The sequence below is a fragment of the Novosphingobium sp. genome (assembly GCF_037133355.1).
Lineage (GTDB): Bacteria > Pseudomonadota > Alphaproteobacteria > Sphingomonadales > Sphingomonadaceae > Novosphingobium.
The window spans coordinates 57,672-140,916 of sequence record NZ_JBAXOI010000013.1 but is presented as its reverse complement, the minus strand read 5'-3'; the positions used below and the strand labels follow the sequence as shown (position 1 = coordinate 140,916).

Here is an 83,245-nt window from a genome sequence, read left to right as displayed (position 1 = left end):
AACGCCGTCGGTGAGCTGATGCCTTGGACCGCCGTGGCCTGAGCACACCGCTTACAACTCATCCACTCTCTGCGTCATTGCGAGCGCAGCGAAGCAATCCAGAGCGATTGTGCGCGGCGCTCTGGATTGCTTCGCTGCGCTCGCAATGACGAGGTTTTTGTGATGATCAGTGCAGCTTCAGCCGCGGCCGCACGATCTGGTTCACATGTCCGATCACGATCAGCATGATCCCCCGCCACCAGCCGTGAATGGCAATAAGATGCATGCGGTAGAGCGACATGTAGACCATCCGCGCGATCCGCCCCTCGACGAACATGCGCCCGCCGACGAGGTTGCCCATCAGGCTGCCCACGGTCGAGAACCGGCTCAGCGAGACGAGCGAGCCGTGATCGGCATAGGCAAAGTCCTTGAGCGGTTGCCCGGCCTGCGCGCGGACAAGATTGGTGAACACGAGGCTCGCCATCTGGTGCGCGGATTGCGCACGCGGCGGCACCGGGCGCTCCTTGCCGGGGAGCAGGCACGAGGCGCAATCGCCCAACGCGAAGATGCGGTCATCGGTCTCGCTCTGCAACGTCGGGCGAACCACGATCTGGTTGCCGCGCGTGAGCGCCAGATCGCTCATCGTCTTGATTTCCTCGGCACCCTTCACGCCGGCTGCCCAGACAATGAGGTCAGCGGGGATCACATTGCCGTCACCGGTATGCACCGCGCGGTCTTCCAGCCGCACCACCTGCGTGCGCTCCAGCACCCGCACGCCCAGCTTCTCCAGCTCCTCGCGCGCGGTCTTGGCCAGCGCCTCGTCGAGCGCGGGCAGAATGCGCGGTCCCGCCTCGATCAGCGAGACTTCGAGCTTGGTCTCGTCGAACACCTCGAGGCCGTAATGCCTGAGCGAGCCCGCCGCATTGTAAAGCTCGGCCGCGAGCTCCACGCCGGTCGCGCCGCCGCCGACAATGCTCACCCGCACCCGCGCATCGGGATTGCCGGTGTGGTGCGCATGGTTGGTGCGCAGGCAGGCATTCAGGAGCTTCTGGCGGAACTTGTCCGCCTGCGGCCGGTCCTCGAGGAACATGGCGTGCTCGCGCACCCCCGGCACGCCGAAATCATTGGAAATCCCGCCGACCGCCATGACCAGATAGTCATAGCGCACGGTGTGCCGCCCGATCACTTCCTCGCCGCGTTCATCGAGCAGCGGCGAGGTGGTGATGGTGCGATGTTCGCGGTCAATGCTCTCGATGCTGCCCTGGAAGAAGCGGTAACCCCAGCGCACCGCGTGGCCGCCATAGCCCACCTCGTCGAGATTGGCGTCGAGCGAGCCCGCCGCCACTTCATGCAGCAGGGGCTTCCAGATATGCGTCAGGTTGCGGTCAATCAGGATGATGTCGTGCTTTTTGCGCCCATACTTCGAGCCCAGCTTGCGCACGAGTTCCAGCCCGCCGGCGCCGCCGCCCACGACAACGATCTGGGTCTTCTGATCCGGCACGCGCATTTCCCCCGCGCACGATCCTTGGCGCAAGTGTGCTTTGCCAGAAACAAACTGCCAAGATCAAGGCAAAGCGCCCTGCCTCTTGGTGAACGCGCGCGTTACGCCTTGGTATGTCCGCCCAGCGTGTCGGCAAACCAGTCGGCAATATAGTCGTTGCCGAAGCTCATGTTATCGGCGCCGACATGCTCCACCCCGCCCTCGCGTGCGGTGAAGATCTTGAGCTCGCGCCGAGGCGAATTGACCAGTTGGGCGTAACTCTGGTGCGCATAATCGACGCTGATTTGCCGGTCGGTCGCCCCGTGGGTCACCAGAAACGGCACCTTGATCCGGTCCAGATGGCCATTGAGGTTCATGTCGTTGCTCTTGGCGAGGAAGTCCTCGTGGTCCTTCGCGCCGAACACCCAATAGACATGGCCCCAGTAGTGCGGAACCGGATTCTCGCCCTCGCGCGCCATGCGCTTGTCCTGCACCTCGCGCCAGTTGTGGTTCGCGCCCCAGGCCGCGCCGCTGGCAAAGCGCGGCTCATAGGCCACCGCACGCGGGGCGAAGTGGCCGCCCAGGGAGATGCCCGTCATGCCGATGCGCTTGGGGTCAACCTCAGGCCGGGTTTCCAGCCAGTCGACCCACTTCGACGCCCACCGTTCGGAATAAGGCGTCGCGTTCAAGCCCTGCAACCGCAGCGCCTCGCCCGTGCCCGGCTGATCGACGCAGAGCGTGTGAATGCCGCGCTTGGCGAGCGCTTCGGGAAAGCCGCCCAGCCACAGCATTTCCTTCATGCTGTCGAGCCCGTTGCAATAGACCACACAGGGTGCGGGCCCTTCGACCGGCGCGCGGTGGAAATAGGCGGCGATCGTCTTGCCCTCGTAGGGGATTTCCACCCGCTCCAGCGGATCGGCGGAAAACTTCGTGCCGCGCTGGAAGCTGTCGAGCGCCTTGGCATAAGTCTGTTCGCGCCCAGCCGATCCATGCGCCTGCATGCGTTCGCCCGTCAGGTAGTAGATCGTCGCGCGCTTGAGCTTGGTTCCGGCGGAAAACTCGCGGCCGAGCGCGAGGTCTTCCTCGGCAAGGCCCACCAGCTTGTCGCCCATCTTGACCCATTCGGCCATGAAATCGGCGGTGCCGGCATCCGCGCCGCTTTGCGCCTTGGCGCGTAGCGGCTCGATCATGTCGACGATTTCGCCGATCCGCCCGCCGTTCTCCATCGCGATGGCGACCGAGAGGTTCCAGATGTAGTTGGGAAAAGGCTCGAACAACGCCATGGATCAGACCCCTGCCGGCTGGAACAGCGCCGCATCGGGCGCAGGGTGCGGCATGGTCTGCGGACCGCCGACGCCGATACCCCACTGGTCCATGATTTCGGGCGCGGGCGCAATCACCTGGGCCACGTGGTTCTCGAAATCGACCTTCTCGAGCTCGGCGGTATATTCCACCGCAAAGCCGCCCGGCGTGGTGAAGTAGCTGAACGTGTTGTTGCCCGCTGTGTGACGACCGGGGCCCCAGCGGATGTCGATCTTCTGCCGCTTCAGCCGCGCAACGCCGCGCATCATCTCGTCGACGTTGGCCATGTCGTAGGCCACGTGGTTGAGGCAAGCCGGCCCGGGGAGGAAGGCGATACGGTGGTGCGCCTCGTTGCAGCGCAGGAAGCACATGAAGTCGCCCAGCCAGTCGCTCAGCTTGAAGCCCAGCACGTCGATGAAGAACGCGAGTTCCTCGTGGTGGCGCGGCGAATGCATCACGATATGGCTGATCCGCTCGGGGATCGCCTCGCGCGGGGCGAGCGTGCGCGCCGTGCCGCGCGCGACACCGGCGGAGATTTCGTAGGGCAGCCCGTCCTTCGAGAAGAAGCGGAAGCCGTAGCCGCCGCCGAACTGGTCCAGTTCCTTCGGCTCCCACACGATCTGGCAGCCATAGTCGCGGACCTTGGCGAAGAGCGCATCGACATCGGCTGGCGTATCCGCCGCCAGCGCGATCACGTCGATCCGTTGCACCGCATCGGGCCGCAGCCGCACGACATAAAGTTCGTCATGCCCTTCGGCGGCGAAATAGACCATGCCATCGGCCTCATGGACCTCCTTCAGGCGCCAGTTTTCGGCATAGAAGGCGCGCTCGGCGGCAAGATCGGTGACGGCATAGCCAACATAGCGGATTTCAGTGACGCGGCTCATGGGGAGGCTCTCTCTAGTGGCGCTTGTGGAAGGTGCCGCCCTTCATGATGGCGGCGAGATTGTTCTTGTCCTGCAGGATACGGATATCGGCGGTGGGATCACCCTCGACCAGTAGCAGATCGGCGAGATAACCCGACTTCACCTCGCCGACTTCCCAGTCGACCAGCTCACCCCCGTGCTTCGTCGCGGCGACCAGCGCCTCGACGGGTGAGAATCCGAACAGATTGACGAAGTGCTCCAAGTCGCGCGCATTGCGGCCGTGCGGATTATAAGGAAAGCCATAATCACCGCCGGGCAGCACGCGGATGCCGCGCTTGCGCATCGCGGGAATGACCTTCTGGCCAAGCTCGATCCCGCGCAAGGCGCCGAGTTCCGCCGCCTCGGCAGGCCCGATCCCGAAGTCCTGCGCCTCATAGGCCCGTGCCCAGAGCAGGCCGACTGCTGGCGCGGTGAAAGTGGTGTCCTTGCGCGCCTCGAACATGTCGAGCGCCTCCTCATCTGCATAAGTGCAGTGATAGATCGCCCGGAAACCTGCCCGCAGCGCGCGCTTCACCGCATCGGCCCCTTGCGCATGGCACGCCAGCCAGATCCCCGCCTCGCGCGCTGCCTCGCCGATCGCCTGCGCTTCCTCTTCGGAATACATCAGGGTCTGCGAACCGCCGGGCTGGAAGGCATCGTCGCTCGACATCAGGAACTTGATCGTGTCGCAGCCGTCCGCCTTCTTCTGTGCGATGTATTCGCGAAGGTGCGGGATATCGCGCTGGTGCGTGGGATCATGCCCCGCCGGCACGCCGAGCACGCCTTCCGCGCCTTTCTCCAGCGCCGAGGCACGCAGGCGCGGGCCCGGAATGAACCCGGCGTCGATCATGTCGCGCAGCGCCGGCTCGATCCGCTCGCCGAGCGAGCCAGCCGAATAGACGCTGGTGAACCCGTGATCGAGCGTGATCCGCGCGTTCTGCGCGGTTACGAGCACATGCTGCTCGATCGGCAGCGGCTTCATCGTGTTGATCACGCGCTCGACAGAGGTCGGCCAGGTTAGGTGGCCATGCGCCTCGACCATCCCGGGCATCAGCGTGCGGCCCCGCCCCTCGACCACGGCCACGCCCTCTCGCGGCAGCCGTTCATCACCGTGCGCAACGGCTGCGATATGCTCACCGCGAACCAGAACCTCGCCCGGGAACAGCGGTGCGCCGCTCCCGTCGAAAATCATCACATCGGCAAACAGCGTGCCTGTCATGCGCCCGTATCCGCGACAAGCCCCGCTGCGGCTATTCCCGCCAGCGCGCACAGCTCGTCGTTGTCAGAAGTATCGCCCGTCACGCCCACCGCGCCAAGCAGGTCGCCTTCGCCGTCGCGGATCAGCACCCCGCCCGGCACCGGCAGCATCCCGCTCGGAAAAGCCGCCTGCAAGCCATTGAAAAACATCGGCATCGCCGCCGCGCGCTTGGCCAGTTCCCGCCCGCCAAAGCCCATGCCCAGGCAACCCGCTGCTTTGCCCATGGCAATCTCGGGCCGGTAGATCGAGGCCTGCTCGTCGCGCAGCAGCGCCAGCATGTGCCCGCCGCGATCCAGCACCACGCAGCAAAGCGGCGCCAGCGACAGACGCCGCCCTTCGGCCAGCGTCTCCGCCGCAATGATCTGTGCTTTCTCGAGCGTCAGCATGTCCCGGCCTCTCTCCCGACGCTCTTCTGCGGATGCCCGATCAATCTGTAAAAATGCTTGTTTGGATCAATGGGCATAAATCTTTTCTATGATCCCGCCAGTGCGATCGCCTCGATGCGGGTCCTGAGCCAGGTCAGCCCGGCATCGTCCTTGCGCCCGGGATGATAGCTCAGCATCTGCTTCATCGCAGGAATCTCGAACGGCACCGGCGCGCTGGCGATGGCGAACCGCCCCTTGAGCTGCGCGGCGAGGCGCGAATGCATCACCGAGAGGCGGTTCGTGCCCTCGATCAGCCAGGGCACCGCCGTAAAGATCGCCACCGTCGCTTCGATATTGCGGCTGCGCCCCATGAGATCGAGCTGCCGGTCAGCGTAGGAAAGCGTCTGCCCGCCGCCAAGCACCACCGCGATATGGCCCGCCGCGAAGAACGCTTCCTCGGTAATCGTGCCGCCTGCGATGGCGGGATTGCCGCTCCAGCCCGCCACCACCTGCGGCTCGTGATAGAGCACATAGGAGAGGTGATTGCCGCCGATCACATATTCGGGGGTGATGGTGATATCGATCTTGCCTTCCTCCAGCTCCTGCACCGTGCCCGGCTGCGGCAGCCCGCAATCGATCCGGATGCCGGGCGCTTCCTCGGCCAATTGCGCCACCAGCGGCACGATCAGCGAGGCGAAGACATAGTCCGATGTCACCACCTTGAAGCTGCGCTGCGAAGTCACCGGATCGAAATGGGGCGAGCGCGAAAGCATGACCTCGAGCCCGAGCAGGCTCTCGCGCACTTGCGGCATCAGTTCGTCGGCAAACGGCGTCGGATGCATGCGCTTGCCTTGCAGCTGGAGCAGCTCGTCGCCGAAATACTCGCGCAGCCGCGAAAGCGCAGCGCTCATGGCCGGTTGGCTGAGGTTGAGCCGCTCCGCCGAACGGCTCACGCTGCGGGTCGCCATCAGCGCATCGAACGCGACGAGAAGGTTGAGATCGAGACCCTTGAAGCGCATCCTGACAATGCTCCTGCGGGGCCCTTGCTGCCCCATGTATCCACACGGGTTATATGATTTTATGCATCATGACAATTTTACTTGATTGATGATTTCGCCCAGACCAGCATCAAACAGATGGGAGAAGGTGAAATGGCAATCGACCGGCGCACATTCGTGGCCGCCACAGCGGCGGGCCTTGCGTTGGGCGCGGCCCCGCTCGCAGCAGCCAAGGCGGTGAAAGCCGCAGCGGCGCCCGGCCCCTTCCCGGCAGATTTCATCTGGGGCGCCGCAACGGCAGGGCACCAGGTTGAGGGCAACAACGTCAACGCCGATTGCTGGCTGCTCGAAAACATCAAGCCCACCGCATTCACGGAACCCTCGGGCGATGCGGCCAACAGCTTCGAACTGTGGCGCACCGATCTCGGGCTCGCGAAGAACCTTGGCCTCAATGCCTATCGCTTCAGCCTCGAATGGGCGCGGATCGAGCCCGAGCCGGGGCAGTTCTCGATCGCCATACTCGATCACTACAAGGCGATGATCGAGGGCGCACGCGCCATCGGCCTCAAACCGATTGTCACCTTCAACCACTTCACCACGCCGATCTGGTTCGCCGCGCGCGGGGGGTGGATGAACGACGAGGCGCCGCAGCTGTTCGCGCGCTTCTGCGATCGCGCGGCGCGCCATCTCGCCGGTGGAATCGATCACGCGACAACGCTCAACGAGCCCAATCTGGCCGGTGTGCTCCAATATCTGCTGCCGCCGGGCCTGCTCGATCAGGACAAGGCCATGGTCGAGGCCGCCGCGAAGAAACTCGGCGTGCCGCTGTTCCTCGCCGGCAACGCGCTTTACCAGCCTGATCCCGCCAAGGTTCAGGCGCACTTGCAGGCCGCCCACACCCAGGGCAAGGCCGCGATCAAGGCGGTGCGCGGCGATCTCCCCGTCGGCGTCAGCCTCGCGATGATCGATGATCAGGAAGCGGAGAAGGGCTCGGTGCGCGATGCCATGCGCGAGAAGTTCTACAACTCGTGGCTGCGCCTCGCCCGGGCCGATGATTTCCTCGGCGTGCAGAACTACGAGCGCGCGCTCTGGGGCAAGACGGGCAAGCTCCCCGGCCCTGCCGATACCCGCCGCAACTATATCGGCGCGGAAGTCTATCCCGCCTCGCTCGCGGGCGCGGTGCGGTATGCCCACGAAGTCGCGCAGGTGCCGATCATGGTCACCGAACACGGCGTGGGCACCAGCGACGATACCGTGCGCGCCTGGATGATCCCCGAGGCGCTCGACCACCTCAAGGCCGCGATGGCCGATGGAGTGCCGGTCAAGGGCTATTGCCACTGGTCGCTGATCGACAACTTCGAATGGGTTTTCGGCTATCGGCCCCAGTTCGGCCTCCACAGCTTCGACCGCCAGACGTTCGTGCGCACCCCAAAGCCCAGCGCCTTGGTCTTCCGCGACTATATCAAGAGCCACACGGCAGGAGCCTGATCCCATGCGCAAGACTTTCGCCCTGCTTCTCGCCTGCCTGACGGCCCTCGCAGCCGCTCCGGCGCTGGCACAGATGCCTGCGCTACCGCCCGCCGACACGGTCCCGCCCATCCCCGGCGAGCAGATCGTGCTCAATGATGTGCCCTCAGGCGGTGAGACCTGGACCCGCGTGTTCGGGCAGGTCTGGGCGCGCAATGTCCAGCGCTCGACGCTCTATGTCGTGCGCCCCATGAACGGGCGCGGCAATGGCAAGTCGGTGATCGTGATTCCGGGCGGCGGCTACATGTTCGTCTCGATCGACAGCGAGGGCTTCCGCGTCGCCGACCGGCTCGCCGCGCAAGGCTACACCGCCTTCGTGCTCAAGTACCGGGTCAACCCCACCCCGCCGACAGCCGAAGGCTTCATGGCCGAGATGGCGTCGAAGTTCGGCTCGCTCGGCAAGGGGGAATTGCCGGACTTGCCACCCGCAGTCGACGATCTCGCCGCCTCCATCGCGGTGGTCTCGGCGCGTGCGGCGGAATGGAAGCTCGATCCGAAACAGATCGGCGCGATCGGCTTTTCGGCCGGCTCGCGCACCCTGATCCGCCTTCTCGAACAGAAGAAGGAAGCCGCGCTGCTGCACCACGTCGGCCTCATCTACCCGCCGATGACCCAGACCGTCACCGGTGGCCCCCGCCCGCCGCTGTTCCTCGCCATCGCCGCGCACGATCCACTGTTCAAGCAGGGGGGGCTGAAGCTCGTCGATAGCTGGCTCAAGGAAAGCGACGCGCTCGAATTCCACCTGTACTACGCAGGCGAGCACGGTTTCGGCATGATGCCCAAGGGCACGACAAGCGACCGCTGGATCGACCAGTACATCGACTGGCTGGCGGTCCAGTGACGGCCTTGCGGCGCCTTCTCGCCTGCGTTCTCCTCGCGGCGGCCAGCCCGGCGCTTGCCGGGGAGCCGGTGCGCGATTGCCCGCTTGCGACGGCGTCGCTCGGCATCGAGTCGCCGCTTTCGGATGTGCTGATGCACCCCCAAGGCCGCACCGCGCTGGAGGCCGTCGCATCCGATCTGGTCAGCGGCTTCACCCGCAATTTCGGCGGCGGTGATCTTCCGCCCGGCTTTGCCAATATCCTGAGCGTGGGCTCGCTGCTCGAAGTGCGCGCCGATGGCGAGGCGCTGAAAGGCCCATTGGCCGCAAGGCTCGCCGCGCTGCCCGTCGATGATGCCTTCACCCTCGCCCGCTGCGCCCGCTATGACAACGACCGCCCCGCCCTGCCCCCGGCGGACGGGCGCCCACAGCTCCTCGTCTTCGAGAAGATAAACGGCTTCCGGGACAATCCTTCCGTCGATGCCGCTCGTACCCGTCTAACCGCCATCGCCAAGGCGCGCGGCTGGCAGATCGTGTTCACCGACCGCGGCGGCGTAATGAACGAGACAGACCTTGCGCGCTTCGCTGTCGTCGTGTGGAACAATGTCAGCGGCGATGCGCTCACAGTGCCACAACGCGCCGCCTTCCGCGCCTATATCGAGCAGGGCGGCGGCTTTGTCGGCATTCACGGTTCGGGCGGCGACCCCAAGTGGTTCTGGGACTGGTACGCCGACACGCTGATCGGCGCGCGCTTCATCGGGCACCCCGGTCGGCCGCAATTCCAGACCGCCACTGTCCACATGGTCGATGCCCGCAGCGGCATCGGCAAGGGGGTGGCCGAGGCATGGCCGCTGCTTGAGGAATGGTACTCCTTCGATCGCAACCCCGTAGACGGCGGCGCGGTCGCCGTCGCGACGATCGACGAAAAGGACTATCAGCAAATCGGCTATCGCGGCGAGAGCCTCTCGATGGGCTACCACCCCATTGCCTGGCGCAAGGCCGTCGGGACGGGCCGCGCATTCTACACCGCCATCGGGCACCGCCCGGAAAACTACGATGCGCCGCAAGCTGCGGCGCTGCTGGCCAATGGCATTGTCTGGGCAATGGAAGCAAAGGGAACCAAACCGCATGACTGAGACAGCGCCCATCACCGCCATCGGCAACGCCCTTATCGTCGGCGGCGGCATCGGCGGCATGGCCGCCGCGCTGGCGCTCGCCGCGCGCGGGGTAACGGCCGAACTGATCGATATCGATCCGGACTGGCGCGTCTATGGCGCGGGCATCACCATCACCGGCCCCACGCTGCGCGCCTACCAGCGGCTCGGCATGGTCGAGGATATCGCGCGCGAGGGTGCCATCGTCTCGGGCTCACGCATGTTCCTGTTCAACGGCATGCATATGCGCGATCTTGACGAGCCCCCGATCGAGGAAGGCCTCCCCGCAACCGGCGGGATCATGCGCCCCGTGCTCCACCACCTGATGCAGCAGCGGATCGAGGCCGCCAGCATCCCCGTCCGCCTTGGCGTGACCGTCGAGACCCTCGCCAACCGCGACGGCGGCGTCGACGTGACCTTCTCTGATGGCACCGCCGGGCGCTATGACCTCGTCATCGGCGCCGACAGCGTACGCTCACGCGTTCGCGAACTGGCCTTTCCGCACATGGGCGATGCCGTGCGCACCGGACAGGGCTGCTGGCGCGTCGCCATGGCCAAGCCCCCCAGCCTCGAACGCGGCGAGATGTTCTTCGGCCACCGCTACATGGTCGGCATCACCCGCTGCGGCGTGGACCGCATCTACATGTGGCTGCTAACCCCGCACGAGGACCGCGAGGAGCGCCTCGAAGGCGAGGCGCTGGTTGACCAGATGAAAACCCACCTCGCCGATTTCGCAGGAAATGCCGGCTGGGTGCGCGATACCATGTCCGCGCAGGACTGGGTCAACTACCGCCCGCTCGAGGCAAAGATCCAGCCGCGCCCATGGTCCGACGGGCGGATCGTGCTGCTCGGCGATGCGGTCCACGCGACCACCCCGCACCTCGCCTCTGGTGCTGGCATGGCGGTCGAAAGCGCGCTTGTGCTGGCCGAGGAACTCGCACGCGCTGGGACCGCCGAGGACGCACTCATGGCCTATGAGGAACGCCGCTACGAACGCTGCCGCGATGTGGTCGAGACCAGCGTGGCAATCGGCGCGGCGCAGCTGGCCGGACGGCCGGGTGAAGAAATCGGCGGCATCATGGGCGCGGCCCTGCACCGACTGGCGGGGCCGTTCTGACGGGAAAGCATAATCACCAACCATTCGTCATTGCGAGCGCAGCGAAGCAATCCAGAGCATCCAGGCACAACCGCTCTGGATTGCTGCGTCGCTGCGCTCCTCGCAATGACGAGGGTGAATGACAGCCAAAGCGAACGCCCCCGCCCTCAATCCGCGTGGCGCAAGTAAGCCAGCGCCATTTTGGCGAGTTCGTCCTTGATCACGCCCCACAAGTGCGGGTCGCTTGATTCCGGGGTCGAGCCAAGGCCGAACTGGCGCGCGATGGTGGCGAACACGATCTGGAACACCGTCAGCGCCTTGGCCTCGGCGTCGGCGGCCTTGATCTCGTCGCGGTAGGACAGGATCGCTGCGACCGATTGCTCGGACGAGCGCCGCGCGGTTTCCTTGCCCGGTTCGGACACGGCCGGGTCGACCGCCGCGCGGTTCATGATCGTGCCGAGCAAGGGCGCATGCTCCTGCAGGAATGCGCTATAGCGCGTGATGTAGCGTGGCAGGAAATCGGCAAGCGTCGGCGATTCAGCGCGGGTCGCCTCGATCATCGCGCTTTCCTTGGTGATGATCGCCTGCAGTTCCTCGGCGATCACGGCGTGGAGCAGCCGGTCCTTGCTTTCGAAGCGCAAGTAGATCGAACCGATCGAAACCTGCCCGCGCTCGCTTACGTCCTGCAGGGTGAAGCTGTCGCCACCCGTCTCGATCATCAGCGCCTTGGTCGCCTCGATCATGCGTTCGAACGAGGCGAGACTGCGCCCCTGGCGCGGCTTGCGGCTAAGCGCGTGGAGCGCAAGCGCTTCGGTGTGTCGGGTCGCTGTTGACATTGCCTTGCTAGACCCTACTAAAACAGGAACGTCAATTCTAATTTGATTCGCCTGATCCATATCAGAATGCTCCGTACCATTTGACCGGTGCGGCACGGACAGGCGCACGGGAGATGGTCTGCACATGCGCTTCTCGGTGTTCCTCAACGCGCGCACGATGCGCCCGGAAGATGACCGGCAGCTGATGAAGGATCTGGAAGCGCACGCCTTGCGCGCCGGCAATCTGGGCTTTTCGGCGATCTTCATGCCAGATCACCATTTCAACGGCTACATGCCGGTGGCGAGCGACAGCTTCATCTTCGCCGCATACCTCGCCGCGAAAATGCCGCAGATGCATTTCGGCTTTTCGGTGGTTTCAGTGCCGCTCCACCACCCGGTGCGCTTTGCCGAGCGGATCAACATTCTCGACCAGCTTACGGACGGCAAGCTGCTTGTCGGCATCGGCAGCGGCACGACCCCAGAGGAAATGATCGGTTTCGGCGTCAACTACAAGGACGCGGGCGCCATCTCCGACCGCAACCTCGAACTCGCCGAAGCGCTCTGGGCCAAGGCCATGGAAGACCCGGCGGTCGAGATCGACAACGGGCCGCATCAGGGCCGCGTGCTGCAACGGATCGCGCCTGCCGCCTATTCGCCCCGCCACGCCCGCCTCATGCCGGTCGCGATGAAGGAAACCAGCGCGCGGCGGGCGGCGGTCAACGGCTGGCCCGCCTTTATCCCCGCCTTCACGCCTCCGAAGATCGGCGGCACCGAGCCTTTCGTCCACGTGAAGAAGTATTTCGATGCCTATCACGCGATGCTGACCGAGGCCGGTCATCCGGGCGACACCGTCGCTGCCGCGCTCGACTGGACCACCCACACCTACCAATGCGTCCACGTGGCTGAAAGCGACGACCAGGCGCGCGAAGAACTCGAAGTCATTCTGCGCGGCTATCAGGCCGCCTTGGAGCGCGAGGCCGAATTCAATGCGCGCGCCGAGAGCAATTCCGAGAACAAGAAGACCGACCGCACTCCAAATGCGCTCACCGAGGACTGGATTGGTACCTGGTGCCTCTATGGATCGCCCGAAACCGTGATCGGGCACCTGCAGCCCTACAAGGACCTCGGCATCGGCAACGTGTTGTGCGGTACGACGACCGGCCCGCTCACCGAAGAGCGGCTGCGGCTCGGCAACCAGACGCTCGATCTGCTCGCACGCCATGTCATGCCGGCGCTGGGTTGATCGAGCGCATGGATGAACAATCAATCCATTCCATGGATGATAAACGATGAAAACATACTATTTCACTTAATAGACAGGATCGGGCAGGAGACAGGAAATTCCGCCATTCCGGATGGGTTCTGCCACTGCGGCAGACCCGTCACGATCGGTCGAAGCGTTCACTTACAACACATTTGGATTTGTTTTCCGGCTTTAACCAGATGCCCCAAGCTCAAGCGGGGTGCACATTGGGAGGGATCATGCGCAACTTCATCCACGGAACCAGCCTGCTTGCCGGCTGCGCCATCATCGCCGTCGCCGCGCCTGCACACGCCCAGCAGGCCGCGCCGGCCGAAGCAGAGGCTTCGGCCCCTGAAATCGTCGTCACTGCGCAGAACCGCTCGCAGAACGTCAATGACGTGCCGATCGCGATCAACGTGATCAGCGGCGACCAGCTCAAAAAGGTCGGCTTTTCCGATCTCAACGACATCGACAAGATCGCACCTGTCGTCCAGCTCAATCAGGATCAGGGCACGGTCAAGATCACAGTGCGCGGTGTCGGCACAACCTCGAATGACGAAGCGCAGGACACTTCGGTCGTCATCAACATCGACGGCGAGTACCTCAATCGCCCCAACGTGATGGGCATGTCGCTGTTCGACATGGACCGCGTCGAAGTGCTGCGCGGGCCGCAGGGCACGCTCTATGGCCGCAACTCGACCGGAGGCGCGATCAACTTCATCACGCGCAAGCCGGGCAAGGAGTTCGGTGTGGACGCGACCGTAAGCTACGGAAATTACAACGCTGTGCGCGCTGACGGCGGTATCGACCTGCCGCTCGGCAGCATCGCAGCGGTGCGCATTTCGGGCTTTTATGAGGACCGCGACGGTTACAACAAGCACCCCGCAGGCGGTGGCTTCTTTGTGTTCCCGGCCTATGCCGCAGGCCGCTCGGACGACAACAACGCCTACGGCATCCGCGGTTCGCTGCGGCTTGACCCGACGTCGTCGCTCTCGATCAATCTCGCCGGTGAATATGCCAAGCGCAGCTTCAGCCCGGGCATATTTGCCGCAGGCGATCTCAATGCGCCCGGTAATGGCCCCAGCGGCGGCGTGTGCAACAACGGCTTCACCCGCGTCGCTCCGGCCTATGCGCAGGTCCTTTGCGCACCAACCAACACCACCCTGCTTTCGAAGATCGACCGCAACAACTACGCCGCGCCGCTTTTCGGCATTGGCCATGTCAGCCAGGACACCTGGGCCATTCGCGGGCGGGTAGCCTACGAGATCAGCGATGCTGCGACGCTGACCTACGTCGGCGGCTATCGCAAATACACCGGTGATCCGAATGGCCGCCTGACCCTTCCGATCATCTACCAGTCATACACCTATGCGGACGAGGCCGACACGCAGAGCCATGAACTGCGCGTCAACGGCAAGATCGGCGGAATCATTTATCAGGTCGGTGGTTTCTACTTCAAGGAGAAGCTGAACCGCGAGAACGGCTTCCTGCTGCCCAGTTTCATCTTCGGCCTACCGCCGTTCGGCCCCAACGGCCCCACCCCGGGCACCTTCCTCAGCTACTTCGTGCGCAAGGTGAACAGCGACAGCAAGTCTGTGTTCGGCCAGGTCGAAGTGCCGCTGGGCGAGACGCTGACAGCCGTTGGCGGTCTGCGCTACACCGACAACAAGCGCAGCGCGACTTACGTCAATGCCAGCCCCTTCGGCCCAGGCATTCCCGACTTTGCCGGCCTGATCGGCCAAGGTCCGGGACGCAAGGACCTGACCAAGCTGAAGTTCGTCTCGACCCTGCCGCTCGGCAGCAAGGACAGCAAGGTGACCTGGCTCGCCGGGCTCAACTTCAAGCCCAATTCGAACACCCTAGTCTATCTGAAGGCCTCAACCGGCTTCAAGGGCGGCGGCTTCGACTCGGTGGGCACCTACAAGCCCGAAACGAACACCGCCTTCGAAGGCGGCTGGAAGCAGACCTTCGGCGATCACCGCCAACACCAGTTCAACCTTGGCGCGTTCTACTACGACTACAAGGATCTGCAGGTGTCGGTGCTCCTCGACACCACCGTCGGCGGCCAGACCTTCAACGCGGGCAAGGCAAAGATCTGGGGTATCGAAGCGTCGGGCAGCATCCAGCTCGATGACAACACTAACTTCCACACTTCGATCAATTACCTCAACGCCCAGTACAAGGAGCTGCTCGCGCAGTTCAACGTGTTCGACACCACAGGCGCGCTCAACGGTATCGGCGATCTCGATCCGACCACCCCTGGCATCCAGCAACCCAACTTCGCGGGCAACCGCCCGGCGTTCTCGCCCAAGTTCATCATCACCGCCGGGATCGACCACACCTTCGAGTTGGGCGGCATGGGCAGCCTGACCGCGCGGGCGGACACCACGTTCAAGTCGTCGTACTTCACCGACTTCTACAACTACCGCGACGGCACGCAGGGCGCGTTCACCCAGAGTGACCTCAGCCTCGAGTACCAGTCGGCCAACAAGATGTACTCCATCATCGGCTTCGTGAAGAACCTCGAAAACAACCGCCCGCTGACCTATGGCAGCTTCGTCTCGGCCGGTCCGGACGATATCTTCAACTGGCAGTTCGGCGCCCCGCGCACGTACGGCGTGCGGCTCGGCGTGAAGTTCTAAGACAAGACCCATGAGGGGGCGGTTGGCGACCGCCCCCGACAACCGGCAGCCAGCCGATCGAAAAAGGAGACCGGACATGCAATTGTCCGCCTGCATCGAATGGCAGTTCGCCGAAGGTAACGATACACTGGCAGACCGGGTCCGCGCCGCGAAAGCGGCCGGGCTTGAACACGCCGAATTCCACCTCTGGCGCGACAAGGACATGGCAGGCCTTGCCACCGCACTTGCCGAAACCGGCGTCTCGCTCACCGGCTTCTGCGTCGATCCGCGCCGTTCGATCGTCGATCCTGCGCAGCATGAGGAAATGCTGCAGGCGGTTGCAGATACCCTGGCAGCGGCAAAAATCGTCGGTTCACCTCCGCTGATCGTCGCTTCCGGGTTCACCCGCGAAGGCGTCTCGCCGGAAGAGCACAAGGTCGAGGCGATCTCGGTGCTGCGCCGCGCCGCGACCCTTGCCGAAGCCGCCGAGGTTACGCTCGTGCTCGAGCCGCTCAACGACCGCGTCGAGCATCCCGGCATGTACCTCGTCGATACCGCCCTCGCGCTCGACATCATCGAAGCGGTCGGCAGCCCGCGCCTCAAGCTGCTCTACGATGTTTACCACAGCCACGTGATGGGTGAGGACATGCGCGCCGTGCTCTCGGGCCGGATGCACCTCGTGGAGCATGTGCAGGTAGCGGACAGTCCCGGCCGAAATGAGCCTGGCACCGGCACGATCGACTGGCCGGCCGCCATCGCCATCTTGCGTGAGCTTGGCTACACCGGCGCGCTCGGTCTGGAATACCGGCCGACGCTGGATGCCGCCGCCTCGCTTGCCGCCAGCCGCCAAGCGCTCGGTGTCTAGCCCCCGGCTCTCGCTGGCCGAGCGGGCGAGCTACGGCTTCGGCGATTTCGGCTACAGCCTTGCCTACAACATGGCAGGCGCGTTCCTGCTCTACTACTACACCAACGTGGTCGGCCTGCCGGCCGCGGCGGTTGGCACGATCTTCCTCGTCGCGCGCCTGCTCGATGCGGTGATCGATCCGCTGGTGGGCATAGCGGTTGACAAGACCCGCACCCGCTGGGGCCGGACCCGACCTTATTTCCTATTCACTGCAATGCCTTACGTCGCAGTATTCATCGCGACTTTCAGCGTGCCGCACTGGAGCCAGAGCGCGCAGCTGGTTTATGCCTTCCTCACCTTCAAGGCGCTGGGGATCATCATGAGCCTCGGCTCGATCCCCTACACCGCGCTGATGCCGATGATGACCGCCAATCCGGCCGACCGGCTGCGGCTCGGCGGCTGGCGTTCGATCGGCACATCGGTCGGGGTCATCATCGGCACGGCGGCGACGATGCCGCTGGTCGGCGCGCTGGGCGGCGGGAACGAGGCGCGCGGCTTCTTCGCCACCACGCTGGTGTTCGGCGCGCTCTCGCTCTTCGCGTTGACCATGCTGTTCCGCAATTGCCGCGAACGGATCGAGGACGACGCCGCACCCTCGGCCTTCCGCGTTCTGCCCGCAGTGGGTCAGATGCTGCGCAACCGGGCGTGGGCGGTGTGCTTCGCTTTCTGCCTGCTCTACTTCATCCGCTTCGGTGCGATGCTGGGCCTGACGATCTTCTACGCCAAGGACGTGCTGCAAAAGCCGTGGCTGATCCCGATCATGCTGCCGATGGTCTCTGGCGGTCTCCTCATCGCCGCCTTCATCGCCCCGCCGATCCTCAGCCGCACCGGCATCCGCAAGGGATGCATCGGCGCCATCGTGCTCGCGCTCGCGCTGTTCGGCGCGATGGCAGCGCTCGATCATGGGCCGGACTGGCGCATCGGCGGGCTCAGCGTGCCGCCGTTGCTGCTACCCTACTTCGCCTTCTCGATCGTCACCTCGGTCACGATCACCGGCATCTTCTCGATGGCCGCCGCCTCGGTAGACTATCACCAATGGCTCCACGGCGTGCGTTACGAGGGCCTGCTGTCCTCGGGCATCAGCACCTCGACCAAAGTCGGCATGGCGGTGGGCAGCGCACTGGGTGCCTTTGTGCTCTCATGGGCCGGCTACGTGCCCGACGCGGTAACCGACGCTGCCCGTTCCGATATCCGCAGCGCCTATTTCCTGGTCGCGGGCGGCCTGCTCGCGCTGCAGGCGGTGGCGGTCTGGTTCTGGCCGATGGATGACGATTGGCGTGGGAGCACAATCCGCACTTGACGCGGCCCCCACAATTATAGAATGAGCATTCTAATTAAAGAACAAGGAATCGCAGGCAGCCATGCGGTTCCGATTCAACGGCAAAGCGGCGCTTTGGCAGCCGCCCATGGGGAGATAACCACATGCCGATCAAGCGCGGCGTAAGCCTCTACAGTTTCCAGAACGAGACCTTCCAGGGCAAGATGACCCTTGAAGACTGCATCCGCACCTGCGCCGAAATGGGCGCAAACGGCATCGAGGTGATCGGCGAGCAGACCTTCTGGGGCTGGCCCGAGCAGGAGGTCGATCCGGCCGAGATCGACACCTGGCACCAGCTTATCGCCAAGTACGATTGCGTCCCCGTCAGCCACGACTTCATGCTCGACTACAAGCGCTACAAGGGCCGCGAGATGCCCTTCGACGAGCAGGTCGCGAGCGTGCGCAAGGACATCGATTTCGGCGCCCGTCTCGGCATGAAGTACATCCGCGCGCTCGTCTCGATCGCGCCGGAAGTGCTCGTCGCCGCCGCACCTTATGCCGAGGAAAAGGGCATCAAGATCCTCATCGAAGTCCACGCGCCCCTGCACTTCGATCACCCGTGGATCATCCGCCATGCCGAGTGCTTCGAAAAGTCGGGCTCCGATGCGCTCGGCTTTCTCCCGGATATGGGCATGTTCCTCCATGCCTTCCCGCCAGTGTGGAAGGAGAAGTTCCTGCGCATCGGCGTGCCGCAGAACATCGCCGACTACATCGAGAAGGCCTATGCCGACCGCGTCCTCTCCGAATACGTCATCCTCAACGTCCAGCAGATGGGCGGCGTCGGCCCCGCACTCGGCATGGCCGAAACGCTGCGCCACAACGCCGCGTTCGAGCCCAAGCGCATGCTCGACTACATGCCGCGTATCCACAACATCCATGGCAAGTTCTATGAAATGACGGCCGACTACGTGGAGCCGTCGATCCCCTACGATGAAATCGTCGCGGTGCTGCAGCAGGGTGGCTACGACGGCTACATCTGCTCCGAATACGAAGGCAACCGCTGGATCGAGGACGCGATGGAGCCCGACAGCGTCGAACAGGTCCGCCGTCAGCAAGTCATGCTCGCCACTTTGCTCGGCGAACCCGCCCCCCAGCTTCGCGCCGCGGCCTGAAAGGATCACATGCCATGATGGACAACAAGATGATCGTCGAGGGCAGCCTCGAGACAAGCGACCTCGGCTTCGCCTTCTACGGCCGCCTCCCCTACTACCGCGGCCTCGGCCTCTCGATGATCGAGGACATCCAGATCACCGTGGACGGCGACCTTATCCCGCGTGCCGACGTGCGCTTCCACGTACGCGGCAAGACCTACACGCTCGACCAGATGGAAACGGTCTACGACGACCGCTGGAACTTCGGCGAAAAGGCCAAGATCATCGCGATGAAGCCCGGCGGCCTTCCCGCAGGCGATCACAAGGTAGAGTTCGCCGTGCGCATGCGCGTGTCCTACCTGCCCTTCGTGCCCACCACGAAGGACACCAAGGTCCTCGCCCTCGCCGCCTGACATGACTGCGCTTTCCCTCGATCAGGCCGCCTCGCTCACGGCGGGCGCAGCGATGTGGTCTTCGGTCGCGATCCCCGAAGCGGGCATCCCCGCCTTCACCATGAGCGACGGTCCGATGGGCATCGCCAGCGGCAAGGTCGATGAACGCGACGTCGCGCGGCTCTCCCCTTGCGCAACAGCGCTCGGGGCGAGCTGGGACGTCGATCTAGCAAGGCGCATTGGCACACTGGTCGGGCAGGAGGCGGTGGGGCGCGGCATCGATATGGTGCTGGCCCCCAATATCAACCTTGCCCGCAGCCCGCTGGCTGGCCGTGCTTTCGAGTATTTCTCCGAAGATCCATTGCTGGCCGGAATCCTGGGCGCGGCCTGGATTAGCGGCCTGCAATCCACCGGCACCGGCTCCTGCGCCAAGCACCTCGTGTGCAACGACAGCGAAACCGCGCGCGACAGCGTCAATGCCGTGGTTGACGAACGCACCTTGCGCGAGGTCTACCTGATCCCCTTCGAATTCGCCGCGACTGCGGGCTGCGCGGGAATGCTGGCGGCCTACAACCGCGTCAACGGCGACTACTGCGCCGAGCAGCACCATGTCCTCACCGAAGTGGTGAAGGGGGAGTGGGGCTATCAAGGCGTGATCATGTCCGACTGGTTCGGCACCCATAGCACCGCGCCCACGCTGGCGGCCGGGCTTGATCTCGAAATGCCCGGCCCCGCCCGCTTTCTTGGCGCCAAGGCTGCCGCTGCGGTTGCCGATAGCGCGCTCGTCGAAGCTCGCGTGCAGGATGCAGCAGCCCGCGTCGCCGCCACTGCCCGCCGAGTAACTGGTTCCAAGTCACTGCCGCTGGCCCAAACAGAAGCAACCGCGTTGCTAGAGGAAGCCGCCGCCGCCGGCATGGTCCTCCTCAAGAACGAAGGCGCGCTCCTCCCACTCGATCCCACCATGATCGGCACGCTCGCGGTTGTCGGCCCGAATGCCGCTGCCCCCTGCTTCCAGGGGGGCACTTTCGCCAAGATCTCGGTGCGCCCGGACCTCGCCTCGCCCATCGAGGCGATCCGCGCCCGCTTTGCGCCGCATTGCAAGGTGCTCTTCGAACCCGGGGTCGATCCCGCCCCGCGCCTGCCGCTCATGCCGGTCAAACCGGCGCACGAAATTGGCGATGGCTGCACGCGCGGCATGACGCTCGAATACTTCGCCAACACCGATTGCAGCGGCGAGCCCCTCACTCGCGAAACGCGCGATACCAATTCGCTCGTCTGGTTCGCGGGCATGCATGATCAGGCCCCGTTTGCCAAAGGCGGCTCGATCCGCGCTTCGGGCCGCTTCACCGCCGCAAAGGCCGGCACCCACCGCTTCCACCTCGGCGCCACCGGCGTCTCGCAGATGCTGGTGGATGGCCGCGAGATCCTGACCACTACCGAATGCCCTCCGGGCGATACCATGGGCGTGCTCAAGGCCGGTGACAGCGAAAGCGCGCCCGTGGAGCTCGCCGCAGGCCAGACGGTAGACGTCACTGCCGAATTCACCTTCACCGGCGCCCGCGTCCACGGCCTGTGGTATGGCATCCGCGCGCCCGGCAGCGGCGAGGAGCTGCTCGCCGCCGCCGAAGCCGCGGCCCGAAGCGCCGATGCCGTGCTGCTGATCGTCGGCGAAACGTCCGACAGCTCCGTCGAAAGCAAGGACCGGCCCGATACGCGCCTCGCTCCCGGCCAGCTCGAACTTATTGCCCGCGTCACCGCCGTGAGCCCGCGCGTTGCGATCATCACCAATGTCGGCCACGCCTACGATGCCACGTGGGAAGACCAGGCCGCCGCCCATCTCGCCACATGGTACCCCGGCGAAGGCTTCGCCGCCGCGCTCGCTGCCGTTCTGGCGGGAGACCGCGAACCGGGCGGCCGCATGCCCGTCACCATCGCGCGCCATGAAGCCGACTATCCCGGCTATGCGCTCCAGCCCGCACCGGACGGCTCGCTTCCCTACAGCGAAGGCACTCGCATCGGCTATCGCGGCATAATCGCCGCAGAGAAGACCGCGCGGCACACCCTCGGCGCGGGCCAAGGCTACGCTCGCTTTAGCTGGACCGATGCCGACGCTGTGCCCGGCGGCATCGCCGTGACTGTGTCGAACCTGTCAGACCGCCCCGGTGCAGATGTCGTGCAGGTCTATCGTGACGAACCCGAACCCACGCTGATCGGCTTCGCAAAGGTCCACCTCGCCCCCAGTGAGAGCCGGCGCGTGGAGATAACCCTCCCATGCCGCCGCTTCATGATCTGGGGCGAAACCGGCTGGCAGCTCCTGCCCGCACCGCACCACGTGCGCGTGGCGCGCCATGCCGAGGATGCGGGCCTGGCGCTCGTCATCGACCCGGCCTCCCTTGGCCAGACCGGTCCCTAAAGCGCCCTGTAGCGGAAATCGCGGAACACGGCCTGCCCCTTGCCCGCTGCAAACAGCGCCGGGCGCAGGCTCGCCAGATCGTCGGCGGTATTGGCGTTGTAGCCCGAGACTTCGGAGCGCACCGCGTGCCGGGTCCAGTTCGCGCCGTCGGTGCTATAGAAGAAGGTCACGATCTGGTCTTGGTTGACGATCCGCAGGTGCATCTGCCGGGCTGGCGGCGCCGGCTCGCGCCAGTACATCGGCTGTCCGCCGCGGTAGCTCTTCATCCCAGCGCCATCGATGCCCATGCCCAGAAACAGCCGCCGGTTGTAGAATAGCAGCAGCCCCGCCTCGGCCGCGCCTTCCACTCCCACCGAGACGGTGATTTCATAGGCCCGGTCACCCACTTGCTGGGTCAGCACCGCGCCATCCGCCGGCCCGCCGCCCTTGCCCGGCAACACCAGTCGGCCGCCGCCCATGGCAATGGAAGCAGCCTCATCGGGGCTTACGCCATAGGCCGTCCAGCGCGTGCCCAGCGAGGATGATGCAAAGGCATCGGAGCGCGCCATGCCATGCGGCCCGCCGGATTTGCCACCCGGCATCGGCAGTGCCCACGAAAGGTCCCCGCCCAGCGCGCGCGGCCAGCCATCCGCTGTCCACACGAAGGGCTCGAGCAAGGTCTGCCGCCCCAGCGTGCGGTAGCCATTCTCGTAGCCGTGGTAGACGAAGTACCACTGCCCGCCCGGCCCCTCGACCGCCGTCGCATGCCCGCGCGACCACCAGGCCTCGCCCGGGTCCTGTGTTCGGATGATCGGATTGTGCGGGCAATTTTCCCAAGGCCCGTTCACTGAACGCGAACGCGCGGCTGTCACCATATGCCCTGTCGGCGGCCCGCTCGTGCCGCCCACCGCCGTGATGATGTAGAACCACTCGCCCCGCCGCAACAGCTTGGGGCCTTCCAGCGCATAGGCCTCGGTGATCCAGTCGTCGGGATACTTCCACCCGTCATAGGCATGCGTGACTGGCCCCGTCACCGATAGGCCATCATCCGCAAGCTGCACCCGTTCGATCCCGGAAAGGAACAAGTAGCGCTTGCCATCCTCGCCCACGACATGCCCCGGATCAATGAAGCCCCGGATGCCGAGATCGACCGGCTCGCTCCACGGCCCGGCAATGTTGTCGGCATGGATCGCCCAGATTTGCGGCGCGTCCTTCACCTTGGTCGACCACGTCGCCGGGATGAAGGGGATGTAGATGAAGTAGCGCCCGCCATGCTTCACCAGATCGACCGCAAAGCCGATCGCTGCCGGATGCGCTAGCGCTGGTCCCACCGGCACCCAGTTCACCAGATCGCGCGAGTGCCAGATCAGAAGGCCTGGCGCCGCATCGAAGCTTGAATGCGTGAGGTAATAGTCGTCCCCGTCCTTGAGGACCGAGGGATCGGGATAGTCCCCGGCGAGCACAGGATTGCGGAACGTACCATTGCCAAGATCGGCCTTGCGCTGGCCCTCGATGCCCTTGCCCCACAGGGGCGCTGGGGCGGATACTGCTGCCCGCACCGTTCCTGGCAGCGCCGCGCCCGAAAGCGCAGCCCCGCCGAGCGTAAAAAGCGACCGGCGGTCGAGATCAAAGTCAGCCACGGCAAGTCCTTTCAGGGCTCAGGCCCGGTTGACCAGGTTCTCGCACCATTCCTGACGGCCCGATTTGCGCACTGGCTGAAGGCCACGAGCCACCGCGTGGTCGGCAATCCCGCCCAGGGTCGTGCCCTCGGCATGGATCATCTGCCCGAGCGGCCCCTGCCATCCAGCGTAGCGTTCGGCGCGGAAGTGCTCCAGCGCGCCATCCTCGATCAGCGCTGCGGCGCGCAGGAGGGCGCGGGCGATCGTGTCGATCCCGCCGATGTGACCGTGGAACAAGTCTGCCGCGTCCACCGACTGGCGCCGCACCTTGGCATCGAAATTGAACCCCCCGGTGGAGAATCCGCCAGCGCGCAGCCATTCAAGCATGGCCAACGTCCATTCCTCGACTGAAGCCGGGAACTGGTCGGTATCCCAGCCGTTCTGCGGATCGCCGCGATTGGCATCGATCGAGCCCAGAATGCCCAGCGCCCGCGCCATGGCGATCTCGTGCTCGAAGCTGTGCCCGGCCAGCGTCGCGTGGTTGGCCTCGATATTGACCTTGACCTCGCCCTCCAGCCCATAGCGCTTGAGGAAGCCGTAAACCGTCTGCACATCGAAATCGTACTGGTGCTTGGTGGGCTCGTGCGGCTTGGGCTCGATCAGGATCGTGCCCGTGAAGCCGATGCGGTGCTTATGCTCGACGACAAGGCTGAGGAACCGCCCGAAGTTGTCGAGCTCCACGCCGATCTCGGTGTTGAGCGGCGTGTCATAGCCCTCGCGCCCACCCCACAGCACATAGTTTGCCCCGCCCAGCCGGTGCGTCGCCTCGAGGCAATCGCGCACTTGCACTGCCGCCCAGGCAAAGACCTCGGGATCGGGATTGGTCGCCGCACCCGCCATGTAGCGCGGATGACCAAACAGGTTCGCCGTGCCCCACAGAAGCTTGCGCCCATGCGCCGCCTGCAACGCCTCGAGATGATCGACCGCCTCGGCCAGACTGCTGCGATAGGCCGCGATGGTTTCGGCCTCCGCCATCACGTCGACATCGTGGAAGCAGTAGTAGGGCACATCGAGCTTCTCGATGAAGGCCAGAGCCGCCGCACGCTTGGCCCGCGCCGCCGCCGCATCGTTTGCCCCGCCCAGCCACGGACGGCTGAACGTGCCCGCACCGAACACGTCGCTGCCCGGCCAGCAGAACGTGTGCCAAAAGCACACCGCAAAGCGCAGGTGGTCTTCCATGCGCTTGCCCATCACGATCCGGTCCTTGTCGTACCAGCGATAGGCAAGATCATTCGTGCTTTCAGGGCCTTCGTAGCGGACCTTGTCGAACGGCGCGAAGTAGTCGGCAGACATCGGGGTTCCTTTCAGAGCGTTCTGAGCGCGGGATAGGCAGCGCGGAAGCGCGCCAGCTTCGGCGCCAGCCGGGCGGCCAGCGCGGGATCGGGCAGCAGCGTCTCGCGCACCGGCGGCCGCATGCAGACCGCGGCCGCGTCCTCGCCCGTCACCGCCATGCGCGCGAGCCGGGCCGCACCGAGCGCCGGGCCGACTTCTCCGCCCGCGAGATAATCGAGCGGCAAACCCAGCGCGGCGGCAATGATTTCGCCCCACAGGCGAGAGCGCGCACCGCCGCCGATCACGGCGAGGCGCTTGGGCCCGGCGCCCGCGCCTTCCAGCGCGGCAAGCCCGTCCGCAAAGGCAAAGGCCACGCCCTCCAGCACTGCCCGCGCCAGCCGCGCCGGCGTGGTCAGGTGGCCAAGCCCGAGCCAGGCGGCGCGGATTGCGGGATCGTTGTGCGGCGTGCGCTCACCGCCAAGGTAGGGAAGGAACAGTTCCTCGCCGGCCTCGGCGCCAGCGCTCGCGGCCAGCTCGAACAGCGTGCCCGGCCCGTCCAGACCGAGCTGGCCCGCCGCCCAATCCGCGCATGAAGCTGCCGAAAGGTGCACCGCCATCTGGTGCCACAGGCCCGGCAGGCAATGGCAGAAGGCATGGACCGCGCCCGCCGGATTGGGCCGGAAACTGTCGGTGGCGACGAAAAGCACGCCCGAGGTGCCGAGCGAAAGCAGCGCGTCTCCCTCCCCGATAACGCCCACCCCGATCGCCCCGGCGGCATTGTCCCCCGCCCCTGCCGCGACGGGAACCCGCGCCATGCCCCAGCGCTGGGCCACATCGGCGCGCAGAACTCCGGTCGCCTCCGAGCCTTCGAAAAGCGCTGGCATGTGCGCCTCACTCAGTCCCGTTGCCGCTAGCATGGCCTCGGACCAGTGCCGCCCGCCCGTATCAAGCCACAAAGTGCCCGCCGCGTCCGACATGTCGGTGGCCTTGTCGCCGGTGAGGCACAGGCGCAGGTAATCCTTGGGCAGCAGCACCGTTGCTGTGCGTGCAAAAACATCGGGCTCGTGCCCGGCGACCCAGAGCAGCTTGGGCGCGGTGAAGCCGGGCATGGCCAGGTTGCCGGTGATGGCGCGGGCACGCGGCTCGCGCCGTTCGAGTTCAGCGCATTCGGCTTCGCTGCGGCCATCGTTCCACAGGATCGCAGGGCGCAAGGGGCGATCCGCCGCATCGAGCAGCACAGCTCCGTGCATCTGCCCGGCAAGGCCGACCCCGCGCACCCGTGCACGGATATCAGCCGGGATGGCTCCCACGGCAAGGTCAGCCCCGCGCAACCAATCCGCCGGGTCTTGCTCCGACCAGCCGGGCCGCGGCCTCGACACCGCGAGCGGCGCAGCGCCCTGCGCCGCAACCGTACCGTCCGGCGCAATCACCACCGCTTTCACGCCCGAGGTGCCAAGATCGATCCCGAGGAACACCGCTTCGATTCTCCCGCGCGGCACGTCAACGCGTGCTTGAAACCGGCGATCTAACAAATTAGAACCTAAATTACAAATAGACGGGGAGATGCTGTTTTGAGTCGGCTGCGGATGGCCATGATCGGTGGTGGGCCGGGCGCTTTCATTGGCCCCGTGCACCGCATTGCGGCAGAACTAGACCGGGAAATCGAACTGGTGGCGGGCGTATTCTCGTCCGATCCGGCGCGCAGCCGGGCGGCGGGCGAAACCTACGGCATCGATCCCGCACGCGCCTATGGCGATCTTGCCGCGCTGCTCTCGAGCGAGCGCGAACGAGACGACGGCGCGGATTTCGTCGTGATTGTCACGCCGAACCACGATCACCTGCCCTCCGCAAAAGCGGCGCTCGCTGCGGGCTTTCCCGTGATCAGCGACAAGCCGATGACCGCGACGCTCGAAGAAGCCCGGGCACTCGCCGATGCGGTCTCCGCCTCCGGCCTCCCCTACGCCCTCACCTACACCTATTCCGGCTACCCGCTGGTACGCGAGGCCCGCGCGCGGATCGCCGCCGGGGCGCTTGGCGCTGTGCGAAAAGTTGTTGTCGAATATCCGCAAGGTTGGCTCGCGGGGCCAGCGGAAGGCAAACAGGCCGAATGGCGCGTCGATCCGGCCCGCGCCGGGGCGGGCGGCTGCATCGGCGATATCGGCGTCCACGCCTTCCACCTCGCCGAATTCGTCACGGGCCTGAAGGTTAGCGAACTGCTTGCCGATCTCGGCGCGGTGGTTCCGGGCCGCCTGCTCGACGATGATTGCAGCGTCCTGCTCCGCTTCGAAAACGGGGCGCGCGGCGTATTGCTGGCCAGCCAGATCGAAGTTGGCGAACTCAATGGCCTGCGCATCCGCATCTATGGCGAGAACGGCGGCCTCGTGTGGAAGCAGGAGGAACCCAACACGCTCACACTCCACGGCCTCGACGGCCGCAGCGAAGTGATCCGCGCTGGCACCGGCCTCCTCGGCCCCGATGCCGCGCGCCGCACCCGCACCCCCGGCGGCCATCCCGAAGGCTATCTCGAAGCCTTCGCCAACCTCTACCGCGATTTCGCGGAAGTGCTGCGCGGCGGTGAAGCCCCGCTGCTTCCCGGCGCCGGCGATGGCCTGCGCTCCATGGCATTCATCGACACCGCCGTCCGCGCCAGCGCCGCCCGCGCCGGCTGGACGCCCCTGACGCTCTGACCAGACGAGAAGCCCCATGAAGACACTCAAAGGTCCCGGCATTTTCCTCGCGCAGTTTGCGGGCGATACCGCCCCGTTCAACAGCCTCGAAAGCATCGCCGCATGGGCCTCCGGGCTCGGCTACAAGGGCATCCAGATCCCCTCGTGGGATGCGCGCCTGTTCGATCTGACCAAGGCGGCGGAAAGCCAGAACTACTGTGACGAGGTCAAGGGCATGCTGGCCGAAAAAGGGCTGGAGATCACCGAGCTTTCGACCCACCTTCAGGGCCAGCTCGTCGCCGTGCATCCGGCCTTCGATGCGCAGTTCGACGGGTTTGCTCCGCCCGAACTCCATGGCAAACCGGCCGCGCGGCAGGAATGGGCGGTCTGCCAAGTCAAGAACGCCGCCATCGCCAGCCGCCGCCTTGGCCTTGCCGCCCACGCGACCTTCTCCGGCGCGCTCGCCTGGCCCTATTTCTACCCTTGGCCGGCGCGTCCGGCAGGGCTTGTCGAGGATGCCTTCGCCGAACTCGCCCGGCGCTGGAAACCGATCCTGGACGTGTTCGAGGACAACGGCGTCGATGCCGCCTACGAAATCCACCCCGGCGAGGACCTGCATGACGGCGTCACCTTCGAGCGCTTCCTCGAGGCCGTCGGCAATCATCCCCGTGCCAACATTCTCTATGATCCCAGCCACTTCGTGCTGCAACAGCTCGATTATCTCGCATTCATCGATATCTACCACGAGCGCATCAAGTGCTTCCACGTCAAGGATGCCGAGTTCCGACCCAATGGCCGCAGCGGCGTTTATGGCGGCTACCAGTCGTGGGTAGATCGCCCTGGCCGCTTCCGCTCGCTGGGCGATGGGCAAGTCGATTTCGGCGGCATCTTCAGCAAGATGGCGGCCAATGATTTCGCCGGTTGGGCCGTGCTCGAATGGGAATGCGCGCTGAAGCACCCCGAAGTCGGCGCGGCCGAGGGCGCGCCCTTTATCGCGAAGCACATCATCAAGATTACCGAACACGCATTTGACGATTTTGCCGCCGGCGGTGCAGACCGCGCGCTCAACCGCCGGATCATGGGCATCGCCGAATGAGCGGCTGGAGCAGACGCAGCTTCCTGGGCGCTGCCGCGCTGGTGGCGGTTCAGGCTGCAGTGCCCGGCGGCGCGGCCGTCCTCGCCAAGCTGGACCCCAAGGACGCCCCCTCCCCCCGCCGCCGCAAGCTGATGCGCACGGTGGCCGATCACGTAATCCCGGCGACCGATACCCCCGGCGCGGGCGCAGTCGGCGCGGGCGATTTCGTGCTCGTCGCGCTCGCCCATGGCCTCGAAGGCACGCGCCGCCCGCCCGCCGCCGATCCCTCCTTCGCGCCCTACCTGCGCGCCGATGGCAGTCTCGATCATGCCGCATGGCTCGAGGCCAGGCTCGGCCCCAAGTGGCTCACCCTGCCTTCCGCGCGCCGCCATGAAGCGCTGGCCGCGCTCGATGCCACCGCCTTCAAGAACGATCCCGCCGCAGCCCCGTGGCGCGCAATCAAGGGCCTGATCCTCACCGGCTACTACACCAGCGAGATCGGCGGATCGAAGGAACTGAACTACGAACTGGTCCCCGGCCGGTTCGATCCCAAGGTGCCGGTCACGCCAGAAACCCGCGCCTATTCCAGCGACTGGACAGCGGTGGACTTCGGCTGATGGACGAGACCATGAACTTCGATGCCATCGTCGTCGGCTCGGGCATTACCGGCGGCTGGGCGGCCAAGGAATTGACCGAGGCCGGCCTCAAGGTTCTCCTCCTCGAACGCGGCCGCAAGATCGAGCATCAGGTCGATTACGACACCGAAGTGAAGGCCCCTTGGGACATGCCCTTCCGGGGCGACGGCGATGCCGAGATCTATGCCCGCGAATATGCGGTGCAGAGCCTCAATCGCCACTTCACCGAGTTCACGCAGGGCCACTTCGTGAACGACGCCGAGAACCCCTACCAGACCGGCGCGGATACCGCTTTCACATGGTTCCGCAGCTACCAGCTCGGCGGCCGCTCGCTCACCTGGGGCCGGCAATGCTACCGCTGGTCCGACTATGATTTCGGCGCCAACAAGCGTGATGGGCACGGCACTGACTGGCCCATCCGCTACGCCGATCTCGCGCCGTGGTACGACAAGGTCGAGGACTTCATCGGCGTGGCCGGGGCGGCGGAAGGCCTGCCCCAGCTGCCCGACGGCAGGTTCCTGCCCCCCTTCGCGCTCAATGTGGTCGAGCAGGCCGCGCGCGAGCGGATCATGGCGAACTGGCCCGAACGCCGCCTCACCATCGGCCGCACTGCCAACCTGACGGCGGAAAAGGACGGTCGGGGCCTGTGCCAAAGCCGCTCGATCTGCGCGCGTGGTTGCTCCTACGGCGCCTATTTCTCCACCCAATCGAGCACGCTTCCGGCGGCGCAAGCCACCGGCAACCTCACCTTGATCACCGACGCTGCGGTCGAACACGTCGACTACGATCCCAAGACCCGCCGCGTCACCGGCGTGCGCTGGATCGACAGCAAGACCAAGGTCCGCTCATCGGCGACCGCGCGCATGGTCTTCCTCAATGCGGGTGCATTCAATTCGGTCCACCTCCTGCTGAACTCCGCAAGCGAGGCCATGCCCGGCGGCCTTGCCAACAGCAGCGGCGTCCTCGGCACGCACATCATGGACCACGCCAACACGCTTTCCGCCGCCGCGATCATGCCCGGCTTCGAGCAGTGGACCAGCTTCGGCAACCGCCCGACCGGCGTCGTCATCCCGCGCTACCGCAACATGGAAACGATGGACGGCACCGGCCACGCCCGCGGCTTCTCGTTCCAGGGCGGCGCGCTGCAATCGACCTGGACTGCCGGCAAGCGCGAGGCCGGCATCGGCGCGGATTACAAGGCGAAGCTGCGCAGGCCCGGACCATGGCGCATGGTCCTTGTCGCCTTCGCCGATTGCGTGCCACGCGCCAGCAACCGCCTCACGCTCGACCGTACCAAGGTCGATGCCAACGGGATCCCGCAGCTCCACATCGATTTCGCCTTCGGCGCGGAGGAAAACGCCGCGCTCGCGCAGGCCAAGGCCGATGCGACCGAAATGCTGACCAAAGCGGGCGGCCACGTGATGTTCGGCTTCGATCACCCTGGCCCCGGCGGAACCGCGATCCACGAAATGGGCGGCGCGCGCATGGGGCTCGATCCCGCTACCTCCGTGCTCAACAAGTGGAGCCAGGCCCACGACGTCGCCAATCTCTTCGTGACCGACGGCGCGCAAATGGCCTCGTCCGCCTGCCAGAACCCCTCGCTCACCTACATGGCGCTGACCGCGCGGGCCGCGAACCATGCGGCGGCGCTGCTCAAATCGGGGGCGATCTGATGCTGCGAGGGTGACACAGGGTTACACCGTGTCACCCTCAAATTCGCGCCTTTTTTGCCCTGATTTCAAAAGTCTAACGGATCGGCGGTGACAGTGACACCGCTTCCGCCAATCACCTGCAAACGGACAATGTCAATGAGCGGCGCAGCCAGCATGACAAATTCCGGCCGTGTAGGAAAGCGCGCCGCAGCAGCGGCGAAACCTCGGAAGGAGCGCGACACAATGACCGCCTATGTCCGCAATCTCTGGTACATGGCTGCCTGGGTCGATGAGATCGCAGGCGAGGCGCTGTTCTCGCGCACCCTTCTCGGCAAGCCGTGGCTGATCTGGCGCAAGGCCGATGGCAGCTATGCGATGATCGCCGACCGCTGCCCGCACCGCTTCGTACCGCTTTCGATGGGCAAGCGCGTGGGCGACACCGTCCAGTGCCGCTACCACGGGCTCGGCTTCGATGGCACGGGCGCCTGTGTCCACTCGCCCTTCCCCAGCGATCCCCCGGCGCACGTGGCCGCCGCCTCCATGCCGATCGTGGCGAAGCATCGCGGCCTGTGGTTCTGGCCGGGCGATCCGGCGCTCGCCGATCCCGCGAAGATCCCCGATTTCAGCTTCCTCGATGAAGATCGCGGCATGCACCGCGGTGTCTTGCGGATCGCGGGCAATTACGAGCTCATCACCGACAACCTGATGGACCTCACCCACGCCGAGTTCCTCCATGTCGAAACTTTCGGCGTCAACGGTTCGATCTTCCACGGAGCGCAGACCGTGCGCCAGGACGGTGATGGCGCCATCTGGAACAACTGGGACATGACGGATGCCGAGCCGCCGGAATGGTCCAAGCCGATGCTCCAGCCCGGCGCGAAGATCGACCAGTGGCTCCACATGCGCTGGCATGCCCCCGCCGCGATGGCACTCACCGTCGGCCTCGCCAAGGCCGGCACGCAGCGCGCCGCGCTGATCGTCCCGCCGATGGTGAACCCGCACATCATCACGCCCGAGACCGGGACTTCGTCGCACTACTTCTACGATCACGAAGACAACCCGCAGGCCGCCGAAATGGCCCGGAAGGTCTTCGTCGAAGAAGATGAACCGATGATCGAGGCCGCCCAGCGCGCGCTTGGCGATCAGGACTTCTGGGACGCCCGCCCCGCGATCCTCAAAACCGACGCCGGCGCCATCCGCGCGCGCCGGGCGTTGATGCTATTGCGCAAGGCGGAGGAGGCGCCTTTAGCCTAGACCGCCGCTTTCCGTGCAGAACCTGACAGCACCACGAGCAGCAGCATAGCCCCGATCGCACTGACGATCCCCGCCACCAGAAACGCACCCTGCATCGTCCCCAGCGCGCCGCGCAGCAGCCCCACGAGCAGCGGCGAGGAGAACTGGCCGAAGAAGAACGTCGCGGTCCAGATGCCCATGCCGCGCCCCCGGTGCTGGAAGGGCAGTTGGCTCTGCGCCCATGCGATCAGCGTGGGGATCGCCATGCCAGCGCCCGTCTGCTGCAGCGCCATGCCGAGGATCATGCCCTGCCAGCCGCGCGTCAGCCCCATCACGGCAAGGCCCGCGCCCAGAAATCCGAGGAAGATCGCGATCAGTACCGGCGAGGCGACGCCCCGGCTGCCGAGCAACCAGAACAGGCTTGCGCCCGCCAGAATGAACAGCGTCGGCAGCGCGGTGATCTGGCCGATGCTCTGCGGATCGGAGATGCCCAGCTCCTGCCAGACGGTCGCCCCATTGACGATGAACACATAGTAGATCGCCGAGGAAAACAGCGTGAGCCCCGCGATCCCCAGCATTGCGCTCCACGGGAAGTTGCCATCATCCTTTTCGTCGATCCCCAGCATGGCCCGCGCCGTGGCATCGCTTGCCGGCTCGAACATCCAGCGCAGCATGGCGAGCCAGATCGGCAAGGCGAGCAGATAAAGCAGGAAGATCCCGTTCCAGCGCCACGCGGTCATCGTGCCGGCAAAGAAGATCATCAGCGACGAGAGGGCGGGGCCCACCAGACCCTGCAGCGCCAGCCACTTGCGGCGGCCTTCCTCGGGCCAATAGTCGGCAATGAGCGTGTTGACCGTGGTCAGGATCACCGCCTCGCACAGGCCGAGCAGCAGGCGCGAGGCATAGATGGCGTCGAGATTGTCGAGAAAGAATGGCGCGGTGCCGACAATTCCGTAGAAGAAGGTGGAAATCAGCAGCAGCGAGCGCCGCCCGAAACGGTCAACCATCAGGCCGGCAAACATCGCGACGAGCGCAATCGTCAGCCCAGGCGCGGTGACCATCGAGGGGACCTTCAAGCCCGCCGCCGGATCGCTCGGTGCAAAGTGGCCGATGATCGCCGGGATTGCCGGAAACATCGAGACAATCGCCAGAATCGGCAGGAATCCGGCGATGATCACCGTCAGCCCCTGGGCGAGGCCGGCCTTGCGGTCAGCCATCGATATGCTTGCCAAGATTTTCTCCCCAAACGGTTTTTTCGTCGCGGCCACGCGGCTTCGGCCTTGCATGCCGACGCCCGGTGCTTGACCATAGGAGACATCCGGTCATAATAGAAGCATGATTTTAGTTTGATCAGGCACTTGTGGGCTTCACCTCCGGGCCGCCAAGATGGATAGACGGGGAGATCGGGGGCAACGTGACGGCGGGATTGGCACCGGGCAGCAGGCTGCCGCACGAACTCGATGACCGGCAGCGCGCGCTCGCCTTCTTCACCGTGCTTACCGCCGTGGTGCTCGAGGTTGCGGATTCGACCATCGTCAACACCGCTCTCCCCGCGATCCGCACCGGGCTCGATGCCTCGCCCGCCGCCATGCAATGGATCGTCGCGGGCTATCTGCTCACTTTGGGTTCGCTGCTGCTGCTGGGCGGGCGGCTGGGCGATGCCTTCGGCCATCGCCGCATGTTCCTTGGCGGCGTTGCCGGCTTCGTGCTCGCCTCGATGCTCTGCGGCCTTGCGCCGACGCCGCTGGTCCTCGTCGTCGCCCGCGTGCTGCAAGGTGCGGCCGGAGCAATGATGGGTCCGCAGACCATGGCCATCGTCCAACTGCTCTACACCCCGCTCGAACGCGTGAAGCGCCTGGCTTTCTTCGGCATGATCATCGGACTTGCCGCGATTGTCGGCCCGATCATCGGCGGCATGCTCATCGCGCTCGATCTATTTGGGCTGGGTTGGCGGCTGATCTTCCTGATCAACCTGCCGGTCGGCCTCTTCGCCCTTGCCATGGGCCGCATTACCCTCCCCAGAACGGGCGAGGAGCACCGCGGCCTTGCGATCGACCTTGGCGGCGCTGCGCTGTTTGCCGCCGGCTTCGGCTTGATCCTCCTTGCGCTGATTCAGGCACACGACGATCTTGACCCCACAACCGCCGCCGCGATCCTTGTCGGCGGGATCGGCGCCGTGAGCCTCGGCTGGCGGCGCTCGGTCGCCCGGCGCGCGGACGGGCTGCCGGCGATGATCGAGCCCTCGCTCTTCGCGCTGCCGACGTTCCGCTGGGGCGTCATTGCCGCGATGGCCTTCAACAGCGGTTCGGTGGGCTTCCTGATGATCTTTGCCGTCGCGCTCCAGCAGGGCCTTGCGCTTACTCCCCTGAAGACGGCGCTGATCCACATTCCCTTCGGCCTCGGTGTCATGATCGCGGTGGGTCTCATCGTCCCGCGCCTGCTCCCCCGGCTCGGGCGCTTGCTGCCGATGGCGGGCGGCGTGCTGATGGGCACGGGCATCGTCAGCACCCTTTCGCTTATACATGCTGCGGTCGATGGCGGTCCGGCGCTGGTCGTTACGCTGGCGCTTGCGGGGATCGGCTTCGGCACGCTGTCCGGACCGCTTGGACCCATCGTTGTCTCCGAAGTCCCGCGCACCCATGCCGGAACCGCCAGCGCCACGATGCGTACCGCGCAGCAACTTGGTGGCGCGCTTGGCATCGCGCTGGTGGGTTCGGCCTATTTTTCGGTGCCTGGCCACGACGCTGCTGCGCGCCTCGCCGGTCTTCTGCCCGGAGCGATCATGGTGGCCGTGCTGCTCACCGTGGCCGTGCTCGCCGTATCGCGCCTTCCGGCAACGCTGTTTGCCGCAGAGCGAGGCCCAAGGACGGATTGACGTTCCAGGTGATCATCGGCATTGTTAATTGCAATCAGATTAAATCTATCTGTAAAACAGATAGATAACTATCGCGGGAGATTATATGGACTTCAAACCAGTGCGCCGCGTGGTCACGGGCCACGATGCTGCAGGGCGCGCCATCATTCAGGATGACAGCGCCACGCCCCGCGTCCAGCGCGTCGGCGGCGAGATCGGGCCGCTGTTCCATGAAGTCTGGAACACGCAGGCCACCCCCGTGCCCATCGACGCCGCTTCGGGCGAACCCCATGAGGCAGGCGTAGTCCTCGCCCCGCCGAAGAACGGCACCCGCATCCGCGTGCTCGATATTCCGCCAGAGGGCGATGGCATCCGCACCATGACGCCCGAAGAAGCCGCCGCGCACTTCGCCGAAATCGGCGCGGGCCACGCCTCCAACGCCGCCAAGGAAGGTGCGCGCCACGCGCTGATGCACCGCACCGAAACGATCGACTACGGCATCGTCATCGAAGGCGAACTCGTGCTGATCATGGATGAGGGCGAAACCACCGTTTATCCCGGCGATATCGTGATCCAGCGCGGCACCAACCACGGCTGGGCCAACCGTTCGGACAAGAACTGCCGGATCGTCTTCGTTCTGATCGACGGTGAATTCGCGCCCGAGTTGAAGGCATGAGACTCGCCACCCTGCGCGATGGCTCGCCCGACGGCGCGCTGGCGCTTGTCTCGGCGGACGGCACCCGCGTGCTGCGTGTCGGCGGCAATCTTCTCTCCGCCATGGAGGACTGGCCGGCCACTGAGGCTCAGCTCAAAGCCGCCGAAGCCCGCCTCGCCGCCGGTGAAGGCGAACCGGTGGATCCTGGCACCTTCGCCGCCCCGCTCCCGCGCACGTGGCAGTGGCTTGATGGCTCGGCCTTCACCACCCATGGCGATCTCATGGCGATCGCCTTCAAGCACGATCCCCACGAAGGGGACCGCCCGCTGATGTACCAGGGCCTGTCCGACCGTTTCTACGGGCCCACCGATCCCGTCCCCTTCCCCGCGATGGAGAACGGCATCGATTTCGAGGGCGAATTCGGCGTGATCGTCGATGCCGTTCCCATGGGCACCAGCGCGGCCGATGCACTCAACCACATCCGCCTCATCGTGCAGATCAACGACTGGTCGCTGCGCGCTATCGCACCGATCGAGATGAAGACCGGTTTCGGCTGGGTACAGGCCAAGCCCGCCTGTTCCATGGCCCCCTTCGCCGTTACGCCCGACGAGCTCGGCGAGGCGTGGCGGGACGGCCGTGTGTGCCTCGATCTCCACATCGACTGGAACGGCAAGCACGTCGGCCATGCGAACGGCGCGGCGATGGCGTTCGGCTTCCACGAACTCGTCGCCCACGCCGCGCTGACCCGCGATCTGGTCGCGGGCACGGTGATCGGCTCGGGCACCGTCTCCAATGCCAACTACGCCGAAGTGGGCTCAAGCTGCATCTCGGAGATCCGCGCCATCGAGATCATTGCGCACGGCAGCGCCCAGACTGCCTTCATGGCCTTTGGCGACACCATCCGCATGACGGGCCGCGATGCGGCGGGCGGTGCGCCCTTCGGTACGATCGCGCAGCAGGTTGTGCGCGCGGGCTGAGCAGCTACGCTTTGCAATTGGCGGCAGCCTCGGTGTAGGACCGGAAGGAACGTTCCCACCAAGCGGCGAGGCTGCCTGATACCCATGCGCAAGGCGAAGCGGTCCACGATTGTCGATGTCGCGCGGCTGGCGCAAGTCTCGGCCAAGACCGTGAGCCGCGTCGTCAACAACGAGCCGCATGTGACCGACGCGGTCAAGACCCGCGTGCACGAGGCGATGCGCGAACTGCGCTATCATCCCAATGTCGCGGCGCAGGGCCTCGTGCGTAGCCGCTCCTACCTCATCGGCCTCGTCTACGAAAAGCCGAGCCCGAGCTACGTCGTCGAACTCCAGAAAGGCGCGCTGGAGCGGCTTCACGGCGAACGCTTCCGCCTCGTTGTGCTCCCGGTCGAATCCGTCACCGAGCGCGAGGAGGAGATCATCGCCCTGCTCCGTTCGGCTGCGCTCGATGCCGTGCTGCTCGCCCCGCCCGCATCGGACAACGCGGCCCTGATGCGCGAGCTGCGCGAAGGCGGCATGCCGTTCGCGCGAATCTCGCCCACGCGTCTGCTCGGCCAGGGCCCGTCGGTCGCAATGGACGATGTCGCCGCCGCGCAGGAAGCCGCCGAACATCTCATCGCGCTTGGCCACAAGCGTATCGGCGTGATCAAGGGCGATCCCAGCCATGCCGCCTCCGACGCGCGGCTCGTGGGCTATATGCAGGCGCTCGCCAAGGCGAACATTCCCCTGCGCACCGAGATGATCGAATCCGGGCTGTTCACCTTCGACTCCGGCCTTGCCGCCGCGCGGCGCCTCCTTGCGCTCGATCCGCCGCCCACCGCGATCCTCGCGCAGAACGACGACATGGCCGCAGCAACAGTGGCCGCAGCACGCGAATGCGGATTGCACGTGCCCGAGGACCTCTCGGTCGTCGGCTTCGACGATTCCGACATTTCCCGCGTCGTCTGGCCCCCGCTCACCACGATCCGCCAGCCGGTCGAGGACATGGCCTACCGCGCGATGGACATGCTGCTCCAAGTCCTCAAAGGCGAACCTGCGGGCGGCGACATCCACCTCGCCCACGAACTCCTCATCCGCCGCAGCACCGCGCCGCCAAAGGCAGGCTAGAGCGACCGCAATCATCCCCATTCGTCACCCCCGCGAAGGCGGGGGGGCTAGAGCCACACACACGGCGCAGGCCTCTCTGGATTCCCGCCTTCGCGGGAATGACGAGAAGTTTGCGGGTTTGCGCAGCACCAAGCCGCCGCGGGTTTGCTCAGCCCCCCTCGCCGGCCAGCGCGAGATCATCGAACGAGAGCAGTGCGGCCCCCACCGCCGAAGCGTCCTCCGCCAGCGCTGCGGGCATGACCGGGGCAATCGCCGGGGCATCGCGGCCGCCGCTGCGCAGCAGGAGATTGGCGCGCTGGGTCAGCCGCTCGAGTAGCGGCATCGGCAGCCGACCGCCCACCAGCACCACGCCCGGGTTGATCAGCAGGTTCACCGCCACCAGCGGCTGCACCAGCGCGCGAGCGCATTCCTCGATCCAGTCGTCAAGAATACGTTGCAGGGCACTGTCGCCAACGAGCGCCTCGCCGTGCGCAAGCGGCGGGCGGCCCGCCAGTGCCAGACGGCGGTTAAGCCCGGCAATCGAGACAATCGACTGGAGCGGCACCATGCCGCCGGAATCGCACATCACCGGCATGAAACCGATCTCGCCGCTGCGCCCGTCAGCGCCGCGATTGTACTGCCCGCCCACCACCAGCCCGCCGCCGAGGCCGTAGCTGACGAGCACGTAGAAAAAGCTCGGCTCCTTCTGCCCCCGCCCGAACTGCATCTCGCCGATCGCGGCGGCGGCGGCATCGTTCTCGATGAAGATCGGCTTGCCCAGCGGATCGGCAAACAGCGCCTCGAGATTGGTGGCGGACCACTGCGCATAATCGCCCGGCATGCCCGGCAGGTCGATCACGCCAAGGCCATCAGGCAGCGCGAGCCCGATCCCGGTGATCGCCTCCGCGCCCACACCCGCCATCGCCAGCAGCCGGTCGAGATTGCGGCGGTAGAAGCTGCGCACTTGCTCGGGCAGCGCGAATGCGATTTCCTGATCGAGCCTTGCCTTCACCGTCCCTGCGAAATCGGCGAGCACCATGGTGATGTGGTCGCGGTCGACATTGAGGCCGATGGCATGCGCCCCTTCGGCATTGATCACCAGCCGTGTCGCCGGCTGCCCGCGCCCGCCGCGCTGCATGCCCGCCGTGCGCAGCAATCCCCGGTCGATCAGCCGCCGCGTGATATTGGTGACGGTGGGATGGGCAAGGCCCGTCTGCCGCGCAAGATCGGCCTTGGTCAGCGTGCCATGCGCACGGATCGCGCGCAGCACGATGCGCGTGTTGTGGGCACCCGCATCCTCGATCGTTGCGCCGCGATAGCTGCTGTACGTCAGCCCCAGATTCACGCCGCCCCCGCTTCCAACCGGCCCAGGGCCAGCGCCAGTGCGCCGAGCGGCCCGGCCTGGTCGCCCAGCAGCGGTGGGCCCACGGTGAAGGGCACTTGTGCATAGCCGGCAAGGCCATCGCGCACCGCCGCATCGACGCGCGCCACCAGCCCGGGCCGCGTTGCCAGCACTCCGCCCCCCAGCGCAACGCGTTCAGGTGCTGCGGTCAGCACAATGGTATGGACGAGCCGTGCAAGAACATGGACGAATTGATTCCATATCGGATGCATTTCGTCCAGCGCTTCTCCTGCCAGCCCCGTTCGGGCCGCAAGCGCGGGTCCGGAGATCAATCCCTCCACGCAAGCCCCGTGAAACGGGCAGTTTCCGGGCCCTTCGTCACCCGCCGCGCGGTCCACAAAAATGTGCCCCATTTCACTGTGTGCGCGCCCGGCCAAAGTGCGCCCACCCACGACCAGCCCCACGCCGACCCCGGTGCCGACAGTCACATAGGCATGGTTCGCCATGCCCGCGGCCCCGCCCCAGCGCCCTTCGGCCAGCGCCGCGCCGTTGACATCGCTGTCGAGCCCCACCGGCAGCCCATAACGGGCCTCGAGGTGTGCCGCGAGCGCGAAGCCCTGCCAGCCGGGCTTGGGCGTGGCGAGGAACGTGCCGAAATCCGGTGCGCTGCGGTCGGTGCGGATCGGGCCGAAAGCGGCGACGCCGATCGCCTCGACCCGGTGCGCCATGACCCATTCGTCAAGGATCGCGGTCAGCTCGCCCACTGTTGCAGCGGCATCGCGCGTCGGCACCCGGCGCTGCTCCACCACCTCGCGCCCCTCGGCCAACGTGGCGACGCACTTGGTGCCGCCCAGTTCCAGCCCGGCAATCACCGGGCGCCCCAGGTCTGCGAAAACGAAGGCCGCCCTTTCAGTGCGGGATCGAGCAGCCGCGCCAGAACGTCATTGTGGATCGGCGCCGCCGCGCGATAACGGCCCATCACTTCGCTGATCTGCCCGATCACGCTGCGAACCTCGTCAAAAGGCGCCGCATCGGCCAGCGGATCGAGCGCTTCGGGCACAATCCCCATGCCCGCCGCCACGAAGAACCAACTGACATCGGCGAACAACTCCCGCCGCCGCGAGACGATCCGGCCCGTGCGGCGAAACAGCTCGAGCTTGGCAGCCAGCGATTCCGGCAAGGGGTTTGCCCTGATCTCATCCCAGAACGGTTCGCCATGCCGCCGGTTGTGCACATAATGGAGCAGCAGGAAATCCCGGATATGCGCGTATTCGTCCGCAGCCTCGCGGTTGTAGGCGGCGGCCAGTACGGGATCGCAGGTGCGGTCCGGGAAGTAGTCGAGCAGCCGGTTGAGCGCGGTGTGAATGAGGTGGATCGAGGTCGATTCCAGCGGCTCCAGAAACCCGCTCGAAAGCCCCACCGCGAGGCAGTTCTTCACCCACATCGCCTTGCGGTGCCCGGCGGTGAAACGCAGGAACCGGGGTTCCGCCAACGCCTCGCCCGCTACCGCCCCCCGCAAAGTCTCGGCAGCACGCTCGTCGCTGATATGGCGGCTGGAATAGACGTAGCCGTTGCCCACCCGCGATTGCAGCGGAATGCGCCAGCGCCAGCCCGCCTCGTGCGCGGCGGAGATCGTATAGGGCGCTGCCGGGCCGATGGTCGCGGTGGGCATGGCAACCGCGCGGTCGCAGGGCAGCCACTTCGTCCAGTCCTCGTACCCTGCGTGGAGCGCCTCCTCGATGAGGAGCCCGCGAAAGCCCGAGCAGTCGATAAAGAAATCCGCCGCAATCCGCCGCCCATCCTGCAGCATAACCGCAGCAATGGAGCCATCCTCGGCAAGTTCGGTGCCCGAAATGCGCGCGTCGATATGCGCGGTGCCCTTGGCCTCGGCATGGCGGCGCAGATACTTCGCGACCAGCCCCGCATCGAAATGCAGCGCATAATTGAGTGCACCGCCCGGGAAACTGCCGTCCGGCGGCGGGAAGGCGAACTTGCCGTCTTCGGCCAGCGCTATCGCCGGGCAGAGATCGGCGAACGTCTCGCTGTGACCCGCCGCCTTGTTCTTCCACCAGTAGTGATGAAACGGGCGCTGGTTGATGGTGACGCCGATGTTGCCGAAGGGATGCCAGTAGCGGTGCCCCGGCTCCAGCCAGTCGTCAAAGCGGATCGCCAGCTTGAAGGTCGCCTGACAATGGCGAATGAAATCAATCTCGTCGATCCCGCAATTGGCGAGAAACTCGAACACCGGCGGGATCGTTGCCTCACCCACGCCGACGGTTGGCACGTCGCTCGATTCAATCAGTGTGATGCGGCAGCCGGAAGGCGCAACCACCGCCGCAAGCAGCGCCGCTGCCGACCACCCGGCCGTGCCGCCGCCGACAATGCAGATAGAGCGCAGGGGTTCAGGTTTATGCATGCAGCTGGCCCGTTGCTGGCGTTGTTGCGGCCCGATAGCACGGCCGCGCCCGCTTGGCGGACAAGAAAGGGGGGAGAACCTTGCGGCCTCCCCCCCAAAGCGGCTCCGAGGGAGTGGAGCAAGCCGTCAGAAGTTGAACTTCACGCCCGCGAAGATACGGCGCGAACCCGATTCATACCGGAAGGGCAGTTCGGGGAACTGCAGGTAGGTCTTCGTGTTTTCCTTGTTGAGGTTGATGCCCTCGACAAACACGTTGAACTGCGGCGTCACCTGATACGAGATCTGCCCGTCGAGCTGGCCATAGGGCTTCTGATAGATGCCAAGCGTGCGCGTCACGCCGCCATCGCCGAAGCCGAAGTTGCCGAGGTAGGACTTCGAGCGCCAGGAGTACGAGGCACGCGCCGCGAACCCGCTCTTCTCGAAGTAGACCTGCCCGTTGAACGAGTGCTTCGAAACGCCCGGCAGCGGCAGACCCGTCTCGAAGTCGTTGCTGAACTCGGTGCTGGTGTCGGAGAAGGTGTAGTTCGCCGTGAAGCCGAGGCCGAACGGGAAGGCATATTGCGCCGCCAGTTCGAAGCCCTTGACCCGGCCGCCCGAACCGTTGACCGGCTGCGAGACCGGACCGACACGCCCACCCGCCTGGTCGTTGACGAAGACCGGCACGGTCTGCGTTACGACGAAGCTGTCCACTTCCTTCCAGAACACGCCCGCCGAGAGCAGGCCCTGGCGACCGAAGTAGTATTCGACACCGATGTCGAACTGGTAGGCGCGGAACGGATCGAGGCCGGCGTTGCCGCGGCTGCCGCTGGTGAAGAGGAACTTGTCGGTGGCGGCGTCGCGGGTGAAGTCGGTGGCGAAACCGCGGCCCAGATCGAACAGCGGCTGACGCGAGGTGACGCGCGCGGCCGAGGCACGCACCTTGATGTCCTGCGAGGCATCCACGACCACGTTCACGCTCGGCAGGAAGTCGGTGTACGAGCGCTGCACGCTCGTCGTGTCGAAGTCCTTGACCACGCCGTTCCAGCTGTCCGTGCCCCAGAAGGTCGGGTTCGCGGTGCCCTGGTTCTGGTCGACCTTCAGCTTGGTGTCGACAATGCGCAGGCCGACGTTGACGTGGAAGCCGTCATCCTTGCCGCCGATATCGGCCATGATGTAGCCGGTCTTGGTCTCTTCCTTGACGTTGAAGGTCTGCAGCGGATCCTGGAAGAAGCTGAACGGGGTCGAAGGATAGAGGTTCTGGATCCACTTCAGCGCATTCACCATCTGCGCGCGGTTCTGGATCAGCAGCTTGCCGCCCGGAACATTGGGGTTGACCAGCGTTTCCACCCGGCCCGCATTGCTGGTGAACGTGTCATAGGGCGTGATCAGCGCGGGCGAATTGCCGAAGCGGCTGCAACCGGCAAAGGCGGCGGGCTTGTTCGCTTCGGGCAGGTCGCAGATCTTGTAGCCGATCGCGCCGTCCTGGAAGTAGCCATAGGGCGTGTAGTTGTAGTTGAAGGTGGGGTCACGCTCGGCGAGCGGGATCTTGGTCGCGTCGATCTCGCCCTTGCCGGAATAGTCGGCCAGATAGCGGCCCGAGGTGAAGTCCACCGTGCGCTGGCCATAGCGGAAGCCTGCGCTCAGCGTGATCTTGCCCTTTTCCGCAGGATCGACATCCCAGGCAAAATCGGTGCGGATCGAGTGGCCCTTGATCTTCGAGCGGTCCCCGAAGGCCCAGTGCGACTTGAAGAAGCCGTAGGCCGGGTTGCTGAACAGGTCCTGCGGGCTGTTCTGCGCAATGCCGAAGCTTGGCAGCTCGCCATTGCTGTAGGTGAAATCGAAGGTTGCCGGCGCGGCGCTGTTGAGCGCGGTGCCGCCCACCAATGGCCCGCCCGCCGTGCCCTGACGCACGGTGTACTTGGTGAAGCGAACGTCGTTGTTGGCCACGTCGCGGAAGAGCTTGCCGTTCGAGTAGGTCGCCTCGACCGTCGCGCGGAAATTGCTGCCGTTGTCGTACTTGGTGTTGAACTGCACGTTGTCCGATTTGATCGTGCTAACGTCCACCACCGAGATCGCCTCGGCCGACTGTGCACGCACCGTGCCCTTCACCAGCACGCCGTTGCTGTCGATCTCATAGCCCGGCAGCAGGCCGAGCGATTCGCCCTGGCCGAACGGGAATTTCACCGAGCCCTCGCGCGTGTCCACCTTGAGATCGGAGTGGAAATAGTTGAGGTCCATGCTCAGCGTATCGGTCGGGCGGAAGGCGAGGCCTGCCGAAACGCCCCAGCGCGTGCGGTACTGGTCGCGGTCGGTGAGGTAGCGGTATTCGGGCGCGTAGTAGTTGGTCGGCACCGTCGCGGTATCGCGGCGCCCTGCGCCGAAGGCCCAGTTGCCGCGGTTTTCGCCGCCCAGAATGTCGTAGTGGCCGTTGGTCTTGCTGTAGCTGCCCGAGAGGATGATCCCGATCTTGTCGTTGAAGTTGTAGCTCGCCACCAGCGCGCCGGTCGGCTTCCAACCGTCGATGCCCTTGGCCTTGTTGAGCCGCGCGTTGCCCGCCACGGTCAGGCCGTTCTTGAGATCAAGCGGATTGCGCGTCTTGAGGTTGACGATACCGCCAAGGCCGCCCTCGAGCAGCGAGGCGTTGGGCGACTTGAACACCTCGACACCGCCGATCAATTCCGAGGGCACGCTTTCGAGGCTGTCGGTGCGGGTGAAGTTGCCTTCGCCCACTTTGAACACCTCCTGGCCCGTGACGAAGAGCTCGCCGTTCAGCACGGTCACGTTCTGCTCGAGGCCGCGGATGCGCACTTTGGTGCCCTGGCCGTTTTCGCGGTCGATCTGGATGCCGGGCAGGCGCTGCAGCGATTCGGTGATGTTCTGATCGGGGAACTTGCCGATGTCCTCGGCGCTCACCGATTCGATGATGAGGTTCGAGTTGCGCTTGGCATCGAGCGCGGCGGCGAGTGACTGGCGGAAACCGGTGACGACGATCGCCGGTGCGCCGCTATCGTCGGCGGCGGCATTGGCTGACCCCGCGGTCTGCTGCGGTGCCGTTTGCGCGGCGGCATGGCCGGCGACGAACAGCGCCAGCGTCGATGCGGCGCCGAGCAGGACGGTCCTCGCCCGTGCATTACCCTGAGACATGAACTCTCCCCTCCGTGTTGGGCGGCAGCCCCCGGTTCGGAGGTATGCTGCCGCTTTCTGGTACTCCGGCCCCCGCTTCAGGGTCATGCCGGATGCGTGTGGCATGGTTGAAATACGATCATCACCGCCGTATTGTCAACGTTGTCATTGAAATTATCTCATCATAGTTCATTATTAAATCAGCTCGGGTCGCCTGCGAGCCCGCGAAGCGGAGAGGAAAGCCTAGGAATGAAGCGGATTTCGCCCATTGCTGCGATTGCATGGACCATGGCCCTCGCGGCCGGGCTTGTGCCCGCGGGCCTGCTTGCGACTCCAGCCGCTAGCCCCGAATCGGCTGCCCTACCCGCCTCCGCCGCTGTTCATCCGGGCAATTGGGCGCGAATCGCCTGGCCCAAGGTCAACACCGCCGTGGATGAAGCCCGGATTTCCACGCTTCTTGGCCAGATGGACGCCGCCTGCAAAGTCGGTCAGGTGATCCAGGGCGATATCGCCAGCCTCACGCCGGAGGATGTCGCGCGCTATAATCTCGGCTCGGTGCTCAATGGCGGCAACTCGGGTCCGGGCGGCAACGACCTCGCGCCCGCGCCTGAATGGTTGAAGCTTGCCGATGCCTTCCACGCCGCCTCGATTCGTGGCCGCCCCGGCTGCCCGGCGATCCCGGTGATCTGGGGCACCGATGCAGTCCACGGCCATTCCAACATCATCGGCGCCACTCTGTTCCCCCACAATGTCGGCCTCGGCGCCGCGCGCGATCCCGATCTCATCGAAAGGATCGGCGCCGCCACCGCCGCCGAGATCCGCGTCACCGGGCAGGAATGGACGTTCGCCCCCACCGTCACCGTCCCGCAGGATTACCGCTGGGGCCGCGCCTATGAAGGCTACTCGTCCGATCCCGGGCTTGTTGCCAGCTACGTCGGCCGCATGGTCCGCGGCCTGCAGGGTCCGCCGACCACCGCGCGCGTGCTCGCCGGCCCCCACGTGATCGCCAGCACCAAGCACTTCCTCGCCGATGGCGCGACCGAAGGCGGCCACGATCAGGGCGACGCGAAGATCGACGAGACCACGCTGCGCCTCGTCCACGGGGCGCCCTATCTCCCCGCGATCGAGAACGGCGTCGCCACGGTCATGACCAGCTTCTCCAGCTGGAACGGCGTCAAGATCGCCGGCAACAAGGGCCTCGTCACCGATGTGCTCAAGGACCGCCTCGGCTTCGGCGGCTTCGTCGTCACCGACTGGAACGCCCACGGCCAGATCCCCGGCTGCACCAACGCAAGCTGCCCGCAAGCGCTGCTCGCCGGGGTCGACATGTACATGGCGCCCGACAGCTGGAAGCCGCTTTACCAGAGCCTGCTGGCGCAAGTCCGGGACGGAACCGTCCCCATGGCCCGGCTCGACGATGCCGTGAGCCGCATCCTGCGCGTCAAACTCCGCCTCGGCCTGTTCGAAATGGGCGCGCCTTCCAGCCGTCCACTGGCGGGCCAATGGAACCTCCTCGGCAGCCCCGAACACCGCGCCGTGGCGCGCGAGGCGGTGCGCAAGTCGCTGGTCCTGCTGAAAAACACCGGCCCTCTCCCGTTGCGAAAGGGCACGCGCCTGCTTGTCGCGGGCGACGGGGCAGACGATGTCGCGCGCCAGTCCGGCGGATGGACGATCAGCTGGCAGGGCACCGGCCTCTCGAACAAGCTCTTCCCCGGCGCCACAACGCTTTGGCAGGGCCTGAAGGCGGCAGCCGAGGCGGGCGGCGGGAGCGCGGAACTCGCACCCGATGGCCACTTCACGCAGAAACCCGATGCCGCTGTGGTCGTCTTCGGCGAACAGCCCTACGCCGAATTCCAGGGTGATCTCCACTCGCTCCAATTGCGTGCCGATCTCACCGGCCCGCTCGCCACGATGAAGGCATTGACTGCACAAGGCATTCCCGTAGTCGCGGTAATGGTCACCGGCCGCCCGCTCTTCGTGAACCGCGAACTCAATGCGGCCGATGCCTTCGTCGTCGCCTGGCTCCCCGGCTCCGAAGGCGGCGGTCTTGCCGATGTGCTCTTTGCCAAGGACGGCGCGGACTTTACCGGCCGCCTGCCCATGGCCTGGCCAAGGAGTGCGCGCACCGATGATGATGCCCTGTTCGCCTTCGGCTACGGCCTTTCCATGGCCGATGGCGTCGCGCCTTGGACAACGCTCTTGGAGGACCCCGGCGTGCCTGCCGAAGCAATCCCCGGTGTCTTCCTCCAGCGCGGACAGGCCGCCGCCGGCTGGCAGCTCGTCCTGACCGACCCCGGCGCCGCGCCCCACGTGGTCGGCCCCGTGCCCGCCGCTACGCCCGGCGGACGCATCGCGATCACCGCGATCGACAAAGACGTGCAGGAAGGCGCGCGCCGGACCATAATCAGCGCCGGTCCCCAATCCGCCGCGATCGCGCTCGAAACCGATACGCCTCAGGACCTTTCGCGCGAGACCAACGGCGATGTCATGCTGCTGATCACCTTGCGCCTCGATACCAGGCCCGGTGCACCCGTCATGCTCTCCGCGCGCTGCGGCGCTCAGGCCTGCGCCGCGCCGGTCGCATTGCCCGAGCTCGCGGCGTTGCCGCCGGGCTCATGGCAGACGCTCGCGGTGCCGCTCAAGTGCCTGCTTCCCGCCGGCGCCAACCGCAGCGCCGTTACCAGCCCGCTTGTGCTCGCGACCAGAGGGCCACTGTCGCTCGGCCTTGCCAGCGTGACGCTCGGCACGCATGGCGATGTGGTGGCAAGGTGCATGGCAGTGCCGAAATAATGCATTTATTATGCATTTAAATATGGCTATGAGACGATCAATTGATTGCGTTGTCATATGTGCAGTGGCCGAGCAAGGTTCGCGCGCCAGGGGAGAGAGCTGAGATGACCCGATTCCAGCACCGCATAACCCCTGCGTTGCTTGCGGCCAGCGCGCTTCTCGCGTTCCCGCTCCGCGCCGAAGTGCCGGACAATGGAGGCCCCTGGAACGTACGCGTCCTCGAAGGCGGGATCGGCGCCGAACGCCCGCTGCCCGAGGCAAGCCCTCTGCTCAAAGCAGGCGCGCGCTTCGGCATGGCCGCATGGATCCGCGCGGACCGGATCCAGTCCGGCGAGGCTGCGCTGATCGTGATCGGTGATGATGCCTGCGCTCAGTGCCGCGCGCTCGTCCTTGTCGATGACCGCCCTGCCCTGCGGATCGGCCCGGCGCGCGTCCTCGCTCCGCAGGTGCTCAATGCCGGGCAGTGGACCCACGTCGCCGCGGTGTTTGATGGCACCACCGTGCGCCTCCTGATCGATGGCAAGCTCGCGGCTCAACAAGCACTAGCCGCCCCTGCCGCGCTCCCGCGCATCGCCATTGCGCCGCCCATCGTGGGCCGCCCGCACTTCGCAGGCGCGCTCGCTTCGGCAACCGTCAACGATGGCGCGCCTGATCCGGCGATGCTCTTCGCCGCGCGCCCCGATTTCGCCGCCGTGCAGTTCCGCGAACTCGGCGTCGGCTGGCCGTTTCAGCGCAAGGCCAATATCGGCCTCACCGAACAGCAGGACCCCTGGCTGCTCCCGCACGCCGCCACCCCGCCCAGCGCCCCGCGCGCCATGTCTGTGCCGCAGCAGCCCGCGCTTGCCCCCACAGCGCACGGCCAGTGGCAGGTAAACGGCTGGAAGCTGACCCCCGCGCCAGAACTTGCGCAGGCCGACGGCGCCGCGCTTTCCCGCCCCGGCGTCAATACCGCCAAATGGCTCGCCGCCCGCGTCCCCGGCACCGTACTCGCCACGATGGTCGATCGCGGCGTCTATCCCGATCCTTATTACGGCCTCAACAACCTCGCGATCCCCGAAAGCCTCGCGCGGCAGGATTACTGGTACCGCACCAGCTTCACTCTGCCCCCCGAAGCCGCCGGCAAGGCGCTGGCGCTGCGCTTCGACGGGATCAACTACGCCGCCGAAGTCTGGATCAACGGCGTGGCAGTTGGCACCATGAAAGGCGCCTTCACCCGCGGCCGTTTTGCCTTCATGCCGCAAGCGGGCGAGAACGTCGTCGCGCTTCGCGTCAGCCCCCCGCCCCACCCCGGTATCCCGCACGAACAGTCGGTCAAAGGCGGCGTCGGCGAAAACGGCGGCCAACTCGCCATCGACGGCCCGACCTTTGTTGCCACCGAAGGCTGGGACTGGATCCCCGGCATCCGCGACCGCAACACTGGTCTCTGGCAAGGCGTCACCCTCGAAGCCACCGGCCCTGTCCGTATCGGCGACCCGCACGTCGTCACCGACCTGCCCTTGCCGCGCACCGACAGCGCGGATGTCACGATCACCGTTCCCATCATCAATGCCGCCAGCCAGCCCGCATCGCTCACCGTCACCGCGAAGATCGGCGAAATCACTCTCACCCGCAGCGTAACCGCCGCTCCCGGTGAAACCACAGTCACCTTCTCCCCGCTAACCGACCCCGCGCTCCGCATTGCCAATCCGCGCTTGTGGTGGCCCAACGGCTCCGGCGATCCCGCGCTCTACACGCTCACACTCACTGCCGCCGCAGACGGCCAGCCTTCGGACACCCGTACCCTGCTCTTCGGCATCCGCGAGGTCAGCTACGAACTCTCGCTGTTCGACCATGAAGGCCGCCTCAATCGCGTCGAAGTCGATCCCACCGACGCAAAGCCCGGTGAACTCCCCCTAGTCGACGTGCGCCACGCCGCCATCAAGCAGACCCCGCTCGGCTGGGTGCAAAGCCTGACCGCCTCTGGCGAGAAATCTCCCGCCGTCCGCCCGGTCCCGCCCTCCATCGCGCTCCCCCATCTCACCTTGCGAGTCAATGGCGTGCGGATCGCCGCGCGCGGCGGCAGCTGGGGCATGGACGATGCAATGCAGCGCTTCGGCAGCGCCGAGCTCGAACCCTATTTCCGCCTCGAGCGCGAAGCGCACATGAACGTGATCCGCAATTGGATGGGCAACAGCACTGAGCCCGCGTTCTACGACCTTGCCGACGAGAACGGCATGATGATCCTCAACGACTTCTGGCAATCGACGCAGGATTTCCAGATCGAGCCCGAAGACCCGCAGCTGTTCCTCGCCAACGCGGCAGACACCATCGCGCGCTACCGCAACCATCCCAGCATTGTCGTCTGGTTCGGCCGCAACGAGGGCGTCCCCTACCCTGCGCTCAACGAAGGCCTCGATGCGCTGGTCACGAAGCTTGACGGCACGCGCTGGTATACCGGCTCGTCCAACGTGGTGAACCTGCAAGGCTCCGGTCCCTACAACTACCGGCCACCCGAAGGCTATTTCACCGATCTCGCCTCGGGCTTCTCGGTCGAGACCGGCACGCCTTCGCTCGCCACGCGCGAGGCGATCGAGGCCAGCGTGCCTCCCGCGGACCGCTGGCCGCTCGGCGATACCATGGCCTATCACGACTGGCATTTCAGCGGGAACGGCGACACCCGCACCTTCATGGACACGCTGAACACCATGTTCGGGCCCTCCACCAGCCTCGCCGATTTCGAGCGCAAGGCGCAGATGATGAACCTCGAAACGCACAAGGCGATGATGGAGGGTTTCGTCGGCCATCTCTGGACAAAGAACTCCGGCCGCCTGTTCTGGATGACCCACCCCTCGTGGCCGTCGAACGCCTGGCAGCTTTACAGCTCGGACATGGACGCCCACGCCGCCTACTACGGCGCGCGCGCGGGGGCCGAACCGGTCCATGTGCAGCTCAACTTGCCGGGCAATGAGCCCATGGTGATCAACACGACCCGCAGCGAGCTGCCCGGCCTCACCGCCAAGGTCCGCGTGACTGATCTCGCAGGCCGGACACTGCTTCAGCGCGAGAACACCCTGTCCGCCCCCGCCAACGCCGCCACCCCGCTGCCCCCGGTCGATCTTGCTCCGCTTCTGGCAGACGGCGGCATGGTCCTTGTCGCGCTGGACCTCGTCGATGAGTCAGGCGCGGTCCTCAGCCGCAACCTCTACTGGCGCGGCCGCGACCCCGCCGCTTACCGCGCGCTGGGCGCGATGCCCGCCGCCACGATCAGCCTCAAGGCGCAAGCGGGCCAGCCGCAAGGCAGCGACCGCCCGCTCACCCTGATACTTGCCAACACCGGCAAAACCCCCGCGCTCGCGATCAAGCTCACAGTGCTCGACAAGGCCGGCGCGCGCGTGCTTCCGGCCTACTTCGAGGACAACTACGTCTCGCTGATGCCCGGTGAGGAGCGCACGCTCACCGTGCGTGTGCCCGCCAGCGCCAAGCCGGCCAGCATTGCGATCCGGGGCTGGAATATTGCGGAAGGTGCTGCGAAAATCGCGCCGTAAAGCACAACCTCTCGCCACCCTCGTCGTTCCCGCGAAGTCGGGAATCCAGAGCGGCAGAACACGGCGCTTGCGGCCCTGGATTCCCGCCTTCGCGGGAATGACGAACGAAAGGAAAGAACACCCCGGGTGCGCCCCGGGGTCCCGTTTACGCGCGCCTCAAGCTTTCGCCTGATCCTTGATCGGCAGCGCCCGCACCCGCTTGCCGGTCAGCGCGAACAGCGCGTTCGCCAAGGCAGGCGTCGCTGGCGGCAGGCCCGGCTCGCCAATCCCGCCCATCTCCCCGCCGCTGTTGATGAAGTGGACATCGACCGTCGGTGCATTCGCCAGCTTGAGCACTTCGTAATCGCTGAAGTTGCTCTGCTGCACCGCGCCCTTGTCGAGCGTGATCGCCTCGCCGATGCCGGAGGAGAGACCCATGACAAGCCCTCCGAGGATCTGCCCCTCGGCCGCAGTCGGGTTCACCGCCATGCCGCAATCGACCACCGCAAAAGCCTTGTGGACCTTGGGGCTCCCGTCCTCCGCGAGCGAAGCCTCGATCACCTGGCCGACAATCGTGTTGAAGCATTCGACCACGGCGACGCCCCGTGCATGGCCCGGCTCGAGCGGCGAGCCCCAGCCGCTGCGCTTCGCGACTTCCTCGAGCACCGTGCGGTGCCGCCCGGGCTTCAGGTGCTTCAGGCGGAACTCGACCGGATCGACGCCCGCCAGATGGGCCATCTCGTCCATGAAGCTCTCGGTGGTAAAGCCGTGCTGCGTCGCGTTGACCGAGCGCCAAGCGCCCACAGTCTGGTTGGACACCTGCTTGAAATGCCGCCGCGCCACCGCCGGCACGTCATAGAAGAACGGCACTTCGCGCAGACCGTCTTCCGGCTGGGCGAAATCGTTGCGCCATGCGGTGATCTTGCCGTCCGGCCCGAGCGCTGCAGTCAGCTTCGCCGAGCTCTGCGGACGATATGCGCCTTGCGACACTTCCTCCTCGCGCGACCAGATCAGCTTGACCGGGAATGGCACCTGCATGGCAACGCGCGCCACCTGATCGACGATCTCCATGTACATTGGCAGGCGCCGGCCAAAGCTGCCGCCGATGAGCATCGGATGGAACGTCACCTTGTCCGCGCTCAGGCCCGCCGCGCTGACGGCTGCCGCCTTGGCGCCGAGCGGATCCTGCATCCCGCCCCAGAGATCGAGGTGCCCATCCTTGTAATGGGCGGTCAGCGCGAACGGCTCCATCATTGCGTGGTGGAGGAAGGGCATCTTGTAGTCCGCCACCAGCACCTTCGCGCCATCGGCCTTGAGCGCGGCATCGACGTCGCCCTCTCCCACAGTCTTTGTCGGCTTGCCCTCGGCGCGCAGCTTGTCCTGCTCGGCAAAGATCGTCGCGGTAGACATCGCGCCATGGCCGCCGTCGCTGAACTTGGGCGCCAGCGCGCGGGCGCCTTTCAGCGCCTGCCAGTAGCCCTTGGCCACCACGACCACCGCGCCTTCGAGGCTGATGACCTTCTCGACACCGGAAACCGCCATGGCCGGCGCGGGATCGACGGAAAGCAGCTTGCCCCCACGCACCGGCGCCGCGATCACGGTCGCAACACGCATGCCGGGCTTCACCACGTCCATGCCGTACTGCGCCGTGCCGTTGACCTTGGCGGGAATGTCAAAGCGCGGGATCGACTTGCCCATGTGCTTGAAGTCTTTGGGATCCTTCAGCGCGACCTTGGTCGAAAGGCTGCGCGTCGCTGCCTCGGCAGCGAGCTCGCCATAGCGCAGCGACTTGCCGCTCTTGGCATGGACAACCTTGCCGTCCGCCGTCGTCAGCTCGCCAGCCGGTACGCCCAGCCGACCCGCCGCCGTTTCGATCAGCGCGGCCCGCGTGCCCGCACCCAGCACGCGCAAGCCCTGCTGGCCGGTAAAGCGCAGCGCCGAAGATCCGCCGGTGATTTGCAGATTGATCTGGCGCGCGACCATGCCAAGCAGCGACATCGGCATCGCTCCGATGATGCCCGGATAGCCGCTCATTTCCGAAAGGAAGCCCTTGCCCAGCACGGCATTGGCGAAGGCCGATTCCGCCGGGGCCGAAACGACCGAGAGCTTGCTCCAGTCGGCATCGAGTTCCTCGGCCAGCATCTGCGCAAGGCCGGTGTTCGAGCCCTGCCCGATATCGGTATGCGGCGAATATATCGTGACGGTGTCGTCCTCGCCGATGCGCAGCCAGGTGCCGAAATTGTGCCCGTCCTTGCCGTCAGTCAGCTTGGCTGCCTGGGACTTGGCCGAGCTGTCGCCATACTGGACTGCGAAGATGCCGCCGCCCACCAATGCCGCGCCGCCAATCAGGAATGTTCTGCGGATCATGCCCATGTGCTTGCTCCTCAGGCCGGATTGGTTGCGGGCGCGGCGGCAGTGCCGGCCACGTCGTGGATCGCCGCACGGATGCGGGGATAAGTCCCGCAGCGGCAGATATTGGTCATTGCCGCGTCGATATCGGCATCGGTCGGCTTCGGCGTTTTCGCCAGAAGCGCGGCGGCGGCCATGATCTGGCCCGACTGGCAATAGCCGCATTGCGGCACCTGATGCGCAATCCATGCCTGCTGCAGCGCGGTCAGCGCGCCATCCACGCCGCCAAGTCCCTCGATCGTGGTGATCGACTTGCCCGCCACATCGCCGACGGGCACGCTGCACGAGCGGGTGATCTCGCCGTCGATATGCACGCTGCAAGCCCCGCAGGCGGCAATGCCGCAGCCGAACTTGGTGCCGGTCATGCCCAGCTCCTCGCGGATCGCCCAGAGCAATGGGGTATCAGGTTCGACCGCGAAGCTCACCGGCTTGCCATTGACCTTTGCCTCGATTGCCACGCTGTCCTCTCCCCTAGATCCCGTGCGATTGCGTTGCTTGTAGCAACTTATATCGCCCCGCGCCACAGCCAAGGTACTGGCAAACCCCCGCCACCGCAGACCCCAAGGGGTAATCCTTAAGGAACCACGCAGGCTTGATTGCCATTGCAGCCTGCGCACCCTACCAAGGTCAAGAATGCGCCGCTTGATTCCCTTAGCCCCTGCGGCACTTGCCGCCTGCTCGCCCTCGGCCCCGCCGCCACCGCCGCCGCCCCATGTTTCCGCTGCCTTGCCGCTGCAACGTCAGGTGGTCGACTGGGACGACTATGTCGGTCGGTTCGAGGCGGTGGAGGATGTCGAGATCCGGCCCCGCGTTTCGGGTACGGTGGATAGCGTCAATTTCCGCGAAGGGGTCGAAGTCGCCAAGGGCCAGGTGCTCTTCACCATCGATCCGCGCCCCTATCGGGCCGCTGCCGCGCAGGCCCGCGCCGATCTCGCCAAAGCCGAAGCGCTCGTTACCAATGCCCGCACCGAGCTTGCCCGCGCGCAGAAGCTGGTCGAAGCACAGGCGATCAGCCGCGAGGAGTTCGAGACCAAGGAAGCCAACTTGCGCAGCGCGCTGGCCACGGCCGGTGCCGCCCGGGCCACACTCGATGCCCGTGCGCTCGATCTCTCCTTCACCGTGATCCGCTCACCGATCAGCGGCCGCATTTCCGACAAGCGCGTTTCGATCGGCACTTATGTCGCCGCCGGGCAGACGCCGCTGACCCGTGTCGTCACGATCAACCCGATCCGTTTTGCCTTCGAAGGCGCGGAAAGCTTCTACCTCAAATACGTCCGCCAGGCGCAGGCCGGCGAGCGCGAGTCATCGCGCTACGCCCCCAATCCCGTCGACATCAAGCTGGCGGACGAGACGAGCTACCGCTGGCACGGTCTGATGAAGTTCGTCGACAATGCGATCGACCGCAATTCGGGCACGATCCGCGCCTATGCGCAAGTCGGCAACCCGAACGGTTTCCTCGTCCCCGGCATGTTCGGCCGCGCCCGCCTGCTGGGGTCGGGCACGTACGGCGCGCTGCTCGTCCCGGATGAGGCGATCGTCACCGACCAGACCCGCCGCTTCGTTTATGTCATCGGCAAGGACGGCAAGACCGTGCAGCGCCCGGTCGAGACCGGCCCGCTGGTCGAGGGGCTGCGGGTCATCAAGACCGGACTCGCCCCGACCGAGAAAGTCGTGCTCGACGGGCTCGCCAGGCTTCAGCCGGGCATGGCCGTCGATGTGCGGATCATCCCGCTCAAGCCCCGGGCCGCGGCGGATTTGCCCGCCTCCTCGGCGCTGAGGGCCCCGGCGGCAGCCGAAGCCACAGCCAAGTAATGCGCGTGCCGCATTTCTTCATTGACCGGCCGATCTTCGCGGCGGTCCTGTCCATTCTCATCGTGATCATCGGTGCGATCGCCTATCCCTCGCTACCGGTTGGGCAATATCCCGAGATCGCCCCGCCCACCGTGGTCGTCTCGGCAAGTTACCCGGGCGCCAACGCCGAAACGCTGGCCGAGACCATTGCCGCCCCGCTCGAGGTGGCGATCAACGGCGTCGAGAACATGATCTACATGCAGTCGTCCTCCACCGGCGACGGCAATGTCTCGATCACGGTCACCTTCAAGGCCGGCACCAATATCGATCAGGCGCAGGTGCTGGTGCAGAACCGCGTCGCGACGGCCGAACCGCGCCTGCCCGAGACCGTGCGCCAGATCGGCGTCACGGTGCGCAAGAACTCGCCCGACCTGCTCATGGTCATCAACCTCTACTCGCCCGACCAGTCGCTCAGCCACCAGTACGTGGCGAACTACGCGACCTTGCAGGTGGTCGACCGGCTGAGCCGCGTGCCGGGCGTGGGCGGGGTCCGCATCATCGGTGCGCGCGATTACAACATGCGCGTGTGGATCGATCCCGATGCCGCCGCCAGCCGCAACCTCACTGTCGAGGAGATCGTCGCCGCGATCCGCGCGCAGAACGCGCAGGTCGCCGCAGGCTCGGTCGGCCAGCCGCCGTTCAACCAGGGTGGCACCGCCTTCCAGCTCGGCATCCAGACAGAAGGGCGCCTCACCTCAACCGAGGAGTTTGGCAACATCATCCTGAAGCGCGCCGACGATGGCCGCCTCACCCGCCTGCGCGACATTGCCCGCCTCGAGCTCGGCGCGCAGGACTACGGCACCAACGCCTATCGCGATTCTTTCCCTTCGATCGGCATCGGCGTCTCGCAGCTCCCGGGCTCGAACGCGCTCAAGACCGCAGCGGCGGTAGACGGCGAAATGGAGGCGCTGTCCAAGTCGTTCCCGCCGGGCATGATCTATTCAATCCCCTACCACCCGACTGAATACATAAGCGCCTCGATTGCCGCGGTGGAAGAGACGCTGTTCGAGGCGATCGTGCTCGTCGCGCTCGTCGTTCTCGTGTTTCTGCAAAGCTGGCGTGCCGCGATCATTCCGATCATCGCGATCCCGGTCTCGCTGATCGGCAGCTTCGCCGCGATGGCCGCCTTCGGCTTTTCGCTCAACAACCTTTCGCTGTTCGGGCTCGTGCTCGCCATCGGTATCGTCGTCGACGATGCGATCGTGGTGGTCGAGAACATTGAGCGACTGATGGATGAGCAAGGCCTCAGCCCCCGCGCAGCCGCGCATAAGACGATGGACGAGGTTTCCGGCGCACTGATCGCCATCGCGTTGGTGCTGTGCGGCGTGTTCATTCCCACCGCCTTCATCCCGGGCATCTCGGGCGCGTTCTACAAGCAGTTCGCGCTCACCATCGTCAGCGCCACCGCCATTTCCGCGTTCGTCTCGCTCACGCTCTCGCCTGCACTGGCAGCCTTGATCCTCAAGCCGCGCGGGGCAGAGGAAGCGGCACCCCAGCCCGGCTGGCGGGGGCTGCCCACGCGCCTCGCGCGCGGGTTCAACCGGCGGTTCGAGGCGCTGTCGCAGCGCTATGGCCGCCTGACCGCGCGGCTGGTGCGCTCGCTCGGGCTGATCGCCATTGCCTATGTCCTGCTGCTGGGCATTGCCGGCTGGCGCTTCTGGGCCACGCCCACCGGCTTCATCCCGGCGCAGGACCAGAACTACCTCATCGGCGTGGTTCAGCTGCCCCCGGGCGCGTCGCTCCAGCGCACCGACGAGATCGTGCAGGCGGCCGCGAAAATCGCGCGCGACAACCCCAATGTGAAAACCACCATCGCTTTCGCCGGGTTCGACGGCGCCTCTTTCACCTCTGCGCCCAATGCCGGCGCGATCTTCATCACGCTCAAGGATTTCAAAACCCGCCCTTCTGCCGACGAGGTCGCGAACCAGCTGCGCAAGGCCGAAGGCTCGATCACGGCGGGCGCGGTGCTCATCGTCCCGCCGCCACCCGTGCGCGGTATCGGGACCGGCGGCGGTTTCAAGATGATGATCGAGGACCGCAGCGGCGCAGGCTATGCCGCGCTTGAAGGCGCGGCCTTCAAGATGATGATGGCCGCGAACCAGCAGCCGGGGCTCAATTCGGTCTTCACCCAGTTCAACACCAAGACCCCGCGCCTCAAGGCCGAGATCGACCGCGAGCGCGCCGAGCAGATGGGCGTGCCGGTAGAGCGCGTGTTCTCGACACTCGGCACTTACCTTGGCAGTACATATGTCAATGATTTCAATTTTCTAGGCCGCACCTTTCGCGTGACAGCGCAGGCCGACGCCCCCTACCGTGACGATATCGGCGATATCCTCAGGCTCAAGACCCGCTCGGCTTCGGGCACCATGGTCCCGCTCGCTGCGGTGATGACACTGAAGAACGACAGTGGCCCCTACCGCGTCGTGCGCTTCAACCTCTATCCGGCAGCCGAACTGCAAGGCGATACCAAGCGCGGCTTCTCCTCGGGCCAGTCGCTGATCACGATGGACCAGCTTGCCAAGGCGAACCTGCCCGCCGGCTTCACCTATGAATGGACCGAGCTTGCCTACCAGCAGCAGCAGGCGGGCAATACGGGCATTCTCGTTTTCGGGCTCGCGGTGGTCTTCGTGTTCCTGCTGCTTGCCGCGCAATACGAAAGCCTCGTCCTCCCGCTCGCCGTCATCCTGATCGTGCCGATGTGCCTGCTCGCCGCGATCCTCGGGGTCGATGCGATGGGGCGCGACAACAATATCCTGACGCAGATCGGCCTTGTCGTGCTGATCGGGCTGGCTGCCAAGAACGCGATCCTGATCGTCGAGTTCGCGCGGGCGGGCGAGGACGGCGGGCTGGAAGCGCGTGCTGCCGCCGAGCGCGCCGCGCACCAGCGCCTGCGGCCGATCCTGATGACCTCGATCGCTTTCATTCTCGGCACCCTGCCGCTGGTCATTGCCACCGGACCCGGCGCTGAAATGCGCCAGGCGCTGGGCATTGCCGTGTTCTTCGGGATGCTCGGGGTGACGGTGTTCGGCCTGCTCTTCACGCCTTCGTTCTACATCATCAGCCGGGGCTTCGGGGACCGCGTGGGGCGCTGGTTGCGGTGTGGCCGGGCAGTGCCGCCGCCTGCGGAGAGCGAGGGATGAAGCGCCTTGCCGCCCTCTTGCCCCTGTTCCTTGCCGCCTGCGCGGTCGGGCCTGATTACCAGCGCCCTGCCCCGCTTCCGCCCGAGCAGGCGCGGCTTGGCGAAGCGCTCGAAAGCGGCGCGGTCACCCCATCGCCGCTGCCGGAGCAATGGTGGCGCCTGTTCAAGGACCCGGAGCTTGACCGGCTGATCACCCAGGCCCTCGCGAAAAACACCGACCTGCGCGCCGCCGCGGCCAACCTGCAGCGCGCCCGGGCCGTGCTCTCCGAAGTCGGCGCCGCGCGCCTCCCCACCACCAGCGCCGATGCGCAGTTCAGCCACAGCCGCCAGGTCATCCCCGCCTTTGGCCGCGCTGTGACCAACGATTTCTTCTCGGTGGGCTTCGATGCCTCCTACGAAGTCGACCTGTTCGGCGGCGTCAGCCGCACGATCGAGGCCGCGCGCGCCGATGCGGCCGCCGCGCAGGCTGCGATCGATGCCGCGCGCGTCGCGGTCGCCGCCGAGACCGCGCGCGCCTACGCCTCGGCCTGCGGTTTTGGCGCACAGGCCGACGTCGCGCGCGAGACTGAAGCGCTCCAGGCCCGTACGCTCGATCTCACCGAGCGCCGCCTCACCGCCGGGCGCGGCACGCGCAGCGAAGTCGATTCCGCGACCGTCCTTGTCGAGCAAGCCCGCGCACAAGTCCCGGTGTTCGAGGCCGAGCGCCGCGCCGCGATCTATGCGCTTGCGGTCCTGACCGGCGATCCACCTGCCGCGATCCTCGATACCCCCGCCGCGAAGTGCCGCTCTGTCCCCATGGCAAGCGAGCCGCTCCCCGTGGGCGATGGCCAGACCCTCCTCGCCCGCCGTCCCGACGTGCGCCAGGCCGAGCGCGCCCTTGCCGCCGACACGGCCCGGATCGGCATCGCCACTGCCGCACTATACCCTTCGATCACACTGCTCGGCAGTGTTTCGCTCGGTGCCACACGCTTCAGCAATCTCGGCAATTCGGGTTCGGTGGGTTATTCGGTCGGCCCGCTGATCAGCTGGAACTTCCCGCTGAACGGCGCCGCCCGCGCCCGCGTAAAGCAGAACGAGGCGATCGCAACCGGCTCGCTCGCCCGGTTCGATGGCACGGTGCTGAACGCGCTCAAGGAAGCCGAACAGGCCCTCGCCCGTGCCGGCGGCGCTGCCACTCGCGAAGCGGCGCTGCGCCGCGCAATGGACGCCAGCACCGATGCGGCGCGCCTTTCACGAACCCGTTTCGACTTCGGCGCGGACAGCTTCCTCCAGTTGCTCGATGCCGAACGCCAGCGCGCGCAGGCCCGCGCCGCCCTCGCCCAGGCCGAGGCAGACCGCGCAGCAGCGCAGATCAGCGTGTTCAAGGCGCTGGGCGGCGGCTGGGAAAGCCCGTCTCGGCCCTAACCAAGCTCTCGCTCAAGCATACGCCGCGCCGAGCGCTGCACATGCTCGGCAATCACGCGGAAAGCAGCTTCCATGCTTGTCCCGCGCCGCCACGCCAGCGCCACCGAGCGGTGCGCCCGCCAGCCTTCGACATCGACCACCGCGAGGCCAGCAAGGCCGCCCACATCGCTCTGCAGATAGAGCCGCGGCAGGACCGTGAGCCCAAGGCCGGACGCCGCCATCATGTGCAAGCTGTCGAGGCTGGTGCCCTCATAGTCGGGGCTCAATTCCATCCGGTGCGCCTCGGCGATATCGCGCGTTTCGCGGTGCAGGTGGTGCCGCGTATCAAGCGATAGCAGCACTTGCCCCGCCAGCGCCGAAGGCGCCACCGGCCCGCGCGCCAGCTCGCTGTCCACCGCCGCGACCAGATCCAACGGCTCGCGGAACAGCGGCTCCACCTCAAGGTCGTCACCCCGGATCGGCAGCGGCCCCAGCATCACATCTAGGTCCCCGCGCGAAAGCGCCCGCGCCTGCTCGTCCGGAATCCCCTCGCGCACATAGAGCCTGAGCCCCGGCGCGGCGCGGTGCAGTTCGGCGATGATCGGCGAGAGCAGATAGGGCCCCAGTGTGGGCGTCGTCCCCATTCTGAGCGTGCCCGTCAGCCCGGTCGCGGCGGAGCGGGCCAGTTCCTCGATTCCGTGCACTTCGGCCAGAATGCCGCGCGCCTTGGACACGATGCTCCGCCCGATCGGCGTCAGGATCGCGCCGGTGGTCGAGCGATCAAGCAAGCGCACTCCCAGCCGCTCTTCCAGCGCTTTCACCTGCTGGCTCAGCGCCGGCTGCGAGACGTGGCTGATCCGCGCCGCTTCGGCAAACGAGCCGGTATCGGCCAGCGCGACAAGGTACTGGAGTTGGCGGACCGTCGGCATACGGGGGATATAATCACAGCCTATAGCGCCTTCGCAAGACTTCTGATTGGCGCAATCGGCCGCCAACGCCTAGATGGTTCGTCACCGGTAATCGAATTCAAGGACGTTCAGGGAACTTCATGGCAGGACCAACGCGTGTCGAGCTGCGCGATGCAGTGCGCTGGCTGGCCGAGATCATCGGGCCGGATTCAGGTTACCTGCGTCTTGCGGCGGTCTATGGCATTGCCATCGGCCTGCTTTCGCTCGCCACACCAATCTCGGTCCAGCTTCTGATCAACAGCGTGGCCTATACCGCGCTGCCCGCACCCTTGTGGACACTGTCGGGCCTGCTCTTCGCGCTCCTTTTCATGGTCGCGCTGCTTTCAACGCTGCGGGTCTACATCATGACCCTGTTCGAGCGCCGCCTCTTCGCCCGAGTTGTAGCTGAAATCACCATCCGCGCCGTGCACGCGCGCGATCCCTTCTTCGGCGATGCGCGCCGGGCGGACCTGTTCAACCGCTTCTTCGACCTTGCGGTCGTGCAGAAATCAGTGCCCAGCCTCATCATCGGCGGCTTCACGATCATGCTGCAATCGGCCGTCGGCCTGATCGTCACCAGCTTCTATCACCCGTTCTTCCTAGCCTTCAATGTCGTCCTGCTGCTCGCGTTGCTGGTGATCTGGCTGATGTGGTCGCGCGGCTCGATGACGACCGCTGTCGCACTGTCCCACGCCAAGCACGATACCGCGCGCTGGCTGGAAAGCGTCGGCAGCTCGAACGGCTTCTACAAGTCGAGCCGCCATGTCGGGTTTGCGATGGACCGCTCGGAGGCCGTGACCGCGAACTACATCGCCAAGCACAAGCACTACTTCCGCTACAGCTTCGCCCAGACGCTGGCCTTCTTCATGCTCTACGCCACGGCCTCGGCCACGCTCCTCGCGCTCGGCGGCAATCTCATTCTTGCGGGCGAGCTCACCATCGGTCAGCTCGTCGGTGCCGAGCTTATTCTTTCGAGCGTGTTCTACGGCGTCGGCCAGCTCGGCTGGTATCTCGACACGTTCTACGATCTTGTCGCCAGCTGCGAGGAACTCTCGCTGCTTTACGGCATCACGCAGGAAAAGCTCCCCATCCCGAGCACCCAGGGACCGCGCGATGGCGCCATCGCGCTGCGCGACGTCCAGCTTGGCGGCACCCGGCTCAACTTCTCGCTGACTGCCGGCGAACGCCTTGTCACCGTTCCCGAGCCGGGGGTCGAGCGCACGCTTTCCTTGCTCCTCAAGCGCCACGTCGCGCCCGAACACGGCCTCGTCACCGTCGGCGGCTCCGACCTTGGCGGGCTCAACATGTATCTGCTGCGCTCCGAAGTGATCGTGCTCGACCGGCCGACGATCGTCGAGGTGACGATCCGCGAGTACCTCAACCTCGCCGTATCCGATGCGACCGCCGAGAGCATTCTCGATGCGCTCGATGCGGTCGGCCTCGGCGAGCGCATCGCCATGCTGCCCGATGGGCTCGATACGCCGCTTGCCTCCTCGGGCTGGCCGCTCACCGTCGGCGAAGTCATGGAACTCAAGCTTGCCAACGCACTGCTCGCCCGGCCCAAGGTGCTGGTGCTCGCCCCCGTGTTCGATGTCATGCCCCCGGCGCAGCTGTTCGGCGTGCTCGAACGGCTGAAAGCGGTCGGCACCACCGTGCTCATGTGCACCGCGCGCCCGGGCTCCTTCGCGCTCGATGGCTGGCTGTGGCTTGGCCGCCAGGAGCAGATCCGCTTCGCCTCGGCCGCCGAGCTTCAGGCCCACGTCAAGGATCGGGAGGCGGCACGTGCCCTATCGGCTTGAACATATCGAGCATTTCCCCACGCTTGCCGCGATGCGGACGCCGCGGGTCACGGTCATCACCGCCTGGCTGGTCATTATCGGCATCGTCGCGGCCGCGCTGGTCATGGCCTTCGTGCCCTGGGTCCAGACCGCGAATGGCGACGGGCAGGTTGTCGCGCTCAATCCCGATGACCGCACCGCCGACGTCTCGGCGCTGGTCAGCGGCCGGATAGCCGAATGGTACGTCTCCGACGGCCAGCAGGTCACCGCCGGCCAGCCGATTGCCCGTGTGGTCGATCTCGATCCCGATTACCTCGTCCGCCTCGGCGCCGAACGCGCCCAGATCGAAGCGGAGATCGCCTCGGTCACCCAGTCGCGCGCCACGGCGATGCTCGACGTCAACCGCACCCAGCAGCTCTGGCGCGAGGGGTTGATCGCCCGGCGCGATTATGAACTGGCGCAGATCAAGGTCGCCGAAGGCGGCGCCAAGCTCGCCGAATCGCGCGCCAAGCTCCAGCGCATCGACGTGCAGCTCGCGCGCCAGTCGACGCAAGTTGTCCGCGCGCCGCGCCCAGGCCGCATCCAGACGGTCAACGCCGGGCTCAGTGGCGGTGTCGTCTCGCCCGGCACGGTCCTTGCCACCGTCGCGCCGGAAACAGCCGAACGCGCGGTTGCGCTCTATGTCGATGGCCGCGATATCGCGCTGGTGCGCGTCGGCCAGCACGTCCGCCTCGAATTCGAAGGCTGGCCCGCGATCCAGTTCAGCGGATGGCCATCGGTGGCACAGGGCATCTTCGATGGCCGCGTACGCGGGCTCGATCCCACGTCCATCAGCAACGGTCTGTTTCGCGTGCTGATCGAACCTGCGCCGGGCAAGCGCCCCTGGCCGGACCTTCGCTTCACCAAGCTCGGCGCAAAGGTGCGCGGATGGATTCAGATGGAGACTGTCTCGGTCGGCTATGAACTCTGGCGCCAACTCAACGACTTCCCGCTCGAATTTGGCAAGGATATTAAGGCCTCGATGAGCGGCAAGGATGCGAAGGCCGGCGTGCCCAAGGACGACGATGCCACCGTGCTCAAGGCCGGCAAGCCGAAGTGACGCGCCCATGATCCGCCATCTCCTGCTGGCGCTGGCGCTGCTGTGGGCGGGTCCGCTGGCGGCGCAGACCGCGGCCCCGCTTACGCTTGCGGAAATCCTCGGCAGCTCGGCTGCGCAGGCCCCCCAGATCGTCGAGGCCATGGCGCGCGTCCGCCAGGCTGAAGGCCGCGCGCTTTCGGCCGAAGGGGCGTTCGACACCGTGTTCGACGTCGATGCCCAAAGCCGAGTGCTCGGATACTACAGCGGCACTTATCTCGAAGGAAAAGCCACCCGCCCGCTGACTGAAAACGGCGGCCAGATCTACGGCGGTTACCGCGTTTCGACGGGCTCTTTCCCGATCTACGAGGACAAGGCCTATACCGACCGCCTCGGCGAACTGAAGATCGGCGGCCTCTTCTCGCTCCTGCGCGACCGCGCGATCGACGAGCGGCGGGGCCGCATTGCCATGGCCGCGCGCGATATCGACGCTATCCGGCTGGAGCGCGAGATGATCGCCATCGGCGTGCAGGCGCGGGCAGCCGCCGCTTATCAGAACTGGGTCGCCGCCGGCCTCCGGCTCAAGACCTATCAGGCCCTGCTGGATCTTGCCGAGCAGCGCCGTGCCGGCATTGCCCGGCAGGTCCAGCTCGGTGCCCGGCCCACTATCCTGCTCACCGAAGCCGACACCAATATCGTCCGCCGCCGCGCGCTGGTCGTACGCTCCGAACAGGAACTCGGCGCCGCCGCCAACGCGCTCTCGTTCTTCTACCGCGATGACAATGGCGAGCGCATCGTGCCCGGGCCCGAGCGGCTGCCGGCCGCGATCCCTCCGTTTCAGCCGAAGAAGCTTGCAGGCGCCGCCGACCGTCCCGACCTGCAGTCGCTCGGCGCCCGCCTTGCCCAGTCCGAGCTCAAGCTCGCGCTTGCCGAGAACGAACTGAAGCCGCGCCTCGATCTTCGCGGCGAGCTTGCCTACGACGTCGGCCCGAACGGGCGCGGCGGCAAATCGCGCAGCGGCGAGGAAGCCATTGTCGGCCTGCGGCTCACGGTCCCGCTCCAGCGCCGCGCCGCCAAGGGCAAGATCGCCGAGGCCCAGGCCGAGATCGACGGCGTGCGCACCCGCCAGCAGCTGATCCGCGAACAGATCGCGGTCGAGGTCAAGGGCATCACCATCGCAGTCGACGGCGCCGCCAAGACCGCGCGGCTCGCCGCCGAGGAAGCCAAGCTCGCCGACGACCTCGCCGCCGCCGAACGCCGCCGCTTCGAACTTGGCGCGAGCGACTTCTTCCTCCTCAACATGCGCGAGGAAGCCGCCACCGATGCGCGCGTCCGCCTGCTCGACGCGCAGGCCCGCGCGGCCCTTGCCGGTGTGGACCTGGCCGGCGCCAGCGCAGACCGCGCCGCGCTGGGCCTTCCCGAAGGCCCGCTACCTTAATTAAAAAGAAGCCCCTCCCGCATGCGGGAGGGGTTTGGGGTGGGCCTGCGCAACAAAGCCTAGTTTGCCGGCTTCTTCTGCTGCGCCTCGTACCCTGCGCGCTGGACATTGATCAGATAGGCGTGGATCGCCTTGACGTCATACGCGCTGACCATATCGTTCAGCGGCGCCATGCCCGACCCTGCCAGCGCGCCTTTCAGCACTATGTCGCCAAAAATGCGGTGAATGTCGCGCGGCATGCGTGACAGATCGGGCGTGACGCCCGGGCCAAGCATGTGGCATCGCGAACAGAATTCGGTGAACTTGGCCTCACCGTGGGCAATCAGGGCCTTGGTGGCCCGAAGCGGCGGCGGTGCCGGATAGGTCAGCGGATCGGGCCGAAGCTCGGGCTGCGGCACCGGCCCGCCGCCCAGCTTGAACACCAGAATGCGGTTGGTGTTCCGGTTGCGATAGGCAATGTCCACCGGCGTCAGCGGATAGCTGATGCCGACCCCGCCGTAGCCCACTTGTACCGCGATATACTGCACCCCGCCGATCTTGTAGGTCATGGGCGCTGCCATGATATGCGATCCGGTCTGGATCGAGGCAAACTGCGCTCCGGTTTTCGCGTTGTAGACCCGCAGCGTGCCATCGCCGCGCCCCTGCACCACGATATTGCCTGCGGTGGAAAGCACGCCGCCATCATAGCCGCGATTGCCCTCGGACGTGACTTGCTCCCACAAGACCTTGCGCGCCACCGGGTCCCATGCCTTGAGCACTTCGCGCACCAGACTGGTCTTGCCGCGTTCCTTCTGCAGTTCGGCCTTGGTGGGCAACGGACCAAACAGCCGCGTCAGCGTCGGCTCGTCATAGGTGTCATCGGGAATGATGCCGTTGGCGTTGAAGAAGCCCTCCAGATGGTCGAGCTTGCCCTTGTTGGCCGGCAGGTTGACCATCACGTTCGGCACGTCGAGCGTCGGGATATAGACAAGGCCCGTTTGCGGGCTGAACGACATCGGGTTCCACGTATGCGCCCCGGCCCAGGAGGGGTAGACGTTCTTGGGCTTTGCCGAATAGTCGGCCACTTCGGTGAACTGCGGGCGCCCCGTCGCAAGGTCCACGCCCTTGGCCCAGTTGACATAAGTGAAGGGATCGGCCGCCAGCAATTTGCCGGTCTTCAGGTCGAGCGTGTAATAGAACCCGTTCTTCGAGGCCTGCATCACCACCCGGCGCGTCTCGCCGCCCACCGGCAGATTGGCGAAGGTGAACTTCTGCGTCGCGTCATAGTCCCAGGCATCGCCCGGCGTTTCCTGATAGAACCAGTTCATCCGCCCCGACTTCGCGTTCACCGCGATGATCGAGGCGTTGAACAAGTCGTCGCGCCGCTCGTCCGCGCTCTTCACCCGCGAATAGGGCGAGGCATTGGCCGTGCCGAACACGATCTGGTCCGTCTCGGCATCATAGGACAGCCCATCCCACACCGTGCCGCCGTTCTGATAGCGGCCATCATGGTTCGGACCCCATGACTTGGCCGCCATTTCCAGCTCAGGATGCTCGAACGGCTGCCCCGGCGCGGGCGGCACCGTGAAGAAGCGCCACTTGAACGCACCGGTCTTGATGTCCCACGCCGAGATATACCCGCGCGTCGAACCATCGCCCAGATCGGCGCCCGAATTGCCGATCACCACGGAATCGCTGGTCAGCAGCACCGCCCCGGTCGAGGCGTAGGTGTAGTTGCTGTTGCCCCGGCCGATGATCGTGTCGGCGGTCCATTTCTCCGCGCCGGTCTTGGCATCGAGCGCATGGAGCCGCCCGTCCTCGCTGGCGACAAACACCACCCCGTCGCGCACCGCGACCCCGCGGTTGACCGTATCGCAGCAGGCATTCCTCGCCGAGGCCGGATCGATGCCGGGATGGAACGTCCACAGCAGTTCACCCGTCACGGCATTGAGCGCATAGACAATGCCCCACACGCCGGAGGTGTACATGACCCCGTCAATCACCAGCGGCGTGGCTTCCTGTCCACGCTCGGTGCCCATGTCATAAGCCCAGGCAAAGCCGAGCTGCCCGGCATTGCTGTCGTTGATATCCGCGAGCGAAGAAAACCACGTCCCTGCCGGATCCCCGCCGACATAAGGCCATTCGTCACCCGCAACCGGATGCGTCGCCGCCGGAAAATCGGGAAGGCCGGCCTGAAGCGACGAAGCGGTGAGGCCAAGTGCACAGAGCAGGCCGATAAGGGGCCTGCGCAGATTGATCGATACCATAGGCCGAGTGTCAGCCGAAACCTCCGCCTTCGCAAGATGGTTTTGAAAGGCGAGCAAAGCTCCTCCCCTTTGGGGCAATGTCGGAGAGCGGCAACCATACGACAGCGACCCGCCTACGGTTTCAGACCGGAGCTGACACTTCCAGAACCTCGATCAATACGAAGCGCTCGCACCACAGCATCATATCAGGTGCAAAACCGCCGTTCCTGGTGAAATAGCGGCGATGCGCATCGCGCCAGTAAGCAAGACTGCGATCGCCTTCGCCTTCCGCAGCGGCAAAGTCGGCGTCAACATCGTCAAAGCGCCGTTCCCTCAGTTCGACCGTCTCCACCACGGCGCGCGGGTGTCCTTTGCTATCTTCAACAACCCAGCGGCCGCCGACGCTTGCGCCAAGCAGGCCGTCGGCCGCGCTCCAGCAGGTCGCTCGCTTGTGGCCTGCCAAAACCAGCGCAAGCAATTCGTCCGCCAGCTCCGGTCCGTCACCAAACGCAACGCGGGAAAGGTCGTGCCAATCGGAAACCTTGGTCATGCCAAAAGCATAAGTGATCATGGTCCGCGTTCAAGCAGGACATGCCGCTTGCCTCTGTCCTACATGCCTCGCCTCGGTTACACTCCGTGCATGGTCCCTGAACCTCGCAAATCTGCCCCCCGCAAGGCCTATCGCCCCGCCAGCGCGCCGGCCGAGGCGGCCCCCGCGAGTTTTCGCTCAGGACTGTGTCAACTGTGTCAACCTGACCTAGATTCAAAGCGAGTGCGCCGCCCATGAAAGCCCTGATCGCCACCGCCCTCGCGGCTGTCCTCGCCCTTCCTGCGGCGGCAAGCGCCGAGCCGCAGCGCACCCTCCTGCGCCCGGAGCAAGTGTTCGACGGCACCGATCCCGCACCGCATCCCGGCTGGCAGGTGCTGGTGGAGGATGAACGCATCGCCGCCGTCGGCCCGAACCTTGTCGTCCCGCCCGGCACGACCACCATCGACCTTCCCGGCCAGACGCTCATGCCCGGCATGATCGAGGGCCACGGCCACTTGTTTCTCCACCCCTACAACGAAACGCCGTGGGACGGTCAAGTCCTTCACGAACCCCTCGCGCTGCGCACCATCCGCGCGGCGAAGGCTGCCGAGATCACGCTCAAGGCCGGTTTCACCACCGAGCGCGATCTTGGCACCGAAGGCGCAGGGTACGCCGATGTCGGCCTCAAGAAGGCGATCGACAGCGGCCTGACGCAAGGCCCCCGCCTCCTCGTCGCCACCCGCGCCATCGTCGCGCAGGGCGCCTATGGGCCCAAGGGCTTCGAACCCGGAGTGGCCGTGCCGCAAGGCGCCGAGGAAGCGAGCGGCGTCGAGGGCATTGTCCGTGCGGTGCGAAACCAGATCGCCGCGGGGGCCGATGTCGTGAAACTCTATGCCGACTACCACTACCGCCCGGGCGAACCGAGCCTGCCGACCTTCAGCCAGGCCGAAATGGACGCCGCCACCGCCGCCGCGCACGATGCCGGGCGCACCGTCGCGGTCCACGCGATCACCGCCGAGGGCATGCGCCGCGCCATCGCGGCCGGGGTCGATACGATCGAGCACGGCGATGAAGGCACGCCGGCCGTGTTCAAGGCCATGGCCGCCAAGCGCATCGCCTTCTGCCCCACGCTCGCCGCCGGGGAAGCCATCTCGCGCTACAGCGGCTGGAACGACCCCGAGCATCCGCCTGCGCGCGTCGCGGAAAGCCGCACCGCTTTGCGCGCCGCGCTTGCGGCGGGCGTGCCGATCTGCATGGGCGGCGACGTCGGCGTGTTCGCTCACGGCGAGAACGTGCGCGAGATCAATGCCATGGCCGCCGCAGGAATGACATCGGCTGCCGTTCTCATTGCCGCGACTTCAGGCAACGCGCAGGCTTTCCACCTGCCGGATCGCGGTGCGGTCAAGCCGGGCCTCCTTGCCGATCTCATCGCTGTCGATGGCGACCCGACGCGCGACCTCACGGCCCTCACCCGCATCAGGCTGGTGATGAAGGGAGGCAAGGCGGTCCGCTAGCTTTCCGCCTGCCCTGCCAACCCAACCTCGTCCTTCCCGCGCAGGCGGCAATCCAGAGCCGCAACCACCGCGCATGCCGCTCTGGCCCCCCGGCTGCGCGGGGGTGACGAAGAGCGGTCTAATCAGGCGAGGTTGTTGCGCGCCAAGGTCGTCCCCGCGCGCCACGAAACGCCGACTTCGTGCCAGTACCCGGCGATCTTCTCCTGCGGCGCGATATCGAGGAGTTCCTCGACCGGGGAATCGAAGTACGTCAGGTCGAAATCGCCCTTGAAACAGCGCCCGAAGTCGACGTCGTAGCTCGACATGGTGACGACCTCGTCGAGGCTCTGGGTGCCGTCGGTTTCGATTGCCGGCATCCAGCGGTTGTGCACCATCGGCAGGCCATTGACGAAACCGGGCTTTTCGGCCGTCTCGGTGATCGTGAAGCGCCCTTCCGCCAGCCGCCGGTCAAAGGCCGCCAGCGTCACGCCAAAGGTGCCACCGGGCTGCAGGCGGGGGCCGGCCTTGCCGACGTAGACCGGGCGGCTCATCTGGATCGAGCCGAGCTTCTTGGGGTACCCTTGGTGCTGCCCGCGCAGCATCGCGAATTCCTTGTCCACCCAGATGTAGACGCAGCGCGACCAGGTCTTGCCCTGGAACTGGCACCGCACCACGATGAACATTTCCTTGTACTGCACCCGCACCGGATCGAGAATCTGCGCCGGATCGTCCGAAGTCGATTGCCAGTCCGCCCAGATCGCCGCGACCGCGCCGGGGTCTTCCTCGGCCAGCGTGAAGCCCACGGGCAGCAGCGCCGCGATCTTCGCGGGGTCCGTGCGGTACTCCAGCGTGATGAGCTCGCCCGAATAGTGCCACGGCACCGGCGGCACGATGCTCGCCTTGCCGCTCGGTGTGCGCGGATAGAACAGGCCCTTCAGGTCGCTCATGGGTACCTCGTGTGAATGCTTGTCCCTGCTTCTAGCGCCGCTTCCTCCACAAGCTTGGCCGCAGCGGCCAATGCCTGTGGCGCTCAGCGCCGCTAAGGCATACCGTGATTGGAAACGAGGGCCAGACGATGACCACCGAATACCGCCGCATCCTGCTTGACGGCTACCCCATCCTGACCACGCGCCACGGTGACGAGCTCGTCACGAAAGACGGCCGCAGCATCGGCGTCGACGAAGCGGTGCACCTTGCGCCCTGCAACCCGAGCAAGATCATCTGCGTGCATCTGAACTACGAGAGCCGGGTCAAGGAGTTCATCACCAAGCTGCCGCCCGCGCCCACCTACTTCCAGAAGCCGGTGACTGCGCTCAACACCCACAAGGGTGCGATCGTGCGGCCCGAGCGTTGCAAGTACCTCAACTACGAGGGCGAGATCGCCATCGTCATCGGCCGCAGCTGCCGCAATGTCTCGCCCGAGGAAGCGGCGGACTACATCCTAGGCTACTCGGTCGCCAACGATTACGGCCTCCACGATTTCCGCGATACCGATGCGGGCTCGATGCTGCGGGTGAAGGGTTCGGACACGCTGTGCCCGATTGGTCCCGGCCTCGTGACGGGGTGGGATTTCCGCAACAAGCAGATCCGCACCATCGTAAACGGCGAGGTCCGGCAGGACGGCAATACCACCGAGATGGAGTGGGACATGCACTACCTCGTCGCCGATATTGCCCGCACGATCACGCTTGAGCCCGGTGACGTGCTGCTTTCGGGCACGCCTGCAAACAGCCGCCCGGTGCAGCCCGGCGATGTCGTCGAGGTCGAGGTCGAGGGCCTCGGCAAGCTCACCAACACCATCGTCCACGGCCCCACCCCGATCCGCGACGATTGCGGCGCGCAGCCGACCGAGTCCGAGGAAGTGATCTCAACGGCCATGGGCGGCGACTGGGAATTTCGCGGCATCCGCGCCGCAGGCGGCCAGGGCGCGGCGTTTTACGAGTCCGCGCTCGAGACCAAGTGATTGGCCGACCGGGCGGCTTGTCCGCGTTCCCGCGCCTGCTAGGCTGGGCCAATGGCAGAGCCCACCATCTCGGCCCAGTTCCTGCGGCATGTAGCCAATTGCGTCGAGCTGACGGGCCATTCGGCTGCCGGCCTGCTGGAGAGCATCTCGGTCACGCGCGAGATGCTGGAGGATCCCGACGGCCTGATCCCGCTGGCCCATTTCGTCTCGTTCTTCGAGGCGGCGGCGGCGCTGGTGCGCAATCCGCATTTCGGCCTTCACGCCGGCCGCCTTGCCGGTTCAGACAGCATCGGCCCCTTGAGCTTCCTGTTCCTCAGCGCGCCTGATCTCAGAACCGCCTTCGCCAGCTTCGCGCGCTATCTTTCGACCTTCCAGCAGGCCAGCCGCCACCAGTTCACCGATGAAGGCAAACGGGCCACCTTTGCCTATGGTCTGGCCGATCAGTCGCTCACGCGGCGCCGTCAGGACGCGGAGTACTCGATCGGCGCCATGGTCAGCCTCGCCCGGCAATTCACCGGCGGCGAAATCGAGTTCAGCGAAGTGCGCTTCGAACACGAGCGCGTGGGCGACTATGCCCGCTACCGCGATTATTTCGGCTGCGACGTGTTCTTCGAGCAGGACTGCAACGCGCTGACCATCGACGGGCGCTTCCTCGCGCTGCGCGGCCGGGTGCTCAGCCCCAGCCTCCATCCGATCCTCGATGAGCACCTGCGCCGTCTCGCAGGGCGCGATGCCGGACATTCATTTGCCGCGCGGCTCAAGGCGCTGATCGAGGCCGCACCGCTCGACGCGCCGCCCACTCTGGCCGAAGCGGCGCAGCGTCTGGACGTCTCGGTGCCCACGCTCAATCGCCGCCTCGCCGCCGAAGGCACCGGCTGGCGCAAGCTGCTGGATGAGCATCGCATGGACGCCGCCGCACGATTGCTGCGCACCAGCCGCCGCAACGTCAGCGCCATCGCGCTCGATCTGGGCTTTGCCGAAAGCGCGAGCTTTACCCGCGCCTTCGCCCGGCACTTCGGCGTGACGCCCGGGCGCTACCGAACGCGGGAGAAGGAACGCTAACCCCAACGCCTTCGTCATTCCCGCGAAGGGGACAGAAAAGGGGACAGTCCCTATTTCCTATTTGGTTAACCGGCCACGCGCCGCATCACCTTGGTCAGCCGCTCCATCGCTTCGTCCAGCAAGTCATCGGGCATGGTCAGCGCGGGCAGGAAGCGCACGACATTGCCGCGCATCCCGCAGGAGAGCAGCAGCAGCCCTTCTTCGGCGCCTTCCTGCACCACTGCCTTGGTGAGTTCGGGGTTCGGCCGGTCGGGATCGCCTTCGTGGACCAGTTCCATCGCGACCATCGCGCCGGGCCCGCGCACGTCACCGATCACGCGCATCCCGCCCTGCTGCAGCGCGCGCAGGGTGCCCTTGATAGTGTTGCCGATGGTGACCGCGCGCTCGCAAAGATTGTCCTCGGCGATGATCTTGAGCACCTCGAGACCCGCCACGCAGCCCAGCGGCGAGCCGCCATAAGTGCCGCCGAGCCCGCCCGGCCCCGGCGCGTCCATCAGATCGGCGCGGCCCATCACGCCCGAGATCGGGAAGCCGCCCGCCATGGCCTTGGCGATGGTCATGATGTCGGGCGTCACGCCAGTCGCCTCGCGCACCCAGTCCATCGCGAAGAGGCGCCCGGTGCGCGCGAAGCCGGACTGAACCTCGTCGACGATCAGGAGAATGCCATGGCGGTCGCAGATGTCGCGAAGCGCGCGGAAGAAGGCATAGCTTGCGGTGTAGAAGCCGCCTTCACCAAGCACCGGCTCGAGCACGATGGCCGCGACGGCGCTGGGCTCGATGGTCGAGGCAAACAGTGCCTCCAGCCCCGCCACCGCCTGCGTTTCGTCGAAGCCATGATAGGGGATGGGAAACCGCGTGTGGTGCACATCACCCGGCAGCGGGCCGAAGCCGGCCTTGTAGGGGAGCACCTTGCCGGTCATGGCGAGGGTGAGCAGCGTGCGGCCATGGTAGCCGCCCTGGAACGTCACGATCCCGCGCCGCCCCGTGGCCATGCGCGCGATCTTCACCGCGTTTTCCAGCGCCTCGGCACCGGTCGTGAGGAAGATCGTCTTGACCGGGCCCTCGATAGGCGCTGCCGCATTGAGCTGTTCGGCGAGCGAAATGTAGCTCTCGTACGGCGTCACCTGGAACGAGCAGTGCGAGAACTGGTCAAGCTGCCGCTTCACCGCGTCGACAATGCGCGGGTCCGAATGGCCGGTGTTGCACACTGCGATGCCGGTCGCGAAATCGATGTAGCGATTGCCTTCCTCGTCGAAGGCCTCTGCATTGGCGCCGCGCGCGAAGAAGCGCGAGTGGATCGAGCTGACCCCGCGCGGCACGGCGGCATCGCGGCGAGCCATGAGTTCCTGATTGCTGGTCATCGGCCAATTCCCCCCATGAGGCAGTATTTGAGTTCGAGATATTCATCGAGGCCGTGGCGCGACCCTTCGCGGCCAAGACCGGATTGCTTGATCCCGCCAAATGGCGCGACTTCGGTCGACAGGATGCCGTCGTTCACCCCGACCATGCCATATTCAAGCGCTTCCATCACGCGCCACACGCGGCCCAGATCGCGCGCGTAGAAATAAGCGGCAAGGCCATAGGGCGTGTCGTTGGCAAGGCGCACCGCTTCGTCTTCCTCGGCAAAGCGGATGACCGGCACCACTGGACCGAAGATTTCGGACGTGGCGATAGCCATGTCGGCACGCACGCCCGTGAGGACAGTCGGTTCATAGAAGCCCTGCCCGGCATCCGACCGATTGCCGCCCATCAGCGCCGCCGCGCCGCCCGCGAGCGCATCGGCGACCAGCGCCTCGACCTTGTCCACCGCCGCGGCATTGATCAGCGGGCCGATCGTGGTGCCCGGAGCGGCCCCATCGCCCACCACCAGCGCCGCCACTTTGTCGCGCACCTTTGCCAGGAACGCATCGTAAACCCCGTCCTGCACCAGCACGCGGTTGGCGCAGACGCAGGTCTGCCCGGCATTGCGAAACTTGGAAGCCATCAGGCCATCGGCCGCGGCATCGAGATCGGCATCGTCGAACACGATGAAGGGCGCATTGCCGCCGAGTTCGAGGCTGAGCCGGGTGACGTTCTGCGCCGCCTGCGCCATCAGGATCTTGCCCACGCGGGTCGAGCCGGTGAAGCTCAGCTTGCGCACCTTGGGGTGGCTGCAGAACAGGCTGCCGACGGCCGCAGGATTGCTCGAAGGCGTGACCCGGAAGATATCTGCCGGCACCCCGGCCTCACGCGCCAGCGTTTCCAGCGCAAGCGCCGAAAGCGGCGTAGCCTCGGCAGGCTTGACGACGATCGAACAACCCGCCGCCAGTGCCGGGCCAACTTTGCGGGTGATCATGGCGATCGGGAAGTTCCACGGCGTGATCGCGGCGCAAGTGCCGACCGGCTGCTTGATCGTGAGCACGCGCTTGCCCTGCGCAAAAGTCGGCACCGTCTCGCCATAGGCGCGCTTGGCCTCTTCGGCGAACCATTCGATAAACGCGGCGCCATAGGCGACCTCGCCGCGCGCTTCAGTCAGCGGCTTCCCGCATTCGGCCGTGATCAGCGCGGCAAGCTCCTCCTGCCGCTCCATGATCAGGCCATACCAGCGCCGCAGCACGACCGCACGGGCTTTGGCCGTTTCGGCTGCCCAGGCCGGGCGCGCGGCATCGGCGGCGTCGATCAGGGCGGCGATCTCATCGGGCGCATAATCCCGCACAGTGGCGACCAGCGCACCGGTGGCGGGGTTCAGGACAGCAAGGCCGGTGCCGGCTGGCACGGTTTCAAACACGGACGCTCCTTTCGAAGGACTTCAGATCGCAGGCACCGCCGATAGCGCCTGATGCTTGCGAATGGGAATGAGCAGCAGAGCATAGCTGACGATGAACAGCGCCACGCAGAGCAGCTCGGCCGAGCGGTAGCCCGAACCATCGAGCAGTTGCCCCGCGATCAGCGGGCCGCCACCTAGCCCGATCATTTGCATCATGATCGCGAACGACATCATCCGCCCGCTTTCGTCGAAATCGCAGACGCGGCCAAGAATGAAGGGCAGCACGAAGTTCCACAGCACATTGAAGCCGCAGACGCCGACGACGAACAGCGTGAGGCTGGGCTTGCCGATCAGCAGCGCGATGCTTGCCGCGCCCGCCAGGATGCCGAACGCGATCGCGCCGTTGCGGCTGATGCGGCCGGCGAGGAAGACCGAGGCCAGCGCGCCGCCCACGGCAAGGATCTGCGAGAGAAACAGCGCATCGGCCACTTGCTGTTCGCCGAGCCCCGCTCCGATGCCGACAAGGAACAGCACCGCCCAGGCGATCCCTTGCGCGATGTTGTAGGCCAGCACCCCGGCAAGCGCGATGACGAGCAGCGCAGTCGGCAACTGGCGCGCTTCGGGGTTGACCATTTCGTCCGCCGAATAGGCATGCGGCAGGAACGGCAGCGTGCCAAGCGAGGCGAGCGAGAGCACCGCAAAGGCGCCGAACATCGCATCAAGGCCATGGGTGTCGAGAAATGCGGGCAGATACCACAGCCCGAACGCGCCATACGTCAACAGCAGGGTGAGGTAGAGCGCGAGATTGCGCTCGGCGCGGATGGTGACGCCGACAAAGGTGAAGCTGATCGAGGTGATCGCGCCTTCGCCCAGCCCGGCGACAAAGCGCGCCAGTTCGAACCGGCCGCCCAGCGGTGCGCCGATCGATGCGATATCTCCCAGCGCTGCAATCACCAGCCCGCAAGCGACGACCCAGCGCCAGTTGATGCGCGTGCCCCAGACCGCCATGAACACGGTCGCCAGCGCAACGCCGAGCATTTCGACGCCTGCCAGATTGACCGCCACCCCCTCGCTCACCTGCAGCTTGGTGACATAGCCCTGGACGATGCCCGGCTGGATGATGAACGAGAGCACGCCGATCGTGCCCAGAATCACCGCACAGAGGATCGCCGGCCAGCCGTTGACATCGATATCGCGACTTGTCGCTTTTGGTGCCTCAAAACGAACGTCGTTGTGAGGAATGCGATAATACGTTCGCTTCGCTTCTTTGTCCCAGAGCCGCCCGCTGACGATTGGACCAAGGACGCTCCCGATGACTACAGAGCTGAAGCTTTCGCCTAGCAGGGCTACCGAAATGACACCGTCCGCGTACCATAGACCCGCACCAATCATGCCAATGAGGAGTGTGGTCGTCGAAAGCGCCTGCCATGTTGAGCGACTCATCCCAAATGGCTGCTTATCCATGACCGCACTGACTCCCCGAACGTCACGGCGTGCCCTTGCACGCTGCAGGCGCCCCCGCTTGGCAGGATCGGACATTCCGCCCGCCACGTCCATGGCGAAGTGAACGTGAATTGCGATCAATTTCTGATATAATCGATCAATATCATCGCGGCCCGAATCGCTTAGCCTGCACGGGCACAGCGAAAAGACCTCGCGTGTCTGGGGAGACAGCATGACGCAAGCGACAGTGCGCGCCGCAGCCATGAACGGCTGGGACATCTACCTCGAAGGCCGAACGGCAGCGCCAGCTCCAGGCGAGCGCCCCTTGCCTGAGGTCGCGGCGACTTCGCCCGATTCGATGCCGCTCGCCGAATTCGTGCGCTTTTCCGAGGACGTCGTCGCGCGCACACGCGATGTCGCGATTCCCTGGCTTGCGGGGGGCAATTACGATCTCGCCGCGCTGGGGCCGCTGGGCGATGCGATCAATGCGGCGGGCCGCGTCGGTTCGGCGCTGCGGCGGCTGGTCGATTACTTCTCGCTGCTGCAGGACTGCACCCATATCCGCCTTGCCCTCGAGGATGACATGGCCTCGGTCAGCTACCGCATTCTCGATCCCGATATCTGGCCGCGCCATCACGATGCGATGTTTACGCTGGGGATTGTCGGCCAGATCCTGCGCAGAGGCTTCATGGGCGGGCTGCGGGGCGGCTGGGACAAGGTCGAGTTCGCGTTCGAAGCCGAAGCGCACGAGATGCGCGGCGATATCGGCAAGGTGGTCTGCGCGCCCTGCACGTTCGGCGCCGATACCAACCAGATCCGCTTTCCTGCCGCGATGCTCGATCTGGCGCTCCCCGCCCCGGCCGAGCCCGCCACAGCGGACGTGCGTCAGCTGACCCGCTCGATCGTGACCAAGCGGCGCGAAACGCCGCTGGTCGACCGCTTGAGCCAGATGGTGCTGCGCGATCTCAATTCCTGCGCCATCGAGCAGGAGCGCTTTGCCCGCGAGATGGGCATGTCGAGCCGCACCATGCGCCGCAAGCTGACCGAGCAGGGCAGTTCCTTCCAGCAAGTGCTGGATGAATGCCGGATGCGCCAGGCCGTATTCGAATTTCGCGTGCGGCCCGATTTGTCGATCGCGCAGATCGCGCTAAGGCTGGGCTATGCCGAACACAGCAACTTCACCCGTGCTTTCCACCGCTGGAGCGGCGTATCGCCGCAGGCCTACCGCGCGAAGCTGGCAGGCACCGCGCACTGATCTTCAGGACCACATATGACCCGACTGCTGCTGATGGAAGGCAACACCGCCGCCAAGTGCTCGCTGATGCATGAACTTGGTGCGCGCACCTCGAGCGAGATTTATATCGAGGCGATTGCCGCGCACTACCCCGACATCGTGCTCGAGTTGTTGCACGGGGCCGATGAAGGCGCGGCCATTCCGAACGGGCGGACGTGGGGCGACTATGCCGGGTTCGTGATTACCGGCTCGGCGCTTCACGCCTATGATCCCGAATTCGCAGTGACCAACCAGATCGCACTGCTGACCGAAGCCGCCGAGGCCGGTTTGCCAATCTTCGGCTCCTGCTGGGGCCTGCAGATCGCCGCGATGGCCGCCGGCGGCGAGGTCGCGTTCAACAGCAAGGGCCGCGAGGTTGGCTTTGCGCGCAAGATCCTGCTGAACGAAGCTGGCCGCGCGCATCCAATGTTCAAGGGCAAGGCCCCGGTCTTCGATGCGGCCTGCATCCACTATGACGAAGTGATCCGCATGCCCGAAGGCGCCACGCTGCTCGCTTCCAACGCGCACAGCGAGATTCAGGCGGCGGTGATCCCGCTGGCGAACAGCGAAGTCTGGGCGGTGCAATACCACCCCGAGTTCGATCTGCGGCAGCTGGTCCAGCTCTACACGCTCTATGCCGAGGATATGATCCGCCAAGGCTTCTTTGCCGATATGGCAGAGCTGGTGTCCTATCGCGAGAAGCTCGAAGCGCTGGCGGCTGACCCTGCGAACGCGGGTCTCGCGTGGCAGCTGGGCGTGGACGAGGACGTGCTGGACGACCGCACTCGGCGGGCCGAGATTCTGGCGTGGATCGAGGCGAAGGTTCTTTAGCTAGAAGCAAGGATCCGGCTCCACCCTTCGTCATTCCCGCGAAGGCGGGAATCCAGAGCGGCAAGCGCGGCGTTCGTGGCTCTGGATTCCCGCCTTCGCGGGAATGACGAAGGTTAGGGGCTGAGCTAAGCCTCCATTACATATCAAACCACACATGCACCTGGCTGGTCCCGGTCGCGTTCTCGTAGTCCGAGAACTGCCGCCCCTTGGCCTTCCAGTCGCGCCCGCCGCAGGCCGCCGCCATCATCAGGTAATGGCCGAAGCGCGCTTCGGGCGCATGGCGCAGATAGTCCGGCATCGTATTAATCACCGCCGCGTGGTTGCCTTCGGCGAACCAGCGCAGGCGCTCCAGATCCGCCTCGCGCGCTTCGGCGCTTGAAATGTGGATCGGGTCCGAAGCCTCATGCTGCGCGATCTGGTCGAAGGGCCAGAAACGGTGGCTCATCGAACCGCTGGCGATCAGCACAACGCGCTTGTCGGATTCGAGGATGGCTTGCCCGATCCCCGCGCCGACACCGAGGAAATTGTGCGGCTCGGCCGAATAGGCGTGGCTCACCGAAATCCATTTCTCTTCGCCTTGCAGGAAGGTCGAAAGGTTCACAGTGGGATAGTGCATCGGAAGGTAGGGATCGTCATTCGCTGTCGTGCGCACCCCGTGCTCGGTCGCGCGCTCGGCCATGGCGAAGGCGAGTTCGGGGCAGCCGGGGATATCATAGGGGATCTGCTTCATCCCGCGCGGCAACTCGTCCGAGGTGTAGCGCCCGGTGCGCCGCGCGTGGGCGGCGATGCAGAATTCCACGATGGTGAACCAGTGCGTATCGAACAGCACGATCACATCGGGTTTCAGCACATCGAGCACTTCGCGTTTCAGGCGATGAAGCCCCGGTACGAGGCTGATTTCCTTGCCTTCGTTGAGCTCGTAGCGATCCGCCTCAGACATCATGATGGTCGGCGCGTGCGCGACCAGACCGGCTCCGATGATCTCACCCATGCTGCGGCTCCTTTTGCTGCGATGACGCCTCAATAGGCCCGTCGCACGCCCACAAGAAGGCCCCGAACGCACTCTGTCCGGTTATGCCAAGTCCCCCCTGCCCCCATGCGACTAGCACGGCAATCGAACTGGAGGTTCCCATGCCCTTTGCCTTCTCGCGCCAGACCGATCCCCGCGTCGATCTGTCCTCGCTCGATGCCTTCAACGACGGCGCGCCCTTCGCAACCTTCGAGCGCATGCGCCGCGAGGAGCCGATGGTGTGGTCCGAAATGGCGAGCGGGGAGACGGGCTACTGGTCCGTTACCCGCCATGCCGATCTGCTCGAGCTCAATCGGCAGGCCGATCTCCTCTCCTCCGCGCGCGGCATCCGCATGGAGGACCAGTCCATGGCGGAAGTCGAGGCCCGCAAGACTTTCCAGGAAACCGACGCCCCGCACCACCGGGGCTTTCGCGCGCTGGTCTCCAAGGCGTTCTCCAAAAGCACGGTCGCGCAGTTCGAGGACCAGATCCGCGCCATCGTGACGAACCTGCTCGATGTCGCGCTGGAGGAAGGCGAGTTCGACGCGGTCGACCGTATCGCGCGGCGCCTGCCCATGCAGATGCTCGCGCAGATCATGGGCGTGCCGCAGGAAGACGGGCCGTGGCTCGTCGAAAAAGGCGATGCGCTGATTTCCAACGCGGACCCGGACTACACCGATTTCGTGGTCGATCAGCTCGACAGCGATGCCTACCGCATGCTCCCCTTCCGCTCGCCCGCCGCGATCGAGCTGTTCGACTATGCCAACAAGCTGCTCGACCGGATGGACGCGGGCGAGCAGATCGGCGTGCTCAACTTGTGCCGTGAGCCGACCAACAGCGGCGCGCAGATGTCGCGCGACGAGTTTCGCAATTTCTTCTGCCTGCTGGTCGCGGCGGGCAACGACACCACGCGCTATTCGATCTCCGCCACGATCCATGCGCTGGCGAACGATCCGACGCTGCTCGGCCAATTGCAACGCGGCGAATTTGCCAGCTGGGAAGGCGCGGCGGACGAGATGATCCGCTACGCCTCCCCCACCACCCATTTCCGCCGCACCGCGACGCGCGACTTTGCTTTCCATGACAAGCAGGTGCGCGAGGGCGACAAGGTGCTGCTGTGGTTCATCGCCGGCAACCGCGACGAAACCGCAATTGCCGATCCCTATCGCATTGACCTGACCCGGGAGCGCAATCCGTTCCTCTCGTTCGGTCAGGGCGGCCCGCATATCTGCCTCGGCATGTGGCTGGCGAAGCTCGAGGTCGCGATTGTCATACAGGAACTGGCGAAGCGACTCACCGCAATCGAACAGGTCAGCGACCACGCCTTTTTGCGCAGCAACTTCATTCACGGCATAAAGCATCTGCCGGTGCGCGTGCGCGCGCGCTGAAGGGGAGAGAGATGAACCGCATGTCCAGAATCGAACCGGGCGAGGTGCGCGCCGAAAGCTTCGAACGCTGCCGCATCCTCCTTGCCGACCAGCTCAATCTCGCGCGCGGCAAGTATGTGCCGATGAGCGAGGCGCACAAGGGCCACGCCCGCATGTGTGTCGGCACATATGCCGTGACCTATGACCGCCAGCTTGTTGCGGCACCCGGCGGCGGACTGCTCACCGGGCTGCCGGACATGGAAGTGACGTTCGATCCTGCAGCCTTGCGCCCCTCATGGGAGCCGAACACACAGATCGCGCTCGGCGCGCTGCGCTTTAAGGGCGAGCCTTTCGCGCTGTGCGGCCGCTCTGCTCTGCAGCGCGCGATCGAGGCATGGCGCGCACGGGGGCTCGATCCGATGATCGGCATCGAGATGGAGGCCTACATTTTCCAGCGCGGGCCCGATGGCAGCTGGGTACCCTATGATACCCCCGGCGCTTTCGTTTATGGCACCGGTCCCTTCACCGATCCCGCCGGCCTGATCGACGATATCTGGGCGACGGCGGCGGCCTGCGGCATCCCCATCGAATCGATCAACGCCGAGTACGACGCGCCGCAGTTCGAGCTCACCTTGCGCTATGCCGACGCGATGAAGGCGGCGGACGATGCTTTCCTCTTCCGCCAGATGGCGCGCGAGGTGCTCTACAAGCGCGGCTACCTGCTCTCGTTCCTGCCCAAGCCCTTTGCGGACAAGAGCGGTAGCGGGCTCCATTTCAACCTGAGCTTCACGGCAGAAGATGGCGGCAATGCCTTCGCGAACGATGTCGCCAGCGGCACGCTGTCCGACACCATGAAGGGCTGCATCGCCGGGATGCTTCAGCACCATGAAGCGCTCGCCGCGATCATGGCGCCGATAACGCAGAGCTACGCCCGGCTCCAGCCCGCCAGCCTCTCGGGCTACTGGGCCAACTGGGGCATCGACCACCGCAGCGTGACCGTGCGGGTCTCGGCCGAAACCGGCCCCGCCGCGCGGATCGAGCACCGGATGGCCGATTGTGCTGCCAGCCCCTACTTTGCGATGGCGGCGCTGTTGCAAGCGGGCTTGCTCGGCCTCGAAAACGGCTATGAACTGCCGCCCGAGGAAGTGAACGACGGGCTCGAAACTATCAATACAGATCGCCACACACCGCACGATCTCACCGCCGCACTCGATGCGCTGGAGGCCGACACCGCGCTTTCCGCTGCAGTCGGGCAGGAGCTGATCAACAACTTCATCGCCATCAAGCGCGAGGAAGTCCGCATCGTCTCCGAAAAGAGCGAAGACGAACAGCTCGCCTACTACCTGCACTATATCTGAGAGCCCAAATGCGCGACCGCATCGATATCGACGGCATTTCCGTCTCGCCCGACCATTTCATCGGCGGCGCGCGGGTCACCTCGCCAGAAACGTTCGAAACGCGCTGCCCGTTCGATTGGGACCGCAAGCTCGCCGATGTGGCGCGCGGCGATGCGGCAACCGCCGCGCTTGCCGCAGAGGCGGCGAGCGCAGCATTCCCGGCCTGGGCCGCGCTGACGGCGGCGGAGCGCGGGGCCTATCTGCACAGGCTGGCCGACCTGATCGAGGCCAATGTCGAAAAGCTCTCGATGGTCGAATGCCTCGACATGGGCATGCTGCTCGAAAGCCTGCGCCTGCGCGTGGTCCTGCGAGGGGCGGCCAATTTCCGCAACTATGCGGACCTCGCGGCGAACCATGAGGAGCGCGTCTGGTCCTCGCGAGGGACGCTCAACCGCGTGATCCGCATGCCCGCCGGCCCTGCGCTCATCATCACGCCTTGGAATGCGCCGTTCATGCTTTCCACGTGGAAGTGTGCACCTGCGCTCGCGGCGGGAAACACGGTGATCCTCAAGCCAGCCGACTGGTCGCCGCTCTCCGCGTCAGTTCTGGCCGACCTGATCGCGGAAGCCGGCTTTCCCGCAGGCGTGTTCAACATCGTCCAGGGCCTTGGCGCGGAATTGGGCAATGCGCTCACCTCCGATCCCCGGATCAAGCGCATCAGCTTTACCGGCAGCGTGCCGACCGCGCGGGTGATCGGCAAGGCGGCGGCGGAAAACATCGTGCCTTTCACCGCCGAGCTTGGCGGCAAATCGCCGCTCCTCGTCTTCGCCGAAGCCGATATCGATGCGGCGGCGAAGAAGGCCGCCGGCCAGTTCGACGACAGCGGCCAAGTCTGCATGGCGGGCACGCGGATCATTGTCGAGGAGAGCGTCAAGGACGACTTCCTCGACAAGTTCCACACCTATACCGACACGCATGTCATGGGCGACAGCCGCGATCCGGCCACCACGATGTCCGCGCTCATCCACCCCGTCCACGCGGAGCGTGTGCTCGGCTTCATCGATCGGGCCCGCGCGGCGGGTGACACGATCGTGCGCGGCGGAAAGCGCTTCAAGGAAGGCGCCAACTGGATCGAACCCACGCTGATCATGCCAAAGAGCAACCAGAGCGAAGTCGTCCAGAGCGAAGTCTTTGGCCCGGTCCTCACCTTCCAGACCTTCAAGGACGAAGCCGAAGGCATCAGCCTTGCCAACTCCACCGCCTATGGCCTTTCCGGTATCGTCTACACTGGCAGCGAGGACCGTGCGAACCGCGTCGGCCGGGCGGTGCGTGGCGGCACGGTCTGGGTCAACA

Annotated in this window: 61 protein-coding genes (1 of these 61 running past the window's edge); 36 read left to right on the top strand and 25 right to left on the bottom strand. The window is 65.8% G+C overall.

Annotated elements, in window-relative coordinates; all coding sequences use genetic code 11:
- Positions 1-166: 166 nt before the first annotated feature.
- The 6 genes from WCL10_RS13925 to WCL10_RS13900 all read right to left on the bottom strand — a co-directional run bounded on the left by WCL10_RS13925 (position 167) and on the right by WCL10_RS13900 (position 6,308).
- Entirely contained in the window at positions 167-1,486 is a 1,320-nt protein-coding gene (locus WCL10_RS13925) for an NAD(P)/FAD-dependent oxidoreductase (RefSeq protein ID WP_336896262.1), read from the bottom strand.
- Between the two features lie 95 nt (positions 1,487-1,581).
- A complete protein-coding gene (locus WCL10_RS13920) occupies positions 1,582-2,742 on the bottom strand; it encodes an alpha/beta hydrolase (protein ID WP_336896261.1) in 1,161 nt (386 codons plus the stop codon).
- Positions 2,743-2,745: 3 nt separating this feature from the next.
- Entirely contained in the window at positions 2,746-3,648 is a 903-nt protein-coding gene (locus tag WCL10_RS13915) for a VOC family protein (RefSeq protein WP_336896260.1), read from the bottom strand.
- Positions 3,649-3,661: 13 nt separating this feature from the next.
- Positions 3,662-4,885: an amidohydrolase family protein gene (locus WCL10_RS13910; protein ID WP_336896259.1), complete on the bottom strand. Its 1,224-nt coding sequence runs from the start codon at positions 4,883-4,885 to the stop codon at positions 3,662-3,664.
- Entirely contained in the window at positions 4,882-5,310 is a 429-nt protein-coding gene (locus WCL10_RS13905; protein ID WP_336896258.1) for a heme-binding protein, read from the bottom strand. The genes WCL10_RS13910 and WCL10_RS13905 overlap by 4 nt, the downstream gene beginning before the upstream one ends.
- Before the next feature lie 86 nt (positions 5,311-5,396).
- Positions 5,397-6,308 carry a LysR family transcriptional regulator gene (locus WCL10_RS13900; protein ID WP_336896257.1) on the bottom strand — a complete coding sequence of 304 codons (912 nt, stop codon included), beginning with the start codon at positions 6,306-6,308 and terminating at the stop codon, positions 5,397-5,399.
- A 117-nt stretch (positions 6,309-6,425) separates the two neighbouring features.
- Between WCL10_RS13900 and WCL10_RS13895 the strand changes: the two genes are divergently transcribed.
- From WCL10_RS13895 to WCL10_RS13880, 4 genes are read left to right on the top strand one after another with little or no spacing between them, the layout of a single operon-like run.
- Entirely contained in the window at positions 6,426-7,775 is a 1,350-nt protein-coding gene (locus WCL10_RS13895) for a family 1 glycosylhydrolase (RefSeq protein WP_336896256.1), read from the top strand.
- 4 nt (positions 7,776-7,779) lie between these two features.
- Positions 7,780-8,655: an alpha/beta hydrolase gene (locus WCL10_RS13890; protein WP_336896255.1), complete on the top strand. Its 876-nt coding sequence runs from the start codon at positions 7,780-7,782 to the stop codon at positions 8,653-8,655.
- Entirely contained in the window at positions 8,652-9,767 is a 1,116-nt protein-coding gene (locus WCL10_RS13885; protein ID WP_336896254.1) for a ThuA domain-containing protein, read from the top strand. The genes WCL10_RS13890 and WCL10_RS13885 overlap by 4 nt, the downstream gene beginning before the upstream one ends.
- Positions 9,760-10,902 carry an FAD-dependent monooxygenase gene (locus WCL10_RS13880; RefSeq protein WP_336896253.1) on the top strand — a complete coding sequence of 381 codons (1,143 nt, stop codon included), beginning with the start codon at positions 9,760-9,762 and terminating at the stop codon, positions 10,900-10,902. The genes WCL10_RS13885 and WCL10_RS13880 overlap by 8 nt, the downstream gene beginning before the upstream one ends.
- Before the next feature lie 146 nt (positions 10,903-11,048).
- On the opposite strand, the gene WCL10_RS13875 is transcribed toward WCL10_RS13880, so the two are convergent.
- On the bottom strand, positions 11,049-11,717 hold the full coding sequence (locus tag WCL10_RS13875) for a TetR/AcrR family transcriptional regulator (RefSeq protein WP_336896252.1): 669 nt from the start codon (positions 11,715-11,717) through the stop codon (positions 11,049-11,051).
- A 124-nt stretch (positions 11,718-11,841) separates the two neighbouring features.
- On the opposite strand from WCL10_RS13875, the gene WCL10_RS13870 reads away from it, so the two are divergent.
- From WCL10_RS13870 to WCL10_RS13840, 7 genes are all read left to right on the top strand, one after another.
- Positions 11,842-12,939, top strand: a complete 1,098-nt coding sequence (locus tag WCL10_RS13870) for an LLM class flavin-dependent oxidoreductase (protein WP_336896251.1) — start codon at positions 11,842-11,844, stop codon at positions 12,937-12,939.
- Between the two features lie 239 nt (positions 12,940-13,178).
- Positions 13,179-15,581 (top strand): TonB-dependent receptor, encoded by a 2,403-nt coding sequence (locus tag WCL10_RS13865; RefSeq protein WP_336896250.1) that lies wholly within the window; start codon positions 13,179-13,181, stop codon positions 15,579-15,581.
- Positions 15,582-15,657: 76 nt separating this feature from the next.
- A complete protein-coding gene (locus WCL10_RS13860) occupies positions 15,658-16,425 on the top strand; it encodes a TIM barrel protein (RefSeq protein ID WP_336896249.1) in 768 nt (255 codons plus the stop codon).
- Positions 16,379-17,764, top strand: a complete 1,386-nt coding sequence (locus tag WCL10_RS13855) for a glycoside-pentoside-hexuronide (GPH):cation symporter (protein ID WP_336896248.1) — start codon at positions 16,379-16,381, stop codon at positions 17,762-17,764. Before WCL10_RS13860 ends, WCL10_RS13855 begins: the two co-directional genes overlap by 47 nt.
- Before the next feature lie 122 nt (positions 17,765-17,886).
- The gene (locus WCL10_RS13850) at positions 17,887-18,894 is read left to right on the top strand and encodes a TIM barrel protein (RefSeq protein WP_336896247.1); all 1,008 of its coding nucleotides are present in this window, start codon (positions 17,887-17,889) and stop codon (positions 18,892-18,894) included.
- 14 nt (positions 18,895-18,908) lie between these two features.
- Positions 18,909-19,286 carry a DUF6379 domain-containing protein gene (locus tag WCL10_RS13845; RefSeq protein ID WP_336896246.1) on the top strand — a complete coding sequence of 126 codons (378 nt, stop codon included), beginning with the start codon at positions 18,909-18,911 and terminating at the stop codon, positions 19,284-19,286.
- A 1-nt stretch (position 19,287) separates the two neighbouring features.
- Positions 19,288-21,678, top strand: a complete 2,391-nt coding sequence (locus tag WCL10_RS13840; protein ID WP_336896245.1) for a glycoside hydrolase family 3 C-terminal domain-containing protein — start codon at positions 19,288-19,290, stop codon at positions 21,676-21,678.
- On the opposite strand, the gene WCL10_RS13835 is transcribed toward WCL10_RS13840, so the two are convergent.
- Genes WCL10_RS13835 through xylB form a run of 3 tightly spaced genes read right to left on the bottom strand, consistent with a single transcriptional unit; the run spans position 21,675 to position 26,083 of the window.
- Positions 21,675-23,297 (bottom strand): family 43 glycosylhydrolase, encoded by a 1,623-nt coding sequence (locus WCL10_RS13835; RefSeq protein WP_336896244.1) that lies wholly within the window; start codon positions 23,295-23,297, stop codon positions 21,675-21,677. The genes WCL10_RS13840 and WCL10_RS13835 overlap by 4 nt on opposite strands.
- A gap of 18 nt (positions 23,298-23,315) precedes the next feature.
- Positions 23,316-24,629: a xylose isomerase gene (xylA, locus tag WCL10_RS13830; RefSeq protein WP_336896243.1), complete on the bottom strand. Its 1,314-nt coding sequence runs from the start codon at positions 24,627-24,629 to the stop codon at positions 23,316-23,318.
- 11 nt (positions 24,630-24,640) lie between these two features.
- Positions 24,641-26,083 (bottom strand): xylulokinase, encoded by a 1,443-nt coding sequence (xylB, locus tag WCL10_RS13825; protein ID WP_336896267.1) that lies wholly within the window; start codon positions 26,081-26,083, stop codon positions 24,641-24,643.
- A gap of 111 nt (positions 26,084-26,194) precedes the next feature.
- Here xylB and WCL10_RS13820 point away from each other — a divergent pair, with 111 nt between their 5' ends.
- The 5 genes from WCL10_RS13820 to WCL10_RS13800 all read left to right on the top strand — a co-directional run bounded on the left by WCL10_RS13820 (position 26,195) and on the right by WCL10_RS13800 (position 31,890).
- Positions 26,195-27,295 carry a Gfo/Idh/MocA family oxidoreductase gene (locus WCL10_RS13820; RefSeq protein WP_336896242.1) on the top strand — a complete coding sequence of 367 codons (1,101 nt, stop codon included), beginning with the start codon at positions 26,195-26,197 and terminating at the stop codon, positions 27,293-27,295.
- 16 nt (positions 27,296-27,311) lie between these two features.
- On the top strand, positions 27,312-28,370 hold the full coding sequence (locus tag WCL10_RS13815; protein ID WP_336896241.1) for a sugar phosphate isomerase/epimerase: 1,059 nt from the start codon (positions 27,312-27,314) through the stop codon (positions 28,368-28,370).
- Entirely contained in the window at positions 28,367-28,966 is a 600-nt protein-coding gene (locus WCL10_RS13810; RefSeq protein ID WP_336896240.1) for a gluconate 2-dehydrogenase subunit 3 family protein, read from the top strand. The genes WCL10_RS13815 and WCL10_RS13810 overlap by 4 nt, the downstream gene beginning before the upstream one ends.
- Before the next feature lie 11 nt (positions 28,967-28,977).
- Entirely contained in the window at positions 28,978-30,657 is a 1,680-nt protein-coding gene (locus tag WCL10_RS13805) for a GMC family oxidoreductase (RefSeq protein WP_336896266.1), read from the top strand.
- Positions 30,658-30,879: 222 nt separating this feature from the next.
- A complete protein-coding gene (locus WCL10_RS13800; protein ID WP_336896239.1) occupies positions 30,880-31,890 on the top strand; it encodes an aromatic ring-hydroxylating dioxygenase subunit alpha in 1,011 nt (336 codons plus the stop codon).
- On the opposite strand, the gene WCL10_RS13795 is transcribed toward WCL10_RS13800, so the two are convergent.
- Complete coding sequence (locus tag WCL10_RS13795; protein WP_336896238.1) at positions 31,887-33,086, bottom strand: MFS transporter; 1,200 nt, start codon at positions 33,084-33,086, stop codon at positions 31,887-31,889. The two genes, WCL10_RS13800 and WCL10_RS13795, sit on opposite strands and share 4 nt — an antisense overlap.
- A 197-nt stretch (positions 33,087-33,283) precedes the next feature.
- Between WCL10_RS13795 and WCL10_RS13790 the strand changes: the two genes are divergently transcribed.
- From WCL10_RS13790 to WCL10_RS13775, 4 genes are all read left to right on the top strand, one after another.
- Complete coding sequence (locus WCL10_RS13790; protein ID WP_336896237.1) at positions 33,284-34,744, top strand: MFS transporter; 1,461 nt, start codon at positions 33,284-33,286, stop codon at positions 34,742-34,744.
- Positions 34,745-34,829: 85 nt separating this feature from the next.
- The gene (locus WCL10_RS13785; protein WP_336896236.1) at positions 34,830-35,399 is read left to right on the top strand and encodes a cupin domain-containing protein; all 570 of its coding nucleotides are present in this window, start codon (positions 34,830-34,832) and stop codon (positions 35,397-35,399) included.
- A complete protein-coding gene (locus WCL10_RS13780) occupies positions 35,396-36,355 on the top strand; it encodes a fumarylacetoacetate hydrolase family protein (RefSeq protein WP_336896235.1) in 960 nt (319 codons plus the stop codon). The genes WCL10_RS13785 and WCL10_RS13780 overlap by 4 nt, the downstream gene beginning before the upstream one ends.
- Positions 36,356-36,439: 84 nt before the next feature.
- Positions 36,440-37,462, top strand: a complete 1,023-nt coding sequence (locus WCL10_RS13775) for a LacI family DNA-binding transcriptional regulator (RefSeq protein ID WP_336896234.1) — start codon at positions 36,440-36,442, stop codon at positions 37,460-37,462.
- A gap of 148 nt (positions 37,463-37,610) precedes the next feature.
- Here the strand turns inward: WCL10_RS13775 and WCL10_RS13770 are convergent, their stop codons facing one another.
- The 4 genes from WCL10_RS13770 to WCL10_RS13755 all read right to left on the bottom strand — a co-directional run bounded on the left by WCL10_RS13770 (position 37,611) and on the right by WCL10_RS13755 (position 44,322).
- Positions 37,611-38,786 carry an ROK family transcriptional regulator gene (locus tag WCL10_RS13770; protein WP_336896233.1) on the bottom strand — a complete coding sequence of 392 codons (1,176 nt, stop codon included), beginning with the start codon at positions 38,784-38,786 and terminating at the stop codon, positions 37,611-37,613.
- Positions 38,783-39,655, bottom strand: coding sequence for an ROK family protein (locus tag WCL10_RS13765; RefSeq protein WP_336896232.1), 873 nt, complete (start codon positions 39,653-39,655; stop codon positions 38,783-38,785). Before WCL10_RS13765 ends, WCL10_RS13770 begins: the two co-directional genes overlap by 4 nt.
- A complete protein-coding gene (locus tag WCL10_RS13760) occupies positions 39,652-41,199 on the bottom strand; it encodes a tryptophan halogenase family protein (RefSeq protein WP_336896231.1) in 1,548 nt (515 codons plus the stop codon). The genes WCL10_RS13765 and WCL10_RS13760 overlap by 4 nt, the downstream gene beginning before the upstream one ends.
- 126 nt (positions 41,200-41,325) lie before the next feature.
- Positions 41,326-44,322 (bottom strand): TonB-dependent receptor, encoded by a 2,997-nt coding sequence (locus WCL10_RS13755; protein WP_336896230.1) that lies wholly within the window; start codon positions 44,320-44,322, stop codon positions 41,326-41,328.
- A 228-nt stretch (positions 44,323-44,550) separates the two neighbouring features.
- Here WCL10_RS13755 and WCL10_RS13750 point away from each other — a divergent pair, with 228 nt between their 5' ends.
- Positions 44,551-47,091, top strand: a complete 2,541-nt coding sequence (locus tag WCL10_RS13750; protein WP_336896229.1) for a glycoside hydrolase family 3 N-terminal domain-containing protein — start codon at positions 44,551-44,553, stop codon at positions 47,089-47,091.
- 104 nt (positions 47,092-47,195) lie between these two features.
- Entirely contained in the window at positions 47,196-50,615 is a 3,420-nt protein-coding gene (locus tag WCL10_RS13745; RefSeq protein WP_336896228.1) for a LamG-like jellyroll fold domain-containing protein, read from the top strand.
- 156 nt (positions 50,616-50,771) lie between these two features.
- Here the strand turns inward: WCL10_RS13745 and WCL10_RS13740 are convergent, their stop codons facing one another.
- Together WCL10_RS13740 and WCL10_RS13735 are read right to left on the bottom strand one after the other, a co-directional pair.
- Positions 50,772-52,961 (bottom strand): molybdopterin cofactor-binding domain-containing protein, encoded by a 2,190-nt coding sequence (locus WCL10_RS13740; protein ID WP_336896227.1) that lies wholly within the window; start codon positions 52,959-52,961, stop codon positions 50,772-50,774.
- Positions 52,962-52,978: 17 nt separating this feature from the next.
- Complete coding sequence (locus WCL10_RS13735) at positions 52,979-53,461, bottom strand: (2Fe-2S)-binding protein (RefSeq protein WP_336896226.1); 483 nt, start codon at positions 53,459-53,461, stop codon at positions 52,979-52,981.
- A 175-nt stretch (positions 53,462-53,636) separates the two neighbouring features.
- Between WCL10_RS13735 and WCL10_RS13730 the strand changes: the two genes are divergently transcribed.
- From WCL10_RS13730 to WCL10_RS13720, 3 genes are read left to right on the top strand one after another with little or no spacing between them, the layout of a single operon-like run.
- Complete coding sequence (locus WCL10_RS13730; RefSeq protein WP_336896225.1) at positions 53,637-54,815, top strand: efflux RND transporter periplasmic adaptor subunit; 1,179 nt, start codon at positions 53,637-53,639, stop codon at positions 54,813-54,815.
- Complete coding sequence (locus WCL10_RS13725; RefSeq protein WP_336896224.1) at positions 54,815-57,994, top strand: multidrug efflux RND transporter permease subunit; 3,180 nt, start codon at positions 54,815-54,817, stop codon at positions 57,992-57,994. Before WCL10_RS13730 ends, WCL10_RS13725 begins: the two co-directional genes overlap by 1 nt.
- Positions 57,991-59,397 carry a TolC family protein gene (locus tag WCL10_RS13720; protein ID WP_336896223.1) on the top strand — a complete coding sequence of 469 codons (1,407 nt, stop codon included), beginning with the start codon at positions 57,991-57,993 and terminating at the stop codon, positions 59,395-59,397. The genes WCL10_RS13725 and WCL10_RS13720 overlap by 4 nt, the downstream gene beginning before the upstream one ends.
- Here WCL10_RS13720 and WCL10_RS13715 read toward each other — a convergent pair.
- Positions 59,394-60,305: a hydrogen peroxide-inducible genes activator gene (locus WCL10_RS13715; protein WP_336896222.1), complete on the bottom strand. Its 912-nt coding sequence runs from the start codon at positions 60,303-60,305 to the stop codon at positions 59,394-59,396. The genes WCL10_RS13720 and WCL10_RS13715 overlap by 4 nt on opposite strands.
- Positions 60,306-60,424: 119 nt before the next feature.
- Here WCL10_RS13715 and WCL10_RS13710 point away from each other — a divergent pair, with 119 nt between their 5' ends.
- The 3 genes from WCL10_RS13710 to WCL10_RS13700 are packed head-to-tail and all read left to right on the top strand — an operon-like array spanning position 60,425 to position 64,614.
- A complete protein-coding gene (locus tag WCL10_RS13710; protein WP_336896221.1) occupies positions 60,425-62,122 on the top strand; it encodes an ABC transporter ATP-binding protein in 1,698 nt (565 codons plus the stop codon).
- Positions 62,123-62,153: 31 nt separating this feature from the next.
- Positions 62,154-63,200 (top strand): HlyD family efflux transporter periplasmic adaptor subunit, encoded by a 1,047-nt coding sequence (locus tag WCL10_RS13705; RefSeq protein WP_336896265.1) that lies wholly within the window; start codon positions 62,154-62,156, stop codon positions 63,198-63,200.
- A 7-nt stretch (positions 63,201-63,207) separates the two neighbouring features.
- On the top strand, positions 63,208-64,614 hold the full coding sequence (locus tag WCL10_RS13700) for a TolC family protein (protein WP_336896220.1): 1,407 nt from the start codon (positions 63,208-63,210) through the stop codon (positions 64,612-64,614).
- Positions 64,615-64,673: 59 nt separating this feature from the next.
- Here the strand turns inward: WCL10_RS13700 and WCL10_RS13695 are convergent, their stop codons facing one another.
- Positions 64,674-66,860: a PQQ-dependent dehydrogenase, methanol/ethanol family gene (locus WCL10_RS13695; protein WP_336896219.1), complete on the bottom strand. Its 2,187-nt coding sequence runs from the start codon at positions 66,858-66,860 to the stop codon at positions 64,674-64,676.
- Positions 66,861-66,981: 121 nt separating this feature from the next.
- A complete protein-coding gene (locus WCL10_RS13690) occupies positions 66,982-67,389 on the bottom strand; it encodes an ASCH domain-containing protein (protein WP_336896218.1) in 408 nt (135 codons plus the stop codon).
- 233 nt (positions 67,390-67,622) lie between these two features.
- On the opposite strand from WCL10_RS13690, the gene WCL10_RS13685 reads away from it, so the two are divergent.
- The gene (locus WCL10_RS13685; protein ID WP_336896217.1) at positions 67,623-68,882 is read left to right on the top strand and encodes an amidohydrolase family protein; all 1,260 of its coding nucleotides are present in this window, start codon (positions 67,623-67,625) and stop codon (positions 68,880-68,882) included.
- Between the two features lie 122 nt (positions 68,883-69,004).
- Here WCL10_RS13685 and WCL10_RS13680 read toward each other — a convergent pair whose 3' ends face one another.
- Positions 69,005-69,808, bottom strand: a complete 804-nt coding sequence (locus WCL10_RS13680) for an acetoacetate decarboxylase family protein (RefSeq protein ID WP_336896216.1) — start codon at positions 69,806-69,808, stop codon at positions 69,005-69,007.
- A 128-nt stretch (positions 69,809-69,936) separates the two neighbouring features.
- On the opposite strand from WCL10_RS13680, the gene WCL10_RS13675 reads away from it, so the two are divergent.
- Both WCL10_RS13675 and WCL10_RS13670 read left to right on the top strand, forming a co-directional pair.
- Positions 69,937-70,824, top strand: coding sequence for a fumarylacetoacetate hydrolase family protein (locus tag WCL10_RS13675; RefSeq protein WP_336896215.1), 888 nt, complete (start codon positions 69,937-69,939; stop codon positions 70,822-70,824).
- A gap of 51 nt (positions 70,825-70,875) precedes the next feature.
- Positions 70,876-71,886: an AraC family transcriptional regulator gene (locus tag WCL10_RS13670; RefSeq protein WP_336896214.1), complete on the top strand. Its 1,011-nt coding sequence runs from the start codon at positions 70,876-70,878 to the stop codon at positions 71,884-71,886.
- A gap of 65 nt (positions 71,887-71,951) precedes the next feature.
- Here WCL10_RS13670 and gabT read toward each other — a convergent pair whose 3' ends face one another.
- Genes gabT through WCL10_RS13655 form a run of 3 tightly spaced genes read right to left on the bottom strand, consistent with a single transcriptional unit; the run spans position 71,952 to position 76,075 of the window.
- The gene (gabT, locus tag WCL10_RS13665) at positions 71,952-73,247 is read right to left on the bottom strand and encodes a 4-aminobutyrate--2-oxoglutarate transaminase (RefSeq protein ID WP_336896213.1); all 1,296 of its coding nucleotides are present in this window, start codon (positions 73,245-73,247) and stop codon (positions 71,952-71,954) included.
- Positions 73,244-74,653, bottom strand: a complete 1,410-nt coding sequence (locus WCL10_RS13660; RefSeq protein ID WP_336896212.1) for an NAD-dependent succinate-semialdehyde dehydrogenase — start codon at positions 74,651-74,653, stop codon at positions 73,244-73,246. Before WCL10_RS13660 ends, gabT begins: the two co-directional genes overlap by 4 nt.
- A gap of 21 nt (positions 74,654-74,674) precedes the next feature.
- The gene (locus WCL10_RS13655) at positions 74,675-76,075 is read right to left on the bottom strand and encodes a hypothetical protein (RefSeq protein ID WP_336896211.1); all 1,401 of its coding nucleotides are present in this window, start codon (positions 76,073-76,075) and stop codon (positions 74,675-74,677) included.
- A gap of 232 nt (positions 76,076-76,307) precedes the next feature.
- On the opposite strand from WCL10_RS13655, the gene WCL10_RS13650 reads away from it, so the two are divergent.
- Positions 76,308-77,330 (top strand): AraC family transcriptional regulator ligand-binding domain-containing protein, encoded by a 1,023-nt coding sequence (locus tag WCL10_RS13650; RefSeq protein WP_336896210.1) that lies wholly within the window; start codon positions 76,308-76,310, stop codon positions 77,328-77,330.
- A gap of 15 nt (positions 77,331-77,345) precedes the next feature.
- Entirely contained in the window at positions 77,346-78,179 is an 834-nt protein-coding gene (locus WCL10_RS13645; protein WP_336896209.1) for a type 1 glutamine amidotransferase, read from the top strand.
- 136 nt (positions 78,180-78,315) lie between these two features.
- Here the strand turns inward: WCL10_RS13645 and WCL10_RS13640 are convergent, their stop codons facing one another.
- Entirely contained in the window at positions 78,316-79,170 is an 855-nt protein-coding gene (locus tag WCL10_RS13640) for a 3,4-dihydroxyphenylacetate 2,3-dioxygenase (protein ID WP_336896208.1), read from the bottom strand.
- A 140-nt stretch (positions 79,171-79,310) separates the two neighbouring features.
- On the opposite strand from WCL10_RS13640, the gene WCL10_RS13635 reads away from it, so the two are divergent.
- The 3 genes in view from WCL10_RS13635 to WCL10_RS13625 are tightly spaced (at most 20 nt apart) and all read left to right on the top strand, a layout consistent with a single transcriptional unit that may run on beyond the window.
- Positions 79,311-80,576, top strand: coding sequence for a cytochrome P450 (locus tag WCL10_RS13635; protein WP_336896207.1), 1,266 nt, complete (start codon positions 79,311-79,313; stop codon positions 80,574-80,576).
- A gap of 20 nt (positions 80,577-80,596) precedes the next feature.
- On the top strand, positions 80,597-81,913 hold the full coding sequence (locus WCL10_RS13630; RefSeq protein WP_336896206.1) for a glutamine synthetase family protein: 1,317 nt from the start codon (positions 80,597-80,599) through the stop codon (positions 81,911-81,913).
- An 8-nt stretch (positions 81,914-81,921) separates the two neighbouring features.
- Positions 81,922-83,245 carry the 5' portion of an aldehyde dehydrogenase family protein gene (locus tag WCL10_RS13625; RefSeq protein WP_336896205.1) on the top strand. 137 nt of this gene lie beyond the right edge of the window, so the window shows 1,324 of its 1,461 coding nt (coding positions 1-1,324); it begins with the start codon at positions 81,922-81,924; its stop codon lies beyond the right edge, outside the window.

What these genes read in the sequence shown, in the direction of transcription:
- WCL10_RS13925 (WP_336896262.1), bottom strand. Translation starts at nt 1,486, where the DNA reads ATGCGCGTGCCGGATCAGAAGACCCAGATCGTTGTCGTGGGCGGCGGC.
- WCL10_RS13920 (WP_336896261.1), bottom strand. Translation starts at nt 2,742, where the DNA reads ATGGCGTTGTTCGAGCCTTTTCCCAACTACATCTGGAACCTCTCGGTC.
- WCL10_RS13915 (WP_336896260.1), bottom strand. Translation starts at nt 3,648, where the DNA reads ATGAGCCGCGTCACTGAAATCCGCTATGTTGGCTATGCCGTCACCGAT.
- WCL10_RS13910 (WP_336896259.1), bottom strand. Translation starts at nt 4,885, where the DNA reads ATGACAGGCACGCTGTTTGCCGATGTGATGATTTTCGACGGGAGCGGC.
- WCL10_RS13905 (WP_336896258.1), bottom strand. Translation starts at nt 5,310, where the DNA reads ATGCTGACGCTCGAGAAAGCACAGATCATTGCGGCGGAGACGCTGGCC.
- WCL10_RS13900 (WP_336896257.1), bottom strand. Translation starts at nt 6,308, where the DNA reads ATGCGCTTCAAGGGTCTCGATCTCAACCTTCTCGTCGCGTTCGATGCG.
- WCL10_RS13895 (WP_336896256.1), top strand. Translation starts at nt 6,426, where the DNA reads ATGGGAGAAGGTGAAATGGCAATCGACCGGCGCACATTCGTGGCCGCC.
- WCL10_RS13890 (WP_336896255.1), top strand. Translation starts at nt 7,780, where the DNA reads ATGCGCAAGACTTTCGCCCTGCTTCTCGCCTGCCTGACGGCCCTCGCA.
- WCL10_RS13880 (WP_336896253.1), top strand. Translation starts at nt 9,760, where the DNA reads ATGACTGAGACAGCGCCCATCACCGCCATCGGCAACGCCCTTATCGTC.
- WCL10_RS13875 (WP_336896252.1), bottom strand. Translation starts at nt 11,717, where the DNA reads ATGTCAACAGCGACCCGACACACCGAAGCGCTTGCGCTCCACGCGCTT.
- WCL10_RS13870 (WP_336896251.1), top strand. Translation starts at nt 11,842, where the DNA reads ATGCGCTTCTCGGTGTTCCTCAACGCGCGCACGATGCGCCCGGAAGAT.
- WCL10_RS13865 (WP_336896250.1), top strand. Translation starts at nt 13,179, where the DNA reads ATGCGCAACTTCATCCACGGAACCAGCCTGCTTGCCGGCTGCGCCATC.
- WCL10_RS13860 (WP_336896249.1), top strand. Translation starts at nt 15,658, where the DNA reads ATGCAATTGTCCGCCTGCATCGAATGGCAGTTCGCCGAAGGTAACGAT.
- WCL10_RS13855 (WP_336896248.1), top strand. Translation starts at nt 16,379, where the DNA reads ATGCCGCCGCCTCGCTTGCCGCCAGCCGCCAAGCGCTCGGTGTCTAGC.
- WCL10_RS13850 (WP_336896247.1), top strand. Translation starts at nt 17,887, where the DNA reads ATGCCGATCAAGCGCGGCGTAAGCCTCTACAGTTTCCAGAACGAGACC.
- WCL10_RS13845 (WP_336896246.1), top strand. Translation starts at nt 18,909, where the DNA reads ATGATGGACAACAAGATGATCGTCGAGGGCAGCCTCGAGACAAGCGAC.
- WCL10_RS13840 (WP_336896245.1), top strand. Translation starts at nt 19,288, where the DNA reads ATGACTGCGCTTTCCCTCGATCAGGCCGCCTCGCTCACGGCGGGCGCA.
- xylA (WP_336896243.1), bottom strand. Translation starts at nt 24,629, where the DNA reads ATGTCTGCCGACTACTTCGCGCCGTTCGACAAGGTCCGCTACGAAGGC.
- WCL10_RS13820 (WP_336896242.1), top strand. Translation starts at nt 26,195, where the DNA reads ATGGCCATGATCGGTGGTGGGCCGGGCGCTTTCATTGGCCCCGTGCAC.
- WCL10_RS13815 (WP_336896241.1), top strand. Translation starts at nt 27,312, where the DNA reads ATGAAGACACTCAAAGGTCCCGGCATTTTCCTCGCGCAGTTTGCGGGC.
- WCL10_RS13810 (WP_336896240.1), top strand. Translation starts at nt 28,367, where the DNA reads ATGAGCGGCTGGAGCAGACGCAGCTTCCTGGGCGCTGCCGCGCTGGTG.
- WCL10_RS13805 (WP_336896266.1), top strand. Translation starts at nt 28,978, where the DNA reads ATGAACTTCGATGCCATCGTCGTCGGCTCGGGCATTACCGGCGGCTGG.
- WCL10_RS13800 (WP_336896239.1), top strand. Translation starts at nt 30,880, where the DNA reads ATGACCGCCTATGTCCGCAATCTCTGGTACATGGCTGCCTGGGTCGAT.
- WCL10_RS13795 (WP_336896238.1), bottom strand. Translation starts at nt 33,086, where the DNA reads ATGGCTGACCGCAAGGCCGGCCTCGCCCAGGGGCTGACGGTGATCATC.
- WCL10_RS13785 (WP_336896236.1), top strand. Translation starts at nt 34,830, where the DNA reads ATGGACTTCAAACCAGTGCGCCGCGTGGTCACGGGCCACGATGCTGCA.
- WCL10_RS13780 (WP_336896235.1), top strand. Translation starts at nt 35,396, where the DNA reads ATGAGACTCGCCACCCTGCGCGATGGCTCGCCCGACGGCGCGCTGGCG.
- WCL10_RS13775 (WP_336896234.1), top strand. Translation starts at nt 36,440, where the DNA reads ATGCGCAAGGCGAAGCGGTCCACGATTGTCGATGTCGCGCGGCTGGCG.
- WCL10_RS13760 (WP_336896231.1), bottom strand. Translation starts at nt 41,199, where the DNA reads ATGCATAAACCTGAACCCCTGCGCTCTATCTGCATTGTCGGCGGCGGC.
- WCL10_RS13755 (WP_336896230.1), bottom strand. Translation starts at nt 44,322, where the DNA reads ATGTCTCAGGGTAATGCACGGGCGAGGACCGTCCTGCTCGGCGCCGCA.
- WCL10_RS13750 (WP_336896229.1), top strand. Translation starts at nt 44,551, where the DNA reads ATGAAGCGGATTTCGCCCATTGCTGCGATTGCATGGACCATGGCCCTC.
- WCL10_RS13745 (WP_336896228.1), top strand. Translation starts at nt 47,196, where the DNA reads ATGACCCGATTCCAGCACCGCATAACCCCTGCGTTGCTTGCGGCCAGC.
- WCL10_RS13740 (WP_336896227.1), bottom strand. Translation starts at nt 52,961, where the DNA reads ATGATCCGCAGAACATTCCTGATTGGCGGCGCGGCATTGGTGGGCGGC.
- WCL10_RS13730 (WP_336896225.1), top strand. Translation starts at nt 53,637, where the DNA reads ATGCGCCGCTTGATTCCCTTAGCCCCTGCGGCACTTGCCGCCTGCTCG.
- WCL10_RS13725 (WP_336896224.1), top strand. Translation starts at nt 54,815, where the DNA reads ATGCGCGTGCCGCATTTCTTCATTGACCGGCCGATCTTCGCGGCGGTC.
- WCL10_RS13720 (WP_336896223.1), top strand. Translation starts at nt 57,991, where the DNA reads ATGAAGCGCCTTGCCGCCCTCTTGCCCCTGTTCCTTGCCGCCTGCGCG.
- WCL10_RS13715 (WP_336896222.1), bottom strand. Translation starts at nt 60,305, where the DNA reads ATGCCGACGGTCCGCCAACTCCAGTACCTTGTCGCGCTGGCCGATACC.
- WCL10_RS13710 (WP_336896221.1), top strand. Translation starts at nt 60,425, where the DNA reads ATGGCAGGACCAACGCGTGTCGAGCTGCGCGATGCAGTGCGCTGGCTG.
- WCL10_RS13705 (WP_336896265.1), top strand. Translation starts at nt 62,154, where the DNA reads ATGCGGACGCCGCGGGTCACGGTCATCACCGCCTGGCTGGTCATTATC.
- WCL10_RS13700 (WP_336896220.1), top strand. Translation starts at nt 63,208, where the DNA reads ATGATCCGCCATCTCCTGCTGGCGCTGGCGCTGCTGTGGGCGGGTCCG.
- WCL10_RS13695 (WP_336896219.1), bottom strand. Translation starts at nt 66,860, where the DNA reads ATGGTATCGATCAATCTGCGCAGGCCCCTTATCGGCCTGCTCTGTGCA.
- WCL10_RS13690 (WP_336896218.1), bottom strand. Translation starts at nt 67,389, where the DNA reads ATGACCAAGGTTTCCGATTGGCACGACCTTTCCCGCGTTGCGTTTGGT.
- WCL10_RS13685 (WP_336896217.1), top strand. Translation starts at nt 67,623, where the DNA reads ATGAAAGCCCTGATCGCCACCGCCCTCGCGGCTGTCCTCGCCCTTCCT.
- WCL10_RS13680 (WP_336896216.1), bottom strand. Translation starts at nt 69,808, where the DNA reads ATGAGCGACCTGAAGGGCCTGTTCTATCCGCGCACACCGAGCGGCAAG.
- WCL10_RS13675 (WP_336896215.1), top strand. Translation starts at nt 69,937, where the DNA reads ATGACCACCGAATACCGCCGCATCCTGCTTGACGGCTACCCCATCCTG.
- WCL10_RS13670 (WP_336896214.1), top strand. Translation starts at nt 70,876, where the DNA reads ATGGCAGAGCCCACCATCTCGGCCCAGTTCCTGCGGCATGTAGCCAAT.
- gabT (WP_336896213.1), bottom strand. Translation starts at nt 73,247, where the DNA reads ATGACCAGCAATCAGGAACTCATGGCTCGCCGCGATGCCGCCGTGCCG.
- WCL10_RS13655 (WP_336896211.1), bottom strand. Translation starts at nt 76,075, where the DNA reads ATGAGTCGCTCAACATGGCAGGCGCTTTCGACGACCACACTCCTCATT.
- WCL10_RS13650 (WP_336896210.1), top strand. Translation starts at nt 76,308, where the DNA reads ATGACGCAAGCGACAGTGCGCGCCGCAGCCATGAACGGCTGGGACATC.
- WCL10_RS13645 (WP_336896209.1), top strand. Translation starts at nt 77,346, where the DNA reads ATGACCCGACTGCTGCTGATGGAAGGCAACACCGCCGCCAAGTGCTCG.
- WCL10_RS13640 (WP_336896208.1), bottom strand. Translation starts at nt 79,170, where the DNA reads ATGGGTGAGATCATCGGAGCCGGTCTGGTCGCGCACGCGCCGACCATC.
- WCL10_RS13635 (WP_336896207.1), top strand. Translation starts at nt 79,311, where the DNA reads ATGCCCTTTGCCTTCTCGCGCCAGACCGATCCCCGCGTCGATCTGTCC.
- WCL10_RS13630 (WP_336896206.1), top strand. Translation starts at nt 80,597, where the DNA reads ATGTCCAGAATCGAACCGGGCGAGGTGCGCGCCGAAAGCTTCGAACGC.